The sequence below is a fragment of the Geodermatophilus siccatus genome (assembly GCF_900103785.1).
GTDB lineage: Bacteria > Actinomycetota > Actinomycetes > Mycobacteriales > Geodermatophilaceae > Geodermatophilus > Geodermatophilus siccatus.
Genome location: NZ_FNHE01000012.1, coordinates 1 through 112,951, shown reverse-complemented (window position 1 = coordinate 112,951; position 112,951 = coordinate 1). Strand labels below are relative to the sequence as shown.

At 74.6% G+C, this 112,951-nt stretch carries 106 protein-coding genes and 2 rRNA genes (1 of these 108 cut by a window edge); 42 read left to right on the top strand and 66 right to left on the bottom strand.

Annotated elements, in window-relative coordinates:
• On the top strand, positions 1-65 hold the end of the coding sequence (locus BLS21_RS20220) for a plastocyanin/azurin family copper-binding protein (RefSeq protein WP_091222781.1). Its footprint begins 433 nt before the window's first position; 65 of the gene's 498 nt are visible here — the last part of the coding sequence; its start codon lies beyond the left edge, outside the window; its stop codon occupies positions 63-65.
• A 60-nt stretch (positions 66-125) separates the two neighbouring features.
• Here the strand turns inward: BLS21_RS20220 and BLS21_RS20215 are convergent, their stop codons facing one another.
• From BLS21_RS20215 to BLS21_RS20185, 7 genes are all read right to left on the bottom strand, one after another.
• Positions 126-1,133, bottom strand: coding sequence for a sugar phosphate isomerase/epimerase family protein (locus BLS21_RS20215; protein ID WP_091222778.1), 1,008 nt, complete (start codon positions 1,131-1,133; stop codon positions 126-128).
• Positions 1,134-1,150: 17 nt separating this feature from the next.
• Entirely contained in the window at positions 1,151-2,314 is a 1,164-nt protein-coding gene (locus BLS21_RS20210) for a Gfo/Idh/MocA family protein (RefSeq protein ID WP_091222775.1), read from the bottom strand.
• A 65-nt stretch (positions 2,315-2,379) separates the two neighbouring features.
• Entirely contained in the window at positions 2,380-3,438 is a 1,059-nt protein-coding gene (locus BLS21_RS20205; RefSeq protein WP_091222773.1) for a substrate-binding domain-containing protein, read from the bottom strand.
• A 96-nt stretch (positions 3,439-3,534) separates the two neighbouring features.
• Complete coding sequence (locus BLS21_RS20200) at positions 3,535-4,701, bottom strand: ABC transporter permease (RefSeq protein WP_091222770.1); 1,167 nt, start codon at positions 4,699-4,701, stop codon at positions 3,535-3,537.
• Positions 4,698-6,269 (bottom strand): sugar ABC transporter ATP-binding protein, encoded by a 1,572-nt coding sequence (locus BLS21_RS20195; protein ID WP_091222768.1) that lies wholly within the window; start codon positions 6,267-6,269, stop codon positions 4,698-4,700. The genes BLS21_RS20200 and BLS21_RS20195 overlap by 4 nt, the downstream gene beginning before the upstream one ends.
• A 401-nt stretch (positions 6,270-6,670) precedes the next feature.
• Positions 6,671-7,837, bottom strand: coding sequence for an ROK family protein (locus BLS21_RS20190; RefSeq protein WP_091222763.1), 1,167 nt, complete (start codon positions 7,835-7,837; stop codon positions 6,671-6,673).
• 48 nt (positions 7,838-7,885) lie between these two features.
• Positions 7,886-8,560: an alpha/beta fold hydrolase gene (locus tag BLS21_RS20185; RefSeq protein ID WP_091222761.1), complete on the bottom strand. Its 675-nt coding sequence runs from the start codon at positions 8,558-8,560 to the stop codon at positions 7,886-7,888.
• Between the two features lie 120 nt (positions 8,561-8,680).
• Between BLS21_RS20185 and BLS21_RS20180 the strand changes: the two genes are divergently transcribed.
• A complete protein-coding gene (locus tag BLS21_RS20180; RefSeq protein ID WP_091222758.1) occupies positions 8,681-10,108 on the top strand; it encodes an NAD(P)/FAD-dependent oxidoreductase in 1,428 nt (475 codons plus the stop codon).
• 104 nt (positions 10,109-10,212) lie between these two features.
• On the opposite strand, the gene BLS21_RS20175 is transcribed toward BLS21_RS20180, so the two are convergent.
• The 5 genes from BLS21_RS20175 to BLS21_RS20155 are packed head-to-tail and all read right to left on the bottom strand — an operon-like array spanning position 10,213 to position 16,146.
• Complete coding sequence (locus tag BLS21_RS20175; RefSeq protein ID WP_091222756.1) at positions 10,213-10,893, bottom strand: alpha/beta hydrolase; 681 nt, start codon at positions 10,891-10,893, stop codon at positions 10,213-10,215.
• Between the two features lie 2 nt (positions 10,894-10,895).
• The gene (locus BLS21_RS20170; RefSeq protein WP_091222753.1) at positions 10,896-12,194 is read right to left on the bottom strand and encodes an erythromycin esterase family protein; all 1,299 of its coding nucleotides are present in this window, start codon (positions 12,192-12,194) and stop codon (positions 10,896-10,898) included.
• A 3-nt stretch (positions 12,195-12,197) separates the two neighbouring features.
• Positions 12,198-12,989 (bottom strand): SDR family NAD(P)-dependent oxidoreductase, encoded by a 792-nt coding sequence (locus tag BLS21_RS20165; RefSeq protein WP_091222750.1) that lies wholly within the window; start codon positions 12,987-12,989, stop codon positions 12,198-12,200.
• 29 nt (positions 12,990-13,018) lie between these two features.
• Positions 13,019-14,164: a carboxylate-amine ligase gene (locus tag BLS21_RS20160; protein WP_175479671.1), complete on the bottom strand. Its 1,146-nt coding sequence runs from the start codon at positions 14,162-14,164 to the stop codon at positions 13,019-13,021.
• On the bottom strand, positions 14,161-16,146 hold the full coding sequence (locus BLS21_RS20155; protein ID WP_245700614.1) for an alpha-amylase family protein: 1,986 nt from the start codon (positions 16,144-16,146) through the stop codon (positions 14,161-14,163). Before BLS21_RS20155 ends, BLS21_RS20160 begins: the two co-directional genes overlap by 4 nt.
• A gap of 103 nt (positions 16,147-16,249) precedes the next feature.
• On the opposite strand from BLS21_RS20155, the gene BLS21_RS20150 reads away from it, so the two are divergent.
• From BLS21_RS20150 to BLS21_RS20140, 3 genes are all read left to right on the top strand, one after another.
• Positions 16,250-17,218: a S1C family serine protease gene (locus BLS21_RS20150; protein ID WP_091222742.1), complete on the top strand. Its 969-nt coding sequence runs from the start codon at positions 16,250-16,252 to the stop codon at positions 17,216-17,218.
• Positions 17,219-17,363: 145 nt separating this feature from the next.
• On the top strand, positions 17,364-18,293 hold the full coding sequence (locus BLS21_RS20145) for a GGDEF domain-containing protein (protein WP_091222739.1): 930 nt from the start codon (positions 17,364-17,366) through the stop codon (positions 18,291-18,293).
• A 217-nt stretch (positions 18,294-18,510) separates the two neighbouring features.
• Positions 18,511-19,911 carry an FAD-dependent oxidoreductase gene (locus BLS21_RS20140; protein WP_139177234.1) on the top strand — a complete coding sequence of 467 codons (1,401 nt, stop codon included), beginning with the start codon at positions 18,511-18,513 and terminating at the stop codon, positions 19,909-19,911.
• A 1-nt stretch (position 19,912) separates the two neighbouring features.
• Here BLS21_RS20140 and BLS21_RS20135 read toward each other — a convergent pair whose 3' ends face one another.
• The 3 genes from BLS21_RS20135 to BLS21_RS20125 all read right to left on the bottom strand — a co-directional run bounded on the left by BLS21_RS20135 (position 19,913) and on the right by BLS21_RS20125 (position 22,022).
• Positions 19,913-20,719: an SDR family oxidoreductase gene (locus BLS21_RS20135; protein WP_091222735.1), complete on the bottom strand. Its 807-nt coding sequence runs from the start codon at positions 20,717-20,719 to the stop codon at positions 19,913-19,915.
• Positions 20,720-20,838: 119 nt separating this feature from the next.
• A complete protein-coding gene (locus BLS21_RS20130; protein ID WP_091222733.1) occupies positions 20,839-21,018 on the bottom strand; it encodes a hypothetical protein in 180 nt (59 codons plus the stop codon).
• Positions 21,015-22,022, bottom strand: a complete 1,008-nt coding sequence (locus tag BLS21_RS20125; protein ID WP_091222730.1) for a helix-turn-helix transcriptional regulator — start codon at positions 22,020-22,022, stop codon at positions 21,015-21,017. Before BLS21_RS20125 ends, BLS21_RS20130 begins: the two co-directional genes overlap by 4 nt.
• A 96-nt stretch (positions 22,023-22,118) precedes the next feature.
• Between BLS21_RS20125 and BLS21_RS20120 the strand changes: the two genes are divergently transcribed.
• The 3 genes from BLS21_RS20120 (at position 22,119) to BLS21_RS20110 (ending at position 24,489) form a co-directional block, all read left to right on the top strand.
• Positions 22,119-22,640: a DinB family protein gene (locus tag BLS21_RS20120; RefSeq protein WP_091222727.1), complete on the top strand. Its 522-nt coding sequence runs from the start codon at positions 22,119-22,121 to the stop codon at positions 22,638-22,640.
• 140 nt (positions 22,641-22,780) lie between these two features.
• Positions 22,781-23,305 (top strand): MarR family winged helix-turn-helix transcriptional regulator, encoded by a 525-nt coding sequence (locus tag BLS21_RS25320; RefSeq protein WP_091222724.1) that lies wholly within the window; start codon positions 22,781-22,783, stop codon positions 23,303-23,305.
• Positions 23,242-24,489: an MFS transporter gene (locus BLS21_RS20110; protein WP_175479670.1), complete on the top strand. Its 1,248-nt coding sequence runs from the start codon at positions 23,242-23,244 to the stop codon at positions 24,487-24,489. Before BLS21_RS25320 ends, BLS21_RS20110 begins: the two co-directional genes overlap by 64 nt.
• Before the next feature lie 22 nt (positions 24,490-24,511).
• On the opposite strand, the gene BLS21_RS20105 is transcribed toward BLS21_RS20110, so the two are convergent.
• Positions 24,512-25,471, bottom strand: a complete 960-nt coding sequence (locus tag BLS21_RS20105; RefSeq protein ID WP_091222948.1) for a hypothetical protein — start codon at positions 25,469-25,471, stop codon at positions 24,512-24,514.
• A gap of 164 nt (positions 25,472-25,635) precedes the next feature.
• Here BLS21_RS20105 and BLS21_RS20100 point away from each other — a divergent pair, with 164 nt between their 5' ends.
• Complete coding sequence (locus tag BLS21_RS20100) at positions 25,636-25,983, top strand: SRPBCC domain-containing protein (RefSeq protein WP_217636219.1); 348 nt, start codon at positions 25,636-25,638, stop codon at positions 25,981-25,983.
• Positions 25,984-25,986: 3 nt separating this feature from the next.
• Here the strand turns inward: BLS21_RS20100 and mgrA are convergent, their stop codons facing one another.
• Positions 25,987-27,018 carry an L-glyceraldehyde 3-phosphate reductase gene (mgrA, locus tag BLS21_RS20095; protein WP_091222722.1) on the bottom strand — a complete coding sequence of 344 codons (1,032 nt, stop codon included), beginning with the start codon at positions 27,016-27,018 and terminating at the stop codon, positions 25,987-25,989.
• Between the two features lie 93 nt (positions 27,019-27,111).
• Between mgrA and BLS21_RS25315 the strand changes: the two genes are divergently transcribed.
• Positions 27,112-27,267: a hypothetical protein gene (locus BLS21_RS25315; protein ID WP_175479669.1), complete on the top strand. Its 156-nt coding sequence runs from the start codon at positions 27,112-27,114 to the stop codon at positions 27,265-27,267.
• Positions 27,268-27,431: 164 nt separating this feature from the next.
• Here BLS21_RS25315 and BLS21_RS20090 read toward each other — a convergent pair whose 3' ends face one another.
• On the bottom strand, positions 27,432-27,935 hold the full coding sequence (locus BLS21_RS20090; RefSeq protein WP_091222719.1) for an SgcJ/EcaC family oxidoreductase: 504 nt from the start codon (positions 27,933-27,935) through the stop codon (positions 27,432-27,434).
• Positions 27,932-28,447 carry a MarR family winged helix-turn-helix transcriptional regulator gene (locus tag BLS21_RS20085; RefSeq protein WP_091222716.1) on the bottom strand — a complete coding sequence of 172 codons (516 nt, stop codon included), beginning with the start codon at positions 28,445-28,447 and terminating at the stop codon, positions 27,932-27,934. The genes BLS21_RS20090 and BLS21_RS20085 overlap by 4 nt, the downstream gene beginning before the upstream one ends.
• Before the next feature lie 260 nt (positions 28,448-28,707).
• Between BLS21_RS20085 and BLS21_RS20080 the strand changes: the two genes are divergently transcribed.
• Positions 28,708-29,526 (top strand): alpha/beta fold hydrolase, encoded by an 819-nt coding sequence (locus tag BLS21_RS20080; RefSeq protein ID WP_091222713.1) that lies wholly within the window; start codon positions 28,708-28,710, stop codon positions 29,524-29,526.
• A gap of 161 nt (positions 29,527-29,687) precedes the next feature.
• Here the strand turns inward: BLS21_RS20080 and BLS21_RS20075 are convergent, their stop codons facing one another.
• From BLS21_RS20075 to BLS21_RS20060, 4 genes are all read right to left on the bottom strand, one after another.
• Positions 29,688-31,007 (bottom strand): RNA polymerase sigma factor, encoded by a 1,320-nt coding sequence (locus tag BLS21_RS20075; protein ID WP_091222710.1) that lies wholly within the window; start codon positions 31,005-31,007, stop codon positions 29,688-29,690.
• Complete coding sequence (locus tag BLS21_RS20070; protein ID WP_245700619.1) at positions 31,004-31,414, bottom strand: YciI family protein; 411 nt, start codon at positions 31,412-31,414, stop codon at positions 31,004-31,006. The genes BLS21_RS20075 and BLS21_RS20070 overlap by 4 nt, the downstream gene beginning before the upstream one ends.
• Positions 31,415-31,533: 119 nt before the next feature.
• A complete protein-coding gene (locus BLS21_RS20065; RefSeq protein ID WP_091222705.1) occupies positions 31,534-32,118 on the bottom strand; it encodes a TIGR03086 family metal-binding protein in 585 nt (194 codons plus the stop codon).
• Entirely contained in the window at positions 32,115-32,753 is a 639-nt protein-coding gene (locus BLS21_RS20060; RefSeq protein WP_091222702.1) for an ATP-dependent Clp protease proteolytic subunit, read from the bottom strand. Before BLS21_RS20060 ends, BLS21_RS20065 begins: the two co-directional genes overlap by 4 nt.
• Before the next feature lie 240 nt (positions 32,754-32,993).
• Here BLS21_RS20060 and BLS21_RS20055 point away from each other — a divergent pair, with 240 nt between their 5' ends.
• The 3 genes from BLS21_RS20055 (at position 32,994) to BLS21_RS20035 (ending at position 36,059) form a co-directional block, all read left to right on the top strand.
• Complete coding sequence (locus BLS21_RS20055) at positions 32,994-33,743, top strand: alpha/beta fold hydrolase (protein WP_091222701.1); 750 nt, start codon at positions 32,994-32,996, stop codon at positions 33,741-33,743.
• A gap of 123 nt (positions 33,744-33,866) precedes the next feature.
• A complete protein-coding gene (locus BLS21_RS20050) occupies positions 33,867-34,364 on the top strand; it encodes a GNAT family N-acetyltransferase (protein WP_091222698.1) in 498 nt (165 codons plus the stop codon).
• A gap of 762 nt (positions 34,365-35,126) precedes the next feature.
• Positions 35,127-36,059, top strand: coding sequence for a ketopantoate reductase family protein (locus BLS21_RS20035; protein ID WP_091222691.1), 933 nt, complete (start codon positions 35,127-35,129; stop codon positions 36,057-36,059).
• A gap of 437 nt (positions 36,060-36,496) precedes the next feature.
• Here BLS21_RS20035 and BLS21_RS20030 read toward each other — a convergent pair whose 3' ends face one another.
• The 3 genes from BLS21_RS20030 to BLS21_RS20020 form a co-directional block, all read right to left on the bottom strand.
• Entirely contained in the window at positions 36,497-37,117 is a 621-nt protein-coding gene (locus BLS21_RS20030) for a GDSL-type esterase/lipase family protein (protein ID WP_091222687.1), read from the bottom strand.
• Positions 37,118-37,211: 94 nt separating this feature from the next.
• A complete protein-coding gene (locus BLS21_RS20025; RefSeq protein ID WP_091222684.1) occupies positions 37,212-37,622 on the bottom strand; it encodes a DUF4142 domain-containing protein in 411 nt (136 codons plus the stop codon).
• An 82-nt stretch (positions 37,623-37,704) separates the two neighbouring features.
• The gene (locus tag BLS21_RS20020; protein ID WP_091222682.1) at positions 37,705-38,085 is read right to left on the bottom strand and encodes a DUF1801 domain-containing protein; all 381 of its coding nucleotides are present in this window, start codon (positions 38,083-38,085) and stop codon (positions 37,705-37,707) included.
• A 288-nt stretch (positions 38,086-38,373) separates the two neighbouring features.
• Between BLS21_RS20020 and BLS21_RS20015 the strand changes: the two genes are divergently transcribed.
• Positions 38,374-39,762 carry a vanadium-dependent haloperoxidase gene (locus BLS21_RS20015; RefSeq protein ID WP_139177230.1) on the top strand — a complete coding sequence of 463 codons (1,389 nt, stop codon included), beginning with the start codon at positions 38,374-38,376 and terminating at the stop codon, positions 39,760-39,762.
• Positions 39,763-39,848: 86 nt separating this feature from the next.
• Positions 39,849-40,538, top strand: coding sequence for a hypothetical protein (locus tag BLS21_RS20010; protein ID WP_091222677.1), 690 nt, complete (start codon positions 39,849-39,851; stop codon positions 40,536-40,538).
• A gap of 78 nt (positions 40,539-40,616) precedes the next feature.
• On the opposite strand, the gene BLS21_RS20005 is transcribed toward BLS21_RS20010, so the two are convergent.
• The 3 genes from BLS21_RS20005 to BLS21_RS19995 all read right to left on the bottom strand — a co-directional run bounded on the left by BLS21_RS20005 (position 40,617) and on the right by BLS21_RS19995 (position 43,744).
• Entirely contained in the window at positions 40,617-41,561 is a 945-nt protein-coding gene (locus BLS21_RS20005) for a quinone oxidoreductase family protein (RefSeq protein ID WP_091222675.1), read from the bottom strand.
• A 73-nt stretch (positions 41,562-41,634) separates the two neighbouring features.
• The gene (locus BLS21_RS20000; protein ID WP_091222672.1) at positions 41,635-42,303 is read right to left on the bottom strand and encodes a SemiSWEET transporter; all 669 of its coding nucleotides are present in this window, start codon (positions 42,301-42,303) and stop codon (positions 41,635-41,637) included.
• Positions 42,304-42,529: 226 nt separating this feature from the next.
• Entirely contained in the window at positions 42,530-43,744 is a 1,215-nt protein-coding gene (locus BLS21_RS19995) for an MFS transporter (RefSeq protein WP_091222670.1), read from the bottom strand.
• Between the two features lie 84 nt (positions 43,745-43,828).
• On the opposite strand from BLS21_RS19995, the gene BLS21_RS19990 reads away from it, so the two are divergent.
• The 5 genes from BLS21_RS19990 (at position 43,829) to BLS21_RS26020 (ending at position 47,390) form a co-directional block, all read left to right on the top strand.
• Complete coding sequence (locus BLS21_RS19990) at positions 43,829-44,077, top strand: hypothetical protein (protein WP_091222667.1); 249 nt, start codon at positions 43,829-43,831, stop codon at positions 44,075-44,077.
• 105 nt (positions 44,078-44,182) lie between these two features.
• Positions 44,183-44,866: a chemotaxis protein CheB gene (locus BLS21_RS19985; RefSeq protein ID WP_091222665.1), complete on the top strand. Its 684-nt coding sequence runs from the start codon at positions 44,183-44,185 to the stop codon at positions 44,864-44,866.
• Positions 44,867-44,917: 51 nt separating this feature from the next.
• Positions 44,918-45,649 carry a Crp/Fnr family transcriptional regulator gene (locus BLS21_RS19980; protein WP_091222663.1) on the top strand — a complete coding sequence of 244 codons (732 nt, stop codon included), beginning with the start codon at positions 44,918-44,920 and terminating at the stop codon, positions 45,647-45,649.
• Between the two features lie 638 nt (positions 45,650-46,287).
• A complete protein-coding gene (locus BLS21_RS19975) occupies positions 46,288-47,067 on the top strand; it encodes a DUF6308 family protein (RefSeq protein WP_091222660.1) in 780 nt (259 codons plus the stop codon).
• Positions 47,068-47,198: 131 nt separating this feature from the next.
• Positions 47,199-47,390, top strand: coding sequence for a CGNR zinc finger domain-containing protein (locus BLS21_RS26020; protein WP_245700613.1), 192 nt, complete (start codon positions 47,199-47,201; stop codon positions 47,388-47,390).
• Between the two features lie 82 nt (positions 47,391-47,472).
• On the opposite strand, the gene BLS21_RS19965 is transcribed toward BLS21_RS26020, so the two are convergent.
• Both BLS21_RS19965 and BLS21_RS19960 read right to left on the bottom strand, forming a co-directional pair.
• Positions 47,473-48,012 carry a DUF4396 domain-containing protein gene (locus BLS21_RS19965; RefSeq protein ID WP_091222655.1) on the bottom strand — a complete coding sequence of 180 codons (540 nt, stop codon included), beginning with the start codon at positions 48,010-48,012 and terminating at the stop codon, positions 47,473-47,475.
• A gap of 43 nt (positions 48,013-48,055) precedes the next feature.
• Positions 48,056-49,576 (bottom strand): MFS transporter, encoded by a 1,521-nt coding sequence (locus BLS21_RS19960; protein ID WP_091222652.1) that lies wholly within the window; start codon positions 49,574-49,576, stop codon positions 48,056-48,058.
• Positions 49,577-50,330: 754 nt separating this feature from the next.
• Here BLS21_RS19960 and BLS21_RS25310 point away from each other — a divergent pair.
• The 3 genes from BLS21_RS25310 (at position 50,331) to BLS21_RS19945 (ending at position 52,732) form a co-directional block, all read left to right on the top strand.
• Positions 50,331-50,480, top strand: a complete 150-nt coding sequence (locus BLS21_RS25310; protein WP_175479668.1) for a hypothetical protein — start codon at positions 50,331-50,333, stop codon at positions 50,478-50,480.
• Positions 50,481-50,756: 276 nt separating this feature from the next.
• Positions 50,757-52,247: a SulP family inorganic anion transporter gene (locus BLS21_RS19950; protein WP_091222649.1), complete on the top strand. Its 1,491-nt coding sequence runs from the start codon at positions 50,757-50,759 to the stop codon at positions 52,245-52,247.
• 83 nt (positions 52,248-52,330) lie between these two features.
• Complete coding sequence (locus BLS21_RS19945; protein WP_245700612.1) at positions 52,331-52,732, top strand: MerR family transcriptional regulator; 402 nt, start codon at positions 52,331-52,333, stop codon at positions 52,730-52,732.
• A gap of 274 nt (positions 52,733-53,006) precedes the next feature.
• On the opposite strand, the gene BLS21_RS19940 is transcribed toward BLS21_RS19945, so the two are convergent.
• The 4 genes from BLS21_RS19940 to BLS21_RS19925 all read right to left on the bottom strand — a co-directional run bounded on the left by BLS21_RS19940 (position 53,007) and on the right by BLS21_RS19925 (position 58,077).
• The gene (locus tag BLS21_RS19940) at positions 53,007-55,862 is read right to left on the bottom strand and encodes a vitamin B12-dependent ribonucleotide reductase (RefSeq protein WP_091222644.1); all 2,856 of its coding nucleotides are present in this window, start codon (positions 55,860-55,862) and stop codon (positions 53,007-53,009) included.
• Positions 55,863-55,957: 95 nt separating this feature from the next.
• On the bottom strand, positions 55,958-56,509 hold the full coding sequence (nrdR, locus tag BLS21_RS19935) for a transcriptional regulator NrdR (RefSeq protein ID WP_091222641.1): 552 nt from the start codon (positions 56,507-56,509) through the stop codon (positions 55,958-55,960).
• Between the two features lie 448 nt (positions 56,510-56,957).
• Positions 56,958-57,602, bottom strand: a complete 645-nt coding sequence (locus tag BLS21_RS19930) for a hypothetical protein (protein WP_091222639.1) — start codon at positions 57,600-57,602, stop codon at positions 56,958-56,960.
• Positions 57,603-57,729: 127 nt separating this feature from the next.
• Positions 57,730-58,077 carry a LysM peptidoglycan-binding domain-containing protein gene (locus BLS21_RS19925; protein WP_091222946.1) on the bottom strand — a complete coding sequence of 116 codons (348 nt, stop codon included), beginning with the start codon at positions 58,075-58,077 and terminating at the stop codon, positions 57,730-57,732.
• Positions 58,078-58,714: 637 nt separating this feature from the next.
• On the opposite strand from BLS21_RS19925, the gene lexA reads away from it, so the two are divergent.
• The gene (gene lexA / locus BLS21_RS19920; protein WP_139177225.1) at positions 58,715-59,506 is read left to right on the top strand and encodes a transcriptional repressor LexA; all 792 of its coding nucleotides are present in this window, start codon (positions 58,715-58,717) and stop codon (positions 59,504-59,506) included.
• 168 nt (positions 59,507-59,674) lie between these two features.
• On the opposite strand, the gene BLS21_RS19915 is transcribed toward lexA, so the two are convergent.
• The 3 genes from BLS21_RS19915 to hflX are packed head-to-tail and all read right to left on the bottom strand — an operon-like array spanning position 59,675 to position 62,980.
• Entirely contained in the window at positions 59,675-60,730 is a 1,056-nt protein-coding gene (locus BLS21_RS19915) for a hypothetical protein (protein ID WP_175479667.1), read from the bottom strand.
• Complete coding sequence (locus BLS21_RS19910; protein ID WP_245700611.1) at positions 60,702-61,433, bottom strand: phosphatase PAP2 family protein; 732 nt, start codon at positions 61,431-61,433, stop codon at positions 60,702-60,704. Before BLS21_RS19910 ends, BLS21_RS19915 begins: the two co-directional genes overlap by 29 nt.
• 56 nt (positions 61,434-61,489) lie before the next feature.
• Entirely contained in the window at positions 61,490-62,980 is a 1,491-nt protein-coding gene (gene hflX / locus BLS21_RS19905; RefSeq protein WP_175479666.1) for a GTPase HflX, read from the bottom strand.
• A gap of 153 nt (positions 62,981-63,133) precedes the next feature.
• Between hflX and BLS21_RS19900 the strand changes: the two genes are divergently transcribed.
• The gene (locus BLS21_RS19900) at positions 63,134-63,343 is read left to right on the top strand and encodes a hypothetical protein (protein ID WP_091222633.1); all 210 of its coding nucleotides are present in this window, start codon (positions 63,134-63,136) and stop codon (positions 63,341-63,343) included.
• Positions 63,344-63,411: 68 nt separating this feature from the next.
• On the opposite strand, the gene dapF is transcribed toward BLS21_RS19900, so the two are convergent.
• Genes dapF through BLS21_RS19885 form a run of 3 tightly spaced genes read right to left on the bottom strand, consistent with a single transcriptional unit; the run spans position 63,412 to position 65,887 of the window.
• The gene (dapF, locus tag BLS21_RS19895; protein ID WP_091222632.1) at positions 63,412-64,281 is read right to left on the bottom strand and encodes a diaminopimelate epimerase; all 870 of its coding nucleotides are present in this window, start codon (positions 64,279-64,281) and stop codon (positions 63,412-63,414) included.
• Positions 64,278-65,201 (bottom strand): tRNA (adenosine(37)-N6)-dimethylallyltransferase MiaA, encoded by a 924-nt coding sequence (gene miaA, locus BLS21_RS19890; protein ID WP_091222629.1) that lies wholly within the window; start codon positions 65,199-65,201, stop codon positions 64,278-64,280. The genes dapF and miaA overlap by 4 nt, the downstream gene beginning before the upstream one ends.
• Positions 65,198-65,887 (bottom strand): class III extradiol ring-cleavage dioxygenase family protein, encoded by a 690-nt coding sequence (locus BLS21_RS19885; protein ID WP_245700609.1) that lies wholly within the window; start codon positions 65,885-65,887, stop codon positions 65,198-65,200. Before BLS21_RS19885 ends, miaA begins: the two co-directional genes overlap by 4 nt.
• A gap of 40 nt (positions 65,888-65,927) precedes the next feature.
• Here BLS21_RS19885 and BLS21_RS19880 point away from each other — a divergent pair, with 40 nt between their 5' ends.
• Positions 65,928-67,436, top strand: a complete 1,509-nt coding sequence (locus BLS21_RS19880) for a DUF349 domain-containing protein (RefSeq protein ID WP_091222626.1) — start codon at positions 65,928-65,930, stop codon at positions 67,434-67,436.
• 78 nt (positions 67,437-67,514) lie between these two features.
• On the opposite strand, the gene miaB is transcribed toward BLS21_RS19880, so the two are convergent.
• Entirely contained in the window at positions 67,515-69,008 is a 1,494-nt protein-coding gene (miaB, locus tag BLS21_RS19875) for a tRNA (N6-isopentenyl adenosine(37)-C2)-methylthiotransferase MiaB (RefSeq protein ID WP_091222623.1), read from the bottom strand.
• 120 nt (positions 69,009-69,128) lie between these two features.
• Here miaB and BLS21_RS19870 point away from each other — a divergent pair, with 120 nt between their 5' ends.
• The 6 genes from BLS21_RS19870 to ctaD all read left to right on the top strand — a co-directional run bounded on the left by BLS21_RS19870 (position 69,129) and on the right by ctaD (position 74,805).
• On the top strand, positions 69,129-69,884 hold the full coding sequence (locus tag BLS21_RS19870; RefSeq protein WP_425431622.1) for an amino acid ABC transporter ATP-binding protein: 756 nt from the start codon (positions 69,129-69,131) through the stop codon (positions 69,882-69,884).
• A gap of 21 nt (positions 69,885-69,905) precedes the next feature.
• Positions 69,906-70,796 carry a glutamate ABC transporter substrate-binding protein gene (locus BLS21_RS19865; RefSeq protein WP_091222617.1) on the top strand — a complete coding sequence of 297 codons (891 nt, stop codon included), beginning with the start codon at positions 69,906-69,908 and terminating at the stop codon, positions 70,794-70,796.
• Between the two features lie 80 nt (positions 70,797-70,876).
• The gene (locus BLS21_RS19860; RefSeq protein WP_091222614.1) at positions 70,877-71,524 is read left to right on the top strand and encodes an amino acid ABC transporter permease; all 648 of its coding nucleotides are present in this window, start codon (positions 70,877-70,879) and stop codon (positions 71,522-71,524) included.
• Complete coding sequence (locus BLS21_RS19855) at positions 71,521-72,426, top strand: amino acid ABC transporter permease (RefSeq protein WP_091222611.1); 906 nt, start codon at positions 71,521-71,523, stop codon at positions 72,424-72,426. The genes BLS21_RS19860 and BLS21_RS19855 overlap by 4 nt, the downstream gene beginning before the upstream one ends.
• A gap of 75 nt (positions 72,427-72,501) precedes the next feature.
• Positions 72,502-72,924: a hypothetical protein gene (locus BLS21_RS19850; RefSeq protein WP_091222609.1), complete on the top strand. Its 423-nt coding sequence runs from the start codon at positions 72,502-72,504 to the stop codon at positions 72,922-72,924.
• A gap of 120 nt (positions 72,925-73,044) precedes the next feature.
• The gene (gene ctaD / locus BLS21_RS19845; RefSeq protein ID WP_091222606.1) at positions 73,045-74,805 is read left to right on the top strand and encodes an aa3-type cytochrome oxidase subunit I; all 1,761 of its coding nucleotides are present in this window, start codon (positions 73,045-73,047) and stop codon (positions 74,803-74,805) included.
• A 238-nt stretch (positions 74,806-75,043) separates the two neighbouring features.
• Here the strand turns inward: ctaD and BLS21_RS19840 are convergent, their stop codons facing one another.
• From BLS21_RS19840 to BLS21_RS19820, 5 genes are all read right to left on the bottom strand, one after another.
• A complete protein-coding gene (locus BLS21_RS19840; protein ID WP_091222602.1) occupies positions 75,044-75,706 on the bottom strand; it encodes a regulatory protein RecX in 663 nt (220 codons plus the stop codon).
• Between the two features lie 2 nt (positions 75,707-75,708).
• Positions 75,709-76,743 (bottom strand): recombinase RecA, encoded by a 1,035-nt coding sequence (recA, locus tag BLS21_RS19835; protein WP_091222599.1) that lies wholly within the window; start codon positions 76,741-76,743, stop codon positions 75,709-75,711.
• Positions 76,744-76,929: 186 nt separating this feature from the next.
• Positions 76,930-77,124 carry a DUF3046 domain-containing protein gene (locus BLS21_RS19830; RefSeq protein ID WP_175479665.1) on the bottom strand — a complete coding sequence of 65 codons (195 nt, stop codon included), beginning with the start codon at positions 77,122-77,124 and terminating at the stop codon, positions 76,930-76,932.
• 159 nt (positions 77,125-77,283) lie between these two features.
• On the bottom strand, positions 77,284-78,561 hold the full coding sequence (locus BLS21_RS19825; protein ID WP_091222593.1) for an MFS transporter: 1,278 nt from the start codon (positions 78,559-78,561) through the stop codon (positions 77,284-77,286).
• A gap of 12 nt (positions 78,562-78,573) precedes the next feature.
• Positions 78,574-79,719 carry an acyl-CoA dehydrogenase family protein gene (locus BLS21_RS19820; RefSeq protein ID WP_091222936.1) on the bottom strand — a complete coding sequence of 382 codons (1,146 nt, stop codon included), beginning with the start codon at positions 79,717-79,719 and terminating at the stop codon, positions 78,574-78,576.
• A gap of 87 nt (positions 79,720-79,806) precedes the next feature.
• On the opposite strand from BLS21_RS19820, the gene BLS21_RS19815 reads away from it, so the two are divergent.
• Positions 79,807-84,411, top strand: coding sequence for an ATP-dependent helicase (locus BLS21_RS19815; protein WP_091222590.1), 4,605 nt, complete (start codon positions 79,807-79,809; stop codon positions 84,409-84,411).
• A gap of 155 nt (positions 84,412-84,566) precedes the next feature.
• Here the strand turns inward: BLS21_RS19815 and BLS21_RS19810 are convergent, their stop codons facing one another.
• The gene (locus tag BLS21_RS19810) at positions 84,567-85,163 is read right to left on the bottom strand and encodes an antibiotic biosynthesis monooxygenase (RefSeq protein ID WP_091222588.1); all 597 of its coding nucleotides are present in this window, start codon (positions 85,161-85,163) and stop codon (positions 84,567-84,569) included.
• A gap of 145 nt (positions 85,164-85,308) precedes the next feature.
• On the opposite strand from BLS21_RS19810, the gene BLS21_RS19805 reads away from it, so the two are divergent.
• A complete protein-coding gene (locus BLS21_RS19805; RefSeq protein ID WP_091222585.1) occupies positions 85,309-86,163 on the top strand; it encodes a DNA-formamidopyrimidine glycosylase family protein in 855 nt (284 codons plus the stop codon).
• 149 nt (positions 86,164-86,312) lie between these two features.
• Here the strand turns inward: BLS21_RS19805 and BLS21_RS19800 are convergent, their stop codons facing one another.
• Positions 86,313-87,146: a PspA/IM30 family protein gene (locus tag BLS21_RS19800; protein WP_091222583.1), complete on the bottom strand. Its 834-nt coding sequence runs from the start codon at positions 87,144-87,146 to the stop codon at positions 86,313-86,315.
• A gap of 144 nt (positions 87,147-87,290) precedes the next feature.
• On the opposite strand from BLS21_RS19800, the gene BLS21_RS19795 reads away from it, so the two are divergent.
• Both BLS21_RS19795 and BLS21_RS19790 read left to right on the top strand, forming a co-directional pair.
• Positions 87,291-88,307, top strand: coding sequence for a carbohydrate kinase family protein (locus tag BLS21_RS19795; protein ID WP_091222580.1), 1,017 nt, complete (start codon positions 87,291-87,293; stop codon positions 88,305-88,307).
• A complete protein-coding gene (locus tag BLS21_RS19790; protein ID WP_175479664.1) occupies positions 88,304-88,774 on the top strand; it encodes a GNAT family N-acetyltransferase in 471 nt (156 codons plus the stop codon). The genes BLS21_RS19795 and BLS21_RS19790 overlap by 4 nt, the downstream gene beginning before the upstream one ends.
• On the opposite strand, the gene BLS21_RS19785 is transcribed toward BLS21_RS19790, so the two are convergent.
• From BLS21_RS19785 to BLS21_RS19740, 10 genes are all read right to left on the bottom strand, one after another.
• Positions 88,771-90,426, bottom strand: coding sequence for a glycoside hydrolase family 13 protein (locus BLS21_RS19785; RefSeq protein WP_091222577.1), 1,656 nt, complete (start codon positions 90,424-90,426; stop codon positions 88,771-88,773). The genes BLS21_RS19790 and BLS21_RS19785 overlap by 4 nt on opposite strands.
• Positions 90,427-90,509: 83 nt before the next feature.
• Positions 90,510-91,787 carry an ABC transporter ATP-binding protein gene (locus BLS21_RS19780; RefSeq protein ID WP_091222574.1) on the bottom strand — a complete coding sequence of 426 codons (1,278 nt, stop codon included), beginning with the start codon at positions 91,785-91,787 and terminating at the stop codon, positions 90,510-90,512.
• A gap of 38 nt (positions 91,788-91,825) precedes the next feature.
• Positions 91,826-92,659 (bottom strand): carbohydrate ABC transporter permease, encoded by an 834-nt coding sequence (locus BLS21_RS19775; protein ID WP_091222572.1) that lies wholly within the window; start codon positions 92,657-92,659, stop codon positions 91,826-91,828.
• The gene (locus BLS21_RS19770; RefSeq protein WP_091222569.1) at positions 92,659-93,621 is read right to left on the bottom strand and encodes a carbohydrate ABC transporter permease; all 963 of its coding nucleotides are present in this window, start codon (positions 93,619-93,621) and stop codon (positions 92,659-92,661) included. Before BLS21_RS19770 ends, BLS21_RS19775 begins: the two co-directional genes overlap by 1 nt.
• The gene (locus tag BLS21_RS19765) at positions 93,618-94,964 is read right to left on the bottom strand and encodes an extracellular solute-binding protein (RefSeq protein WP_091222566.1); all 1,347 of its coding nucleotides are present in this window, start codon (positions 94,962-94,964) and stop codon (positions 93,618-93,620) included. The genes BLS21_RS19770 and BLS21_RS19765 overlap by 4 nt, the downstream gene beginning before the upstream one ends.
• A gap of 124 nt (positions 94,965-95,088) precedes the next feature.
• The gene (locus BLS21_RS19760; RefSeq protein ID WP_091222564.1) at positions 95,089-96,324 is read right to left on the bottom strand and encodes a DUF4032 domain-containing protein; all 1,236 of its coding nucleotides are present in this window, start codon (positions 96,322-96,324) and stop codon (positions 95,089-95,091) included.
• A gap of 453 nt (positions 96,325-96,777) precedes the next feature.
• On the bottom strand, positions 96,778-97,188 hold the full coding sequence (locus BLS21_RS19755) for a helix-turn-helix domain-containing protein (protein WP_091222561.1): 411 nt from the start codon (positions 97,186-97,188) through the stop codon (positions 96,778-96,780).
• Between the two features lie 281 nt (positions 97,189-97,469).
• Entirely contained in the window at positions 97,470-98,129 is a 660-nt protein-coding gene (pgsA, locus tag BLS21_RS19750) for a CDP-diacylglycerol--glycerol-3-phosphate 3-phosphatidyltransferase (protein ID WP_091222558.1), read from the bottom strand.
• Positions 98,126-99,553, bottom strand: a complete 1,428-nt coding sequence (gene rimO, locus BLS21_RS19745) for a 30S ribosomal protein S12 methylthiotransferase RimO (RefSeq protein WP_091222556.1) — start codon at positions 99,551-99,553, stop codon at positions 98,126-98,128. Before rimO ends, pgsA begins: the two co-directional genes overlap by 4 nt.
• Positions 99,554-99,630: 77 nt before the next feature.
• Positions 99,631-102,159, bottom strand: a complete 2,529-nt coding sequence (locus tag BLS21_RS19740; RefSeq protein WP_091222553.1) for a DNA translocase FtsK — start codon at positions 102,157-102,159, stop codon at positions 99,631-99,633.
• A 73-nt stretch (positions 102,160-102,232) separates the two neighbouring features.
• Here BLS21_RS19740 and BLS21_RS19735 point away from each other — a divergent pair, with 73 nt between their 5' ends.
• Positions 102,233-104,176 carry a S9 family peptidase gene (locus BLS21_RS19735; RefSeq protein WP_091222932.1) on the top strand — a complete coding sequence of 648 codons (1,944 nt, stop codon included), beginning with the start codon at positions 102,233-102,235 and terminating at the stop codon, positions 104,174-104,176.
• A gap of 115 nt (positions 104,177-104,291) precedes the next feature.
• On the opposite strand, the gene BLS21_RS19730 is transcribed toward BLS21_RS19735, so the two are convergent.
• The 4 genes from BLS21_RS19730 to BLS21_RS19715 are packed head-to-tail and all read right to left on the bottom strand — an operon-like array spanning position 104,292 to position 108,269.
• Positions 104,292-105,992 (bottom strand): ribonuclease J, encoded by a 1,701-nt coding sequence (locus tag BLS21_RS19730; protein ID WP_091222551.1) that lies wholly within the window; start codon positions 105,990-105,992, stop codon positions 104,292-104,294.
• A 10-nt stretch (positions 105,993-106,002) separates the two neighbouring features.
• Positions 106,003-106,899: a 4-hydroxy-tetrahydrodipicolinate synthase gene (gene dapA / locus BLS21_RS19725; RefSeq protein WP_091222548.1), complete on the bottom strand. Its 897-nt coding sequence runs from the start codon at positions 106,897-106,899 to the stop codon at positions 106,003-106,005.
• Positions 106,900-106,909: 10 nt separating this feature from the next.
• The gene (locus BLS21_RS19720) at positions 106,910-107,437 is read right to left on the bottom strand and encodes a dihydrofolate reductase (protein ID WP_091222930.1); all 528 of its coding nucleotides are present in this window, start codon (positions 107,435-107,437) and stop codon (positions 106,910-106,912) included.
• A gap of 22 nt (positions 107,438-107,459) precedes the next feature.
• Entirely contained in the window at positions 107,460-108,269 is an 810-nt protein-coding gene (locus tag BLS21_RS19715) for a thymidylate synthase (RefSeq protein WP_175479663.1), read from the bottom strand.
• Between the two features lie 90 nt (positions 108,270-108,359).
• On the opposite strand from BLS21_RS19715, the gene BLS21_RS19710 reads away from it, so the two are divergent.
• Positions 108,360-108,764 (top strand): DUF1232 domain-containing protein, encoded by a 405-nt coding sequence (locus BLS21_RS19710; protein WP_245700607.1) that lies wholly within the window; start codon positions 108,360-108,362, stop codon positions 108,762-108,764.
• Here BLS21_RS19710 and BLS21_RS19705 read toward each other — a convergent pair.
• Complete coding sequence (locus BLS21_RS19705) at positions 108,761-109,984, bottom strand: winged helix-turn-helix domain-containing protein (RefSeq protein ID WP_091222542.1); 1,224 nt, start codon at positions 109,982-109,984, stop codon at positions 108,761-108,763. The genes BLS21_RS19710 and BLS21_RS19705 overlap by 4 nt on opposite strands.
• Positions 109,985-110,053: 69 nt before the next feature.
• Between BLS21_RS19705 and BLS21_RS19700 the strand changes: the two genes are divergently transcribed.
• From BLS21_RS19700 to BLS21_RS19690, 3 genes are all read left to right on the top strand, one after another.
• A complete protein-coding gene (locus tag BLS21_RS19700; RefSeq protein WP_091222539.1) occupies positions 110,054-110,647 on the top strand; it encodes a GNAT family N-acetyltransferase in 594 nt (197 codons plus the stop codon).
• Positions 110,644-111,309, top strand: a complete 666-nt coding sequence (locus tag BLS21_RS19695) for a DUF2461 domain-containing protein (RefSeq protein ID WP_091222537.1) — start codon at positions 110,644-110,646, stop codon at positions 111,307-111,309. Before BLS21_RS19700 ends, BLS21_RS19695 begins: the two co-directional genes overlap by 4 nt.
• Positions 111,310-111,424: 115 nt before the next feature.
• Positions 111,425-112,057, top strand: coding sequence for a hypothetical protein (locus BLS21_RS19690; protein ID WP_091222534.1), 633 nt, complete (start codon positions 111,425-111,427; stop codon positions 112,055-112,057).
• 395 nt (positions 112,058-112,452) lie between these two features.
• Here the strand turns inward: BLS21_RS19690 and rrf are convergent.
• Positions 112,453-112,569: ribosomal RNA gene (gene rrf, locus BLS21_RS19680) — 5S ribosomal RNA — on the bottom strand.
• Positions 112,570-112,706: 137 nt separating this feature from the next.
• A 23S ribosomal RNA gene (locus tag BLS21_RS19675) occupies positions 112,707-112,951 on the bottom strand; the annotation flags it as partial.

Sequence of the window (112,951 nt, the reverse complement as noted above, 5' to 3'; positions counted from 1 at the left end):
TCTTCTACTGCTCCGTCGGCGCCCACCGGGCCGCCGGCATGGAGATGACGGTCACCGTCGCCTGAAGAAGGACCCCTGCCCCCCGCCGCGGGAGTACGAGCGGCGGGGGGCAGAGGGGTCCTTTCTCAGTTGCCGCTGGCGAAGGCCGCGTCGAAGGCGGCTGCCGGCGGGTCGAAGGCCAGCCGGCGCACGAACGCCAGCGCCTCGGGAGCGCCCACCAGGCGGTCCATGCCGGCGTCCTCCCACTCGACCGAGATCGGCCCGTCGTAGCCGATGGTGTTGAGCATCCGGAAGCAGGCCTCCCACGGGACGTCGCCGTGGCCGGTGGACACGAAGTCCCAGCCGCGCCGCGGGTCGGCCCAGGGCAGGTGCGAGCCCATCCGGCCGTTGCGGCCGTTGCCCACCTGCTTCTTCGCGTCCTTGCAGTCGACGTGGTAGATCCGGTCCTTGAAGTCCCAGATGAACGAGACCGGGTCGAGGTCCTGCCACACGAAGTGGCTCGGGTCCCAGTTCAGCCCGAAGGCCTCGCGGTGGCCGATGGCCTCCATGGTGCGGACCGTCGTCCAGTAGTCGTAGGCGATCTCCGACGGGTGGACCTCGTGCGCGAAGCGGACGCCGACCTCGTCGAAGACGTCGAGGATCGGGTTCCAGCGCGCGGCGAAGTCGGCGTAGCCGTCCTCGACCATCGACTCGGGCACCGGCGGGAACATCGCGACGGTCTTCCAGATCTTGGACCCGGTGAAGCCGACGACGGTGTCCACGCCGAGCTTCGCGGCCGCCCGGGCGGTCGTCTTCATCTCCTCCGCCGCCCGCTGCCGGACGCCCTCGGGGTCGCCGTCCCCCCAGACGCGCGGGTGCACCATGCCGCGGTGCCGCTCGTCGATCGGGTCGTCGCAGACGGCCTGGCCGTTGAGGTGGTTGGAGATGGCCCAGACCCTCAGGCCGTACTTGTCCAGCAGGGCGAGGCGCTCCTGGACGTAGGAGTCGTCGGTGGCGGCACGCTCGACGTCGAGGTGGTCACCCCAGCAGGCGATCTCCAGGCCGTCGTAGCCCCACTCGGAGGCGAGCCGGGCCACCTCCTCGAAGGGCAGGTCGGCCCACTGGCCGGTGAACAGGGTGACGGGACGGGGCATGTCGGGGTCCTCCTGGGTCAGATCTCGGTCCACACGGAGCGGGCGGCGGCGCTGCGCTCGACGGCGTCGAGCACCCGCTGCACCTGCAGCCCGTCGGCGAAGGACGGCGTCGGGTCCTCGCCCTTGGCGATGGCGGTGACCAGGTCGACGACCTGGTGGGTGAAGCCGTGCTCGTAGCCCAGACCGTGCCCGGCCGGCCACCAGGCGCCGACGTAGGGGTGGTCGGGCTCGGTGACGACGATGCGGCGGAAGCCCGCGGTCGCGGCCGGCTCGTCGCCGTCGTAGAAGTGCAGGACGTTCATGTCCTCGAAGTCGAAGGCCAGGCTGCCGCGCGAGCCGTTGACCTCGATCCGGATGGCGTTCTTGCGGCCGAGGGCGAACCGGGTCGCCTCGAAGCTGGCCAGCGCCCCGCCGTCGAACCGGCCGAGGAACACCGCGGCGTCGTCCACCGTGACCGTGCCCATCCCCTCGCCGGCGACGCCGGACAGCGACCCGGCCGACGCCGGCAGCGGCCGCTCCTTGACGAAGGTCTCCAGCAGCGCGCTGACGCCGGTGAGCCGCTGCCCGGTGATGTGCTGGGTGAGGTCGACGATGTGCGCGCCGATGTCGCCGAGCGCGCCCGAGCCGGCCCGTTCCTTCTGCAGCCGCCACGACATCGGCGCGGCCGGGTCGGCGATCCAGTCCTGCAGGTACTGGGCGCGCACGTGCCGGATCTCGCCGAGCCGGCCCTGCGCGACCAGCTCGCGCGCCAGGCCGATCGCCGGCACCCGGCGGTAGGTGAAGCCGACCATCGAGCGCACGCCGCGGGCCGCGGCGCGGGCGGCGGCCTCGGCCATCGCCTCGGCTTGCGCCACGGTGTTGGCCAGCGGCTTCTCGCAGAGCACGTGCTTGCCGGCCTCGAGCGCGGCGATCGCGATCTCGGCGTGGGTGTCGCCCGGCGTGCAGACGTCGACGAGGTCGACGTCGTCGCGCTCCAGCACGCGGCGCCAGTCGGTCTCGACCGAGGACCAGCCCAGCCGCTCCGCGGCATCGGCGACGCGGACGGCGTCCCGGCCGGCCAGCACGGTGAGCCGGGGACGCATCGGCAGGTCGAAGAAGTGGGGGGCGGTGCGCCAGGCCTGCGAGTGCGCGGCGCCCATGAAGGCGTAGCCGATCAGGCCGACGCCGAGGGTCGGGGGCATGCGGTCTCCTCACCGGAGCCGCCGGGGGACGGCGCGCCGTCCCCCGGCGGTCCCGTGTCAGCGGGTCAGGACTCGAACGCGGCGTCGATGTACTGGTCGACGTTGTCGGCGGTCACGACCGGGGCGTCGAGCACGATCCGCTGGGGCACGCCCTGCGAGGCGAGGTCGGACAGGCTCTTGCCCTGCACGAGCAGCCGGGCGAGCGCGATCCCGTCCGCGGCCTGGGTGTGCGGGTAGATGACGGTCGCCTCGAGCACCGACTGGCCGCCCTGGATCTCGCGCATGGCGTTCGCCGAGCCGGCACCGCCGACCATGAAGAACTCGTCGCGGCCGGCGTTGGTGATGGCGGCCAGGACGCCGACGCCCTGGTCGTCGTCGTGGTTCCAGATGGCGTCGATCTGCGGCGCGGCCTGCAGCAGGTTGGCCGCGGTCCGCTCCCCGCCCTCGACGGTGAAGTCCGCCGCCACGCGGTTGTCCACGTTGAGGCCGCACTCGGCCAGCGCGTCGGCGAAGCCCTGGCTGCGGTCCTGCGTCAGCGGCAGCGAGTCGATGCCGGCGATCTCCGCGACGACCGCGTCGGGCTGGTCGCCCAGCTTCGTGCAGATGTACTGGCCGGCCGAGACGCCCATGCCGTAGTTGTCGCCGAGGACGGTGGCCTGGGCGGCGAACGGGCTGTTGAACTCGCGGTCGACGTTGATGACCGGGATGCCGGCCTCCATGGCCCGCAGGGCGACGGGGGTCAGTGCGGCGCCGTCGAAGGGCAGCAGCACGATGGCGTCGACGCCCTCGTTGATGAAGGTCTCGACCTGGCTGATCTGGGTGCTGACGTCGTTGGTGCCCTCGGCGACGGAGAGCTCGACGTCCTCGTAGCGGTCGGCCTCGGCCTGCGCGGCCTGGCTGATGCCGGCCATCCAGCCGTGGTCGGCGGCCGGCGCGGAGAAGCCGATGCGCACCGTCTCGCCGGCCTCGTCGTTGGGGCTGGCGGCCTCGCCGCCACCGCCGCCTCCGCCGCCGGATGCCTCGGGGGTGTTGCTCGTGCAGCCGGCGACCAGGACGCCGGCGCCGAGAACGGCGAGCGCGGTCGACGTGACACGACGGAACGGGCGCTGCCTCGCTGCAGACATGTTCTCTCCTCGTTGATCGCCTCCCTGGCAGTCGTCGGCCAGGTGGTGGGTCGTGCGGGTGGTGCCGGTCCGGGACGGGTGCCGTCCCGGACCGCGTCAGGGGCGGTCGGTCGTCGCGCCGGGTGCGGGGCCGCCGGGACCGCCGGGCGTCGCGCCGCCGGAGACCGTGCCGGCCGCACCGGCCGGCGCGGGCGGGCTGCCGGCGCCCGCCCCCCGGCCGAGCCGGCCGAGGCTGAACGAGCCGGTCGCCAGCCGCATCTGCAGCAGGACGGCGACCACGATGATCACGCCGCGCGCGACCGCCTGGGCGGAGCTGGACAGGTTGTTCAGCGTGAAGACGTTGCCGAGCGTGGTGAAGATCAGCACGCCGAGGACGGTGCCGACGATGGTGCCGCGGCCGCCGATGAGCAGGGTGCCGCCGATGACCACCGCGGCGATCGCGTCGAGCTCGTAGAGCGTGCCGTGGGTGGAGCTGCCGGTGGTCGTCCGGGCCATGAGCATGACCGCGGCGATGCCGCAGGTGACGCCGGAGAGCACGTAGAGCCACATGGTGTGCCGCTGCACCCGGATGCCGGCCAGCCGCGCGGCCTCGGCGTTGCCGCCGACGGCGAAGGTGCGCCGGCCGAACGTCGTCCGGTTGAGCAGCACCCACCCGGCGACGGCGACCAGCGCGAAGATGACCACGAGCGTCGGGACGCCGAGGACGTCGCCGGAGAAGAAGGCGAGGAAGTCCCGGTCCTGCACGATCTGGGTGCGCCGGTTGGCGATGATCTCGGCCAGGCCGCGGGCGGCCGCCAGCATGGCGAGCGTCGCGATGAAGGCCACGAGCTTGCCGTAGGCGATGACGACCCCGTTGACCAGCCCGCACCCGGCGCCCACCAGGAGCGCGGTGACCACCATGACGATCCAGTGGAAGTCCGCCGCCATCGCCTGGGTGGCCAGCGTCGTGGCCCACACCGAGGACAGCGCCACGATCGCGCCGACCGAGAGGTCGATGCCGCCGCCGATGATCACGAACGTCATGCCGACGCTGACCACGCCGATCACCGCGGCCAGTCGCAGGATCGTCAGCACGTTGTCGACGGCGAGGAAGCGGTCGGGGGCGGTGGCGGTGCCGACGATGCAGAGCACCGCCAGGGCGACGACGAGGCCGAGGTTGCGGCCCACGGGGCCGGCGAGGAACCCCGCCCCGCTGCGGCGCCCCGCCGTGCCGGAGGGCTGCCGGGGGGCGTCCGTCCCCGTCGCCACGGTCGTGCTGCTCATGCCACGTCCCCTTCGCGCTGTGCGTGTGCGGCGCCGTGGGCGGCCGCGTCCTCCATGACCAGGTCGAGCACCCGGTGCTCGTCGAGCGCGCCGGCCGGTTCCTCCGCCAGCACGCGGCCGTCGCCGATGACCAGCACCCGGTCGGCCAGACCGAGCACCTCGGGGATCTCGCTGGAGACCACGACGACGGCCACGCCGCGGTCGGCCAGCTCGCGGATCAGCGCGTACATCTCCGAGCGGGCGCCGACGTCCACGCCGCGGGTCGGCTCGTCGAGCAGCAGCACCCGGCAGTCGCGCAGCAGCCAGCGCGCCAGCACGACCTTCTGCTGGTTGCCGCCCGACAGCGTCCGGACCTCCCGGTCGACGTCGGCCGGCCGGACCTCGAGCGCGGTCACCTGCTGCCGGGCCGCCTCGGCCTCGGCGGACCGGGAGAGGAAGCCGGCGCGGGTGAACCGGGCCAGGCTCGACAGGCTGATGTTGCGCGCGACCGACTCCCCCAGCAGCAGGCCCTGGCTCTTGCGCTCCTCGGGGGCCAGGCCGACTCCGGCGGCGACCGCGGCGGCGACGTCCCCCGGGCGCAGCCGCCGTCCGCCGACCCGCACCGTGCCCGACGTCGGGCGGCGGGCGCCGTAGACGGTCTCGAGGATCTCCGAGCGGCCGGAGCCGACCAGGCCGGCGAGGCCCACGACCTCGCCCGGGCGGACGGTGAAGGAGACGTCGGCGAAGGAGCCGCGCAGCCCCAGCCCCTCGACCTCGAGCAGCGGGGCGGCGTCGGGGTCCGGGTGCTCCCGCCGCTCGGGGAAGACGTACTCGATGTCCCGGCCGGTCATCAGGGTGATGACCTCGCGGGTGCCGGTCTCGCGGGCGGGCAGGCCGGTGGCGACGGTGCGGCCGTCCTTGAGGACGGTGATCCGGTCGCCGACCTCGCGGATCTCCTCGAGCCGGTGGGAGATGTAGACGACGGCGACGTCGTGCGCGGTGAGGTCGCGGATCACCCCGAACAGCCGCTCGACCTCCTCGCTGTCCAGGACGGCCGACGGCTCGTCCATGATGATCAGCTTCGCGTCCTGCGAGAGGGCCCGGGCGATGCTGACCATCTGCTGGGCGGCCGCCGGCAGGGAGCCGACCTCGGCGGTGGGCCGGATGTCGGCGTGGCCGAGGCGCTCCAGCAGCCGGGCGGCGGCGCGGTTGGCCGAGGACGGCCGGGTCACGCCCAGCCGCGCGTGCTCCCGGCCGAGGAAGACGTTGTCGGCGACGGTGAGGCCGGCGACCAGGTCGAGCTCCTGGTAGATCGTCGCGATCCCGAGCGACATGGCCGCCTGCGGGTCGTTGAGCCGCACCGGCTCGCCGCGCCAGCTGATCCGGCCGGCGTCGGGCTGGTGCGCCCCGGCCAGCACCTTGATGAGGGTCGACTTGCCGGCGCCGTTCTGGCCGAGCAGGCAGTGCACCTCCCCCGCACGGACGTCGAGGTCGACGCCGTCGAGCGCCCGGACACCGGGGAAGGACTTGACGACGCCGTGCACCTCCAGCAGCGGAGGCCCACCCGACGGCGAGGGGAACGAGGACATCGGCACCACCCAGACTTCTGCTCAACGCTGACCATTAGTCGGCTGAGGCGGAAACATAAGGGCGGTGCTGCATGTGGTCAAGGCCACGCACCCGGGGTTGCCGAAACGAGACCGATGGCCTGGCGGTCCGCCGGACCGCACCGAGGGACCCGGGCAGGCGCGACGCAGCGGCTCGACGCGCCAGGGGGACGGAACCTGGCCGCGGCATCAGGTGGGCCGCCCTGCGGGGCGGCGCGAGGAGTGGGGGCCGGAGGCTCCCGCGATCGAGTGCCGGGGAGGGCTCAGCGGCAGCCGGGGACGGCTCCTGGCCGCGGTGCGGTCCGGCCGGACCGCAGTGTCACCGCGGTGCGGTCCGGCCGGACCGCAGTGTCACCGCGGTGCGGTCCGGCCGGACCGCAGTGTCACCGCGCGAGGGTCTGCTCGACCGACTCCTCGTCGAGGAAGCCCTCGATGGCCATGAGGGCGGCGCCGACCCGGCCGGAGAGCTCCGGAGCCGCGCTGACGGTGATCTCCAGCGCGCGGGCGGCCAGCGGCATCGAACGCCGGTAGACCGACTCGCGGATCCCGGCCAGCAGCGGGACGCCGGCCTGCGCCACACCGCCGGTGATGACGATGCGGTGGGGGTTGAAGAAGTTGACCAGGGCCGCGAGCACCGTGCCGAGCGTGCGACCCGCCTCGCGGACCAGTTCGATCGCCGCGCCGTCACCCTGCGCCGCGCGCTCCACGACCTCGCGGGTGGTGCCGACCGGCAGCCCCGCCGCCACGGCGTCGCGCAGCAGCGCGCCACCGCCGGCGAGCGCCTCGAGGCAGTTCTCCTGCCCGCAGCGGCAGGTCACCACCCGCCCGTCGGGCGTGCTCACGTGGATGTGCCCGATGTCCCCGGCGCTGCCCTGCGCGCCGCGGTAGACCCGGCCGTCGACGATCACGCCGCAGCCGATGCCCGTGCCGACCTTGACCACGAGCACGTCCTGCGCCGACCCGGCGGCGCCCATCTCCCCCAGCGCCATGACGTTGACGTCGTTGTCGACGTAGACCGGGCACTCGTAGCGGCCGAACGCGCTCGGGATCGGGAAGTCGTGCCAGCCCGGCATGATCGGCGGGTGGGAGGGGCGCCCGCTGGAGTGCTCCACCGGCCCGGGGACGCCGACGCCCACGGCGCAGACGTCGGCCGGCTCCAGATCGGCCTCGGCGAGGACCAGCTGGGCCAGCCGGTCGACCTCGGCCAGCACCGGGCCGGGTCCCTCGGCGATGTCGATCGGGTGGCCGATGGTGGCCAGGATCTCCGCCGAGAGGTCGGTGACGGCGACGTCGACGCTGGTCACGCCCAGGTCCACCGCGAGCACGCACCCGGCGCGGCTGTTGAACCGCAGCAGGGTCGGCGGCCGGCCGCCGGTGCTCCAGCCGCGTCCGCCCTCGGCGAGCAGGTTGGCCGCGATCAGCTGGTCGACGCGGGCGCTGACGGTGTTCCGCGAGGCGCCGGTCAGCGCGACCAGCTCGGCCCGGCTGCGCGCGCGACCGGTGCGGACGTGCCGCAGCAGCGCGCCGGCCGAGGCGGAGGAGTGGGCCACGTGCACATCGTGTCACGCAGCGGCCACCGGCCCGGGTGCCCGAGCCGATCAGGCGCCGGGCCGGAGCTCCCCTGCGCCCGTCCGGCCGGCTGCCTCGCGCAGCAGCGCCGCGACCTGCTCGGGGTGGCTCATGGGGGTCAGGTGGGCCGCCCCGGCGATCTCGGCGAGCCGGCCGTCCGGGGCGGCGGTCGCCACGGCCGCGGCCCAGTCGTGCGGGCAGAGCCGGTCGCGCACGCCGCGGACGACGGTCACCGGCACCCCGACCGTCCTCAGCCGGGCGTCGATCCGGTCGGGTGAGGCCACGGCCCACAGCTGCCGCATCGCCCGCGGCCCGGTGCGCAGCCACTGCGGCAGCGCCAGCAGCGCCTGCGGCCACCGTTCCTCGACCGCCGTCGCCATCCACCGCCGGACCAGCCCCGCGGCCGACCGCAGCCGCGGGTCGGTGGTGGGCCCGAGCAGCACGAGTCCGGCGACCCGGGGGTCGTCGGCCGCGGCGGCGGCCACCTGGCAGCTCTGCGAGTGGCCGACCAGCAGCACCGGCCCCTCGCCGAGCCGGGCACGCAGCCTGGCCGCGAGCTCCTCGAGCGGCGGCACCGGCCCCGGCAGCCCCACCCCCGGCAGCAGGACGACGTCGGCGGGCACCAGGTCCCGCAGCCGGGCCGAGGAGCGCTCGTCGAGCCCGAGTCCGGGGACGAGGACCGGCCGGGTTCCGGGTTTCGGCACCCAACCGGTCTACCGCGCGGCTGCGTGAGGCGCTCACCAGCGGGTAGGACGGCGCTCTGTGATCTGGATCGCTCCGAGGCGTCCGCGCTCGGGGACACCGAGGTGGGAGACTGATTCATCATGACGACATCACCTGTGACCGACCCCGTCGGCGCCTCCTCGTCCGGTCGGCCCAGGGTCGTCATCGTCGGCTCCGGCTTCGGTGGGCTGTTCGCCGCCAAGGCGCTCAAGCGGGCCCCCGTCGACGTCACCGTCATCGGCAAGACGAGCCACCACCTCTTCCAGCCGCTGCTGTACCAGGTGGCCACCGGCATCCTCTCCGAGGGCGAGATCGCGCCGGCCACCCGCGAGATCCTGCGGCACCAGGAGAACGCCCGCGTCGTCCTCGGCGAGGTCACCGACATCGACCTGGCCGCCCGCACGGTCACCTCGACCATCCTGGGCCGCACCACGGTGCACCCCTACGACGAGCTGATCGTCGCCGCCGGCGCCGGGCAGTCCTACTTCGGCAACGACCGCTTCGCCGAGTTCGCGCCCGGCATGAAGAGCATCGACGACGCCCTGGAGCTGCGCGGCCGCATCTTCGGCGCCTTCGAGCTCGCCGAGCTCGCCACGGACCCGGCCGAGCGCGACCGGCTGCTCACCTTCGTCGTGGTGGGCGCCGGCCCGACGGGCGTGGAGATGGCCGGTCAGATCGCCGAGCTGGCGCACCGCACCCTGCGCCGCGACTTCCGCACCATCGACCCGACGCAGGCCCGGGTGATCCTGCTGGACGCCGCTCCGCAGGTGCTGCCGCCGTTCGGCGAGAAGCTCGGCGACCGCGCCCGCCGGCACCTCAACCAGATCGGCGTCGAGGTCCAGCTCGGCGCGATGGTCACCGACCTGGACGCCAACGGCCTGGAGGTCAAGGACCGCGACGGGCAGGTCCGCCGCATCCAGGCAGCCACCAAGGTCTGGGCGGCCGGTGTCCAGGCCAGCCCGCTGGGCCGGCTGCTCGGCGAGCAGTCCGGCGCCGAGGTCGACCGCGCCGGACGCATCGCCGTTCAGCCCGACCTCACCCTCCCCGGGCACCCCGAGGTGCACGTCATCGGCGACATGGCCAACCACCCGGACCGGCTGCCCGGCGTCGCGCAGGTGGCCATCCAGGGCGGCCGGTACGCCGCCGAGGCGATCACCCGGCGGATCGCCGGCCGGGAGCCGCAGAAGCCGTTCCACTACCAGGACAAGGGCAACATGGCGACGATCTCCCGCTTCTCCGCCGTCGCCGACATCAAGAACCTCAAGTTCGAGGGCTTCTTCGCCTGGGTGCTGTGGCTGGTCGTGCACCTGATGTACATCGTGGGCTTCAAGAGCCGGGTGACCGCGGTGCTGCACTGGATGGTCAGCTTCCTCGGCCGCGGCCGCGCCGAGCGGGTGGCCACCCAGCAGCAGGTGTACGGGCGGCTGGCGCTGGAGGCGCTCGGGTCGGAGTTCGCGGTGTCCAAGACCGGCGGGCCGAAGGACGCCATGGCCCCGGCGACGGACCTGACCGAACGCCGCTCCGCGTAGCGGCCCGGACGATCAGCTCAGCTCACCGACCCGGGTCCTGGCTCACCCCGGGTGGTGAGCCAGGACCTGGCGGGATCAGCTCACCTGAGCATCAGCACCGCGGCTCAGCCGTACGCGCCCAGCCAGAGGGTGAGGGCGGCGGCCACGTCCCCGGGCCGGACGACGTGGCCGCCGTCGAACTCCTCGTAGGTGACGTCGTACCCGCCGGTGTCGAGCTCGTGGGCCAGCCGTCGTCCGCACCGCGCGACGGGCAGCACGCGGTCGTCGGTGCCGTGCGAGATCCAGATCCGCGGCCGGCCGACCCGCCGCGGCGGGACGGCAAACCCCGGCGAGAAGGCGAGCACCGCCTCGGCGAGGTCGCCGTTGGCCAGCCCGAGGCTGAGCGCGTACGAGGCGCCGTCGGAGAAGCCGCCGAACGCCACCCCGGTGACCGCCTGGCGGGCGAAGACCTGCTCGAGGGCGGCGTCCAGCACCGCGACGTCCCGGCCGAGACCGCCGGCGACGAGGTCCCAGGTGGCGGCGACCGACGACGGGGCGAGCACCAGCGCGTCGCGGGCGGTGGCCGGCTCCCCGACCAGACCCACCGACTGCGCCGCCGTCCCGCCCGCGCCGTGGAAGAACACCAGCAGCGGCCGCGGCCGGGGCCGCCCCTCCGGGACGACGAGCTGCGCCTGCGCGTGCGGTCCCAGCTCCAGGGTGCGGGTGCCCGGTGGGTACGGCGCCGCGGCCGGCGCGGGCACCGGGCGGGCGTCGAGCCGCCCCTCTGCGGCGTGCGGGAGCGCCACCGCTAGACCGCGTGCGCCAGCGGCGGCACGTGCTCGTCGGCCCGCTCGAGGTGCAGCGGCTGCAGGGGCGAGGTGTCCTCCAGGTACAGGAAGGCGTCGTAGCGCTCCCCCAGCACGGTCGGCACGTAGTTCCCCCACTTCTCCCGCTCGGGCCGGTAGACGACGCCGATCGCCCGGTGGTCCAGCCGGCGCTCGAGCTCGGCCGGCCGGGAGCCGTCGCGCGACCAGACGAGCAGCGCGTCGCGGCCGACCTCCTCGTGCAACAGCGCCTCCAGGCTGCCGGGCCGGGCCTCGGGCACCGGCATCCGCTGCATCTGCCCGCCCCACTCGCTCCCGGCGATGACGCCGCCGCGGTACCCGCCGAAGCCCACCAGGACGACGTCGTCGACGCCGTGCCGCTCGCGCAGCAGCTGCCCGACGTTGGTCATGCCGGCGTCGGCCATGTCGGTGGCGCGGGCGTCCCCGATGTGGGTGTTGTGCTCCCAGACGACGGCCCTGGGCGGGTGGGGCCCCGTGCCGTGGTGGGCGAGCAGCCGGTCGAGGGTGTCCGCCATGTGCACGTCACGCACGTTCCACGACTCGGCCGAGCCCCGCACCATCGCGCGGTAGTAGCGCTCGGCGTCGACGACGACCGCGGCGTTCTGCTCGGCGGAGAAGCGCGCCTCGGGGTCGTCCTCGTCCGCCCGCCGCCCGCGCTCCTCGCACAGGTGGCGCAGCAGGTCGACGACGGCCTGCTCGCAGCTGGTCGGGGCGAAGCGGGAGGCGAAGGCGTACTCGGCGCCGTCCTCCCCGAAGGGCTCGAAGCAGCGCAGCGCCCGGAGCGCGGTCTCCGCGTGCTCGGGCTCGTTCTCCCGCAGCCAGCCCACGAGCTCGTGCATCGAGTCCCAGAGGCTGTAGACGTCCAGACCGTAGAAGCCGACCCGCTCGTCCTCCGGGCGCCCGGCGTTGACGTCGCGCAGCCAGCGGCAGAAGGCGACGACGTCGTCGTTGGCCCACATCCACGTCGGCCAGCGGGAGAAGGCGTCGAGGGCGTCGCGCGGGTCGGCGTCGGCACCCGGCCGCAGCTTGACCGACCGGTTGACGCGGTGGCAGTCGGGCCAGTCGCCCTCCACCGCGACGAAGCCGAAGCCGCGTTCGGTGATCAGCCGACGGGTCAGCGCGGCCCGCCAGGCGTAGTACTCGGAGGTGCCGTGGCTGGCCTCGCCGATCGCCACGATGCGCGCGTCGCCGACCCGCTCGAGCACCGGGTCGAGGTCGGCGGGGTCGCGCAGCGGCAGCGCCAGGTCCCGGACGCCGGTCATGGCCTACTCCGCGCCGCCCGGCTCGGCCATCTTCGCGTGGCCGGCGGACTTCAGCCGGTCCGGCAGCACGGAGTTGACCACGGCCTGGGCCTTGCTCAGTAGCGAGCCGCCGAGCACCTTGGTCTCGCCCTTCATCATCGCCTCGAAGCCCTGCCTCGCGACCTGGGCCGGGTCGTCCTTGGGACCCTGGCCGAGCTTCGTGTCCGTCAGGTCGCCGCGCTCGAAGAACTCGGTGTCGGTGGGGCCGGGCATCAGCGAGGTGACCGTCACCCCGGTGCCGCGCAGCTCGGTGTCCAGCGCCTCGGCGAACGACTGGACGAACGACTTCGAGGCGTTGTAGACCGCCTGGTACGGGCCGGGCATGGTCGAGGCGACCGACGAGGTGAACAGCACCCGGCCCTCCCCGCGCGCGGCCATGTCCCGGACCACGGACTTGGCCAGGACGACGGTCGAGCGGACGTTGAGGTCGATGATCGCCAGCTCGTCCTCGAGCGGGTTGTCCACGAACGGCCCGCCCTTCCCCACACCGGCGTTGAGCGCCGCCGCGGCCAGCGGGCGCCCCGTGGCCGTCACCGCGTCGTACACGGCCCGCGCGCCCTCGGCACCCCGCAGGTCGGCCTGCACCGCCTGCACCGTGGTGCCGGCGGCGCGCAGCTGCTCGGCGGCGGTCGTGAGCTCGGCGTCCTCGGCGTTGACCACGAGGTCGAAGCCGTGCTCGGCGAACTGGCGGGCCAGCTCGAGGCCGATGCCGCTCGAGGCGCCGGTGACGAGGGCGAGGGGTCGCGGTTCGGTCATGGCCGCCCCCTACCCCGGGAGGCCTCGTCTCACCCGATGCCGGCGACGCCGTCCCGCACGACCGCGGCGGCCACCGCCCGGCGGTCGTGGGTGGCGACCCAGGTGTCGCGCTGCCGGGTGGCCGACGTGCCGTGTGCCCACAGCCGGTCGAGCAGCGCGGCGACCTCGTCCTCCTCGTCGTGCGCGCGCAGGTCGTCGGCGAGCTCGGCGACCAGCGCGTCGACGGCGTGCCGCGCGGCGACGGGCTCGCCGCGCACCGGGTCGAACAGCTCGCCGCGCAGCCCGTCGCGGGCGGCCCGCCAGCGGGCGGCGCGCAGCAGCTCGGGGCGCGCCTCGGGGACCGGCTCGGCGCGCTCCGCGCGACCGGCGAGCACCCGCACCAGCGAGCGGACCAGCGCGGCGTGCAGGACGGCGGCGTCGAGGTCGGTGCAGACGTCGGCCAGCCGGAACTCCAGCGTCGGCCAGCGCGCGGACGGCCGCACGTCCCAGTACAGGTGCCGGCCGTCCTCGACGAGACCGGAGCGCACCAGCCCGTCGAGGACCTCGCGGAACCGCTGCTCGGTGCCCATCGGCTCCGGGGGCCCGGCGTTGGGCCAGTGCGACCACCACAGCGTGCGCCAGGACTCGTAGCCGGTGTCCGCGCCGTCGTGGAAGGGCGAGCTGCCGGTCATCGCGAGCAGCACCGGCAGGTGGGGGCGGGCGCGGTCCATCACCGCCACCGCCGTCCCGAGGTCGGGGACGCCGACGTGCACGTGGCAGCCGCAGATGTCCTGCCGGTCGGCCAGCCCGCCCCAGCGCTCGACCATCGCCTCGTACCGGGGTGCGCCGGTGATCCGCTGCTCGCGCCAGGTGCCGAAGGGGTGGGTGGAGGCGGGGAACGGCACCAGCCCGTCGCGGGCGGCGGCCGACACGGCCTCGGCGCGGGTGGCGGCCAGCTGGGCGCGCAGCTCGGCCAGCGTGGTGCAGACCCCGGTGGAGGTCTCCAGCTGCGTGGTGACGATCTCGGGGTGGACGTGCTCCCCCGCGTCGCCGGCGAGGGCGGCCCGCACGACCGTCGCGCTCGGGGTGAGCGCGAGGGTGTCGGGGTCGACGAGGTGGAACTCCTCCTCGACGCCGACGGTGGCCCCGGCGGTGGTCGGGGGCGGGTGGCCGGGAGGCACCGTCGGCCCGGTCACGGCTCGGCGTACCAGGCGAAGCCGAGCCCGGGGACGACGACCCGGCCGTCGCGCACCGGGAGGACGCCGTCGCTGCCGTGCACCTGCTCGAAGCTGCCGAAGCCGGTGACGGTGTCGGCGTCCACGGCCTGGGGCGACGGCGAGAAGTTGGCCAGCCCGACGAAGGCGCCGCTGCGCGGGTGCTTGCGCCGCCAGACCAGGACGGCGTCGCTGCCGGCGTCCACCACCGTCGACTCGACCCCGCCGCGCAGCGCCAGCTGCGCGCGGCGCACCTCGCCCAGCCGGCGGACCTCCTGCCACACCCGGCCCTCGAGGGTCGCCGGGTCGCGGCGGCGGGCGGCGGCGTCCCAGTCCATCGGCGGGCGGTGCATCCAGCGGTTGTCCGGGGCGAGCGCGGGGTCGGCCAGGTAGCCGGCGTCGTTGCGCAGGGCCAGCTCGTCGCCCATGTACAGCAGGGGGATCCCGCCGTACGCGTAGGCGACCGAGTACAGCAGCACCAGCCGGCGGACCCCGGCGTCCAGCGCGGCGTCGTCGCCGTCCGCGAGCGCGGCCTCGATGCCGCACAGGGACGCGGCGGAGCCGGAGACCCGGGCGTCGCCGGTGACCTCGTTCTCCTGGAACAGCGCGCCCCGGGCGAAGGAGCCGGGGAAGCGGCCGGCGTAGAAGTCGTTGAGGAAGCGGCGGTGCGCGAAGCCGTCGAGGCCGACCGCGGCGGCGTCCTCGTCGGCGACCGCCCAGCCGATGTCGTCGTGGCCGCGCACGTAGGTGCACCAGGTGGCGCTCGGCGGGATCGGCCGCATCCGGCGCAGCGACTGCCGGGCCAGCCGGACGTCGCCGGTGGCCAGGCTGCTCCACAGCAGCACCATGAGCTGGTTGTGGTAGGCCAGCTCGCACTCGGGCCGGTAGCGGTCGTGCCCGCCGAGGTAGCCCACGAGGTCGTCGGGCGAGACGATCGCCTCCGCCTTGAAGATGACTCCGGGGGCGGCCAGCCGGGTCAGCGCGTGCAGCAGCTGCAGCAGGCTGTGCCCCTCGGGCTGGTTCTGGCAGCTGGTGCCCAGCCGCTTCCACATGAACGGGACGGCGTCCATCCGGAAGACGTCGACGCCGCGGTTGGCCAGCCAGGTGATCTCCCCGAGCATCGCCAGGGTGACCTCGGGGTTGGCGTAGTCCAGGTCCCACTGGTACGGCCAGAACGTCGTCCAGACCCAGCCGCCCGCACCGCCGCAGGCCTCCGGCACCCAGCTGAACGAGCCCGGCGCCCGGTCGGGAAAGACCTCGGGGATCGTCGCGTCGTAGGCGTCGGGCAGCGTCCGGTCGGGGAAGGCCGTGTAGAAGCCGGCGTACGCGGGGTCGCCGGCCAGCCAGCCCTGCGCCCAGGCGTGCTCGCGGGCGGTGTGGTTGAGCACCAGGTCGATGCACAGCGCCATGCCCCGGTCGTGCAGCGCCGTGGCGACCTCCTCGAGGTCGGCCATCGTGCCCAGCCGGGGGTCGACCGCGCGGTAGTCCGCCACCGCGTAGCCGCCGTCGTTCTCCCCCGGCCGCGGCTGCAGCAGCGGCATGAGGTGCAGGTAGGTGGTGCCGAGCTCGGCGAGGTGGTCGAGGTGTTCCGGCAGCCGGTCGAGGGTGCCGCAGAACCGGTCCACGTAGCAGACGTAGCCCTGCACGCGGGAGCGCTGGAACCACGCCGGGTCGACCTCGCGGCGCCGGTCGATGCGGCGCAGCTGCTCGGGGCGCTCGACCGCGGCGGCCAGGGCGGTGCGCAGCGCGCGGGCGAGGAGCTCGTCGGCCGCCTCCCCGTAGAGGGTGGCCAGCGGCTCGTGGACGTCGTGGAGCGCGAGGTCGGCGCGGGCGAGGAACGCATCGCCCTCGGCCGGGCCCAGGGCCGCGACGGCCTCGGCCGCCACCTCCGGCCGCAGCTGCTGCCACGCCTGCTCCGCCGCTGCTCGGCGCACCGCCGCGGGGATGATCGCCGGGATCGTCACCGGGCCAGTATCGGGCCGCCGTTCGCCCACGGCATGACCGCTCCCACAGGTCTCCGCCCGGGGGTTCACTGGACGTGTAATCGCGTAATCGAGGAGGTGCGCCATGGGCGTGCTGCCGGAGCCGGACACCTCGCGCCCCGTCGACGAGGCGGCGCTGGACGCCTACTCGCAGGTGGTCACCGCCGTCGCCGCCGAGCTCACCCCGCACGTCGCCGCGCTGCAGGTGACCGCGCCCGGGGGCGGCGGTGGCGCGGGCTCGGCGGTCGTCGTCCCGGGCGAGGGGCTGATGCTGACCAACGCCCACGTCGTCGGGCGGTCCCGCACAGGGAGGGCGGTGTTCGCCGACGGCAGCGAGACCGCGGTCGACGTCGTGGGCGCCGACCCGCTGTCGGACCTCGCCGTCGTCCGGGCGCGGGACGCCACTCCCCCGCCGGCGCAGCTCGGGGACGCCGCGACCCTGCGGGTCGGCCAGCTGGTGGTCGCGGTCGGCAACCCGCTGGGGCTGGCCGGCTCGGTGACCGCGGGCGTGGTCAGCGGTCTGGGCCGGTCGCTGCCCACCCGCGACGGGCGCACCGCCCGCGTGGTGGAGGACGTCATCCAGACCGACGCCGCGCTCAACCCCGGCAACTCCGGCGGGGCGCTGGCCGACTCCGCCGGCCGGGTGGTCGGGGTCAACACCGCCGTCGCCGGCTGGGGGCTGGGCCTCGCGGTGCCGGTCAACGACACCACCCGGCGGATCGTCGACGCGCTGGTGCGCGACGGCCGGGTGCGCCGCGCCTACCTCGGCCTGGTCAGCACGCCCGCTCCGCTGCCGGCGGCGCTGGCCGAGCGCACGGGGCGGCGGCGGGGGCTGCGGATCGTCGACGTCGTCCCCGGCTCACCGGCCGACCGGGCCGGGCTCAAGGCCGGTGACCTGGTGCTCGAGGCGGGACGGCGACCGGTCGCCGAGGCGCAGAGCCTGCAGCGGCTGCTGTTCGACGAGGCGATCGGCCGGCCCCTGCCGGTGACCGTGCACCGCCGCGGGGCGATGGTCGACGTCATCACCGTGCCGACCGAACTCACCGGCGGGTGACGGCCGACACCGGAGGGTGACACGGAGTGAGCCCGGCCTCCCCCGGTCGGGCGGCGAGGGCTCCCCCCATCGGGTCGGGTCGGTTCCGCAACGCTGCGGGGCGTCGTCGGGGCAGCTGATCCTGGCCCGGACGAACGGGGGACCCATGCACACGCTCAGGCCGGGCGGCTTCGCCCTGCTCTCACTGCTGTACGCAGTGGGCGCGGTGCTGTGCGCCGTGGGGGCGCTGGTGCCGGTGTCCGACCGGTCGCCGGTCGCACTGCTGTGGGGCCTGGCCGCGCTGGCCGCCGCCGGGTCGCTCGTGCTGTGGCTGGGTCGTGACCGGCTGGGGCCGTGGGCGCTGCACGCAGCGGTCCTGGTGGCCTCTGCGGCACTGGGCCTGCTCACCTGGCGCGCGGCGACCGCGGTGGGGATCGTCGGGCTGGGGCCGGCGATGGTGTCGGTCGGCGTCTTCAGCGGGCACTTCTTCCCGCGCCGGGCGGCGCGGGTCCACGTCGGGGTGCTGCTGGCACTCACCACGGCCGGTGCCGTCGCTGCGGCGCCCACCGGGTACCTGCCCCTGTGGCTGACCGCGGTGGTCACCGTCGTCGTCCTCACCGAGGTGCAGTCGCGCATCTCCGGCGACCTGCACCGGGCCGCGGCCACCGACCCGCTGACCGGGCTGGCCAACCGGCGCGCCTGGCAGGCGGCGGCCGACCGCGGCCTGGCGCACGCGCTGCGCGGGGACGAGCCGTTCACGGTGGTGCTCATCGACCTCGACGACTTCAAGGCGGTCAACGACCAGGCGGGGCACCGCGCCGGCGACGCCCTGCTGCAGGAACTGGCCACCGCGTGGAGCGCGCGGCTGCGGCTGTCGGACCTGCTGGGCCGCTACGGCGGCGACGAGTTCGTGCTCAGCCTGCCCGGCACCGACGCCACCCGCGCCGCGGACCTGCTCGCCCGGCTGCACGCCGCCCACCCCGCGGCCTGGTCGGCCGGGACGGCGACCGCCCGGCCCGGCGACACCGTGGCCGACCTGCTGGTCCGCGCCGACGCCGACCTCTACCGCGAGAAGCGCCGCAAGTGGGGCGCCTGACGCCGCCGGTCCGGCCACTCGTCCCCGCCGGCCGATCACGGGGTTGTTGCCGGCGACACGCGACGACACGCCGCGCCAAGCAGCAACGAGCCCATGATCGACGAGGCCCGGGGCCAGGAGGCAGCGGGTCGCGGCGCCTCGGTCCCTGCGGAGGCTTCCGGCCCTGTCCGTCTCCCGGACCCGGTGGCAGCGTCCCCGGCGGACCCGGGAGGTCGGCATGGCCGCGATCGTGGTGTGCGGTGGTGGGGTCATCGGCCTGTGCGCGGGCCTGATGCTGGCCGAGGACGGGCACGACGTGACGGTCCTCGAGCCGGACCCCGCCGACCCACCGGGGACGCCGGCAGAGGCGTGGGACGGCTGGAGGCGGGCGGGGGTCGCCCAGTTCCGCCAGCCGCACAGCCTGTTCTCCTGCTTCCGCGCCGTGGCGGACACGGAGCTGCCCGAGCTCACCGACCGGCTGTTGGCCGCCGGCTGCACCTGGGTCGACTACCTCGACCCACTGCCGCCATCGATCGAGGACCGGGCTCCGCGGGAGGACGACGACCGCATCCGCTTCGTGACCGGCCGGCGCCCGGTGACCGAGGCGGTCGTCGCGGCCGCGGCGGAGGAGCACCCGCGCCTGGACCTGCGTCGCGGCGTCCGGGTCACCGGCCTGGTGGCGGGTCGGTCGGTGCTGGACGGAGTCCCCCACGTCGTCGGGGTCCGCACCTCGACGGGCGAGGACATCGCCGCCGACCTGGTGGTCGACGCGACCGGCCGGCGGACGCGGGGACCCACCTGGCTCGAGGCGCTCGGCGCCCGCCCCCTGCGGATCGAGTCCGAGGACAGCGGCTTCGTCTACTACACCCGGTACTTCACCGGGCCGGAGCTGCCGCGGCGGATCGGCCGGCAGCTGGCCCCCGTCGGGAGCTTCTCCGTCCTCACCCTGGCCGGTGACAACTCCACCTGGTCCGTGACGCTCTTCGGGGCGACCCGGGACACCCCGCTGAAGGCGCTCCGTGACCCGGCGACGTTCGACCGCGTGGTGGCCGCCTGCCCGCTCCAGGCGCACTGGCTGGACGGAGAGCCGATCACCGGCGTGCTGGCGATGGCCGGCGTCCTCGACTGCTACCGGCGCACCGTCGTGGACGGAGAGCCCGTGGTGACCGGGTACGTCGCGGTCGGCGACGCCTGGGCCTGCACCAACCCCTCGGCCGGCAAGGGGATCTCCATCGGCGCGATCCATGCCCAGCTCCTGCGGGCGGTGGTGCGGCATCACCTCGGCGACCCGGAAGAGCTGGTCCGCGCCTTCGACGAGGCCACCGAACGCGAGGTGACGCCGTTCTACCGCAACCAGATCGCCGCCGACCGCGCCCGGATCGCCGAGATGGACGCGTTCCGTGCCGGGAGGCAGCCGCAGCCACCCGACCCCGAACAGGTCCGCCTGCTCACCGCGGCCATGTACGACGCCGAGGTGTTCCGCGGGCTCATCGAGATGGTCACCTGCCTCGCGCTCCCGCAGGAGGTGCTGTCCCGCCCGGGGATGCAGGAGCGGCTCGAGCGGTTCGCCGACACCCCGCCGCCTCGGCCCACGCCCGGCCCGGACCGTGTCCGGCTGCTGGAGCTGCTGGCGGGTTGACTCAGGGACGGCGCCAGTCGTCGGAGGTCAGGTGCGAGCCGGCCATCGGCCCCATCTGCAGCATGCCGCCGTCCACGGCGTAGGAGGTCCCGGTGACGTAGGAGGCCTCCGGCGAGGCGAGGAAGGCGATGACGGCGGCCACCTCGCGGGCGTCGCCGGGACGGCCGAGCGGGACGCCGGGCCGCTCGTGCCCGGGGGCGGTCGGGTCCTCGTCCTCCTGGCCGGTCATCGGGGTGGAGATCTCACCGGGCGCGACCGCGTTGACCGTGATGCCGTGCTCGGCCAGCTCGATCGCGGCGACCCGGGTGAGCAGGCCGAGCCCGCCCTTGGCCGCGCAGTAGGCGGCCGCGCCGACCCGCGGCTGGTGCTCGTGGACGCTGGTGACGTTGACGATCCGCCCGCCGCGGCCGGCGGCGACCATCCGCCGCGCGGCCCGCTGGAGGCAGAGGAACGCGGCGTCGAGGTCGGTGGCCAGCACCTCACGCCAGGTGGCGAAGTCGGTGTCGAGGACGGTCGACATGTGCCCGGTGCCGGCGTCGTTGACCAGGACGTCGATCCCGCCGAGAGCGTCGGCCAGCTCGTCGACGACGTCGGCGGCCTGGGGCAGCTGGGTGAGGTCGACGTGCCGGACCTCGGTGCGCCGGCCCAGCGCCCGCACCTCTCCGGCGGTGGCCTCGGCGGCCTCGCGCTCGCGGTACCAGGTGATCCCGAGGTCGCAGCCGGCCTCGGCGAGGGCCACGGCGGTGGCCCGGCCGATGCCCGACTCGGAGCCGGTGACGACGGCGATGCGGGGTGCGGGTGCGGTCATGGGCCGACGCTAGTGAAAGGACCCTCCTGCCCCCCACCGTTGGCAAGCCCACGGCGGGCCCCTGCAGCAGGGCCGGGGGCGGGATCCTGCAGAGGCCGGACGACGGCCGGCGGCGGGCGTCAGGCGGCCGCGAGGCGTTCGTCGAGCAGGGCGTCGACGTCGGCCTCGGCCTCGGCGACGCGTCGTGCGTTCTCGGCCGACGGGCTGCGGGCCGCCGCGTTGCGGGCCACACCGAGTGCGATGTGGGCGATGGCGATCTCCAGGTCGAGCATCTCGACGCTGGTGTCGGTGCGGGTCATGGCGACCTCCCCTCGGTGGGACGGTCCCCATGCTCGTCCGGGGGTACGACAGAAGCGGCCCTGCCGAACCGGCGCCCCCACTCGTGCAGCAGGTCCACCAGCTCCGGCGGTGCGACGACGGTGACCTCGGCGCCCAGGGTGCCGATGGCGAAGGCCGGCCAGTCCAGCCCGTCAGCCACCATGTGCACCCGGCTGCGGCCGGGACCGTCGTCCTCCACGCGCGCCCACCGCCCGATCCGCGCCCGCACCCGGTCGGCGGGCGCGTCGACGAGGAACTCGACCGGCGTCGGGGAGGTCAGCGCGGCCGTGCCCGCCCGGACGAAGGCGACGGCGTCCTCGGCCGGCAGCCGCCGCGGCGCGAACCGGGCCCCGGTCGGCCGCGGCCGGGCCAGCCGGTCGAGACGGAAGCTGCGCCAGTCGCCGCGGTCGAGGTCGTAGCCGACCAGGTACCAGCGCCGGCCGAGGGTGACCAGGCGGTGCGGCTCGACCCGCCGGTGCGACGGGGTGGCGTCGGCGGCGGTGTAGGCGAAGCCCAGCCGCTCGCAGTCGCGGCAGGCCTGGGCGACGACGGCGAGCGCCTCCGGGTCGACGAGCTGCTGCGGGCCCGCCCAGGGCGCGGGGTCGGTCACCGCGCGCAACGCCTCCACCCGGCGCCGCAGCCGAGTGGGCATCACCTGCACGACCTTGGCCAGCGCCCGCACCGAGGACTCCGCCGTCCCCGCGACGGCGCTCTGGGCGGCGGTCTGCAGGCCGACGGCCAGCGCGACCGCCTCCTCGTCGTCGAGCACCAGCGGCGGCAGGGCGGCGCCCGGGGCGAGCTGGTAGCCGCCGTCGACGCCGCGCTGGGCCTCCACGGGGTAACCGAGCTCGCGCAGCCGGTCGACGTCCCGGCGCAGCGTGCGGACCGAGACGCCGAGCCGGTCGGCGAGGTCGGGACCGGCCCAGTAGCGGCGCTGCTGCAACAGGGAGAGCAGGCGCAGGGTCCGCGCGGACGGATCGGTCATGCGGCGATCCTGCCGCGCATTGCGGTCAGGATCCGGCCGCTGTCCTCCCTAGCGTGGTCCTCGTCAGCGACGCTGCACACCCGAGAGGCGGATCCCATGGACACGACGACGACCCTCACCGGCGAGCGGGCCGACCTGCTGGAGGCGCTGGCCGCGCACCGGAACTTCCTCCGGTTCACCGTCCGGGGCCTCACCGAGGAGCAGGCGCGGCAGCGCACCACCGCCAGCGAGCTGACGCTCGGCGGCCTGGTCAAGCACGTCGCGCACCAGGAGGCCGGCTGGGTGGACTTCATCGTCAACGGCCCCGCCGCCATGGCCTCGGCCACCGACCCGGAGCAGATGGCGAAGTGGGCCGAGGAGTTCCGGCTGGGGCCGGACGAGTCGCTGGACGGTGTGCTGGCCCACTACGAGGAGGTCGCGCGGCGCACCGACGAGCTGGTCCGCACGCTCCCCGACCTCGACGCCTCGCACCCGCTGCCGGAGGCGCCGTGGTTCGAGCCGGGTGCGACCCGCTCGGCCCGCCGGGTCTTCCTGCACATCGTCGCCGAGACCGCCCAGCACGCCGGGCACGCCGACATCCTGCGGGAGTCCCTGGACGGTCAGAAGACGATGGGTTGAGCCCCGGGGCCGCGCCCGCGGAGGTCGTCCGGGGGTGGCCGGTCGCGCCGGGTGCCCAGGGGAGACCCCGGCACGGTCCCACGGCGTGGAGCCGTCCTCGCGGGTCGAAATATGACTGAGTCAGTCATAAGATAGTCCTCGTGGAGCGGCTCACGAACCTGGTCGGCGCCTTCGCGCTGGCGGTCGCCGATCGGGTGGCAGCAGCCACCGAGGCGGCATGCGGTGCGGGTGGCGCCGCGGCCGCCGTCCTGGTGCACCTGAGCCGTCATCCGGAGACCTCCGTGTCCGACCTGGCCGCGGTCGTGGGGGTGGGCGGCTCCGGCGGCGTGCGCCTGGTCGACCGCCTCGCGGCCCAGGGGCTGGTGACGCGCGCACCGAGCCCCACCGATCGGCGCACCGTCCTGCTGCGCCTGACCGAGGCGGGCGGGGAGACGGCTCGGCGAGTGCTGCACGCACGCGAGGAAGCCGTACGCCAGACGGTGGAGGCCCTCGGCGAGGACCAGCGCTCGGTGCTCGAGCACCTGCTCCCGGACCTCGTGGCCGCCCTGCCGAGCAGCCGGACGGAGGTCCTGCGCACCTGCCGGCTGTGCGACGTGACCGCGTGCCGACAGGCGCCGGGCTGCCCGCTGGACTGCTGGCCGCCCGACGACGGCGGGCCGGCGTGAGCGGCGGCCCGGCCGTCAGCGCGCCGGACGAAGAGCGTGTCCCGGCGTGGGCGCTGATCGGGTCCGGACTGGCGGTGGTGGCGGTCGCCTTCGGTCTCGCGCGCTACGGCTACGGACTCCTGCTGCCGCAGATGCGGACCTCCCTGGAGCTGTCGTTGGGCCAGCTGGGCGTCATCGGCGGCGCCGGGTACGGCAGCTACCTGGTCGCCTCCCTGGCCTGCCCCGCTCTGCTGTCCCGGGCGGGGCCACGCGCGACCGTGATGGCCGGGGGGACGGCCGCCGTCGCGGGGATGGCGGTGTGCGCCGCGGCCACCGGCCCACTGACCCTGGGAGTCGGTGTCGTCGTCGCCGGCGCGAGCCCGGCTCTGGTGTGGCCTCCCTACGTGGCCGCGGTCGAGGAGCGCCTGCCCGCGGACCGCCGGGCACGCGGTCACGGGGTCATCAACTCGGGGACCGCCTACGGCGTCGCCGTGGCCGGGCCGGTGAGCCTGCTGGCCACGGGATCCTGGCGGGTGGCGTGGTCGGCCTTCGCCGCCGTGGCCCTCCTGGTCACGATCTGGGCGGTGCGCACCCTGCCCCCCGGGATCCACCGCAGCGACGACGCCACCGGGGCCCGGGGCCTGGTGGCGGTGGCACGGGAGCAGGGTGGGCGGCTGCTGCTGGCCGCGTTCCTCGTCGGTCTGGTCGCGGGCAGCTACGCGACCTTCGGCGTCGAGGTCGCCACGGCCCAGGCGCCGCTGGGCGAGGTCAGCGGCGGGGTCTTCCAGACCCTGGTCGGGATCAGCGGCGTCGCGGGAGGACTCGTCGGGGCGCTGCTGGCCAGGACCTCGCTCCCCCGCCTGCTGGCGGCCACGGCGTGGACGCTCGCTGCGTCCTGCCTGCTCCTGGCCGTGGCGCCCGGCCTCGTCCTCGTCTCGGCGGTCTTCTACGGCGCGAGCTTCATCGCGATCATCGGGTTGCTCCTGATCTGGAGCAACACCCTCGTCCCGCGAGCCCCCGCCACGGCGATCGTCACCGCCATGCTGGCCATGTCCCTCGGGCTGGTCGTGGGCCCGCCCCTGGCCGGCGTCGTCGCCGGGGCGGCCGGCCTCGCCACGGCCTTCGTCGCGTGTGCACCACTCGCTGCGACCATCGGGCTGCTGCACCCCGCGCGACGTGGTGCCTCCGCTCCCCGACCGGCGTGACCACCGGCGGTGACCCCGGGGCTCAGCCCTCCTCGAGCTCCCGCAGCGCGGTCACCGCGCGGTCGCGGGCGACCGTCGCCTCGGTGGCGCGCCGCGCGGCGGTGCGCCGGTGGCGCTCGGCCCGCCCGAGCTCCTCGGCGGTGCGCGCGGCCTCCTCCTCGGTGCGGGCCAGCTCGTCGGTCAGCTCCTCCACCCGCGCCTGCAGGTCGGCCCGGCGGGCGTCGAGGTCGTCGACCCGGTGCCGTTCCTCCTCGGCCGCGGCGACGGCCTCGGCAGCCACCGCGGCCGCCTCCTCCACCGCCCGGCGCGCCTCCTCGAGCTCGCGCCGCCGGCGTTCCTCGGCCGCCCGCCGCGCCTCCTCCTCGCGCCGGCGGGCCTCCTCCGCGGCGGCCCGCCGGGTGTCCTCGTCGCGGCGTCGACGGGCGGCCGCGGGGCCGGACCGCGACCGCCCGCCGGTCCCCTCCCGCCCGGGCCGCGCCGGCACCAGCCGCAACGCCGGCCGGTTGCCCGTCGGCCCCAGGCCGCTGTAGGACATCCCACCGGTGAGCCGGCCCGACAGCAGCGCCTCGCCCGCCTCCGGGTCGGCCATCGCCGCGCGCAGCGTGTCCGCGACCTGGGTCTCGACGGTGCCGCCGACGCGTGCGCCGTGCTCCCGGGCGAGTGCGACCGCCTGGCGGGTGAGCGCGGTCAGCAGCTGGGACCGCTGGCGGTCCAGCACCCGCAGCTGGTCGCCGGCCAGGCTCTCCTGGGCCTGGCGCAGCAGGTCGCCGAGCTCGACCAGCCCCTCGATCGCCGCGCGCTGCTCCCGCACCAGCAGGTTGCACACCCAGGCGGCGGCGGTCGGCTTGGGCAGCGCACCGATCTCCCGCGCGAGGGTCCGGTCCCCCGCGGAGCGGGCGTCGTCCTGACGCTGCTTGCGCACCGCGACGAACTCGTCGGGCGGCACGGCGTACAGCTCGTCGGCCACCTCGTCGAGATCCACGTGGCCGACCCTGCCACGCCGCCGGTGCCGCACGGGCACGATGGCGGCCGTGACCACCACGCGGGTGAGCCGGCACGTTGGCGCGCCGCGAGCCGCCGTCTACCGGGCGCTGCTCGACCCCGGCGCCGTCGCCCGGTGGAAGGTGCCCGAGGGCATGACGCGAGGTGCACGAGTTCGACGCCCGCGAGGGCGGCGCGCTGCGCGTCTCGCTCACCTACGACGAGCCCGGGCCGCAGGGGAAGACGACCGCGCACACCGACACCTACCGCGGCCGCTTCGTCCGCCTGGTGCCCGGCGAGCTGGTCGTCGAGGTCGACGTCTTCGAGACCGCCGACCCCGCGCTCCAGGGCGAGATGACCAGCACCATCACGCTGGCCGACGCCGCGGACGGCGGCACCGAGCTGACCGCCGTCCACGACGGGGTGCCCGACGGCGTGGCCCCCGCGGACAACGAGCTCGGCTGGCGGACGGCCCTGGACCGGCTCGCCGCGCTCGTCGAACGCGGCGGCTGACCGTCAGGCCGTGCGCGGGGCCTCCCACAGGTCGATGCCCGAGTCGACGGCGTGCTGGTCGATCGCGGCGAGCTCGTCGTCGGTGAAGTCCAGCCGCTCCAGCGCACCGACGTTCTGCTCCAGCTGGCCGACGCTGCTCGCGCCGATGAGCACGCTGGTCACCCGCGGGTCGCGCAGCGCCCAGGCCAGCGCCATCTGGGCCAGGCTCTGCCCCCGCTCCTCGGCGATGCCGTTGAGCGCGCGGACGTGGTCGAGCGCCTCCCCGGTCAGCAGGTCGGTCGACAGCGACTTGCCCTGGCTGGCGCGCGAGCCCTCCGGGACGCCGTCGAGGTACTTGCTGGTGAGCATCCCCTGGGCGAGCGGGGAGAAGGCGATGCAGCCGGCGCCGACGTCCTCGAGGGTGTCGAGCAGCCCCTCGGTCTCGACCCAGCGGTTGAGCATCGAGTACGACGGCTGGTGGATCAGCAGCGGCGTCCCGAGGTCGGCGAGGATCTCCGCGGCCTTGGCGGTGTCCTCCGGGCCGTAGCTGGAGATGCCGGCGTAGAGCGCCTTGCCGGCCCGGACGGCGTGGTGCAGCGCGCCCATCGTCTCCTCGAGCGGCGTGGTCGGGTCCGGCCGGTGGGAGTAGAAGACGTCGACGTACTCCAGGCCCATCCGGCGCAGCGACTGGTCGAGGCTGGAGAGGACGTACTTGCGGCCGCCGCCGCCCTGGCCGTACGGGCCGGGCCACATGTCGTAGCCGGCCTTGGTCGAGATGACCAGCTCGTCGCGGTAGGGGCGGAAGTCGTCGGCCAGGTGCCGGCCGAAGTTGACCTCTGCGCTGCCGTACGGGGGTCCGTAGTTGTTGGCCAGGTCGAAGTGGGTGACGCCGAGGTCGAAGGCGCGGCGCAGGATCGCGCGCTGCCGGTCGAACGGGACGTCGTCCCCGAAGTTGTGCCACAGACCCAGGCTGACCGCCGGGAGGTCCAGGCCGCTGCGGCCGGTGCGCCGGTAGGTCATCGAGTCGTAGCGGTCGTCCGCTGCGGTGTAGGCCATGGCCGCGATCCTGCCCGGCGCGCGGATCCCCGAACCGGGGTCCTCCGGACCTAGGCTCGATCGGTCGGGTCCCCGCTCCACCGGAGGTGCGCCGTGCTGCGACTCGTCGGGTTCCTGCTGGTGGTGTGGCTGGTGGTCTCCGTCGTCGGCGCGGTGATCGAGGGCCTGTTCTGGCTCGCGGTGGTCGGCCTGGTCCTCTTCGTGCTCACCGCCGCGGTCGGCTGGGGCAAGCGGGACACCCGGGTCTGAGCACCGAGGGCGAGCCCGGGGCCGCAGAGCGCGCGCTCCCCCGCCGCGCTGGTCGGGCGAGGCCGCAGTCGGGTGGGCCGGCTCGGCGCGACGGCAGCCCTCCCGACTGCACCGTCCCTCGGACCCCGGCCGGCCCACCCCTGGCACGACGCCGGCTGCCGGACTCAGCGCCTGCTGAGGGGGTGCCCGACGCCCAGTCGGCGGGCCGTCGCGGTCAGCGCCCGGGACATCCGGGACGGCACGGACGCCGGCCCCGGGATGGTGACCGGCCGGACCCGGCCGTTGTGCAACGCAGCGATCCGCCACGCGCCGCCCTCCTCGACGGCGACCAGCGTCTGCCGTGAGAGGCGCCGCTCCGGCAGGCTCGAGCGCCAGGGCATCAGCACGGAGCCGGTCGCGTGCAGCACGGCGACGCCGGGTCGCAGGTGCCGGACCGACTCGATGCGGCCGACGAGTGCCGAGCCGCTCAGCACGCCCGTGAACAGCCGGTGGTGGTTGTCGACCATCGCCTGGCGACCGCGGGCGTGCGTGCCGTCGTAGGAGACGTAGTCGCTGTCCTCGGTGAAGCAGTCCCCGTAGGCGGCCGCGTCGCCTGCCGTCCAGGCGGCACACATGCGGTCGAACAGCTCGTGCAGCGCCGCGTCCCCGCTCCTGCCGGCGGCTGTCATGGGGCGTCCTCCTCCGCTCGTCCCGGCTGGGTGGGTGCGCCGTCGAGGAGTGCCCGGGCCCGGAGCCGGACCGCGCACTCCTCGAGCTCGTCGGTCGCGCGGGACAGGAAGGTGAGCACCGCGTCGACCTGGTCGCGGGTCATCCCGGCGGTGAGGCGGTCGAGGTCCGGACCGTCCTCGGCGAAGACGGCGGCGACCTCGGCCACGCGGTCCGGCACGGGTCGGAGCAGCTGCCGTCGTCCGTCGGTCGGATCCGGACGGCGGTGCAGGAAGCCGGTCGCCTCCAACCGGTGGACGACGCCGGTGATCGCACCGGTGGTGAGGCCGGTCATCGCGGCGAGCCGGCTGCCGGTGAGCTCGCCGTGCTGGACCAGCAGGTCGAGGCACTTGTGGTCGGAGGGCCCGAGACCGAGCCGCTCCGCGACGGCGTGGTGGTACAGCACCGTGGCCGTGCTGTGCCGGCGCGCGGTCCGCGCCAGATCCGCACGTCCGGGTTCGACACGTCGACTCATCCCGATCCTGACTCGCTCAGAATGTGAGCGAGTCTACGACCGACCGGGCCCGAGGTGTCAACACCCGCACGGCCTCACGGCAGCCGGAGCCGACCCGGGTCAGCGGCCGATCGCGACCCGTCCGGGGGCGACCACGGTCGGGGGACGCGGCGCCGGGCGCCGCCGCCGGTGAGGGTCGGAGGGCCCCTCGCGCCCGCGCCGCCGGCGAGGAGGATCACCGCAGCGGGGGCCCGTCCGCCCGACCCGGAGGGAGAGGCGCGATGCCGTTCTTCGACGGCTCCCGTGGCCGCGTCCACCACACCGCCTGGCTGCCCGACGGCGAGGTCCGTGCCGTCGTCGTCTTCTGCCACGGTGACTTCGGCGAGCACGTCGGTCTCTACGAGGTGCTGGGGCGCCGGCTGGCCGCCGCCGGCATCGCCGTGCACGCGCTGGACGCCATCGGCCACGGGCGCAGTGACGGCGAGCGCGACCTGATGGTCAGCCGGGACGACCAGGTCGACGACGCGCGGACCCTGACGGGTCTCGCGCAGGCCCAGCACCCTGGCCGCCCGCTGGTGCTCATGGGGCACTCCGGGGGTGGGGTCGCCGCCCTGCTGCTGGCCCAGCGGTCGCCCGACCTGGCGCAGGCGCTGGTGGTGTCCGCACCACCGGCCCAGCCCCTGCCCTGGGTCGAGGACCTCGTCGAGGGTGGCGCCGACGAGGTCGACGCCCCCGACCCGGCGGAGGCGTTCAGCACCCACCCCGAGTACCTGCAGGCGCTGCGCACCGACCCGTTGGTGCACCGCGGTCCGGTGCCGCCGCAGACCCTGGAGGCGGTGGTGCGCTCCTGGTCGGCGGTGGCGACGGGCCTGGCCGAGGGCCGGCCGTCGATCCCGACCCTGGTCCTCCACGGTGAGGCCGACCCGGTGGTCCCGGTCGAGGACTCGCGGGCGCTGGTCGCCCGGCTGCCGCGGGCGACGCTGCGCACCTTCCCCGGCGACCTGCACGACGTCCTGAACGAGCACGACCGCGACGCCGTGCACGACGTGGTGGCCGAGTTCGTGCTCGCCCAGGTCAGCCCGGCCGCCGTCCGGGCCTGAACACCCGCGATCCCCCCGTCCGTCGCGATCGGCCGACTCCGGCTGCGGACGGTGCCTACCGGTTCCTCACCGCGGCGCCGAGCACGACGGCACGGTGGTCACCGCGAGCCTGCTCCAGGACGACGTCGTCGTCCGGGAGCTGCCCCGCTGGCGGGGCGCGGTCAGACCCAGGCGTCGGCCTTGCGGCGGAGCAGCTCCCGCTCCCGCTCGTTGCCGCAGAGCTGCACCGCCCGCTCGATCTCGCGCCGCGCCTCGTCGAACCGGCCGAGCCGCGCGAGCAGCTCGCCCCGGACGCTCGGCAGCAGGTGCGAGCCCGCCAGGCTGCCCGCTCGCGCCAGCTCGTCGACCAGCGGGAGCGCGGCTGCCGGGCCGCGGGCGACCGAGACGGCGACCGCCCGGTTGAGCTCGACGACCGGGGACGGCGCCAGCCGGCCGAGCACGTCGTAGAGGAGCACGATCCGCTCCCAGTCCGTCTCGTCGACCGACGGCGCGACCGCGTGGCACTCGGCGATCGCGGCCTGGACGCCGTAGGGACCGAGGCCGCGGCCGACCCGGCCGGCGTGCACCAGCGCCGCCCGCCCGCGCCGGATGGCCGCGCGGTCCCACCGCCGGCGGTCCTGCGCCTCCAGCAGGACCGGCTCGCCGTCGTCGCCCACGCGCGCCGGGAACCGCGCGGCGGTGAGCTCGAGGAGGGCGAGCAGGCCGTGCACCTCCGGCTCGTCGGGCACCAGCTGCGCCAGCACGCGGGTCAGCCGGACCGCCTCGCGGGCCAGGTCCTGCCGGATCCACTCGCTCCCGGAGGTGGCCGTCGACCCCTCGGTGAAGACCAGGTACAGCACGCTGAGCACCGAGCCGAGCCGCGCGCGGCGCTCCTCGGGCGGTGGCACCTCGAAGGGCACCTGCGCGGCCGCGAGCGTCTTCTTGGCGCGGGTGATCCGCGCCTGCACGGTGGCGGTCGGCACGAGGAAGGCCCGGGCGATCTCGTCGCTCGTCAGACCGCTCACGACGCGCAGGGTGAGCGCGACCCGCGCCTCGCGCGAGAGCACCGGGTGGCAGGCGGTGAACACCAGGGCGAGCACGTCGTCGTGGATGCGGTCGGGGTCCCAGAGCAGGTCCCGGTCCGGTCCCGCCGGGTCGGGCGCGGCCGCCCCGGTGACGGCACCGCCCTCGGGGAGGTCGCGCGACAGGACGGCGTACCGCTCGTCGAGGGCCGAGCGGCGGCGGAAGGCGTCGATGGCGCGGCGCCGCCCCACGGTCAGCAACCACCCGGCGGGCTCGCGCGGCACGCCGTCCCTGGGCCAGGCGACCAGCGCCTCGGCGAGCGCCTCCTGGGCGAGGTCCTCGGCCAGGGCGAAGTCCCCGGTGTACCGGGCCAGGGTCCCGGTGATGCGTGCGGACTCGATCCGCCACACCGCCTCGACCGCCTCCCGGCCGCCCGGGGCCCGGGGGGTGACCGCGGGGCCACCCCCCGGACCGCTCACAGCTGTCCGGTCGCCGCCCGCCACGCCCGCTCCTTCTGGATCCACTCGTTGTCCTGCGGGAACTCGTCGATGCTGGTGACGCGGCGGATCTCGGTCTTGCTGCCCGGACCGGCCAGCGGCGCCCGCTTCGCCCACTCGACGGCCTCCTCCAGCGAGGCCACGTCGAGGATCCAGAAGCCGCCGAACAGCTCCTTGGTCTCCCCGTACGGGCCGTCGGTGACCACGGGGGACTCGGCTGAGTAGTCGACGACGACGCCCTTCGCCGGGTCGTCGAGGCCCTCGGCCGCGACCAGGACGCCGGCCCGGATCATCTCGTCGTTGAACCGGCCCATCGACTCGACGACCTCACTGAAGTCGACGTCCTGGAAGGCGGCGTAGGTCTCGTCGGTCGCACGCATGATCAGCATGTACTTCACGGTGGTCTCCTACCGATCGCGGGTCCCCGTCGGACCCTCTCACCCCTCGGTCGAACGGCGGCACTCCCGGATCGACACCGCGCGCGAGGAGTTCACGCCTCCGGCCCCCGTCACCCGGGCGGCCGGCGGCCGAGCGCGGCCAGCAGCCGGTCCTGCGCCGGTGCGTCGTCCGGCACGGGGACCGCCGGCGGGTACATGCCGGTGGCCTGCAGCTGCCCGCCGAGCGCGAGGACCCCGGGCAGCAGGGCCCGGACGGCGTCGGGATCGAGGTCGGCCGGTCGTCCGGTCGCGGTCGCCAGGTCCCAGGTGTGGACGACGGGCTCGACGAGGGCGATGCCGAGGAGCTGCTCGACGGTCCGCGGGCCCAGCGGGGTGGCCACTCCGGCGCCGGGTGCCGCACGGCTCAGCGCCGCGACGGCCGCCTGGTAGGCGCGTCGCCACGAGCCGGCGGGGTCCGGGCCGGCGAGCAGGCCGAGCGCCCCCGGGTCGGCGACCGGCGCACGGCGTCCCTCCCCGGCGAGCATCGCGAGCACCTGGTTCTGCCCGTCGACGAGGTGGCCCAGCAGCTGGCGGGCCGACCAGCCCGGGCAGGGCGTGGCCGCGTCCCAGCCCTGCGCCGGGACGGCGTCGACGACGGCGCCGAGCCGATCGAGGGCCCGGAGGTACCGCGCGACCGCGTCGTCCGGCCCGGTCACGGGGCGCCGGCCGAGCCGGGGACGGGCAGCGCCGCGGCCGAGGCGACGACGTGGTCGACGAGGCCGTACCCGCGGGCCTGGTCGGGGGTGAACCAGCGGTCGCGGTCGGAGTCGCGCTCGATCTGCTCGACGCTCTGCCCGGTGTGCTCGGCCTGCAGCTCGTTGATGTCCCGCTTGAGGCGGCGGAGCATGTCGGCCTGGACGGTGATGTCCGACTGCGTCCCGCCCACCCCCGCCGAGACCTGGTGCATCATGATCCGCGTGTGCGGCAGCGAGAACCGCTTGCCGGGGGTGCCCGCGGTGAGCAGGAACTGCCCCATCGAGGCGGCCATCCCGAACGAGTAGGTCGCGACGTCGCAGTCGATGAAGCGCATGGTGTCGTAGACGGCCATCCCGGCGGTGACCGAGCCGCCCGGCGAGTTGATGTACAGGTGCACGTCCCGGCGCGGGTCGTCGGCCGAGAGCAGCAGCATCTGCGCGCAGATCTGGTTGGCGACGTCGTCGTCCACCGGGCTGCCGAGGAACACGGTGCGCTCCCGCAGCAGGCGGTCGGAGACGGCGTCGTGCAGGGACGCGTGCCCGTTCCCCGCCTGCAGGAACGGTGCGCCCGCGCCGGTGGGCGGAGGAACGCGCATGGGCCGACCCCTTCCGTGGACTGGTGGGCCGGAGTCAATCGGTTCCCGCCACGGAATGCGCGGCAGAAATGGCGCATTCCGCTCGTCGCGCACTTCTTGTGCCATCAGCGAAATGGCCTTGACCGTGACCCTCGATGACGTCGTCCGGCACGGCCGGGACGTCCGGCGTCCCGGCGTCCCGCCGGGGGATGCGGCAGGCTGCGGCCGTCGCACCCGGCACCGACACCGCGGAGGAGACCCGTGACGACCCCGCCCGCCGTCCTCGTGCACGGCAACCCGGAGACCCCGGCGCTGTGGGACCCGCTCGCCGGCTCCCTGCAGCGGGACGTCGTCCGGCTGGCCCCGCCCGGCTTCGGCGCGCCCCTGCCCGCGGACTTCGGGGCGACGATGCCGGAGTACCGGGACTGGCTGGTCGGGGAGCTCGAGCGGATCGGCGAGCCGGTCGACCTCGTCGGCCACGACTGGGGCGGCGTCCACGTGGTGAACGTGGCCATGGCGCGGCCCGACTTGCTGCGCAGCTGGGTCAGCGACGCAATCGGCGTCTTCGACGAGGACTACGTCTGGCACGACCTGGCGCAGGTGTGGCAACAGCCGGGCGCCGGCGAGGACTCCATCGCGCGGATGCTGGGCGGCAGTCCCGCCGACAAGGCCGCGCGGCTCGTCTCGTTCGGCTTCCCGCCGGACGTCGCGGAGCAGGTGGCCGCCGGGCAGGACGAGGACATGGGCCGCGCGGCCCTGGCGCTCTACCGCTCGGCGGCCCAGCCGGCCATGGCCGAGGCCGGCCGCTCGCTGGAGGCCGCCGCCGCCCGCCCCGGCCTCGCGTTGCTCCCGTCGGAGGACTCCTTCGTCGGCACCGACGCCCAGCGGCGCCGCGCCGCGGCCCGCGCCGGTGCCCGGGTCGAGGTGCTCGACGGCCTCGGACACGGCTGGATGGTGGAGGACCCGCAGCGTGCGGCCGTCGTCCTCGAGCGCTTCTGGGCTGCGCTCTGACGCCGGCTCACCCCGACCTGCAGCACCCGGAACCGCAGGCCGGTCCGTGCGCCGACGGTCGGCCGGGCCGGAGTCATCGCGGCCGGTTAGCGTCGCCGGGTGGACGGAGTCCGGGGACGCGCAGTGACCACCGTCCGGACCGCCACGAGGGACGACGAGCGCCGGCTCGCGGCCCTCGACCGGGTGACGTGGTCGCCAGCCGTGGCCCCCGCGCCGCTGTGGCCGGAGGACGTCGACTTCTTCGGGGAGGACCCGCCCGGGGACGTCCTCGTGGCCGAACTGGACGGCGCGGTGGTCGGGTACGTGAGACTGCGCCGGCCCACGGCCCTGCCGTCCAACCGGCACGTGCTCCAGGTGAACGGGCTGGCGGTCGACCCGGCCGTGCAGCGCCGCGGCGTGGGCCGGGCCCTGCTGCGCGCCGCGGTCGAGGAGGCCCGGCGCCGCGGCGCCCGGCGGCTCACCCTGAACGTGCTGGCCACGAACCCCGGCGCCCGCGCCCTGTACGCAGCCTGCGGCTTCGTGGTCGAGGGCGTGCGGCGCGGGGAGTTCTTCCTCGAAGGCCAGTACGTGGACGACGTCCTCATGGCCGTGTCCCTGGAGCCCCACGAGGAACCGGGTTGAGCAGGACCGCTCGTGCGCGCGAGCACCTCAGCACGTTCGGCGACGGCGCCGCGCAGCTGTACTGCCGCATCGGATCCCGCCCGTGGCTGCTGGAGCCGGCGGCTCAGCTCGACGGTGACCCGGCAGGCTTGCCGCGGGCGCGGGGCTCATCGGCCCGCTGCTGCAGGACTGCGTGATCGCCCGGCACGCCCACCGCCTTCCCCGGCGACCCGACGTCCTCCCCACCGAGGGGCCGCACGAGCGGCTGCTGCGTGATGCGGTCAGCGGCCGAGGCGACGACACCCGGCATCCGGCACTGCTCAGTAGGCCGGGGGTTCGGTGATGGCGGTCGGGCCGGTGGGGTGGTGACGGTGAGGGTGCCGTGCGGCCGGTGGTGGTCCAGCTCGCCGGCTCGGGGCACGCGGCGGCGGCAGCCGGGGAAGCGGCAGCGCCGGTCCCGGGCGCGCACGTGGCGGTCCAACTGTGCGTGCGGCCGGTAGCCGTTCGGGGTGCCGGGCCGGGTCAGTCCGGGCCGGCCGCTCAGGTCGTGGCCGCAGGCCTCGGGCCGGCGGCAGGCGGGCCTGCCGCAGCTGCCGGTGCGGCGCAGTGCGGGCAGGTCGGTCAGGGTCAGCAGCGCGCCGCTGACCGCGTCGGTGAGCGCGATCCGGGGCCGGTCGGCCAGCCCGCCGCCGGCGGCCCTGCTCGCCCTCGCGCCGGGATGCGCCAGCGCAGGCGCCCGGCGCAGCGACCGGGCCTGATGTCGCCCGGGCGGCCTCTGCTTGCATGTCCGTCGTGACCGACGGAGGGAACGCCCTGACCGGACTGCGCGTCGCCGTGCTCGGCCCCGGGGGGGTCGGCGGCCTGCTGGCGGCACTGCTCGCCCGCGGCGGCGCGGCGGTCACCTGCCTGGCGGGCGCGGCGACGGCGGAGCAGCTGCGGACGGCAGGCATCCGGCTGGAGAGCGCGCACCTCGGCGACTCCACCACCCCGGTGGACGCCGCCGAGCGGCTGACCGCGCCGGTCGACGTCCTCCTCGTGACCGTCAAGGCCACGCACCTGGACGACGCCCTCGAGCGGGTGCCGGCCGACGTCCTCGGTGACGCGCTGGTCGTGCCGCTGCTCAACGGCGTCGAGCACGTCGACCACCTGCGCCGGCGCTACCCGCAGGCCGGCGTCGTCCCGGCGACGATCCGCGTCGAGAGCACCCGCACCGCACCAGGGGTGATCCAGCACGGGAGTCCGTTCGTCACCGTCGACCTCGTCGCCGTCCCCGGGCTCGAGCAGCGGGTGCGGCGGCTGGCCGACGCCCTGCAGCGGGTCGGCGTGACGACGGAGGTCGGGGACGACGAGCCGGCGGTGCTGTGGAGCAAGCTGAACTTCCTCGCTCCGCTCGCGCTGCTCACCACCGCCGCACGGGCGACCGCCGGCGAGGTCCGCGAGTCCCGGCGGGAGGACCTGGTCGCCATCGTCGGCGAGGTCGCCGCCGTCGCCCGCGCCGAGGGGGCGCCCGCTGACGAGGAGCAGGTCGTCGGCTTCTTCGACGGCGTCCCCGCGGGCATGCGCTCGTCGATGCAGCGCGACGCCGCGGCCGGCCGCCCGCTCGAGCTCGACGCGATCGGCGGGGCCGTGGTGCGGGCCGCGACCCGGCACGGGATCGCCGTCCCGGTCACCGCCCGCTACGTCGACGAGCTGCGGGAGCGCCACCCGGGCAGCTGACCGTCCTCGCCGGGGACGACCTCGAAGCCGAGGCCGCGGTGGAACCGCACCGAGGTGGCGTTGCCCGGACCTGTCAGGTAGGACGACCGACGGGCGCCCGCTCTGCGACGTGCCCGGCGCAGCGGCGGTACAGCGCACCGGCCACGCCCCGGCGGTGCAGCGCCGGGTCGACCCCGACGACGTGCAGTAGCCGACGTCCGCCTGCGCCGAGGGCGGGAACCCGACGAGGAAGGCGCGCAGGTCGCCGGCGCCGTCCTCGACCACCCGGCTGCTGTCGGAGAAGTGCTCGGAGAACGGCCGCGACAGCAGCAGCGCCCGCTGCGGGGTGCCGTCCGGACCGCCGAGACCGCTCCACCACGAGCCGAGCACCGCGACGACCCGGCCGTGCTCGTCGGGCACGGGGTGGCGGGCACCAGGGCCCGGCGGGACCTCCCCGGTCACGGCACCTCCGGGCACGACGGCGCGACGTGCGCGGCCAGCCAGCGCAGGAACACCGGCTCGACGAGCGCGGCCAGGCGGGCGTAGCCGCGGGTGGACGGGTGGTAGGCGTCGCCGGCCGCGACCTCGGCGACCCACACCGCGTCGTCCGCCAGGCCGGCGGTGTCGACGAACGGCACCGACCGCGCGCCGCACTCCGCCGCCATGCCGGCGGAGCGGTCGGCGGCTCGCGCGCTCTCCCCTGCCCTCGACACCGGCGGCGGGCCGACGACCAGCGCCGCCCAGCCCCTCGCGGCCGCGGCGTCGAGGACCTCGGCCAGCGCGGTCAGCGACCGGTCCCGCGCCACCCGCCGGCGTCCGTCCACCAGGACGACGTCGTTGAGGCCGACGGCGACGACCACGCCGTACCGGTTCCCGTCGCGCAGCCGCCACGACGCCTCCGCGAGGAAGCGCCGGGCGACGTCGACCGAGGTGTCGCGTCGGACGCCGAGGCCGTAGGCGGTCAGCTCCCAGCCGGCCCGTCGGGCGACCGCCGCGACCGGGCCGACCCAGCCCGCGCCGGTCGGGTCGCCGACCCCGGCGGTGAACGAGTCGCCCAGGAAGCAGACCCGCACGTCCATCAGGCCACCGGGGGACGACGCCCTCCAGGACGGCCGCCCCGGCGTCGCGTCGCCACGGGGGACGCGGCGGCGGGACGGGGGACGGCGACGACGGTCATGGCGCCAGTGTGGGCGTGCACCGTCGTGCACGCCCGACCGGGGACGTCTCCCTCGTCGCCGTGTCCGTCGGTGGCGCGCCGTGCGCCTGCCGCAGCAGGAAGACCGCCCGCTGGTCGAAGGTGGTCCGGGACCGCACCGCGATCTCGGCCGTCCAGTCCTGCTGTTGCGCGCTCGGCTCGACCGGCAGCTCGACCGCGACCTGCGCCGCGGCGCGCTGCACGAGCACGTCGAGCTCGGCGTGCTCGGCGGCGACCAGCCGGCCGACCTCGCGCACCCGCGGGTCCTCGGCCGGCTCGCTCCTCGCGGTGCCGGCGGGCACCTCCCACAGCCCGGCCTGCTCGACCTCGTGCAGCGCGTCGCGGTCGGCCGGGCCGAGCGGACCGGCGGTCCCGTCCTCCTGCCGCACCCGACGTCGGGATCCGCGGCCGCCGGCCCGGGGACGGCGAGCACGGCCCCCGGGCCGCTCGGGTGAGCTCTCCCACGCGGGCTCAGGTGCGGCCGAGAGCGGACACGCGCTCCTCGCGGGCGGCGCGCAGCAGCGGCACCAGCCGCGGGTCGCGGAGGTCCTCGGCCCGGCGCACGGTCAGCTTGCGGAACGCCTTCCCGGTGCCCTCCAGCAGGCCGCCGTGCTCCAGGTCGGCCCCGTGGTTGAACCCCAGGTTCAGGTGCCGGGCGAACGTCGCCAGGTAGGCGTAGTGCTCGCTGTTCTTGGCCGGCCCGACGCCGTAGCCGACCGTCCCCTGGTGCGGCCAGACGACCCGGACGACGTCCGGGTGCACCTCCCGGACCAGCGCGTCGGCGGCACGCACCAGCTCGGCGACCCCGGGCGCGAGCCGGGCCAGCAGGACGTCGAGGTCTGCGGTGGTCATCCCGGGAGTGCACCACCCCGGTCCCGTCGCGCCTCGCCGCCCCTCCGGACGGCCCGCGGCGGAGGCGTGGGGTGGGCCCCGGGCCGGGCGGCGAGCCGACCCACCCTCTCCCGGAGCAGCCGAGGTGCCCGACGCCCCTTCACCCTCCGCACTCGGCTCATAACGTATCGGTCACGCATGGGCTCGGCGGCCGACCCGGAGGCGGTGGCGTCCGCCACGCTCCCCGCCCACGGAGGCGCCCGTCCGGACCGACCGGGAGCGCTGGTCGCCACCGGCCGGAGGATCGGCATGCGCAGCCCCATCACCCGACGCGAGGTGCTCGTCGCCGCCCTGGGCACGGGAGCGGCCGCCGTGCTGCCGCGGACGGCGTCGGCGTCGGCGGCGGCGGCGGCGGCGACGGCAGGTGGCACGGGGCCAGGCGGCGTGACCGCCGCGGGGCACGCCGCCGACGAGGCGCTGTCCTGGCTCCAGACCACCTACGACCTCGTGCTGGGGGAGAACCTCAGCCCACCGGCCGCCGCCCGCACCTACGCCCACACGGCGATCGCCATGTACGAGGCCGCCGTCCGGGGGATGCCGGGTCACCGGTCCCTGGGCGGTCAGCTGCGGGACCTGACGGCGCCTGCACCGCAGCCCCTCGCCGCGCTGATCGACTGGCCGGCCGCGGCTGTGGCGTCGGCGGCTGCCGTGCTGCGGCGGGTGCTGCCCTTCGCCGGCGTCGGCACGCGGACGCTGCTGGACACGGCCGAGGCCGCGGTGCTGGGCCGACGGCGCGCCGCGGGCGTGCCCCAGCGGGCCCTGGACGCCTCGGTGGCGCACGGCCGGTCCGTGGCGGGACACCTGGCCGGCTGGATCGCCAGCGACGGACACGCCGGGACCGTGGGCCGCCCCTACACCGCGCCCGCCTCCGAACCCTGGCACTGGGTGTCGACGCCGCCCAACTTCCGACCGGCGATCGAGCCCCACTGGGCCGAGGTCCGGCCGATGGTGCTCACGAGCGCCGACGAGGTCGAGCCGGAACCGCCGCTGCCCTTCTCGACCGAGCCGGGGTCGGACTTCCACGAGCAGGCGGTGGCCGTCCACCGCCAGTCGGTCGCGAACACCGCCGAGCACCGGGCGATCGCCCGCTTCTGGACCGACAACCCCGGGTCGTTCACCCCACCGCCCGGCACGCCGACCGGCCTGCCGTCCGGCCACTGGATGCTCATCGCCGGCCAGGCGCTCGCCCTGCGCGGGGCGCGGCTCGACGTCGCGCTCGACACCCTCGCCGTCACCGGGATCGCCCTGCACGAGGCGTTCCTCAACTGCTGGACCTGGAAGTACCGGTACCACCTGCTCCGCCCGGTCACCTACGTGAACCGGTACCTCGACGCGGGCTGGTCGAGCCTGGTCAACAGCCCGCAGTTCCCGGAGCACACCTCGGGGCACAGCGTCGCGTCACCGGCGGCCGCCGCGGTGCTCACCGACCGGCTGGGCACCTTCGCCTTCACCGACCACTCGCACGACGTCCGCGGCCACGTGCCACGCACCTTCGCCTCGTTCCACGACGCCGCCCAGGAGGCCGCCCGGTCGCGGCTGTACGGCGGCATCCACTTCCCGCACGCGATCGAGGCGGGCCTCGCCCAGGGCGAGCAGGTCGGCGCCCTGGTCCTGCAGCGCGTCCGCACCCGCCGCTGAGTCCCGTCGTCCCCCACCCGGGGGCGCCCGCCGGGCGTCCCGGCGTCCCCGCACGGTCCCGCCGTGCACCAACGGAAGAAGGTCCCATGTCCGCCTCCTCCCTGCGCCGCCTGACGACGGTCACCGCCGCGGCGGCCGCGCTCGCCGTCGCCGTCCCCTCCCCGGCGCTGGCCGGCGACCTGTTCTTCTCCAAGTCCTCGGGCATCCAGGTCTCCACCACCTGGCTCGAGGTCGGCGAGCTGCCGCCGGCGGCCGACGTGCCGGGCAACGCCCACTTCGGCGACCTCTACGTCGAGGACCTCGGCAACGGCCGGGCCCGGGTGTTCGGCACGGTCCACGACGTCGAGTGCGACGAGGGGACGACGCCGCAACTGCCCGCCGGCGGGCACGGCGAGCCGGCCCCTGCGGACGGCCCGTGCCAGCTGCTCGGGACCCGCTTCGTCGAGGGCGGTCAGGTGACCTTCACGGTCGACAAGAAGCTCACGACGGCGAGGCTGACCGGCACGCTCGCGGTCGGCAGCGGGCACGGGGACACGCCGGGCAGCCCGGCAGTGGACATCACCTGGACCGGCGTGGGCGACACCTACAGCGAGCGGCAGAGCGGCACGTTCGTCGACGAGTACGGAACCTGGACCTACCGGTACGACTTCACCGGCCGGGACGCCGTGGTGACCTCGGGCAGCCGGATCGGGCCGATGGTCTTCGACGACGAGCCCGGCGAGTCCTCCGAGTCGCTGCTGGGCAGGTACCGCTCCTCGGACCGCCAGCGCTCCTGACCCGGCCGTGCCGCCGGGCCGCCCTGCGGCCCGGCGGCACACCGGCCCCGACCGCCGCCGTCGGCCGGACCGGGAGGGTCACACCGTCAGGAGCAGCTTGCCGGTGGTCCGGCGTCCCTCGAGGTCCTCGTGCGCGCGCCCGGCCTCGGCCAGCGGGTACCGGCCACCGATGCGGACGTCGAGCCGGCCGGCGGCGACCATCCCCAGCACCGCACCGGCCCGCTCGCGCAGCATCCCCGGGGTCCGGGTGTAGGTGCCCAGCGTCGGCCGCTGGACGTACAGCGAGCCGTGCGACGCCAACTGCTGCACCGACACGGGCTCGGGCTGCCCGCTGGCGGCGCCGTACACGATCATCCGCCCGGTCGGCCGCAGCGCGGTCAGCCCCGCGGCGAACGTCGCCCGCCCGACGCCGTCGTACACGGCCGCCGCACCCTCGCCGCCGGAGAGCTCGCGAACCCGCTCGGGGAAGCCGTCGTAGCCGACCACCACCTCGTCGGCGCCGGCGCCCCGGGCGAGCTCGGCCTTCTCCTCGGTGGAGACGGTGGCCAGCACGGAACCGCCGCGGGCGCGCACCAGCTGGGTGAGCAGCAGCCCGACTCCCCCGGCCGCGCTGTGCACGACCACCCAGTCGCCCTCGGCGACGGGGTACGAGTCGGCGGCCAGGTACTGGGCGGTGCAGCCCTGCAGCACCACGGCGGCGGCGACCTCGAGCGGGACGCCGTCGGGCACCGGTACCAGCTTCTCCCGCGGGGCGGCCACCCGGCCGGCGTAGCTGCCGGCGACGTCGAGCCAGGCGACCCGCTCCCCCGTGCCGACGACGGTGCCGGCCCCCTCTGCACCGACGATCCTGGGCAGGTCGCCGCCGTAGGGCGGACGCCCCTCGCGCTCGTACACGTCGCGGAAGTTGACGCCCACGGCCTCCACGTCGACCAGCACCTGGCCCTCGCCGGGCGCGGGGTCGGGCACCTCGCGGACGGTCAGCACCTCGGGGCCACCGGTCCGCTCCATGAGCACTGCCTGCACGTCGTCCTCCCGTCGTCGGCCGTGCCCGGTGCCTACCACGGACGTCGGGACCGTGCCGGGCGCAGGCGGGAGGTCAGGCCGCGGCCAGCACCGCCCGGGACGCCCGCTGCGGGACGGTGCGGGGAGCCGTGCTCCGGGCCCGCAGGACGGCACAGGTCGCGACCGCGCAGACCAGCCCGAACCCGGCCGACAGCCACACCGTCGGCTGACCGAGCAGCCAGCCGTAGGCCGTCCACGAGGCGCACGAGCCGGCGCCGAGGTACCAGCGCGCCGGGGACATCCCGGACAGGTCCTGGGTCCGGTCGAGCAGGATGCCCACCAGCTGGGGCAGCGCGGCGACGATCCCGACCAGGGTGACGACCGCGCTGAGCCCGGCAGCGACCGCGGCCGTCGCGGCACCCAGGACGACGGCGACGACGCTGACCGCGGCGAGCGCGGCCAGGCCCGCGGCTCCCGCGGCGGTGCGGCGGAGCTGCTGCCCCGTGCGCAGCTGCGGCTGGGCGCGGAGCAGGGCGACGAGGACGGCGGTGTTGCCGGCGCCGACGACGGCGTGGGTGGCGATCTGCGGTCCGTCACCGACGAGGAGACCGAAGGTCAGCCAGCAGAGGTTGAGGCCGACGGCGAGCCAGCTGCCGGTCGGGGAGAGACCGAGCGTGCGGCCGTGCCGGCAGGAGAGCCAGACCTGGGGCCAGACGACGGTGATGCTGAGGGCGGCCGCGGTGGAGCCGAGGGCGGCGATCATGGTGGAGCGGGATCCGTTCGGTGGACTGCGATGGGCGCGGCCACCGGCGGGCTGTCCAGCCACACGCCGGCCCCGGGCACTCGTCGGCGAGCGCGCAGCGGGATTGGCCAGAGGGGTCATCGGCGGCCCGGACCCGTGACGGGAGGCGATCCGGCGTGATCGTCCTGTGACCTCGCTCATCGCCGTGGCGGGGGTCACGCGAGGCCCCGGAGAGCCGTCCGGCGGCCTACTCCCGGACGGCTGCGCCCGCTGTCCGCGGCAGGGTGAGGGCGGCACCGAGCCCGGCGGCCAGCACGGCCGTGGTGACGGCGAAGGCCGTCTGGTACGAGGCGACGTCGGTGAGCCAGCCGGCCACGAGCGGACCGGCGATGGCGCCGAGGTCGGCCGACATCTGGAACACCGCCACCACCCGACCGCCGCGGGCCGGGCTGACGTCGGCGACCAGTGCCGCCGGCACGCTGGCGAGGAACGAGGCGGCCAGCCCGAAGAGGGCCATGGACAGCAGGAAGACCCACAGGACCGGGGGCAGGACCAGGGCCGCCGTCGAGGCCGTGGCCAGCCCGGCGCCCAGCACGAGCGCGGGTCGCCGTCCCCACGTGTCGGCCAGGCGACCCGACCGCAGCAGGCCGAGGGCCTGCGCCACCGAGCCCGCCAGCAGGCCGGCGCCGGCCCACGCGACCGTCCGGCCCAGCTCCTCGGTGACGTACAGCGGCACCAGCGAGTTGCGGACCCCGAACAGCACCCAGCCCACGCCGAGGTTGGCCACCAGGGCGGTCAGGTAGACGCGCGAGCGCAGGGCCGTCCGCAGGCCGACCGGGTCGGCGGCGGCGAGGTCGGGACCGGTTCCCGCCGGGGCCGCCGACCGCTGCGGGGTGACGGACGGGCGCAGCAGCACCATGGCCACCGAGCCGGCCAGGATGAGGAAACCGGCGTACAGGAAGAAGGGGAGGCGCGGGGAGAGCTCGGCGAGCAGCCCGCCGGCCGCCGGGCCGGCGATCCCGCCGAGGATGAACCCGCCCTGCCACGTCGCCGCGGCACGTCCCCGGTGCGAGGGCGGGGCGACCCGCAGCAGCAGCGACAGGGCGGCGACGGTGAACATGGCGCTGCCCACGCCGCCGGCCGCACGGAGGGCGAGGAACAGCGGGAAGGACGTCGCCAGTCCGGCCAGCCCCGTGGTGACCGCGACGATGCCGAGGCCGGCCGAGAGGACCGTGCGCTCGCCGAACCGCTCGACCAGGGAGCCGCCGCCGAAGGCGGACACGAAGCGGAAGAACGCGAAGGCGCTGACGGCGAGCCCGACGGCCGTCGTCCCGACGCCGAAGGCCCGGGCGAACAGCGGGATGGCCGGTGCGACGACGCCGAAGCCGAGCGCGACGACGAAGGCGACGACGGCGAGGATGCCGACCTCACGGGGCAGCTCCCCCCGCCCCCGCCACGGCACCCCCGGATGCTCGCACGGGGCCGGCCGGGGCCCGTCGAGGGCCCAGGACCCCCCCGGGGCGGACTGCCCCGCACCTGCTCCCGCGTGCTCGCCGTGGACAGCGTGTTCTCCAGCCACGTGCGCAGCGCGGCCCCGGCGCGCCACCCCGCCGGCAACACCCGGCACCCGACGCGCGTCCGTGCGGTCCCGCTGCACGACCCGGACGGCACGGTCCGCGGCTGGCTCGGCCTGAACGCCGACCTCGAGGACTCCGCCGAGCGACCTGACACCCGCGAGCCGGCCTCCCCCCTGCCGGGTCGCCTGGCGTCGGCTCGGGGGCGGTGGGTGCGCTGACCCCGGGCGCCACCGGGTGCGGGGGCCGTCGGGACATCGGGCCGGTGCCAGGACACGCGCAGCAGTGCTGTGTCAGGCACCTGACACAGGCGTACCTTCGGTCGGGTGGCGACGCGACCCCTTCCCGACCGGCGCCACGGCTTCGGCGTCGTCGCGCTGGCCGCCAGCGCCGGCGGTGTACGGGCGCTGCGCACGGTCGTGTCCGGGTTGCCGGCGGACTTCCCGGTGCCGGTCCTGGTGGTGCAGCACCGCGGCCCCGGCACGCCCGAGCTGCTCAGCGACCTGCTCGGGGCCCGGGCGGCCCTGCCCGTGCGCACCGCCGCGTCCGGACCCCTGCTGCCCGGGGTCACCGTGCTGCCGGCCGGGACCACTGCGGAGCTCCACCCCGACGGCCGACTGGCGCTACGGGCCTGCCCGACGGCCAGGACCGCCGACGACCTCCTCACCAGCGCCGCTGCCGCCTTCGGCCGGCGGGTGCTGGCCGTGGTGCTGACCGGACGGCTGTCCGACGGCGCCGCGGGCGTGCGCGCGGTCCGCCGGGCCGGCGGCCGCGTGCTGGTCCAGGACCCGGACGACGCCGAGGCGCCGGGCATGCCCAGCGCGGCCCTGGCCACCGGCTGCGTCGAGCACGCCCTGCCCCTGGACCTGGTCGCGCCGGCTCTGGTGGCGTACGCGATGGCCCCGGGCGCCGCGGACCTGCTCGCCGTGCCGATCCCGCCGTGGGCCCGCCTGGGCCCGCCTGGGCCCGCGTCCGCCCGTCCCGGCATGACGTCCGTCCTCCAGGGGTAGCTCCTCCCGGCCCGGAGCAGACGGGACCGCCGGTCCCCGGAGGAGAGGCACGTGTCCACGCCGACCGGCAGCACGCCCCCGGACCCGCGACGCAACCTCCTGCTCGGCGCCCTGCCCGAGGACGAGTACCGCCGGCTGCAGCCCGCCCTCGAGCCGGTGGAGGTCGACGTCCGCCAGCAGCTCTACGAGCGCGGCAAGCCCATCGAGCACCTCTGGTTCCCCGTCGATGCCGTCCTGTCGCTGCTGGCCACCGTCGAGGGCGAGGCGGCGGTCGAGGTGGCCACGGTCGGCTACGAGGGCATGGGCGGTCTCCCCGCCTTCCTCGGGACGGCCGAGAGCCCGCACGACACCTTCGGCCAGATCGCCGGCACGGCCGTGCGCCTCCCGACGGGTGAGCTGCGCCGGTTCCTGTCCGGGGACGGCGCGCTGCACGACGTGCTGCACCGCTACACCCTGGCCACGATGATCCAGCTGTCGCAGAACGTGGCCTGCAACCGCCTGCACACCACCGAGGAGCGCTGCGCCCGCTGGCTGCTGCAGACCCGCGACCGCGTCGGCGCCGACGAGTTCAGCCTCACCCAGGAGTTCCTCGCCCAGATGCTGGGCGTGCGGCGGGGCACCGTCTCGCTCACCGCGGGCGTGCTCCAGCAGGCCGGCGTCATCCGGTACACCCGCGGCAGGATCACCGTCCTGGACGCCGACGCCCTGCACGAGGCGGCATGCGACTGCTACGGCATCGTCCAGTCCGAGTACCGGCGGGTCGCGGCTGCGCCCGAGGTCTGACCCCCGCGGGGGTCGCTCCCGTGGCCGAGGCAGAGCACCGGCCCGTGACGGCGATCGGCTCGGCACCTCGACGGCGGTACGTGTCCAGGACCACCGGTCCGCCGGCCGGCGTCGCCGGCGGATGTCGCCCAGGCTGCGACCGGCCTCGGTCGGCCAGTGCAGCGGGCCGTGCACCTGGGGCGTCTTGCCCGCGGCCTCCTCCAGGGCGAGCCGCGCCAGGCCCCGTCGGCGAGCATGCGTCGCCGTCCGACTCCCCAGGAGCGGGGCGGTGACGTCGTCCTGCCAGGTGGCGTAGCGGCGTCCGGGTCCGGCGTCGAGCCGCTCGGCGACGGAGGCTTAGCAGGTCGGTCGAGGGTGCTGGGAACTCCAGGGGCTCTCCCCGCTCTCCTGGCGACCGGCGCGATCGACTGACCGTCCTGCCGGACGGCCGCGATCCCGTCACGCCGGAACTCCTTCGGGGGCTCGGGCCCGGTGCTGATCCTCCCGGCGAGGCCGCAGCCCCACGGGCGAGGAGTCGACCGAACCCTGGCAGTCCCGACTCAGCCGATCGTCCGAACGGCTGCGACACGGAGGCCAGATCGACGGGCCGCCCCACCGTCCGACCGTCGGTTGCGTCCCGGTACGGCAGCATCTCGGCCATGATCAGGAACAGTGACGGCCCCACCAGCGTCTACGGCGACGGCCGGGTCATGGCCCTTCCCGACGACTGGCGACCGGTCGAGCCGTCGATGCTCGACACCGCACTCGCCATGACCCAGCGGGCCTTCACCGGGGAGCAGGGCTCGGTCGAGCACGCCGTGGACCGTCTGCTGAGGTACTACGACCCGAACGGGGGGTACGCGGGAGCGACCTTCCTCGGGGTGCCGGTCGCGGACGACTACGCGGTCACCGCCGCGGACCTCTGGGCGGTGACGACCTTGGAGATGAAGGTCCCGCCGGATGCCGGACGGCGCCTCCTCCACCCCGGACCGCTCCGCTCGATCGTCGAAGCACGACTACGAGACCTGCCGCCCGAGTCAGCCCTGTCGGCAACAACGCCGACGCTGCTCGAACACATGAGTGACCTCTACAACGCCATCCGGACGATGCTGCCCCGTTTGGGCAACAGGCCGACCAACCAATGGGTCCTCTCCGCGAAGACGTGCGCCCGAAAGCGGCCGGAGCTCTTCCCGGTGCGCGACTCGAAGGTGTGCACATACCTGTCGGACAACCGCACCATGGGCGGTCGACCCGGCCAGCTCGGCTGGTTCACTCGGGACATCCAGGTGCTGGCGTACCTCATCACCCACCCTCTCGTGCAGGCCGGACTCGGTGAAGCCCGCGCTGCACTCCGCGAGGCGCAACCGACCTGGTCCATCGACCAGTCCGACCTGAGGCTGCTCGACGTCGTCCTGTGGAGCGAGGCCACCGGCGTGTAGTGACCCGAGCACTGAGGGGCGAGGTCCATGCGGACCCCGCCCCTCAGTCATCCCGCCACGATCCTCACCAGCACGGACTGCACCGCACCCCGCCGCACCGCACCACCCAGATCGTCGACCACGCCCTGGCGGTGCTCGCCGCCGGCGCCGCCGACCTGCTCACCGGGCCCGACGCCGAGCGGTTGGCCGCCTTCGGCTCCCCGCCCTGCAACCGCTACCTGCTGCGGACCCACGGCCGTCGTCAGTGGTGCTCGGTGCGCTGCGGGGACCGCGCCCGCGCGGCTCGCGCCTACGCCCGGCGCAGCCAGCTCACGGGCGCCTGACGACCGTCCGGCACAGGGCCGGAGCGCCGCCGGCAGCCCGGCACGCGGGGCCGTGCCGTCGGCGGACGCAGTCCGGCGCGGCTCAGTGGTCGTGCCCGTGGCCGTGCTCCCCGGTCGGGCGCCGCTCGTGCGCGGCATGCCCGTGCCCACCGCCGTGGAACTGGTGCACGACGGCGTGCCCCTTGCCGCGGCCGATGAGCCAGCGGTTGACCGGCACGGTGACGACGAACGCGACGGCCAGGGCGAACGCGAGCGAGCCCCAGAACAGCCAGCTGCCCAGGCCGGCGTCCATCGCGCCGGGCACCAGCAGCATGACCGCGTTGTCGACGATCTCCATGACGGTGATCGAGACGGTGTCGGCGGCCAGGGCGACCGGGATCGCCGCGCGCAGCGCGAGCCCGGAGCGCATGACCGGCCCGATGGTGAACGAGTAGCCGAACACGAACGCGAGCGCGACGGCGAGCGCGATCGTCGGGCCGTCGGACCAGCCCAGCGCGGTGCCGATGACCATGCCGAGGACCTCGCCGATCGCGCAGCCGGTGAGGCAGTGCAGGGTGGCGGTCATCGCCAGCCGGGTCAGCGCGGCGCCGGTCGGGCGCTGCTGGTGCGTGGAGTGGTCCATCGGTGCTCCTCGAGCGGTGAGGTGAGCGGAGGGTTCTGGGGAATCAGGCCGCTGGGGCCGTGGTGCAGGCGGCCTCGGTGGCACGCTGGGCGCTCCGGGTGGTGACGGCGACGCCCACGACGGCGGCAGCCACCACGAGCAGGCCGGCTCCGGCGAGGAACGCGGTCGTGTAGCCGTGGGTCAGCGCCTCGGTCGCCCGGGCCGCGATGCCGGCGTCGTTGCCGGCGAGCCCCTCCTGCAGGGCCTGCGTGGCGCCGGGCAGGCGGCTGGTGGCCGCGGCTGTGGAGATGGTGGCCAGCACGGCGACGCCGAGCGCCGCGCCGATCTGCTGGGCGGTGTTCAGCAGCGCCGAGGCGACACCGGCCTGGTCCTCGGTGACACCGTGCACGGCGGTGAGGGTCATCGGCATGAAGCCCATGCCCAGGCCGAAGTAGGTGAGGAGGAGGGCGGGCAGCACCTGCGTGGCGTAGGAGGAGTCGACGGTCAGCGTGGACAGCCAGAACAGGCCGCCGGCCGCGATCAGCAGGCCCGGGGCGGCGACGGCGCGCGGCGGGAGGTGCTCGACCAGTTTGGTGCTGATGCCGGCCGCGAGCACGATGCCGACGGCGACCGGCAGCGAGGCCAGGCCGGCCATCACCGGGCTGAACTGCAGGACCTGCTGGATGTAGAGGGTCAGCAGGAAGTAGGTGGCCATCAGGCCGCCGCCGATGAACAGCACGGCCGCGTAGGAGCCGGACCGGTTGCGGTCGGCGAGCAGGCCCAGCGGCAGCAGCGGGTGCGCCCGGCGCACCTGCAGCGCGAGGAAGACGGCCAGCAGGACGGCGGCGATCACGAACGCGCCCACGGTGACGGCGTCGGTCCAGCCGTGCTCGCCGCCCCGGGTGATGCCGTACACCAGGGCCAGCAACCCGCCGGTGCCGGTGACCGCGCCGGGGGTGTCCAGCCGGCCGGTGCGGCGCTCGGCCTCGACCAGCGCCCGGGTGCCGGCGAGCACCGCCAGGCCGATGGGGACGTTGATCAGGAAGACCCATCGCCAGCTCAGCAGCCCGGTCAGCACCCCGCCGAGCAGCACGCCGACGGTCATGCCGACCGCGGACATCGCCGCATAGACCGCCATCGCCGAGTTGCGCGGCCGGCCCGTGGGGAAGGTGGTGGCGATGAGGGCCAGCACGTTGGGGGCGACCAGGGCCGCTCCGACGCCCTGCAGCCCGCGGGCGGCGATGAGCAGCTCGGCGTTCGGGCCGAGACCGCCCAGCAGCGAGGCGGCGGTGAACACGACCAGGCCGATGCGCAGCACCCGCCGGCGCCCGTACAGGTCGCCGAGCCGGCCGCCGAACAGCAGCAGCGCGCCGAACACCAGGACGTAGGCGTTGATGATCCACGGCAACGCCGACGCGGAGACGCCCAGCTCCCGCTCGATGCTCGGCAGCGCGATGTTGGCGATGGTGTCGTCGAGAACCAGCATCAGCTGGGCCGTGGCGATCACCAGCAGGGACGGACCCAGTCGGCGGCCGCCGGCGGAAGCCTCGGGCGCTTGTGACTGGGCGGGCGGTGCGGCTGACATGCGACAACTCCAGGCGTGCGAGATGGGGGGTACCCCCCGGCCGTATCCGCTACCAGATGTACCCCCTGGGGGTACCCCCATGCAAGAAGGCGTGAGAGACCTCACGGGCGGCCGGGCGACGCCAACGGGCGAGGCCGCACTGGACCACCTGACCGTGACCACGTTCCCGCCTCGCGTGGAGGTCCTCTGCGCCCCAGCGACCACGTGGACCAGGGGGCCCGCCTGGCCGGATGAGCCGCGCCCCGTCACGCTGCCGAGCGCCACGGCGCCCGGTGGCGGCTCTGACCCGGTGGGCCGTCTGCGCGATCCCCCGCCCGCTCAATCCGGCTTGAGCTGCTCGGCGGGCAGCCAGGTCTCCACCAGCACCGGCCCGGTGTCGCCGGCGACGGTGTGGGCAACCCGCCCGTGCCGGCCGTGCTCCCACTGGCGCCACTCCCCAGCAGGCCCGGCCAGATGCCCGGTTCCTCCGGTGGGTCGCGCACCCAGCAGTGCCGACCGTGGCCGTGTCCGGCCGGGCGCCGGCCGTCCCGCCCGCGCTCGGGCGGCGGCCGGGGCGGGCCGGGCGGCGGGGGGACCCCGGACCGCGCGGCGCGGTCGGCGAGCGACTCGCCGGGCCGGCCCCGCCGCATGCCCCCGGTGATCCGGCGATCGTCGCACGGACCCGAATGCGTGTCCGACCCGTGAGCGGGCCGCTGGCCGGTACCGACGGGCGGGACGACTGCCGTCGCCGGCCGGCTGCCGACGGCGCCGGTGGGTGAGCCACGACCGCGTCCACCTGCTCGCCCACGCCGCCGCCGGGGCGATCGAGGTCGGCATCGCCGGCCGCCCGCATCGCATGCGCGGCCACGCCGTCCGCCGCTACGAGCCCATCGCCGAGCGACCGGCACCGGCCACGAGGCCGTGATCGCCGGCCAGCGGGGGTCCGCGCCGGTCGACACGGCGGGACCGTGGGCAAGGCCACGGCAACCTTTCCCTGACGTGAGGGTTAGGTTGTGTGAGTCAGCGGCGCCCCCGAGCACCGTGGCACCCGGGCGCCGGGCCACGTCCCGCCGGCGGACACGACGTCCCGGCCGGCACGGCCCCGGCCGCTGGTGCAGCGCCGCACCACGCCTCAGATCTGCGGCACCGACCCGGTGCTGTACCGCCGCGCCCCGTGGGCGCCCCAACCGGAATCGGTGGCATGTCCTCTGCTCTGCCCGCGCCGGCCCGCCCGCGCCTGACCCGTCCCGCCTGGCTGTCGCCGGCGGTGGCCCGCACCGAGATCCTCGCCGGCCTGGTGGTCGCCCTGGCGCTCATCCCCGAGGCGATCAGCTTCTCCATCCTCGCCGGGGTCGACCCGCGCGTCGGCCTGTTCTCCTCGTTCGTCATGGCCGTGGTCATCGCCTTCACCGGCGGCCGCCCGGCGATGATCACCGCCGCCACCGGCGCCATCGCGCTGGTCGTCGCCCCGCTGGCCCGCGACCACGGGCTGCAGTACCTGCTGGCCGCGGTCATCCTCGGCGGCGTGTTCCAGGTGCTGCTGGCCGCGGCCGGCGTGGCCCGCCTGATGCGGTTCATCCCGCGCAGCGTGATGGTGGGCTTCGTCAACGCCCTGGCGATCCTCATCGCCTCGGCGCAGCTGCCGCACCTGATCGGCGTGCCGTGGCTGGTCTACCCGATGGTCGCCGCCGGCCTGGCGATGATCTTCCTGTTGCCGAGGCTGACCACGGCCGTGCCGGCGCCGCTGGTGGCGATCGTCGTGCTCACCGGGCTGACGGTGACCGCCGGGTTCGCCGTGCCCGACGTCGGCGATCAGGGCGAGCTGCCCGACAGCCTGCCGTTGTTCCTGCTGCCCGACGTGCCGTTCACCGTCGAGACGCTGGGCATCATCGCCCCCTACGCGCTGGGCATCGCGTTCGTCGGGTTGATCGAGTCCCTGATGACCGCGCGGCTCGTCGACGACCTGACCGACACCCGCTCCAGCGGGACCCGGGAGTCGTGGGGTCAGGGCGTGGCCAACGTCGCGTCCGGCCTCTTCGGCGGCATGGGTGGCTGCGCGATGATCGGCCAGACCATGATCAACGTGAAGTCCGGCGCGCGGACGCGGCTGAGCACCTTCCTCGCCGGAGCGCTCCTGCTGGTGCTCGTCGTCGCCCTCGGCGACGTCGTCGCGATCATTCCGATGGCCGCGCTGGTCGCGGTGATGATCTTCGTGTCGGTCGCCACGTTCGACTGGCACAGCCTGCGCACCATCCACCGGATGCCCCGCAGCGAGACAGCGGTGATGCTCACGACCGTCGCCGGCACGCTGCTCACCCACAACCTCGCCGTCGGTGTCGGCGCCGGCGTGCTGGTCGCATGCGTGCTCTTCGCCCGACGGGTGGCGCACCTCGCGGAGGTCACCAGCACCGACGCCCCCGGCGGCGACGTCCGGGTGTACCGGGTCAGCGGAGCGCTGTTCTTCGCCTCCAGCAACGACCTCTACACCCAGTTCGACTACGCCGGAGACCCCGAGCGGGTGGTCATCGACCTCACCGACGCCCACGTCTGGGACGCCTCCACCGTCGCCGCTCTCGATGCAATCACCCACAAGTACGCCACCCGCGGCAAGACCGTGGAGATCGTGGGCCTCACCGGCCACTCCGCCGACCGCTACGAGCGGCACACCGGCCAGCTGGCCGGGGCGCACTGATGCCCCGCCCCGACCGGCCGACCTCGCCGGCCAGCACGTCCGATGGCGCGGCCGACCGTCCCCCCGCCGGCGACGAAGGAGCGGTGACCGCACGCCCCCGCGCGGGACTGCTGCAGATCGGTCAGGTCGCCGAGCGGACCGGGCTGAGCCTGCGCACCATCCGCTTCTACGAGGAGAACGGACTGGTCGTCCCGACCGCCCGCTCCGAGGGCGGCTACCGGCTCTACAGCGACGCCGACGTCGCCCGCCTCGAGGTCATCAAGCGGATGAAGCCGCTGGGGTTCAGCCTCGAGGAGATGCGGCAGCTGCTCACCCTGCTCGCCGACCTCACCGTCGCCGGCGCGCACCACCGGGAGGCGCTGACCGACCGGCTGCGGATGTTCCACGAGGCCGCCACCGCACGGGTCGGGGCGCTGCGCGAGCAGCTCGCCGTAGCCGAGGGCTTCGCGGCCACTCTCGCCGACCGACTCGACCGCGCCCGGTGATGAGACCCGGCGGTGCCGAGTTGCGACGGCTCCGGAGAGCGGCCGTCGATCGCTCCTCCGGTTGAACCTCGCCGCGGCACGCGCAGGGGTGCGGGGAGGCCGGAACCTACCACCTCCGTCGCATCGATCAGACGTCACCGGCCCGGCCCCAGTGGAACCGGGCCGGTGACGACCTCAGTGGTCGGAAATGTCCTACTGGCCGACTTCAGGACATTGCTGTCCGGAACCGGGAAATGCTGTCCGCGCCAGCAGGGACAATCCCTGGCCGTTCACATCAGCTGCAGCCGCTCGTGGAGCCGCAACCCTCGCAGACGTAGCAGCTGCCGGCCGGGCGCATCTTCGTGCCGCAGGTCATGCACAGCGGCGCGTCGGTGGCGGTGCCGGTGACCAGCTCGAGCAGCTCGGCCGAGGAGTGGGCCTCCTTGACCGGCGCCTCGGACTTCACCTCGGGCTTGGCCGGCCCCTCGGTCGGCGCCGAGCCGCGCAGCGCCTCGAGGTCGACCTCCTCCTCCACGACCGCGGCGGTCGAGGCGGAGGTGCCGTAACCGGACACCTGGGCGGCGCGCTCCTCGGCGCTGAAGATGCCGAGGTTGGCCCGCTTCTCCACCGGCAGGTGGTCCAGCGCCAGGCGACGGAAGATGTAGTCCATGACCGACTGGGCGATCCGGATGTCCGGGTCGTCGGTCATGCCGGCCGGCTCGAACCGCATGTTGGTGAACTTCTGGATGTAGGTCTCCAGCGGCACACCGTGCTGCAGCGCGATCGACAGCGAGATCGAGAAGGCGTCCATGACGCCGGCGAGGGTCGAACCCTGCTTGCCGAGCTTCAGGAACACCTCGCCGAGGCTGCCGTCCTCGTACATCCCGGCGGTCATGTAGCCCTCGGCGCCGGCCACGCTGAACGACGTCGTCATGCTCTGCCGCTTCTTCGGCAGCCGGCGGCGCACCGGCTGCGACGTCGCGGCGACCGGCGCGGCCGCGACCTTGGTGTCGGCCTTCTTCGCCTTGGCGTCGGACAGCGGCTGGCCGACCTTGCAGTTGTCGCGGTAGATCGCCAGCGCCTTGAGGCCGAGCTTCCAGCCCTGGAAGTAGATGTTCTCGACGTCCTCGACGGTCGCCGTCTCCGGCATGTTGACCGTCTTGCTGATGGCGCCGGAGATGAACGGCTGCACCGCAGCCATCATCCGGACGTGGCCCATCGGGGAGATGGCCCGCTCGCCCATCGCGCAGTCGAAGACCTCGTAGTGCTCCGGGCGCAGGCTCGGGGCGTCGACGACGTGGCCGTGCTCGGCGATGTACTCGACGATCGCCTCGATCTGCTCGTCCTGGTAGCCCAGGCTGCGCAGCGCCCGCGGGACGGTCTGGTTGACGATCTGCATGGAGCCGCCGCCGACCAGCTTCTTGTACTTGACCAGCGAGAAGTCCGGCTCGATGCCGGTCGTGTCGCAGTCCATCATGAAGCCGATCGTGCCGGTGGGGGCCAGCACCGAGGCCTGCGCGTTGCGCCAGCCGAAGTCCGCGCCGATCTCCAGGCACGCCTGCCACTCGGCGGTCGCGGCCTTGAGCACGTCGGCGTCGTCGGCGCCGACCGGGCGGATGGCGTCGTTGGCCGCGGCGTGCTTGCGCATCACCCGCGCGTGGGCATCGGCGTTGCGGGCGAAGCCCTCGTAGGCGCCGACGATGCCGGCCAGCTCCGCCGAGCGCCGGTAGGCGGTGCCGGTCATCAGCGAGGTGATCGCCGCGGCCAGGGTCTGACCGCCGCGCGAGTCGTACGCGTGACCGGTGGCCATGAGCAGCGCGCCGAGGTTGGCGTAGCCGATGCCCAGCTGCCGGTAGGCGCGGGTGGTCTCACCGATCGGCTCGGTCGGGAAGTCGGCGAAGCAGATCGAGATGTCCATCGCGGTGATGACCAGCTCGACGGCCTTCACGAAGTTCCGGGTGTCGAACGTGCCGTCGTCCTTGAGGAACTTCATGAGGTTCAGCGACGCCAGGTTGCACGAGCTGTTGTCCAGGCTCATGTACTCCGAGCAGGGGTTGGACGCGTTGATCCGCCCGGTCTCGGGGTTGGTGTGCCAGTCGTTGATCGTGTCGTCGTACTGGATCCCCGGGTCGGCGCACTCCCAGGCGGCCTGGGTGACCTTGCGGAACAGGTCCTTGGCGTCGACGGTCTCGATCACCGAGCCGTCGAGGCGGGAGCGCAGGCCGAAGTCCGTGCCGTCCTCGACCGCGCGCATGAACTCGTCGGAGACGCGGACGGAGTTGTTGGCGTTCTGGTACTGGACGCTGGTGATGTCCTTGCCGCCGAGGTCCATGTCGTACCCGGCGTCGCGCAGCGCGCGGATCTTGTCCTCCTCGCGCGCCTTGGTCTCGATGAACTCCTCGATGTCGGGGTGGTCGATGTCGAGGACGACCATCTTGGCCGCGCGGCGGGTGGCGCCACCGGACTTGATGGTGCCGGCGGAGGCGTCGGCGCCACGCATGAAGCTGACCGGGCCCGAGGCGGTGCCGCCCGAGGAGAGCAGCTCCTTGGAGGAGCGGATGCGGGAGAGGTTCAGGCCGGCGCCCGAGCCGCCCTTGAAGATCAGCCCCTCCTCCCGGTACCAGTTGAGGATCGAGTCCATGGTGTCGTCGACGGCGAGGATGAAGCAGGCGCTGACCTGCTGCGGCGCGCTGGTGCCGACGTTGAACCAGACGGGTGAGTTGAAGCTGAAGTACTGGTGCAGCAGCATCCAGGTCAGCTCGTGCTCGAAGATCTCGGCGTCGCCCTCGCTGGCGAAGTAGCCGTGCTCGCGGCCGGCCTGGCCGTAGGTCAGCACCACCCGGTCGATGAGCTGGCGCAGGCTCGTCTCGCGCTGCGGGGTGCCGACGGCGCCGCGGAAGTACTTCGTGGTGACGATGTTGGTGGCGTTGATGCTCCACTCGGCGGGGAACTCCACGCCGCGCTGCTCGAAGTTGATCGAGCCGTCCCGCCAGTTGGTCATGACGACGTCACGACGCTCCCAGGTCACCTCGTCGTACGGGTGCACCCCGGCGGTGGTGAAGACACGCTTGACCTTCAGGCCCTTCCCCCTGGTCGGCGCCTTGGCGGCGCGACGCGTACGGCCCGACAAGCGATCCTCGGTCTCGGTCACGGAGCTCTCCCTGTGTTGTGGGCCCTGTCGTGTGGGCATCTGCGGCGGCTGGGGAAGAGAGCCGCCCTCTTCTTATCGGGTGGTGCTGACGGTTCTCAGGAGCCGGCGGTGCCGCCGGCGGAGGCGGCCTGGCCACGCCCCCCCACCCGCCGGCGCGCCGGCGGGTCCTGCATGCCAGGCAGCGGCGGGGTGCCGGCGGCGATGTGCCGGGCCCGCAGCTCGGTGATCTCCTTCTCGAAGTCCTCGAGCGAGGTGAAAGCGCGGTAGACGCTCGCGAAGCGCAGGTACGCGACCTCGTCCAGCTCCCGCAGCGGCCGGAGGATCGCCAGCCCCACCTCGTGGCTGGGGACCTCCGCCGCGCCGGTGGCCCGGATGGCGTCCTCGACCTGCTGGGCGAGCTGCTGCAGCTGGTCCTCGTCGACCGGCCGCCCCTGGCAGGCCCGGCGGACGCCGGCCACCACCTTGCTGCGGTTGAACGGCTCGCTCACGCCGCTGCGCTTGACGACGGCGAGGACGGCCTCCTCCACCGTGGTGAAGCGCCGCCCGCACGCGGGGCACGACCGGCGGCGACGGGTGGTCGCCCCCTCGTCGGCCTCACGCGAGTCGATGACGCGGCTGTCGGGGTTGTGGCAGAAGGGACAGCGCACGGCCGATCCCCTCCCCTCGCGACGCGCTCCGGCGCGGGTCCGCCCGGGGGCCGCGGCGACCGCGCGAGCGGCCGGAGCGACGGGACCGGGAGGCCGGGCTGTGGACCTCCCTGGGGACATCTGGTGGACGTCGTGGGGAGGGCCTGAGGACGGCCTGTGGACGGACTTACATCGGTGCAACTACTAGATGTAGGGGAACCCTAGGTCCGGCCCCACTAGATCTGCAAGCCGAACACCAGGCGCGTCGTCCGTCGAGACGACTTCGTGACCACCCGCGCGCACGGGTCACACGCGCCCCGGGAACACGCCGGGGAACGCGCCGCAGCGGTCGCGGGGCGCGCCGGTCGGGTGTGACGGGGCGACCGAACCGCCGGCGCGGGAACGTCATGGGCGGGCGCGGGGACGCCGACCGGGACGCGTCGCACGGGATGCGGGAGCGGGTCCCGCCTCAGGCGCGGAGGGCCTCGCCGGGCCGCCCCAGGCGGGGGCGGGAGGCGCGGTCGCCGAGCCGCAGGGGGCGGGTCAGGCAGTCGGCCTCGATCGCCCGCGGCATGAGCACCGTGGCATCACCCAGCTCCGGACCCGACGCCTCCTCCGGCCGCTCCGCCGCGTCCGCCGCCCGGTGACGCCCGACCCGGTGCCGGCCGGCGGCCGCGCCCGCGGGGACGGCGGGCTGCTCGGCGGTCACGTCGCCGCCGTGGCGGCGGCGACGGCGGCCGGCGGCCGGGGCCGACGCGGGGAGGACGCCCGCCACCCGCTGCTCCCGGGCGGCGGCCTCGCTCAACGACAGCAGCGGGGCGGCCGAGGCGCCCGGCAGCACCTCCTCGCCGAGGCTCGCGAAGGGGTCGATGCCGCTGTCCGGCACCAGTACCGGTGCCGGCCGGGTCTCCGGCAGGCGCACCTCGGCCAGGTCGGTCCAGCTCTCCCGGTCGGCCCCGGCCACGGTCACCCGCACCCACACCTGGCACGAGCCCTGACCGTCGTGCCGCCACCCCAGCAGCGAACCCGGCCACCAGGAGCCCTCGACGAACACCTCGCAGCGCTGCGACTGCTGCGTGAAGACGGCGGCCCGGTTGCCTGAGATCGCTGACACGGAGCTGACCGTAGAGGGACTGTCAGCTACACGGTGTCAGCGACTCGGCACGACGGGTTGACGAACATCGGCGCCGCCTCTTGTCGCTCCTCGACCGCCCCGAGTCTGCCGGGAGCGACCGCGCGACTCAGGGCAGCTCGAGGACCTGACCGGGGACCAGGGCCGAACCCTCGAGGTCGTTGAGCTCCTCGATGGCGTCGACCACCGTGCGCACGTCCTGGTCGGCACCGGCGACCTCCCCGGCGATCGACCACACCGTGTCGCCGGACTCCACCACCACGCTCCGCTCGCCGGCGAGCTGGAGTCCACCGCCACCCGCACCCTCCACGAGTGGGGCCACGAGCGAGCCGAGCGCGACGGCGCCGCCGAGGGCCAGGGCGAGCGCCAGCCGGCGCCCCCGGCGGGTCAGACGCAGCCGCGGGACCGCAGCGCGTTCCGGGGTGGCGCACCCGCCGCGCACCACCCGGGCGGGCACCGGGCGCGATGCGGCGGGACGGCCACCCGAGGAGGTCGGCTCCCGCCGAGCGGGTGCCCGGCCGGCACCCCGGCCCGGGGGAGCCGGGTCCGCGGTGCGCGGCTCCGGGCCCGCCGGGCGGTCGGGCACCGGCCGCAGGTGACCGGCGACGCGGGGCCCGGTCCCGGCCGGACCCGACGCAGCAGGCGTCTGCGGAAGGCGCCCGGACGCGGCCGTCGCCCGGCCCGGGCGCCCGCACCCGGCCGCCCGGCCGTCGTCCACCGACCCGAGCAACGGACGCCACGGGACCCGGACCGTCGCGTCGAACTCCAGCACGGCCTGCCGCACGCTCGCCATGACCTCTCCTCCTCCATCGACCCGGCGCTGCTCGAACACGCGTTCGATCGAACATCCGTGCGATGTCTACCGCATCCCACCGACGGGGTCGACCCGGCACCGCACGCCGGCTTCGAACACACGTTTGAAGTACCGGCTCCGAGGCGCTACGGTCCGTAGCAGCACCCGTCCGCCGTCGCCGCGAGGGCACCGGCGGGGCGGGGCCGGCAGCGGTCCCCGCAGTGGAGCCGGCCCGGTCCGGCTCCCGCCGGGCGGGCGCAGGACGACAGGGCCGTGGCGACACGGCCGGCGAGGAGGAGACGTGGCGGGCACGAGCGGGACGTCGGGCGGCGGTGTCCGGGGTGGAGGCGGCTCGTCGCGGCACGCGTCCGGGAGCCGGACCGCCGCACCGGAGCGGGCCGAGACGGCGTCGGTGCGCACCTTCCCCGACCGGGGAGAGAGCGGCGACGGGCTCACCCAGCGGCAGCGGCGGGTCCTCGAGGTGATCCGCGACTCGATCGAGCGGCGCGGCTACCCGCCCTCGGTGCGCGAGATCGGCGAGGCCGTGGGGCTGTCGTCGGCCTCGTCGGTGGCCCACCAGCTCAGCGTGCTGCAGAAGAAGGGCTGGCTGCGCCGCGACCCCAACCGCCCGCGCGCACTCGACGTCCGCCTGCCCGGCGACACGCCCGGCGCGCCCGCGCCCACGGTGGTGGCCCCCGCCGGCGCCGAGGAGACCCCTGCCCCCACCTACGTCCCGCTCGTCGGCCGGATCGCCGCCGGTGGCCCCGTGCTGGCCGAGCAGGCGGTCGAGGACGTCTTCCCGCTCCCCCGCGAGCTGGTCGGCGAGGGCACGCTGTTCATGCTCAAGGTCACCGGTGACTCGATGGTCGAGGCCGCCATCTGCGACGGCGACTGGGTCGTCGTGCGCCAGCAGCCGACCGCGGAGAACGGCGAGATCGTCGCCGCGATGATCGACGGCGAGGCGACGGTGAAGACCTACAAGCGGCGCGACGGCCACGTGTGGCTGCTGCCGCACAACCCCGCGTACGAGCCCATCCCGGGGGACGACGCCACCGTGCTCGGCCGCGTCGTCACGGTGCTCCGCCGGGTCTGAAGAAGGACCCCGTCCTACCCACCCCTCGCACGCTCGGGGCGGGCCCCGGGACGGGCCGACGAGCCGCCGGCGCGGTGACCGCCGCGCCGGCGGCCGAGCGCCCGACCAGATCGTCAGCCGCTCCGGACGGCAGGCACCGGCCGGAGCGCCGGAGCGAGGGCCGAGACCTCAGTCGCGGCGGCGCACCAGCTTGCCCCCGAGCCAGACGAGCACGCCGGCCACGACGGCGGCAGCGACCGCCGCGGCCACCGGGGGCGGGCCGTCGTCGCCGGACAGCAGGCCGGAGCCCGTGCCGTCCGCGTCCACCGCGGACGACGAGAGCGCCGCCTCGGCCGGCAGCGGCACCACGGTGACGTCGCTGCCCAGCCCCTCCCCCGCCACGACGAGCGCCGCGGAGTCCCCGGTGAAGCTGATCGCCTCGCCCTGGGCCGCCTCGGGCAGGGAGACCCGTCGCGGCTCCCCCGCCAGCGCACCGGCCACGTCCGAGCCGGTCAGCGGCCAGACGTAGGCGTCGGTGTAGGTGCGCAGCGCGATCCAGCGATCGTCGGGTGAGACCGCACCGCCGGTGACCATCAGCTGGCCGGCGCGGCCGACCGGGCCCCCCGGCGTCCCGGTCAGCACGAACTCCACCCCGCCAACCTCGGCGAGGCCGACCGTGCCGTCCTCCACGAGCGCCGACACCGGCCGGTACACCTGGCTGGCGCCCAGCACCTCCTTGGTCACCAGGTACGGCGTCCCGTCGGGGGCGAGCAGCAGCGCCTCGACGTCCCGCGGACCGTCGGGGTACGCCAGCCGGTACACCGAGCTGCTGCCGTCGGCGTGCAGGGCCAGCAGCGCGACCGTCGCCCGGGTGCCGTTGTTGTCGCCGGTGTCGGCGAGCCAGACGGTCCCGTCGACGGCCAGCGCCATGTCCTCGGGGTCGTAGGGGTCCACCGCCGCGGAGTGCACGGTGACCACCGCGCAGGTCCCGTCCAGCACGTAGACGTCGAGTGAGTCGCCGCCGTCGTTGTGCACCAGCATCCGGTCGCCGACCTCGACCAGCCCGGAGACCTCGGGCAGCCGGGGATCGGTGAGCCGGCACCGCGTCGCGGGCGCCGGCTGATCGACCGGTGCGGCGGACGCGGGCTGGGCGGGGCCGAGGGCGAGCGTCAGCGCGAGACCGGTCCCGGCCGCCAGACGTCGCCCCCTGGCTCCGCTACGCGGACGACCGGCCGGCTCGGGCACCGACCCAGCGTGACACCAGGACCGCGTCGAGCAGGTGAACCACGCCCAACAGCAGGACGCCGACGGCCGCTCCGACCACGGCGTCGGTGACCCAGTGGAAGTCCAGGGACACCATGGCCACGCCGGTGGCCACCGGGCCGGCGACGCTGAGCACCCGCGCGGTCCGCTGCACCCACGCCGCGAGTCGGTACTGCACCACCTGCCAGCGGGCGACCCCCCACATAAGCACGGCGTTGGCGACGTGCCCGGAGGGGTAGGAGGCGCCGTCCCGGTGGAAGAACGACCCGGGGTAGGCCGGGGCCGTCCGGCCGGTCCCGTACTTCAACGAGTAGACGACGACGGTGAGCAGCACCAGCGCCAGCAGCACCCGCACCAGCGGGACCACGGTGCGGAACCGCCACCCGAGGTAGCCGACCAGCCCTGTCAGGACGATCAGGATGAAGCCGCGCCCACCGAGCTGGGTCACCGCCCACACCGGCCAGTAGGCGGCCGAGTCCTTCAGGCCCCAGCCGCTGACCACCTCGGAGACCCGCAGGTCCATCCGCTCGAGCACGCCCCGGCCGAGCAGGTCGACGGTGACCACGACGGTGACCACCAGGGCGGCCCCCAGCAGCCACCGCGACGGGCGCCCGACGCGGACGTCGGCGTCGGCGGCGTCCGGCGGGGAGGTCCCGGGACGCCGCCGCACCGCGCCGCTGGTCACGCCGGTCACGGTACCGGGCCGTGACCTGACCGTGACCTCGCTCGCCGGCAGACGTGTCAGGCGACCGGCGCCGCGAACCCCTCGAGGGCGGCGGCCAGGCCGCCGTCCACCCGGGCGCTGAGCCGGGTGCCCCCGGCCTCGTGGGTCTCCTTGAGCACCTCGCCGTCCCGGTGCACCCGGGCCACCAGGTCGCCGCGGTCGTAGGGCACCAGCACGTCGACCTCGACGTCGGGGTGCGGCAACCGGGCGGCCACGATCTCGCGCAGCTGCTCGATGCCGGCGCCCGTGCGGGCCGACACCCACATCGCCCCCGGCAGGGCCCGGCGCAGGGTGAGGACGTCCTCCTCGCTCATCGCGTCCACCTTGTTGACGACGATGAGCTCCGGGACGGACGCGGCGTCGATCTCACCGAGGACCACGCGCACCGCCTCGATCTGCCCCAGGGGGTCGGGGTCGGAGCCGTCGACGACGTGCAGGAGCAGGTCGGCGGCGGCCACCTCCTCCAGCGTCGAGCGGAACGCGTCGACCAGCTGGTGCGGCAGGTGCCGCACGAAGCCGACGGTGTCGGTGAGCGTGTACTCGCGGCCGTCCGGGGACTGCGCCCGGCGCACCGTCGGGTCCAGGGTCGCGAACAGGGCGTTCTCGACCAGCACGCCGGCGCCGGTCAGCCGGTTGAGCAGGCTGGACTTGCCGGCGTTGGTGTACCCGGCGATCGCCACGCTCGGGACGGCGTTGCGCCCGCGGGAGGATCGCTGGGTCGCCCGGGCGGTCGCCATGCCGGCGATCTCCCGGCGCAGCTTGCTCACCCGCGCGCGGATCCGCCGCCGATCGGTCTCGATCTTGGTCTCACCGGGGCCGCGGGTGCCGATGCCGCCACCGCCGGCGACACGGCCACCGGCCTGCCGGGACAGCGACTCACCCCAGCCGCGCAGCCGCGGCAGCATGTACTGCATCTGCGCCAGCTCGACCTGCGCCTTGCCCTCCCGGCTGGAGGCGTGCTGGGCGAAGATGTCGAGGATCAGCGCGGTCCGGTCGACGACCTTGACCTTGAGGATCTTCTCCAGCGCGTTGAGCTGGCCCGGGGTCAGCTCGCCGTCGCAGATCACGGTGTCGGCGCCGGCGGCCGCGACGATGTCGCGGATCTCGGCGGCCTTGCCGGACCCGACGTAGGTGCCGGCGTCGGGCTTGTCGCGCCGCTGGCTCACCGCCTCCAGGACCTGGGAGCCCGCGGTCTCGGCCAGCGCGGCCAGCTCCGCGAGCGAGCGGTCGGCGTCGGCCTGGGTGCCCTCGGTCCAGACGCCGACCAGCACGACGCGCTCGAGGCGCAGCTGGCGGTACTCGACCTCGGTGACGTCGGCCAGCTCGGTGGACAGGCCGGCGACGCGGCGCAACGCACCGCGGGCCTCGAGCGCGTAGGACCCGGTCGTGTCGTCCGGCTCCTCCCGTCCCCCGTCGGGACGGGACGCCTCCTCGAGGGGCGCCGGCGCGGCGCGCAGGGCGCGCTCCTCGGCGTCGGCGAGCACGGCGCGGTTCTGTGCTGTCGTCATCGTCTCCAGCGTCGCAGACCCCAGCACCTGGGGCATCTGAGTTGTCATCGTCTCTTCCAACACCGCGGCCGCGGCGGACCATCCCGGCACGCGTGGCCGGGTCGCGACCGGGTAGGGCGGAGGACGGCGACCGACACCATGAGGAGGCTCGACATGAGCGAGACGGGCAGCAGCGCCGCCGGGACCAACGAGGAGCTCGACGACCCGGGCCGGGACCCCAAGGGCCTCAACCCGCCGCGCAACCCGCTGGGCGGCGGGCCGGACCAGGACAGCGGCCGCGGTCGGCCCTCCGGCAGCCCGGGGACGGCCGGCGAGTCGCTGATGCCGGAGGCACCCGAGGACACCGAGACCCCGAAGACCTGAGAGCGGACCCCGTCGCCCTCACCGCTCGCAGGCTCCGGCGAGCCTCTGGACGGGGCCGGGCCGGCGGGTCAGCCCTCGAGCCACTCGGGGGTGAGCTCGCCGGCCGCGACCACGACCGCGGGACCGGACAGCACCGTCGTCCGCTCGTCGACGGTCACGCCCAGCCGGCCGCCGGGGACGTCGACGGTGACCGTGCCCGTCGCCGAGCCGGCGGCCTCCAGGGCCGCCCAGGCCGCGGCGCAGGCGCCCGTGCCGCACGAGCGGGTCTCCCCCACCCCGCGCTCGGACACCCGCAGCCGCACGTGCCGGCCGGTCTCGAGGACGTTGACGAACTCGACGTTCACGCCGTCCGGGAACAGCTGCGCGTCGACCGCCGGCGCCGTCGTGAGGTCGAGTGCGTCGACGTCGACGTCGGTGAGGCAGGCCAGGTGCGGGTTGCCCATCGAGACCGCGCGGCCGGGGAACGCCGCGCCCCCGAGCTCGGCGGTGCCGGCGCCGAACGGCCGGGCCGGTCCCATGTCCACCCAGTAGCCGCCGTCGGCCGCAGCCCCCACCCGGCGCGGGCCGCCGCGGGTGCCGACCCAGATGCCCTCGGCGCAGGCGTCCCGCTCGACCAGGCCCTCGGTGACGAGCACGTGCAGGAACAGCCGGATGCCGTTGCCGCACATCTCGGCGGTGGAGCCGTCGGCGTTGCGGTGGTCCATGAACCACTCGCACCGCCCCAGCGCCTCGCCGAGCACGGCCGGGGCGTCGGGCACGTGCACGCTGCGGACGACGCGCAGCACGCCGTCGCCGCCGAGACCGGCGCGGCGCTCGCACAGCCGGCGGACCATCACCGCGTCCAGCCGGTCCTCCGGCCAGCCCGTGCCGTCGGGATCGGGCAGGACGACGAAGTCGTTCTCCGTGCCGTGGCCGATCAGGACCCGATGCGCGCTCACCGGCCCAGGGTACGAGCGGTGATCACCCCGAGGGCGGCCTCCACCAGGTCGGGCCGGGCGGCGTCGAGCCAGGTGGTCGCCGGGTCGCGACGGAACCACGAGCGCTGGCGGCGCACGAAGCGGCGGGTGGTCGACACCGTGCGCTCGCGCGCCTCGTCGGGCGTGAGGGCGCCGTCGAGCTGGGCCAGCACCTGGGCGTAGCCCAGCGCCCGGGACGCAGTGGGCCCCTCGCGCAGCCCGTCGGCGGCCAGCGCCTCCACCTCCGCGACGAAGCCCGCAGCCCACATCCGGTCGACCCGCAGCGCGATCCGCTCGTCGAGCCGGGCCGGTTCGCGGTCCAGCCCGACGACGACCGCCGGGTAGTGCGGCCGCGGCTCGGGCAGCGTCGCGCGGAACGGCCCGCCGGTGATCTCGACGACCTCGAGCGCCCGCACGATCCGCCGTCCGTTGCTCGGCAGCACCGCCGCGGCGGCGGCCGGGTCCACCGCGGCGAGGCGGGCGTGCAGCGCGGCCGGGCCAGCCTCGGCGAGCTCGGCCTCGAGCCGGGCGCGGACGGCGGGGTCGGTACCGGGGAAGTCCAGCTCGTCGAGGACGGCGCGCACGTAGAGCCCGGAGCCGCCGACCAGCAGCGGCACCACCCCGGCCGCGCGCAGCCGGTCCACCTCGGCGCGGGCCAGCCGCCGGTACTCGGCCACCGACGCCGGCTGCCGCACGTGCCAGAGGTCGAGCAGGTGGTGCGGCACGCCGTCGCGCTCGGCGGCGTCGGGCTTGGCCGTGCCGATGTCCATGCCCCGGTAGAGCTGCATCGAGTCGGCGTTGACCACCTCGCCGCCCAGCCGGTGCGCCAGCGCGACCCCGAGGGCGGTCTTGCCGGTGGCGGTGGGACCCACCAGCGCGACCACCGGCGGGAGAGCGGTCACCGCACGCTCCAGTCGGCCACCAGGTAGCCGACGCCGAAGGGAGCCTCGTGCGCGTGCAGCCGGCCGCGCACCTCGCGGCCGGCCAGCGCGGCCCCGACCGCCCGCCAGGCGGGTACGCCGGCGGCGAGCAGCCGGGCGCCCTCCGCGGGGTCGAGTGCGGCCAGGGCGCCCGGTTCGCCGGCGGCCAGCGCGACGGCCACGGCGTCGTCGAACGGCTGCGCCGCCGGGTCGAGGTGGCCGGGCGCCTTGGGCGAGCGCCGCGCCGAGCCGTCCCCCACCGCCAGGACGGCGACCGGCCCGGGCAGGGCGCCGAGGGTGTCGGCGAGGTCGTCCGGACCGACGCCGAGGCGGGGGCCGGCGTACCCCGCCTCGTGCAGCAGCCAGGCGCCGATCGTGTGCGCCAGCGGGGTGCGGCGACCACCTGCACGCACCCGGCCGGCGAAGGGGACGTCGAGGTCGACGCCGTAGCCGCGCAGGTCCCCGCCGTCACCGTCGCCGAAGCGCCCGCAGCCGTCCTCGCCGCCGACGACCACGACGACCTCCGGGCGCGTGGCCAGCGCCGCGTCCACCGCGGCCGCGCAGGCCGCCCGCAGGACGGCGGTGTCCGCCGCGGCCCGCCCGGCCACGGCCGGCACCAGCAGCGGCGGGCACGGGCAGAAGGCGACGGCGGCCGGGACTGAGCTCACCGCAGCAGTGTCCCGGATGCGGCGTGGGACACTCCGACACGTGTCGAGCACGGAGAACGCCGGAAACCCCTCGCAGCAGCTGTCCCAGCCCGAGACGGCCGGATCCGAGGCGGTCGCCCCCGAGGCGGGGACGGCGGCGGCGCCCACCCCTGGCGACGCCGCTCTCGCCGACCCGACCGCGGGGGCCGCCGAGCAGGCCGCGCCGGAAGCCGCCGCGCCGGAGGCCCCTGCACCCGAGGCCGCCGCACCGGAGGCCCCTGCACCCGAGGCCCCCGCGCCCGAGGCCGCCGCAGCACACCCCGCCGTCCCCCAGCCGCCCGCCGACGCCGCCGCTGCGTCCGACCCCGCGCAGTGGGGCCGCGTGGACGAGGACGGGACGGTCTACGTCCGCACCGCCGAGGGGGAGCGCGCCGTCGGCTCGTGGCAGGCCGGCGATCCGGCGGCGGGGCTGGCCCACTACGCCCGCCGCTACGACGACCTCGCGACGGAGGTGTCGCTGCTCGAGGCGCGGCTGCGGGCGCACACCGGCAACCCCGGCGAGATCAAGGCCAAGGCGCAGGCGCTGGCCGAGTCGATCCCCAGCGCCGCCGCCGTCGGCGACCTGGACGGGCTGGCCACCCGCGCCCGCGCCATGGTCGAGACCGCCGACTCCGCGGCAGCCGAGTCCCGGGCGGAGAAGGCCGCCGCCCGGGCCGCGCAGGTGGCCCGCAAGGAGGCGCTGGCCGCCGAGGCCGAGCAGATCGCCGCGGAGTCCACCTCGTGGAAGGCCGCCGGCGACCGGCTCAAGGCCATCGTCGAGGAGTGGAAGACCATCCGCGGCATCGACCGCAAGACCGACGAGGCGCTGTGGAGCCGGTTCGCCGCCGCCCGTGACGCCTTCGGCCGCCGCCGGGGCGCGCACTTCGCCGCCCTCGACGCCCAGCGCGGCGAGGCCCGGGCCGCCAAGCAGGAGCTGATCGCCGAGGCGCAGCGGCTCTCGACGTCCACCGAGTGGGGCCCGACCAGTGCCGCGATGCGCAACCTGATGGACCGCTGGAAGGCCGTCCCGCGCACCGGCCGCGACGGCGACGACGACCTGTGGAAGCAGTTCCGCGCTGCGCAGGACGTCTTCTTCACCGCCCGCGCCGAGTCGGACAAGGCACGCAACGCCGAGCAGCTGGCCAACCAGCAGGCCAAGGAGGAGATCCTCGCCGAGGCCGAGAAGCTCGACCCGTCCACCGACCTGCGCACCGCGCAGAACGTGCTGCGCAAGCTGCAGGAGCGCTACGACGCCATCGGCCACGTGCCGCGCGGCGCGATGCGCCAGCTGGAGGACCGCATGCAGGCCGTCGAGCAGCGCATCCGCGGCGCCGTCGACTCCTCCCGCCCCCGGGTGGCCCCGGAGAACCCGATGGTCACCTCGATGCGGCAGGCCGTCGCCAAGGCCGAGGAGCAGCTGGCCAAGGCCGAGGCTGCCGGCGATGCGCGGCGGATCGAGGAGGCGCGGGCCAACCTCGCCACCCGCCGCGAGTGGCTGGCCGAGGCGGAGAAGTCGGCCTCCCGGCGCTGAAGAAGGACCCCGTCCTCCCCGCCCATCGCACGCTCAGGGTGGGACCCGGGACGGGGCCATCCCGGGCCGCCGGCGGGGCTAGCCGCAGCCGCCGGCCGGCGCGAGCGGGGCCGGGACGCCGACCTGCGGCATCCCGAGCAGCACGCCGGGGGTGGTGGGGCGGGTGCCGGCCTCGTGCGCGTCGCCGGCGCGGGTGCGCCGGTGCGACAGCAGCGGACCGTCGGCGACCAGGTGGTGCGGCGCCGCCCGGGTCACCACGGTCTCGACCACGTCGCCGGGGCGCACGTCCCCGTCAGCACCGCCGTCCGTCGCCGTGAAGTGCACCAGCCGGCCGTCGCGGGCGCGGCCGCTCATCCGTCCGGTGCGGGCGTCCTTGCTGCCCTCCCCCGCGGCGACCAGCAGCTCGACGGTCCGACCGACCTGGGCGCGGTTCGCAGCGAGGCTGATCTCGTCCTGCAGCGCGGTCAACCGCAGGTAGCGCTCCTGCACGACCTCCTTGGGCAGCTGCTCGGCCATCTCGGCGGCCGGCGTCCCCGGGCGCTTGGAGTACTGGAAGGTGAAGGCGCTGGCGAAGCGCGCCTGCCGGACCACCTCGAGGGTCTGCTCGAAGTCGGCCTCGGTCTCACCGGGGAAGCCCACGATGACGTCCGTGGTGATCGCCGCGTCGGGCATGGCGGCCCGAACCCGGTCGATGATGCCGAGGTAGCGGTCCTGCCGGTAGCCGCGGCGCATCCGGCGCAGCACGTCGTCCGACCCGCTCTGCAGCGGCATGTGCAGCTGGTGGCACACCGCCGGCGTCTCGGCCATCGCCTCGATGACGTCGTCGGTGAACTCGCGGGGGTGCGGGCTGGTGAAGCGGATCCGCTCCAGGCCGTCGATCCGCCCCGTCGCGCGCAGCAGGTCGGCGAAGGCGCCGCGGTCGCGGAACTCGACGCCGTAGGCGTTGACGTTCTGCCCCAGCAGCGTCACCTCGAGCACGCCCTGGTCCACCAGCGCCTGCACCTCGGCCAGGATCTCGCCGGGACGGCGGTCCTTCTCCCTGCCGCGCAGCGCCGGGACGATGCAGAACGTGCAGGTGTTGTTGCACCCGACGCTGATCGACACCCAGCCGGAGTAGGCGGAGTCCCGCTTGGCCGGCAGCGTCGACGGGAAGACCTCGAGCGCCTCGGCGATCTCGACCTGCGCCTCGGCGTTGTGCCGCGCGCGCTCGAGCAGCGCCGGCAGCGAACCGACGTTGTGGGTGCCGAAGACGACGTCCACCCACGGCGCGCGCCGGACGATCTCGCCGCGGTCCTTCTGCGCCAGGCAGCCGCCGACGGCGATCTGCATGCCGGGGTGGGCGTCCTTGACCGGCCGGAGGTGGCCGAGGTTGCCGTAGAGCCGGTTGTCGGCGTTCTCCCGCACCGCGCAGGTGTTGAGGACGACGACGTCGGCGTCGGCCCCCTCGGGCGCGGCGGTGTAGCCGGCGGCCTCCAGCAGCCCGGAGAGGCGCTCGGAGTCGTGCACGTTCATCTGGCAGCCGTAGGTGCGGACCCGGTAGGTCCGCCCGGCAGCCTGCAGGTCGGTTCGCATGACGGAACGAGGGTACGGCGACCCGATCGGGTGGCCCCCGCCTCACACGGTCGGGCTTCGTTACGCCTTCGTGATGGCCGGAGGCGGATGGCGTCGTCCGCCGCCTCTAGGGTTCCCCGGGTGACCAGCCGTACCGCCGGAGAGCCTCTCGTCCGCCTGTCCGGGGTCGACAAGTGGTTCGGTGAGCTGCACGTCCTGCAGGACATCGACCTGTCGATCGACCGCGGCGAGGTGGTCGTCGTCATCGGCCCGTCCGGGTCGGGCAAGTCGACGCTGTGCCGGACGATCAACCGGCTCGAGCCCATCGACTCCGGCGAGATCACCATCGACGGCCAGCGCCTGCCCGAGGAGGGCAGGGAGCTCGCCCGGCTGCGAGCCGACGTCGGCATGGTGTTCCAGAGCTTCAACCTCTTCGCCCACAAGACGATCCTCGAGAACGTCACCCTCGGTCCGATCAAGGTGCGCAAGCAGAGCAGGGGCGAGGCCGAGCGGCGCGCCCGGGAGCTGCTGGACCGGGTCGGGGTGGGTGCGCAGGCCGACAAGTACCCGGCACAGCTCTCGGGCGGTCAGCAGCAGCGGGTCGCCATCGCGCGGGCCCTGGCGATGGACCCCAAGGTGATGCTCTTCGACGAGCCGACGTCCGCCCTCGACCCCGAGATGATCAACGAGGTCCTCGACGTCATGACCTCGCTGGCCCGCGACGGCATGACGATGGTCGTCGTCACCCACGAGATGGGCTTCGCCCGCCGGGCGGCCAACCGGGTCGTGTTCATGGACGGCGGCCGGATCGTCGAGTCCGCCGACCCCGAGACCTTCTTCACCAACCCGCAGTCGGACCGGGCCAAGGACTTCCTCGCGAAGATCCTCACCCACTGAGCCCGGTAGAGAGGAACGCACATGCGCATCACCCGCTACGCCGCCACCCTGGGAGCCCTCGGCCTCGTGCTCGCCGGCTGCTCCAGCGAGGCCGGCCAGCAGGCCGGGGAGGCCACCGAGAACGCCCCCGAGGTCGCTCAGGACGTCGAGTTCCCCGCGGGGAGCACGATGGCCGAGCTCGCCGAGGCCGGGACGATCACCGTCGGCACCAAGTTCGACCAGCCCGGCTTCGGCCTGGCCAACCCGCAGGGTGTGCCCGAGGGCTTCGACGTCGAGGTCGCCAAGATCGTCGCCGGTGGGCTGGGCATCGCCCCCGAGGCCATCGAGTGGAAGGAGACGGTGTCGGCCAACCGGGAGTCGTTCATCCAGAACGGCGACGTCGACATCGTCGTGGCGACCTACACGATCAACGACGCCCGCAAGCAGCTCATCGACTTCGCCGGGCCCTACTACGTGGCCGGCCAGGACATCATGGTCGCCACGGGCAACCCGCAGGGCATCGAGGGCCCGGACGACCTCGCGGGCAAGCGGGTCTGCTCGGTGGAGGGCTCGACCCCGGCGCAGAACATCCGGGACAACTACCCCGAGGCCCAGCTGACGCTGTTCGACGTCTACTCCAAGTGCGCCGACGCGCTGCGCAACGGCCAGGTCGACGCGGTGACCACCGACAACGTCATCCTCACCGGCCTCGTCCAGGGCGGCCAGGGTGCCTTCGAGCTGGTGGGCAACCCCTTCACCCAGGAGCCGTACGGCATCGGCCTGGCGAAGGGCGACGACGAGTTCCGCACCTACATCAACGACACCCTCGAGCAGTCCTTCGAGGACGGCAGCTGGGCCGCGGCGTGGGACCGCACCGCGGGAGCCATCACCGGCGAGCCGGCTCCCGAGCCCCCGACGATCGACCGCTACTGACCGACCGGATCCACTGACGCCGCCGGGCGGGGCCTCCTCGCCCGGCGGCGTCAGCCGTCCCGACCCGGAGAGGAGGCGCCGTGGACTTCGTGCGCGAGAACGCCGACCTGTTCCTCGATGCGTTCCTGACCACCCTCGGACTGTCCCTGCTGGCCGGTCTGGTGGCGCTGGTGCTCGGCACCCTCCTCGCCGCGATGCGGGTCAGCCCGATCCCCCCGCTGCGCGGGCTGGCCACCTTCTACGTCGAGACCTTCCGCAACACGCCGCTCACGGTGGTCTTCTTCTTCATCATCTTCGGGCTGCCGCAGATCGACTTCGTCATCGGCTTCTTCCCCGGGGCCGTCCTGTCGGTCGGTCTCTACACCGCCGCGTTCGTCTGCGAGGCGCTGCGGTCGGGGATCAACGCGGTGTCGGCCGGCCAGGCCGAGGCCGCGCGGGCGATCGGGCTGACCTTCGGGCAGTCCCTCCGTGAGGTCGTCCTCCCCCAGGCGTTCCGGACCGTCGTCCCGCCCCTGGGCAACGTGCTGATCGCGATGGTGAAGAACACCTCCATCGCCGCGGGCTTCTCGGTCAGCGAGCTGAGCTCGCTGCTGCCCCGGTTGGTCAACGCCGACGCCGGCGACCTGACCCTCGTGCTCGTCGGCGTGGTGGTGGGCTACATGGTGATCACCCTCCCCTCCGCCCTGGCGGTCAACCGGATCGAGCGGCGGGTGGCGATCCTGCGATGACCACACCCGTCCTCTTCGACCTGCCCGGCCCGAAGGCACGTCGGCGCATCCGCATCGGCACGGCGGTCGGCGTCCTCGTCGTCGTGGCGATCATCGCCCTCGTGCTCGCCCGCCTGGCCGGCAACGGTCAGCTGGAGGCACAGCGCTGGGCCGTCCTGTTCGACCCGGCCAGTCAGGTGCCGCAGGCGCTCGGCCAGGCCCTGCTGCGCACGCTGCAGGTGGCGATCGTCGGCATGGTGCTCGCGACCGTGCTGGGCCTGCTGCTCGCGGTCGGGCGGCTCTCGGAGCACCGCTGGGTCCGCGTGCTCGTGTCGACGCTGATCGAGTTCTTCCGCGCGGTGCCCCTGCTGGTCCTGATCTTCGCGCTCTACTTCCTGCTCCCGAAGTTCGGGATCCGGCTCAGCGCGTTCTGGGCCCTCGTCGGAGGCCTGGTCCTCTACAACTCCGCGGTGCTCGCCGAGATCTTCCGCGCCGGCATCCTGTCGGTGGACCGCGGCCAGCGCGAGGCCGCCTACGGGCTGGGCATGCGCAAGACGCAGGTCATGACGCTGGTGCTGCTCCCGCAGGCCATCCGACGCATGCTGCCGGTGCTCATCGCCCAGCTGGTCGTGCTGCTCAAGGACACCTCGCTGGGCTTCATCATCAGCTTCCCGGAGCTGCTGCGCGGGGCGCGGAGCCTGGTCGAGTTCTTCACCCTGCAGTTCGGCAACCAGTACACGTTCCAGCTCTACGTCGCCGCCGCAGTCGTCTACATCGTGATCAACCTGCTGCTGTCGTGGCTGGCGCGGTACGTGGAGCGGCGCACGCGGACCAGCCAGAAGGCGGCGGCCACGACCCCCACCGAGCTGCCCGCCGACGTGCAGATGGGCGGTGGCGGCGGCGCCGTCCCGGCAGCACGGTGACAGCGGCCGCCGGGCGCGGCCGATGGGTTGCGCCCGGCGGTTCCGACCGGCGGCGGACCTGCCGAGAACTCCGACGTGGACACCGCCCTCCGCCCCGCCGTGCCCCCGCTCCCGGCGCCGGTGCGCCGCCCGGCGGCACCTCCGGACGCCGCCCAGGAGTTCGTGACCCGGCTGCGGGCGTGCTCGTCGTCCCTGGCCGCCGCCGCAGGCGCCGACACCGCCGTCGTCCGGGAGGTCGTGCCCCCTGCCCGTCACCGGCGCTCGCGCTGTCGGGTGGTGCTGCGCTTCGCCGGGGGCGGGGAGACCGACCTGACCTTCCTCGGGCCGGTCAGCTCCGCGGCCGCCGCACCCGAACGCGCCTTCGACCTGCAGATCCGGGCGTGGCTGTCCTGCGAGCTGGGCCGGGAGGGCAGCTGGCTGGTGGCCGACGACGAGGCGCCGGACGGCGTCGCCGTCGACGTGACCGCCTGGTCGGCGGCCAGGCGCTCCGCGGGCTGATCCACTCGCCACGGGCACGCGCGCCCTCGGGCCGCCCCGACTTCCCTGACCTGCGTTGTTGGGACACCATGGGAGCCAGCTCCTAGTCGGAGGAGCGCGGTCGCCCCTGGGAGTCGCCGCATGACCGCTCTGGCCCCGCACCCGATCGTCACGCGCTCGAGCACCGCTCCTGCACCGGACAAGGGCTCGCGGCTGGCGAACCTGCTGCGGACCACCGACCACAAGACCATCGGCCTGATGTACCTGGTCACGTCGTTCGTGTGGTTCGTCATCGGCGGGCTGATGGCGATGCTGATGCGCGGGGAACTGGCCCGGCCTGCCCTGCAGTTCCTGTCGCCGGAGCAGTACAACCAGCTGGTCACCATGCACGGCACGATCATGTTGTTGTTCTTCGCGACGCCGCTGTTCTTCGCGTTCGGCAACCTGATCATGCCGCTGCAGATCGGCGCGCCCGACGTGGCGTTCCCGCGGCTGAACTCGTTCTCGTACTGGCTGTTCCTCTTCGGCAGCACGATCGCCGTGTCGGGCTTCTTCACCCCGGGCGGCGCCGCCGACTTCGGCTGGTACGCCTACACCCCGCTGTCCGACGTCGCACACACCCCCGGCGCCGGGCCGGACCTGTGGATCGCCGGCCTGGCGGTGTCCGGTCTGGGCACCATCCTCGGCGCGGTCAACTTCGCCACCACCATCGTCTGCCTGCGGGCACCGGGCATGACGCTGTTCCGGATGCCGATCTTCTGCTGGAACACGCTGGTCACCAGCCTGCTGGTGCTCTTCGCCTTCCCGATCCTCACCGCCGCCCTCATGGCGCTGCTCGCCGACCGGCAGGTCGGCGCGCTGGTGTACTCGGAGGAGAACGGGGGGCCGATGCTGTGGCAGCACCTGTTCTGGTTCTTCGGGCACCCCGAGGTGTACATCATCGCGCTGCCGTTCTTCGGCATCGTCACCGAGATCATCCCGGTGTTCAGCCGCAAGCCGCTGTTCGGCTACAAGGGCATGGTCTTCGCGACCATCGCCATCGGCGCCCTGTCCGTGACGGTGTGGGCGCACCACATGTACGCCACCGGTGCGGTGCTGCTGCCGTTCTTCGCGTTCCTGACCTACCTGATCGCCGTGCCGACCGGGATCAAGTTCTTCAACTGGATCGGCACCATGTGGCGGGGTCAGCTGACCTTCGAGACGCCGATGCTGTGGTCGATCGGCTTCATGGTCACCTTCCTGCTCGGTGGCCTGACCGGTGTGCTGCTGGCCTCCCCGCCGCTGGACTGGCACGTCAACGACAGCTACTTCGTCGTGGCCCACTTCCACTACGTGGTGTTCGGGACCGTGGTGTTCGCGGCCAACGCCGGCATCGCCTTTTGGTTCCCCAAGATGTGCGGCCGGATGCTCGACGAGCGTCTCGGGAAGCTCCAGTTCTGGATGACCTTCATCGGCTTCCACGGCACGTTCCTGGTGCAGCACTGGCTCGGCGGCGAGGGCTTCCCCCGGCGCTACGTGAACTACCTGCCGAGCGACGGGTTCACCACGCTCAACACGGTGTCGACGATCTTCTCGTTCATCCTCGGCGCCTCCATCATCCCGTTCCTGTTCAACGTGATCCGGTCCTGGCGCCACGGGCCCCTGGCGCTGCGGGACGACCCCTGGGGTCACGGGAACTCGCTGGAGTGGGCGACCTCGTCGCCGCCGCCGCGGCACAACTTCGTGGAGATCCCGAAGATCCGCTCCGAGCGCCCGGCGTTCGAGGCGCACTACCCCCACCTGCTGGACCGCCTGGAGCAGGAGAAGCACGTCGGCGGCCGGCACGAGCCCTACGCCGGCGTCTCCGAGGTCGGCCTCAGCGAGGGCGGCCGGCAGGGCAGCCGGGACCCCGACCCCACCTGAGTCGAGCCCCGGCCGTCCCCACTCGGGATGGTCGGCCGGCCGCGGTCGGGGCGGACCCTACGGCCCCGCGCACGACAGGCCCGGCCGGCCGGGCACGGCAGGCCCAGGAGACCGCGCCGGTCGTCGCCCATGCGTCGGGCCGGCGCCACGCGTCAGGACGGCGGGCGGTGCAGGTCCGGAGCAGGGGTGGTCCGGTCAGCGCAGCCCGGAGTGCGGGCCCGGAGCCGACGCTGCTCCGTCAGGGCAGCCAGGCGTCCAGGCCCTGTTCCTCGTGCGCCTCGGGCTCCTCGGCCTCGCCGGACCGGTCCTCGTCGAGGGCCTCGCGGACCACCCATCCGGCCAGTCCGGAGCCGTAGCCCTTGCGGGCGAGCATCCCCACGAGCCGCCGCTCGGCGGTCAGCCGGTCGACCCGCCGCAGGCCCGGCAGCCGACGCTGCACCAGCCGCCGTGCCGCGTCCCACTCGTCCTGGTCGTCGACGAGCGCGACCGCCTCCTCGGCGACCTCGCCGTCGACGCCCTTCGCGCGCAGCTCCGCCTTGAGCGCGCGCCGTGCCAGCCCGCGTCCGGCCTGTCGGGAGGTCACCCAGGCCCGGGCGAAGGCGGCGTCGTCGATGAGCCCGACCTCGCCGAACCGGTCGAGGACCGCCTCGGCGACGTCATCGGGGATGCCGCGCTTGGCCAGCAGCTCGACCAGCTGCCGGCGGGTCCTGGGTGCACCGGTCAGCGCCCGCAGGCAGATCGACCGGGCGACCTGCTCGGGGTCGCCCGGGTCGTCCTCGGGGTGCGGGCCGCCGGCCGGCGGGGCGGCGTCCGAGCCGTCCGGGGCAGGGGACGAAACGGAGCGCCGCCCGCGTCGACGTCCGGGAGCTGAGCGCTCCCGGGCCTCGGGCCAGCCGCCCACCGTCAGAAGTCGGGCTGGTCGGCCGTCGCCGGCTCATCCAGCTTCGGGCCGATGCCCAGCTTCTCCTTGACCTTCTTCTCGATCTCATCGGCGAGGTCGGGGTTGTCGCGCAGGAACGTGCGGACGTTCTCCTTGCCCTGGCCGAGCTGGTCGCCCTCGTACGTGTACCAGGCGCCGGACTTGCGGATGAAGCCCTGCTCGACACCGGCGTCGATCAGACCGCCCTCACGGCTGAAGCCCTGACCCCACAGCAGGTCGAGCTCGGCCTGCTTGAACGGCGCGGCGACCTTGTTCTTGACTATCTTCACGCGCACCCGGCTGCCGACCGCCTCGGTGCCCTGCTTGAGGGTCTCGATGCGTCGGACGTCGAGCCGGACCGACGAGTAGAACTTCAGCGCGCGGCCACCGGTGGTGACCTCCGGCGAGCCGTAGACGACGCCGACCTTCTCGCGCAGCTGGTTGATGAAGATCGCGGTGGTGCCAGAGTTGTTGAGCGCACCGGTGATCTTGCGCAGCGCCTGGCTCATCAGCCGGGCCTGCAGACCGACGTGGCTGTCACCCATCTCGCCCTCGATCTCGGCACGGGGCACGAGCGCGGCGACCGAGTCGATGACGATGATGTCGAGCGCGCCGGAGCGGATGAGCATGTCGGCGATCTCCAGCGCCTGCTCACCGGTGTCGGGCTGGCTGACCAGCAGCGCGTCGGTGTCGACGCCGATGGCCCGGGCGTACTCGGGGTCGAGCGCGTGCTCGGCGTCGATGAACGCCGCGATGCCGCCGGCGGCCTGCGCGTTGGCCACCGCGTGCAGCGCGACCGTGGTCTTGCCGGAGGCCTCGGGGCCGTACACCTCGATGACGCGGCCGCGCGGCAGGCCACCGATGCCGAGGGCGATGTCGAGGGCGATCGAGCCGGTCGGGATGACCTTGATCGCCTGTGCGGCGTTGTCGCCCAGCCGCATGACCGAGCCCTTGCCGAACTGCTTGTCGATCTGGGCGAGGGCCATGTCGAGGGCCTTGTCGCGGTCGAGCGTTGCCATGGTGCTCACCTTCGAGAAGTCGCGATGCCGTGTGTTCGAGCGGGTCGGTGCCGACGCTAGAGCGGTGGTCTGACACTTCCGGGGGATCCGGTCGACCTGTGGAGGAACGCCCGGCTTGTGGACTGCGCCACCCAATCTAGACCGAACGTGTGTTCGACTGCCAGCGTGACACGCCGCTCCCGCGACTCAGCGCTCCTTGCGCGGCACGTCGAACTCCTCGCAGATCGCCAGCCACACGCGTCGCACGGGCAGGCCGGCCTCGATCGCCTCGACGGCGCTGCGCCCGCCCAGCGACGAGAAGACGTGGTCGCGGGCGACGCTCTCGGCCCGCATGGGGCCGAACTGCTCGCGGAGACGGGCCCAGAAGTCCTGCAGTCGCACGACCCCGACGCTAGCGCGCACGCGGGGCGGTCGGCCGGGCCCGGCGGACTCCTAGGCTGGGTACGTGATCCCCGGCACCGGCTCGGCCAGCCTCGACCTCGTCCTCGAGATCGGGATCGCGCTCGCCCTGCTGACCTCCCTGGTCCTGCTCTGGCGCAACTACCGGGGCCGCTGAGCCGACACCGCTCCTCCGCCCTCACGGGTGCGCGCCCACACCGCCAGCAGCGGGACGACGAGCGCGGCCGAGACCGTCGCGACCAGCCCGTAGCCGCCGAGGGCGAGCAGCGGGCCCCCGACGACCCCGGCCAGCGCGGCACCCAGGCCCATCAGCAGGTCGGTGCCGCCCTGCGCGGCGGGCCGCCGTCCCTCGTCGACCGCCTCGGTGACCAGGGTGGAACCGGCGATGAGCCCGCAGGACCAGCCCAGCCCGAGCAGCAGCAGCCCCGCGCCCAGCTGCAGCGCCGCTCCGGACGGCGCCGTCCCGGCCAGCGCGGCCGCCGTCAGCAGCAGGCCCGCACCCACCGCGACTGTCGTCCGGCGGCCGGCCCGGTCGGCGAGCACCCCCACGAGCGGGGAGAACAGGTACATGCCGGCGACGTGCACGCTGATCACCAGGCCGATGACGCGCAGCGTCGTCCCCCCGGCGTGGCCCATGTGCACCGGCGTCATCACCATCACACCGACCATCACCGAGTGGGAGACCACGACCGCGGTGAGCCCGAGCCGGCCGCGGGGGTCGGCCCACACGGCCCGGACCGCGTCCGTGGTCGCCCGCCGTGGCCGGCCGGTGTCCGCCCCCGCGCCCCGCAGTTGCCGTGCCAGCAGCAGCGGGTCGGGCCGCAGCAGGACGAGCAGCCCCAGCGCCACCGCGGCGAAGACGGCGACCGAGACGGCGAAGGCCCCGGTCAGGGGCGGCAGCCCGAGGACGTCGCCGAGCGCCTCACCGGGGCCGGCCAGGTTGGGGCCGACCACCGAGCCGACCGTGGTCGCCCACACCACCAGGGACAACGCCCGCCCCCGGCGCTCCGGGACGGCGAGGTCGGCCGCGGCGTAGCGGGCCTGCAGCCCGCAGGCGGTGGCGGCGCCGAAGGCGAACAGGCCCACGAGCAGCAGCGGGAGGGAGGAGACGACCGCGGCGACGACCGTCACGAGGGAGCCGAGGACGGCGACCGCGTACCCCGCGGCCAGGCCCGCCCTCCGGCCGGCGCGGTCGCTGATCCGCGCCAGTGGCACGGCGAGGACCGCGGCACCGAGCACGCCGGCCGTCTGGCCGAGACCGGCCGCGGTCTCGGTGCCGGCCACGTCCCGGGCGAGGAGGCCGCCCACGGTGATGCCCACCGTGATGCCGAGCCCGCTCAGGGCGACGCCCCCGCTGAGCACGCCGAGGGTCCGGCGCTGGACGGCGACCGGGTCGACGGCGCGGGTCTGCGCGGGCACGGCAGGCCCGGCCTAGAGGCCCATGGAGCGGCCGACGATCTCGCGCATGATCTCGTTGGTGCCGCCGTAGATGGGCTGGATGCGGGCGTCGCGCCAGGCCTTGGACACCGGGTACTCGTCCATGTACCCGTAGCCGCCGTGCAGCTGCAGGCAGCGGTCGGCCACCTTGTTCTGCAGCTCCGTCGTCCAGTACTTCGCCATCGCCGCGTCGACCGGCGTGAGCTCACCGGTGCCCAGCTGGCGCACGCACTCGTCGACGAACGTGCGGGCGACGGTGACCTCGGTCCGGAGCTCGGCCAGGACGAAGCGGCTGTTCTGGAAGCTGCCGACCGGCCGGCCGAAGGCGGTGCGCGCGGTGACGTACTCGACGGTCTGCGCCAGCACCGTCTCGGCCGCGGCCACCGCGCCGACGGCGATCGACAGCCGCTCCTGCGGCAGGTTCTCCATCAGGTGCGCGAAACCGCGGTTCTCGGTGCCGAGCAGGTTCTCGGCCGGCACGCGCACCTCGTCGAAGAACAGCTCGGCGGTGTCCTGCGCCTTGAGCCCGATCTTGGCCAGGTTCCGGCCGCGGGTGAAGCCGGGCATGCCGCGCTCGACCACCAGGAGGCTCAGGCCGCGGGAGCCCGGGGCGCCGGGGTCGGTGCGGGCCACGACGATGACCAGGTCGGCGTTGATGCCGTTGGTGATGAACGTCTTCGAGCCGCTCAGCACCCACCCGTCGCCGTCCCGCCGGGCCGTCGTCCGGACGCCCTGAAGGTCGCTGCCGGCCGCCGGCTCGGTCATCGCGATGGCGGTGATCAGCTCACCGCGGCAGAAGCCGGGCAGCCAGCGCTGCTTCTGCTCCTCGGTGCCCAGGTCGCGCAGGTAGGGGCCGGCGACGTCGTTGTGCAGGCCGAAGCCCAGGCCGGTGGCGCCGATCCGCATGAGCTCCTCGTCGAGGACCGCCTGGTAGCGGAAGTCGCGCACGCCCCCGCCGCCGAAGCGCTCGTCCATGTCGGTGCCGAGGAAGCCCTGCGCGCCGGCCGAGGTCCAGACCTCGCGCGGCACGATGCCGTCGCGCTCCCACTGGTCGTGGAAGGGGACGACGTTCTTCTCGGCCCACGCCCGGACAGTCTCCCGGAAGTCCTCGTGCTCGGCCTCGTACAGGGATCGGCGCATGGCGGTCAGTGTGCCGCACGCCACGTCGCACCCGAGCGGCTCCTCGCAGGCCAGCGGAGTGTCGTACCCCTGTGGACACTGGGAGCCGTGCCCGCCCTCGACCGGTTCTCCGAGCCCACCCGGGCGTGGTTCACCGGCGCCTTCGCCGAGCCCACCGCCGCGCAGGAGGGGGCCTGGCAGGCCATCAGCAGCGGCGGTCACGCCCTCGTCGTGGCCCCGACCGGCTCGGGCAAGACCCTGGCCGCCTTCCTCTGGTCGCTCGACCGGCTGGCCACCACCCCGCCGCCGGCCGACGAGCAGGCCCGCTGCCGCGTCCTCTACGTCTCACCGCTGAAGGCCCTGGCCGTCGACGTCGAGCGCAACCTGCGCGCCCCGCTCGCCGGCATCGGGCAGGCCGCGGCCCGGCTGGGCCTGCCGCGCCCGGAGATCCAGGTGGGCACCCGCTCGGGTGACACCCCGGCCGAGGAGCGACGGGCCTTCGCCCGGCGGCCCACCGACATCCTGATCACCACGCCGGAGTCGCTGTTCCTCCTGCTCACCAGCGCCGCCCGCGAGGCGCTGCGCGGCGTCGAGACGGTCATCGTCGACGAGGTGCACGCGGTCGCCGACACCAAGCGGGGCGCGCACCTGGCCGTCTCCCTCGACCGGCTCGACGAGCTGCTGGAGCGCCCGGCGCAGCGGATCGGCCTGTCGGCGACGGTGCGACCCGTCGAGGAGGTGGCCACCTTCCTCGCCGGCGGACGCCCTGTGGAGGTGGTCGCGCCCGGGTCGGCCAAGGAGTGGGACCTCTCGGTCGTCGTCCCGGTCGAGGACATGAGCGCCCTGGGTCAGCCCACCGGTGAGCTCGAGGGCTCGGCGGCGGGCGACCAGCCGCGGACGTCGATCTGGCCGGCGGTCGAGGAGCGGGTGCTCGACCTCGTCGAGGCCCACCGCAGCACGATCGTCTTCGCCAACTCCCGCCGGCTGGCCGAGCGGCTGACCAGCCGGCTCAACGAGCTGGCGTACGAACGGGCGACCGGCGAGCCCGTCCCGCCCGGCACCAACGCCGCGGCGCTCATGGCGCAGGCCGGGTCCGGAGGTGGGGTGCCCGAGGGCGTGCGGCCGGTCGCGGCCGCGCACCACGGCTCGGTCTCCCGCGAGCAGCGCGCGATCGTCGAGGAGGCGCTGAAGTCGGGCCGGTTGCCGGCCGTGGTGGCCACCTCGAGCCTGGAGCTGGGCATCGACATGGGGTCGGTCGACCTGGTGGTGCAGGTCGAGGCACCGCCCACGGTCGCCTCCGGCCTGCAGCGGGTCGGCCGCGCCGGCCACCAGGTGGGCGCGGTCAGCCGTGGCGTCCTGTTCCCGAAGTACCGCGGCGACCTGGTGCAGTGCGCGCTGGTGGCCGAGCGGATGCGGTCCGGCGCGATCGAGTCGATCCGCTACCTGCGCAACCCGCTCGACGTGCTGGCCCAGCAGGTGGTCGCGATCGTCTCCGAGCGGCCGCGCACCGTCGACGAGGTGGGCGCGCTGGTCCGCCGGTCGGCGCCGTTCGCCTCGCTGCCGGACTCCGCGCTGCACGCGGTGCTCGACATGCTGGCCGGCCGCTACCCCTCCGACGCCTTCGCCGAGCTGCGTCCGCGGCTGACCTGGGACCGCGTGACCGACACCCTCACCGCCCGGGGTGGCGCGCAGCGCCTGGCCGTCACCAGCGGCGGCACCATCCCCGACCGCGGCCTGTTCGGCGTCTTCCTCGTCGGCGGCGAGGACAGCCGCGGTGGGCGGCGCGTGGGCGAGCTCGACGAGGAGATGGTCTACGAGTCGCGGGTGGGCGACGTCTTCCTGCTCGGCTCCTCCTCCTGGCGGATCGAGGAGATCACCCACGACCGCGTGCTGGTCAGCCCGGCCCCCGGCCAGCCCGGGAAGATGCCGTTCTGGCACGGCGACGCCCCCGGTCGCCCGCTGGAGCTCGGCCGTGCCCTGGGCGCCTTCCTCCGCGAGGTCGGCACCGCCACCCCCGAGGCCGGGCTCGACCGCGCCCGCGCCGCCGGCCTCGACCAGTGGGGTGCGGCCAACCTGCTGGCCTACCTCGCCGAGCAGAAGGCGGCCACCGGCCACCTCCCCGACGACCGCACGCTGCTGGTCGAGCGGTTCCGCGACGAGCTCGGCGACTGGCGGCTGGTCGTGCACTCCCCCTTCGGCGCGCAGGTCAACGCCCCGTGGGCGCTGGTGCTGGCCGCCCGGTTGCGCGAGCGCTACGGCGTCGACGTCGCCTCGATGCACTCCGACGACGGCATCGTGCTGCGCCTGCCCGACACCACCGGGGAGCCACCGGAGGCCGACCTCGCCGTCCTGGACCCGGACGACGTCGAGCGGGAGGTGACCGCCGAGGTCGGCAGCTCGGCGCTGTTCGCCAGCCGGTTCCGCGAGTGCGCGGCGCGGGCGCTGCTACTCCCCCGCCGCGACCCGCGCCGGCGCACCCCGCTGTGGCAGCAGCGGCAGCGGGCCGCCCAGCTGCTGTCGGTGGCCAGCGAGTTCTCCAGCTTCCCGATCACGCTCGAGGCCGCCCGCGAGGTGCTGCAGGACGTCTACGACGTGCCCGGCCTGGTCGAGCTGATGCGCGACGTCCGCTCCCGGCGGGTGCGGGTGGTCGACGTGCAGACCCAGGCAGCCTCACCCTTCGCCCAGTCGCTGCTGTTCGGCTACGTCGGTCAGTTCCTCTACGAGGGCGACGCCCCCCTGGCCGAACGCCGGGCGCAGGCGCTGGCCCTCGACACCGGGCTGCTCGCCGAGCTGCTCGGCCGCTCGGAGCTGCGCGAGCTGCTCGACGCCGAGGCGCTCACCGAGGTCGAGGCCGAGCTGCAGCGGCTGCCGGCCGACCGCCACCCCCGCGACCCCGACGGCGCCGCGGACCTGCTGCGCATCGTCGGTGACCTCACCGCCACCGAGGCCGCCGCCCGCGGCGTGGGCGGGGAGTGGCTCGACGAGCTGGTGGCCGCCCGCCGTGCGCTGGTGGTGCGCATCGCCGGTGAGGAGCGGTACGTCGCGATCGAGGACGCCGGCCGGCTGCGCGACGCCCTCGGCACCGCGCTGCCAGTCGGGGTGCCGGAGGTGTTCACCGAGCCGGTGCCCGACCCGCTGGGCGACCTGGTCGGCCGCTACGCGCGCACCCACGGCCCCTTCCAGCCCGGCGAGGTCGCCCAGCGGCTGGGACTGGGCGTCGCCGTGGTCACGGCCACGGTGCAGCGGCTGGTCGGCACCGGCCGGCTGGTCACCGGGGAGTTCCGCCCGGGCGGCACCGGCCAGGAGTGGTGCGACGCGGATGTGCTGCGGTCGGTGCGCCGGCGCAGCCTGGCCCGGCTGCGCCAGGAGGTCGAGCCGGTGCCGGTCGACACGCTGGCGCGGTTCACGCCGTCCTGGCAGTCGGTGGGCAGCCGGATGCGCGGGCCGGACGGCGTGCTGGCGGTCGTCGAGCAGCTGGCCGGGGCGCTGGTCCCGGCCAGCGCGCTGGAGTCGCTGGTGCTGCCGGCCCGGGTCCGCGACTACTCCCCCGCGATGCTCGACGAGCTGACCAGCGCCGGAGAGGTGCTGTGGGCAGGCGCCGGCGGGCTGCCCGGCGGCGACGGCTGGGTCAGCCTCGTGCCGGCCGACCTCGCGCCGCTGCTGCTGCCCGAGCCGTTGGAGCTGCCCGAGGCCGGCCCGGCGGTGCTCGAGCACCTGGCCGGTGGACAGGCGCTGTTCTTCCGGGGGCTGTCGGACCTCGCCGGCTCCACCGACGACGCCGCATTCGCCGACCTGGTGTGGGACCTCGTCTGGGCCGGCGCGCTCACCAACGACACCCTCGCGCCGCTGCGCACCCGGCTGTCCGGTGGCGGGACGCACAAGCGCCAGCCCGCCCCGCCCCGGGCCCGGCTGGACCGCAGCCGCTACGGCCGCACCCGGCTGGGCCGGCCGGCGATGCCGACCCGCAGCGGGCCGCCCACGATGGCCGGTCGCTGGTCGCGGCTGCCCGACCGGGAGGTCAATCCCACCAAGCGGACGACGGCCCGCGCCGAGGCGTTGCTCGAGCGGCACGGCGTGCTGACCCGCGGCGCGGTGGTGGCCGAGCAGGTCACCGGCGGGTTCTCCGCGGTGTACCCGGTGCTGCGGGCCTTCGAGGAGAACGGCCGCGCTCGACGCGGCTACTTCGTGGAGACCCTCGGCGCCGCGCAGTTCGGCACGCCGGGCTCGGTCGACCGGCTGCGCAGCTTCGCCTCGCCGGACCGGGTGCCCGGCGGCGCGGTGGTCCTGGCCGCGACCGACCCGGCCAACGTCTACGGCGCGGCCCTGCCCTGGCCCGAACGCCCCGGCGCGACGGCAGAGGACGGCGGCGACCCGGGTGGAGCCGTCGACGTCGGCGAGGGCACCGGCGGCGTGCGGCGCGGTGCCGGGCACCGGGCCGGGCGCAAGGCCGGCGCGCTGGTCGTGCTCGTCGACGGGGAGCTCGTGCTCTACGTCGAGCGGGGTGGCAAGACGCTGCTGTCCTGGACCGAGGACGAGACCGCGCTCAAGGAGGCCGCGACGGCCCTGTCCGGCGCGGTCGCGGCGGGCGCGCTCGGCCGGATGGTGGTGCAGAAGGCCGACGGGGCCTCGGTGCACGAGTCGACCCCGCTGTCGGCCGCGCTGCAGGCGGCGGGCTTCGCCGCCACCCCCCGCGGCCTGCGCGTCCGCGCCTGACCAGGCCGGGCGAGCCCTTCCGGGGCACCGCCGACCACGTCCCGGGCGGCCCTGAGCCTGCGCAGGGTGGCGGACGGGGTCCCGCCACGAGGGGCCCGCCTCCCAGCAGGATCCCCGCCGCCGGCCGGCGAGTGGCGGGGGCAGGGAGCCCTCCGTCAGCCGCGGGAGGGGTGCAGCCAGCGGCGGAACAGCCGCGACAGCGCCGGCATGACGACGTAACCGAGCAGCACCACCACGACGACGGCCGACAGCAGCAGTCGCGCCAGCAGCGGCCACCCCGACACGTGCGGGACGACCAGCAGCTGCAAGGCCAGCGTGATCGCGAAGACGGCGACCACGGTGAGGACCGTCAGCCGCCAACGAGGCCCCGGCCGGGAGGGGGTCAGGGCCGTGAAGAAGCTGTCCAGCCCCGCCACGTGGGCGTAGTCCACCCGGTCGGTGAGGTGCTCGACGCGCTGCAGCGCGGCCTGCCGCTCGGTCGATCGCTCCCAGCGCGCCAGCGACTCGCCGTCGGCGAACCGGTAGACCAGGTGGTAGCGGGTCGAGCCCGGGCCGGGGCGCAGCAGGCTGGCGCCCAGGTTGCCCGGGAACCGCGCGGCCAGGTCGAGCACCTCGGCCGCCCATCCCTCGAAGGTCTCGCGCTGGTCGGCACGCACGTCGCGAGCGACGGTCACCGTGACCGGCTCGGCGGCGGCGACCACCGCCTCGGGTGCGGTGAGCGGGGCGTTCGTCGATCGGTCGCGTCGCTGCACGGGAGGCTCAGCACCGCGGCGGACCTGCGCCTTCCCGCCGCGCAGGTGACCTGCGCCGCGTCCGAGCAGCAGAAGGTCCCCGTCCTGCCCACCCTGCGCACGCTCAGGGCGGTGCCCTGGACGGGGCCGGGGGACACTGGAGCGCGTGCCCGAGGGAGACACCGTCTGGCTGGCGGCGAAGCGGATGCACACCGCACTCGCCGGCGCCACCCTGCGCCGCGGCGAGCTGCGCGTGCCGCAGCTGGCCGCCACCGACCTCGCCGGCCGCACCGTCTCCGAGGTCGTCCCGCGCGGCAAGCACATGCTCACCCGCTTCACCGACGGATGGACGCTGCGCACCCACTACCGGATGGACGGCAGCTGGCACATCTACCGGCACGGCTCGCGGTGGCGCGGCGGTCCGGCCTTCTCGATCCGCGCCATCCTCGCCACCGACCAGTGGGACTGCGTGGGCTACCGGCTGCACGACGTCGCCATGGTGCGCACCGCGCACGAGGACCAGGTCGTCGGCCACCTCGGCCCCGACGTGCTCGGTCCGGACTGGGACCTCGACGAGGCACTGCGCCGACTGCGGGCGCACCCCGACGAGCAGATCGGCGTCGCCATCCTCGACCAGCGCAACCTGTGCGGGCCCGGCAACCTCTACAAGGTCGAGGGCCTGTTCGTCTGCGGCGTGCACCCGTGGATGCGGGTGGCCGACGTCGAGGACCTCCCCGGTCTGGTCGAGCGGACCCGTTCGTTGATGCTGGCCAACCGCGACCGCCCGGAGCAGAGCACCACCGGCGACCTGCGTCGCGGCCGCGACCACTGGGTCTACGGCCGCAAGGACCGCCCCTGCTACCGCTGCGGCACCCCGATCCTGCGCGGTGACCAGGGGCCGGACCTGCAGGAGCGGATCACCTACTGGTGCCCGACCTGCCAGGCCACCGACGCCTCCGTCGACCCGGCGGCCCGCACCGGGGAGCCCGACCACCCGCCACCCCTCACGAGCGCCTCCTGAGACGCCGCGGCCCGGTCACCGAGGTGACCGGGCCGCGAGCGGTCGGCCCCGTCCCGGGTCCCGCCCTGACCTCGCGGAGGTGAGGAGGACGCGGTTCCCTGCAGGGCGCCGCCGCGAGCTCGCGAGTGGTCGGGGCTGGGACCCTCCTGCTACTGCTGGTCGGGGCGCTCGGCGGGCTGGGCCGCCGGCTGCGCGGTGGACGTCGGCACCGACGGTGTGCCCTCCTCCAGGGCCGGGGCCGCGTTCTGGCCGGTGATCGCCGGCTGCCCCATGGAGGCGCGGATCTGGTCCAGCCGGGAGGCGCCGGCGACGTCGAGGGTCGCCTTCTGCACCTCGAGCATCCGGCCCTCGACCGACGTCTGCGCCAGCTCGGCCTGGCCCAGGGCGTTGGCGTAGCGGGCCTCGATCTTGTCCCGCACCTCGCCCAGGCTCGGCGTGTTGCCCGGCGCGGAGAGCTCGTTGACCTGCTTGAGCGAGGCAGCCACGTGCTCCTGCATCTTGGCCTGCTCGAGCTGGCTCATCAGCTTGGTGCGCTCGGCCAGGGTCGTCTGCAGCCGCATCCGGCTCTGCTCGACCGCGCCGCGCGCCTGCTCGGCGGCCTGCAGCGCCTCGTCGTGGCTGCGCTTGAGGTCCTCCATCGCCTGCTCGGCGGCGACCAGCTGGGTGGCGAAGGCCTGCGCGGCGTTCTCGTACTCGGCCGCCTTGGCCGCGTCCCCACCGGCGCGGGTCTGGTCGGCCAGCACCAGTGCCTGCCGCGCGGAGGCCTGCAGCTTCTCCACCTCACCGAGCTGCCGGTTGAGCCGCATCTCGAGCTGACGCTGGTTGCCCAGCACCGCTGCGGCCTGGTTGGCCAGAGCCTGGTGCCGCTGCTGCTCGGCCTCGATCGCCTGCTGGATCTGGATCTTCGGGTCGGCCTTCTCGTCGATCTTGGCGTTGGCGGAGGCGGTGAGGTACCTCCACAGCTTCACGAACGGGTTGGGCATCGGTCCTCCTGCTCGTGCGGTCGTGCGCCAGGCCTACCCGTCCGGCGCGCCGCAGCGATCGTCGTCCCCGTCATCGTCCCAGGTCCGCATGCGCGTGAGCCAGCGGCGAGGTGCGGAGGCGTTCCGCTCGCTAGGGTCGCGGACGTGAGCAGCGACCGCGCGGTGCTGAGCGTCCTCGGTGAGCTCGTCGTCGACATGCTGCCCGACGCGGCAGCCGGCGCGGGGCCGCACGGCACGACACCGCACTACGTCGCCCGTCCCGGCGGCAACGCCCTCAACGTCGCGGTCGCCGCCGGTCGGCTCGGCGTCCCGGTGCGCCTGCTCGCCCGGCTGGGCAGCGGGCCGCTGGCCGCGGGCCTGCGGCGCCACGTCGAGCTGTCCGGCGTCGACCTCGGCGGGTTCGTGCCGGCCACCGAGCCGGTCAGCCTCGCCGTGGTGGGGCTGAGCCCCGAAGGCCATGCGGACTACGGCTTCCACGTGCAGGGCGCCGCCGACTGGCAGTGGACCGACGAGGAGCTGGCCGCCGTCCTGCCGGCCGGGACGGCGATCCTGCACGTCGGCTCCATCTCCAGCTGGACCCCGCCGGGCTGCGAGGCGATCGCCCGGCTGGTGGAGCAGGTGGCCGCCGACGACCGGGCGCTGGTCAGCGTCGACCCCAACATCCGCCCGATGCTGGCCGACGGCCCCGTCGGGGCGGCGCTGGGCAACTCCCCGGAGTCGGTGCGCGGCCGCCTCGAACGGCTGCTGTCCCGCGCCGACATCGTCAAGGTCAGCGCCGAGGACCTCGCCTGGCTCGAGCCCGACGCCGTCGACGACCTCGACGCGACGGCGCTGCGCTGGGCCGACCGCGGCATCGCCCTGGTCGTGCTCACCGACGGCGGCGCGCCGCTGCGCATCGCCCGGCCGGGCCGCGAGCTGCTGCACCGCGAGCCCCCGCGGGTGACCGTGGCCGACACCGTCGGCGCCGGCGACTCGCTGGCCGCGGGGCTGTTCGTCGGCCTGCTGGAGGCGGGGGTCACCACGCGGGCGGCACTCGAGCAGCTGCCCGACGAGCAGCTGCTGCCGATCGTCGACGACGCCCTGCTCGTCGCCGCGCTGAACTGCACCCGCGAGGGCGCCGACCCGCCGACCCGCGACGAACTGGCGGCGGCCCGCCGGTGACCGACCGCGACGACGTCGCGCTGGTCGGGTTCGCCGAGCTGTCGGCCACCGCCGTCCGCGCCCGCCTGCTGGCGGCGCACGACCGGTTCTGGGACGTCGACACCCGGCCGCTGCACCACCCGGTCTGGTTCGACCAGTTCGGCGGCTTCGGCGCGCTCGCTCGCAGCGCCGACGGGGAGGACGTCGGCTACGTGCTGGGTGTGGTCACCGCCGACCGGCTGGCCTACCTGCACCTGCTGGCCGTGCGGGACGACCGGCGCCGCACCGGGCTGGGCCGCCGGCTGGTGCGCTGGTTCGACGACCTGGCGCTGGCCACCGGGGCGCGGGTGGTCCAGGCGGTCACCCGGCCGGAGGACACCGCCGCGGTCGCCTTCCACACCGCGCTCGGCGCCAGCGCGCACCTGGCCCCGGACCGCGCCGGACCGGGTGAGGACCGTCTCGTCCTCACCCGGACGCTGGCCCGCTAGCCCGTCCGCAGCCAGACGGCCGTGTCCGTCGGCAGGTCGGCGGTCCCGGGGGAACTGGTGAGCACCGGTTCGCCCTGCCCGGCCAGCGGCACCGGCCGGTCCGACAGGTTCACGATGCAGCGGAAGCGGCTGCCACGGTCGAACGCGAGCACGCCGTCCCCGAGGTCGCGCCACGTCAGCGGTCCGTCGTCGGCGAGGCCGGGCAGGGCGCGCCGGAGCCGCAGGGCGTTGCGGTACAGCGACAGGGTGGACGCCGGGTCGTCGCGCTGCGCCGCCACCGTCAGCTCCCGCCACGACTCGGGCTGCGGCAGCCACGGGCGGACGCCGTCGGCGGTGAACCCGAACGGCGGCCGGTCTCCCGACCACGGCAGCGGCACCCGGCAGCCGTCGCGGCCGCGGGCGGTGTGCCCGGATCGCTCCCAGGTCGGGTCCTGCAGGACGTCCTCCGGCAGGTCATCCACCTCGGGAAGGCCCAGTTCCTCCCCCTGGTACAGGTAGGCGCTGCCGGGCAGGGCGAGGGTGAGCAGGGCGGCGGCGCGCGCCCGCCGGAGGCCCAGGGCGAGGTCCGTCGGGGACGCCGCGTCGAAACCCATGGTCCCCGCTCCGCTGGCCTCCCGACCGAAGCGGGTGACGTGCCGTGTCTCGTCGTGGCTGGACAGCACCCAGGTGGGCGGTGCTCCGACGGGCGCCAGCGCGGACAGCGTCCCGTCGATCGCCGCCCGCAGGCCGTCCGCGTCCCAGGCGGCGCGCAGGTAGTCGAAGTTGAAGCTGGTGTGCAGCTCGTCGGGTCGGACGTACCGGGCCAGCCGCTCGGGGCCGGCGACCACCGCCTCGGACACGAACACCCGGTCGCCGTCGTAGCCGTCACTGATCGCCCGCCAGCGCCGGAAGACGTCGTGCACCTCGTCGCGGTCCCAGTGCGGGTTGTCCACCCAGGCGCTCGACTCGAACAGCGCGCCGGGTGCGTGGCCGGCGTCGGGCAGGCCGGGCACCTTCGCCAGGGCCGGTGCGGCGTCCACCCGGATGCCGTCGACGCCGCGGTCGAGCCAGAACCGCACCGTCCCGTCGAACTCCTCCCGCACGACCTCGTCGTCCCAGTCGAGGTCCGGTTGCTCCGGGGCGAACAGGTGCAGGTACCACTGCCCCATCGCCCCGTCCGGCTCGCGCACCCGGGTCCAGGCCGGACCGCCGAATGCGCTGATCCAGTCGTTGGGCGGCGCGGTGCCGCCGTCCCGGCCGTCCCGGAAGAAGTACCGCGCGCGCTCGGGGGCACCCGGGCCGCCGGCGAGCGCCGCCCGGAACCAGGGGTGCTCGGCCGAGGTGTGGTTGGCGACCAGGTCGACGATCACGCGGAGCCCGACGGCGTGGGCCTCGGCCAGCAGGGCGTCCACGTCGGCCAGGGTCCCCAGCCGCGGGTCGATGTCCCGGTGGTCGCTGACGTCGTAGCCGCCGTCGGCCATCGGCGACGGGTACCAGGGCGTGACCCACAGGGCGTCCACGCCGAGGTCCGTCAGGTACGGCAGCCGGCTGCGCAGGCCGTCGACGTCGCCGACGCCGTCCCCGTCGGAGTCGGCGAAGCTGCGGACGTACACCTCGTACACGACGGCCGTCCGCCACCACGGACGGCGGCCCTCCAGGTCGGGAGGGGGCATCTGGCTCCTGACGCGGTCGGCGGGCCTCGGACAGGCAGCGGCGCCGGCGGCCGGTGCGGCCGCCGGCGCCCTGTGCCGGTGGGCTAGGCGGCTCCGGCCCGGGAGGCTCCGCCGCCGACCGTCGTCCCCTGGGCCTGCGCCTCCTGCACCTGCTCGACACGGTCCTCGGTGGCCATCTGGGTCAGCCGCGCCCCGGCCTCGGCGTCGCGGGTGAGGTTCTCGCCGGTCTGCGGGTCGAACACGTGCACCTTGCGGGCGTCGAGCCAGAACTCCGCCTCGCGTCCCTCCCGGATCCGGCTCGTGGCGTCGATGGAGACGATCGCCTGCGTGCGCAGCTCCTCGGCGTCCAGCTCCCGCGACAGGTCGCGCAACTGGTTGCGGATCGCCTCCGGCGCCTCATAGGGGATATAGGCGTACTGCGAGTCACCCAGCCACTCGGTGACGTCGACCCGCGCCCGGAACAGCGAGCCCAGCGGCCGCTTCGCCTCGTCGACCAGCGACGCGTCCTCGAAGTACTCCGGCCGGATGCCGACGAGCAGGAGGTCGCGGCCGCGGACGGCGGCGGCGCGCCGCTCGTCCAGTGCGATCGGCCCGAACGGCGTCTGCAACTGGTCACCCTGCACGGTCGCGGGCAGGAAGTTCATCGGCGGCGAGCCGATGAAGCCGGCGACGAAGAGGTTGACCGGCTGCTCGTAGAGCTCGCGCGGCGAGGCGACCTGCTGGATGCGCCCCTTGCGCAGCACGCAGACCCGGTCGCCGAGCGTCATCGCCTCGGTCTGGTCGTGGGTGACGTAGACGGTGGTGATGCCCAGCCTGCGCTGCAGGCGGGCGATCTCGGTACGCATCTGACCGCGCAGTTTGGCGTCGAGGTTGGACAGCGGCTCGTCGAAGAGGAACGCCTCGGCCTGGCGGACGATCGCCCGGCCCATCGCCACGCGCTGCCGCTGGCCACCGGAGAGGTTGGCCGGCTTGCGCTCGAGGTGGTCACGCAGCTCGAGCACCTCAGCGGCCTCGGTCACCCGGCGGCGCACCTCGTCATCGGGCATCTTCGCCAGCCGCAGCGGGAAGGCGATGTTCTCGTACACCGTCATGTGCGGGTACAGCGCGTAGTTCTGGAACACCATCGACAGGTTGCGGTCGCGCGGCGCGAGGTCGTTGACCCGCTTGCCGCCGATGATCATGTCCCCGCTGGTGATGTCCTCCAGCCCGACGATCATCCGCAGGAGCGTCGACTTCCCGCAGCCGGACGGGCCGACCAGGATCATGAACTCACCGTCGGCGATGTCCAGGCTGACGTCGTTGACGGCCGGGTAGCCGTCGCCGTACTGCTTGACGATGTTGCGCATCTCGATCGATGCCATCAGATCTCGTCCCCTCGCTGGGTGGGTGGGTTCGGGGGTCAGCCCTTGACCGCGCCGTTGGTGAGGCCGGCGACGATGCGCCGCTGGAAGAGCAGCACCAGGACGACGACCGGGATCGTGACGATCACCGCAGCTGCCGCGATCGCACCGGTCGGGTCCTCGAACTGCGACGCCCCCGAGAACAGTCCGAGCGCGGCCGGCACCGGCCGGGAGGCGCTCGTCGAGGTCAGGGAGATGCCGTAGGCGAAGTCGTTCCAGGCGATGAAGAAGGCGATGATCGCCGTGGTGAACACACCGGGAGCGGCGAGCGGGACGATCACCTTGCGGAACGCCTGCCAGGTGGTGGCGCCGTCCACCTGCGCCGCCTGCTCCATCTCCCAGGGGATCTCCCGGAAGAACGCCGACATCGTCCAGATGGAGATCGGCAGGGTCAGCGACAGGTACGGGATGATCAGCCCGGGCCAGGTGTCGTAGAGCCCGATCTGCCGCCAGAGGTTGAACAGCGGCGTCACGATCGAGATGACCGGGAAGATCGCCACCCCGAGAGCCGTGGAGAGGATGACCTTCTTCCCCGGGAAGTCCAGCCGGGCGATCGCGTAGGCGGCGAACATCGACAGGACGCAGGAGATGAACGTCGCGATCAGGCAGATGCCGAACGAGTTGCGCAGCGCCGGCAGGAACAGCTCACTCGCCGAACCCGTGAGGATGGTCGAGTAGTTCTCCCACGACGCGTCGGTCGGGAGGAACTGGCCGTTCGCGATGTCCTCCGGCGCCTTCAACGACAGCGCCACGATCCACGCGATGGGGAACAGGCAGTACAGGACGATCAGGATCCCCCCGATGATCCACCAGGTCTTCTCCCGCCGGGACATCAGCGTTCCCCTCTCGCCTGCGCCAGGTCGATCTTGAATCCCTTGATGAATCCGAACGCGATGATCACGACGCAGAGGAACAGCAGGACGGAGACCGCGGAGCCGAGGCCGATCTCCACCCGCGCGATCGTCTGCCGGTAGGCGAGGAACGAGACCGACTCCGTGCCGTTGGCCCCGGCCGTCATGATGAAGATCGAGTCGAAGATGCGGAACGCGTCGAGCGTGCGGAACAGCAGGGCGACCATGATCGCCGCCTTCATGTTCGGGATGGTCACCCGCCACATCCGCTGCCACCAGGTGGCGCCGTCGACCTTGGCCGCCTCCTGCAGCACGTCGGGGACCTGCGCGAGGCCGGCCAGGATCAGCAGGGAGATGAAGGGTGTGGTCTTCCAGATCTCGGCCAGGCAGATCACGAGGAGCGAGGTCCACTGGCCGCCGAACCAGTCGGTGTCCGCCGCGACCCCCGGGAGCCAGCCGAACCAGCTGTTGACGAAGCCGGTCTCGATCCGGAACGCGAACGCCCACGCGAAGGCCGAGACGACCGTGATGACCGCGTACGGGATGAGGATCGCCGCCCGGACGACGGGCCGGATGGAGCTGAGCGCCTTGGCCATCACCAGCGCCAGCGCGAAGCCCAGGACCAGCTCGACGACGACGGTCACCACGGTGATGAACAGCGTGACGAGCAGCGCCTGCCACCAGAGGCCGTCGGAGAGGATCACCGCGTAGTTGCCCAGCCCCCGGAACGACCGGTTCTCCGGGTCGGTGAGGCGGTAGTTGAACAGCGAGTACCAGACCGCCTGCAGGATCGGGTAGGCGGTGACCAGCAGCATGACCACGAACGCCGGGCCGGCCAGCAGCCACCCGAGTTTGCGTTCGGCGCGCGAGCGGTCGCTGATGGTCCCGCGCGGAGCCGCGACCGGCTGGGTCTTCTCGGTGGGTGGCAGCGTGGTGGTGCTCATAGCAGCTGGTCTCCTGACAGGACGGCCTCGATCAGGGCCTGGGCCCGCTCACCGGTCTCGGGCGTCACCGACGACGGCGGGTGGTACTCCCGCTGGATGGCTCCGGAGACCTCGCTGTAGTACGGCGTCTGCGGACGGTTGGCCGCCGCCTCCAGGGAGTCCAGGATCGTCGGGGCCATCGGGAAGACCTCCAGCACCTCGGGGTCGTCGTAGACCGCGGCCGAGGAGGCGGGGTTGCCGTTGGTGGTCATGTAGTACGTCTGGTTCTCGTCGCTGGTGATGCACTCCGTCGCCTGGTAGGCGAGCTCGACGTTCCGGCTCACGGCGCTGACGCCCAGGTCGATGCCGCCGAACGGAGGGGCGCTCGGCTGGCCGGCGTCGACAGCCGGGTACAGCGCCCAGCCGTAGTCCTCCGGCACGGACGCGTCCAGGGTGCCCGCCTCGACGGCGGAGAGCGCCCGCGAGTAGACGAACGGCCAGTTGACCATGAAGCCGGCGTCCGGGCCCTCGAACTCGGTGGCGCTGGTGTCCTCACTCGACGTCGAGAAGGCGGGACCGACGACGCCGGAGTTCGCCACGGTGTTCATCACCTCGGCGGCCCGGGCGGCCTCCGGGGTGGTCAGCCCCAGCTGGATGTCCTCCGGGTTCGAGGAGTTCTCCTCGATGATGGAGCCCCCGGCGGACTCGACGAGCGCGTTGAGCCACACCGTCAGGGACTCGGCGCGCCGGCCCTGGGCGCTGAGGAGCTTCTGCTGCTCCTGGGCGGCCGTGACCAGCTGGTCCCAGGTGACCGGCTGGGTCATGTCGAGCCCGGCCGCCTCTGCCACGGACTTGCGGTACCAGAGCAGCTGGGTGTTGGCCCAGAACGGGATGGCGACCAGTTCACCGTCCCACGTCGCGGAGTCGATCGAGCTCTGCACGACGCCCTCCGTGACCCGCTCGGCGAGGTCCCCGGGGACGGGGGCGAGGAAGCCGGCCTGCGCGAACTCGGGGATGTACGGGGGGTCCAGGCTCATCAGGTCGATCGAGGTGTCGTTGGCCGCCAGCCGCCGGACGAGCTGCTCACGCTGGGCGGAGGACTCCCGGGGCAGCTGCGAGGTCTCGATCGTGTACGCCCCGTTCGAGGCGTCGCTGCACCGTTGCGCGATCTCCGCCTGGCCGCCGGAGTCCGGGTTGATGTACCAGTTGAGGACGGGGGTGGAACCCCCGCCGTCGCCACCGCCACAGGCGGCGAGCGTCGAGGCCAGGACCGCGGCCGCCGCCGCTCCGCCCAGCTGACGTCTGCGCCCCCGCGTCGCGGCTCCGCCGGACGATCTGCCCTTGCCGTACCTCGACACCGTCATCCGCCTCCGTGGGGAGCAGTGAGCTTGAGATCACCGCGGTTTTCGTACCGTGGCCCAGGCCACAGGAGGTGTCAACTCGAACGAAACCAGCTCGTGACCACCCGCGGACGGCCCGCTGACCGGGTCAGTCGCGACTCCCGACGATGGCCGAGGGCGTGGTCAGCTCCTTGGGCGTGCGGGGCAGCACGGTGTCGAAGTACGAACGTGCCGCGCGCGTCGTCCCGACGTCGTGGCCGGCCTTCTCCGACAGGAACCAGCGGTGCTCGAGGATCTCGTGGAAGACCTCGGCCGGCGCCAGCCGACCGGCGAGGTCGGGCGGGATGGCGTCGACGACGGGCTGGTAGGCCTCGGCCAGCCAGCGGTAGCCGGCGACGGTCTCGGGCACGGGTGTGCCCAGCTTCTGCTCCAGGGTGGCCCGGTAGGCGCGCAGGTCGTTGAGCAGCCGGCGGGCCTGGCGCTCCTGCACCTCCAGCCCGGTCAGCCGGAACAGCTCCCGGCGGTTCTGCCCGGGCTCGGACACGCGGGTCTCCACGCGCAGCCGCGCACCGCCGTCCGGGTCGGTGACCAGCTCGATCTCGCCGACGTCGAAGCCGAGGTCGTTCAGCCGCTGCAGGCGCTCGGCGACCCGCTGGCGCTGTTCGGCGAGGGCGAAGACCTCCTCGTGGGTGACCTCCTCCCAGAGCGCCTCGTAGCGCACCGGCAGGCTGTCGGCGACCTCGATCGGGTCCACGTGCGAGGGCAGCAGGTCGCCGCACTGCAGGTCGAGCAGCTCGGCGCCCACCCGCTCCCGGGCGAGGTCGACGTCGTAGCGCCGCTGGCCGGGGCTCAGCTGCGGGTGCCGCTCGGAGGTCTCGGCGTCCACCAGGTAGGCGGTGAACGCACCCGCGTCGAGCCGGAACAGCGTGTTGGACAGTGAGCAGTCGCCCCAGAAGACGCCGGCCAGGTGCAGCCGGACCAGCAGCACCACCATCGTGTCCAGCAGCTGCTCCGCGGAGTGCTCGGCGGACGTCCGGGAGAACAGGTACCGGTAGGACATCGAGTACTCGAGGTAGCGGGTCACCAGGACGGCGTCCTGCTCCTCCGGCCGGTCGACGCAGATGCCGAGGACCGAGACCGAGGGCAGACCCTCCTCCTCGAACTGACCGAGCAGCGCGTACTCGTGGCGGGCCAGCGGCTCGGGGATCTCCTTGAGCGCGTAGACGTGCCCGCCCTGCGCGGTGAAGCGGACGACGTGCCGCGAGATGCCCCGCTGCGGGACCTCGAGCAGCACCTCGGGGTCCCACTCCTCGAGCGGCAGGTGGAAGGGCAGGCTGAGCAGGCCCGCCCCGTCGGTGGCCGGTGGCCGGAAGAGATACCGCACGGCGACCTCCGGAGGTCTGCGGGGACAGCCGACGCCCCCGACGGGGCGGTGCCGGACCGTCACCATCCCACGCCGCACCGGTCCGCCGCGCGAGCGGCACGGGAGCCGACCGGAGGACCGGGTCAGGACGGCAGCGGGCCCGCGAGCCGCTCCGCCGCCGCCCGCCAGGCGGCGTCGCACGGGGTGACCGGCGACCTCGTCGGCCAGCGCCGTCAGGGCCGTGGCCGGCGGGACGCCGGCGGCCGGCGCGGTCAGCCGGTCGAGGTCGGCGGCCGGCAGCGCACGAGTGACCTCGTCCGAGGTCTGCGAAGTGGTCGTGAAGGGTCGACTTCGCCACCGTGCGGGAGCGGTCCGGCCGACGCCGTGTCCTCCTGCCCGGCACCGGGGGTGCCGCCGGTCACGTGGAGGACCGGCAGGGCTCCGCCGCGAGCCGGCGAGTGGCGGGGGCCTTGCTCAGGCGGCCAGCGACACCGCGCCGGCCGGGCGACCGGAGGCGCGGGCAGGCGCACCGACCAGCGCCAGCGCCGGCTCGGGGACCGGCTGCTCGTCGGACGCGACCGCCGCGGTCCCCTCCTCCTCGGCGGGGACGCCAGCGGCCTCGGCCGCGGGGGCCAGCGGGCGGACGCGGACGTCGTCGCCGCGCAGCCCCAGGCTGACCTCGGCCAGCAGGTCGGCGAGCTCGACGTCGAGGGCGTCGCAGATCGAGGCGAGCAGCTCGGAGGAGGCCTCCTTCTGCCCCCGCTCGACCTCCGAGAGGTAGCCCAGGCTCACCCGGGCGGCGCCGGAGACGTCGCGCAGCGTCCGCCGCTGGCGCAGTCGGTGGCCGCGCAGGGTGGTCCCGAGCTGGGTGCGCAGCAGCGTCATCGCCGTCTCCTGTCCTACCTGTGCGGAAGCGGCGGCACCCGGGGAGGGAGCCGTGCGCTCACGGTACGCGGCGCCACCGACGCCCACCGTCCCGAGCCAGGCGCGTCCGCTCTGGGCGTAACACCGGGGGCCGGTCGGCTCTTCCGTGGCCCGTCGCGAGCCTGCGAGGACGGCGGCCACCCTTCAGGATCCCGCTGGCCCCGTCCCGGGTCCCGCCCCGGGCCTGCGACGGGTGGGCAGGACGGGGTCCTTCCACGAGGTGGGGGGAAGGTGGTCCTTCCTCAGGCGGCGGCGTCGGTCCGCGGGCCGGCCGGCCCGGTGGAGCGGCGGGCGGCCGCGGCGCGCATGGCCCGGGCGCTGGTGCGGCGCAGCGCCAGGGCGCGGTGCACGTAGTCCAGGCCGGTCGCCACGGTCAGCACCACGGCGGCAGCCATCACCCACCACCGCAGCGTGCCGAACAGGCCGTCGAACGGGAGGGTGTAGAGCCCGATGGCCAGCGCCTGGAGGACGGTCTTGGCCTTGCCGCCGCGGCTGGCGGCGATCACGCCGTGGCGGATCACCCAGAAGCGCAGCAGGGTCACGCCGACCTCGCGGACGAGGATCGTCGACGTCACCCACCACGGCAGCAGCGCCAGCACCGAGAGGCCGATGAGGGCGGTGCCGGTCAGCGCCTTGTCGGCGATCGGGTCGGCGAGCTTGCCGAACTCGGTCACCTGACCGGTGCGCCGGGCGATCATCCCGTCATAGCGGTCGGTGATGATCGCCAGCGCGAAGACCAGAGTGGCCCAGTAGCGCCGCTCGTCGTCCATCCCGCCGTCGGTGAACAGCAGCGCGGCGAACACCGGCACCACGGCCAGCCGCAGCACGGTCAGCGCGTTGGGCACGTTGACCACCCGCGCCGACTGGGGCGGCGTGGCGGCCGGGTCCACCGCATCCTTCATGCGCGCACCGCGGGTACCAGGGCCGTGGCCACCAGGTCCACGCCGTCGGTCGCGACGACCTCCGCGGCCACCACCTGACCGGCGACCGCGCCGGCGGGCACCCCGGTGACCGTCGTCGTCCCGTCGGCCTCGGGGTCCTGGTGGGCCGCGTGACCGGCCCACGTCCCGGGCCCCTCGTCGGCGGAGAGGTCCTCGGTGAGCAGCACCTCGACCCGCTCCCCCAGCCGGTCCTCGGCGCGCTGCGCGGTGAGCTCCTCCACCAGGTCGGTGATCCGCCGGACGCGGGCGTCGATCTCGGCCTGGTCGAGCTTGCCGGGCAGGCCCATCGCCTCCGTGCCCTCCTCGTCGGAGTAGCCGAACACCCCGACGGCGTCGAGGCGGCCCTCGACGAGGAACCGCTCGAGCTCGGCGACGTCGTCCTCGGTCTCCCCGGGGAAGCCGAGGATGACGTTGGTGCGGAACCCGGCGGTCGGGGCCAGCGCGCGGGCCCGCTCGATCAGCGCGAGGAAGTCGTCGGTGCCGCCGAACCGGCGCATCCGGCGCAGCAGGGTCGGCGAGGAGTGCTGGAAGGACAGGTCGAAGTAGGGGGCGACGCCGTCCGTGCCGGCGATGGCCTCGAGCAGGCCCGGCCGCAGCTCGGCCGGCTGCAGGTAGGCCACCCGCACCCGGGCGATCCCCTCGACGGCGGCCAGCTGCGGCAGCAGCCGCTCCAGCAGCCGCAGGTCACCGAGGTCCTTGCCGTAGGACGTGGAGTTCTCGCTGACCAGCACCAGCTCGGTGACGCCCTGGGCGGCCAGCCACTGCGCCTCCCCGAGCACCTCGGCCGGCGGGCGGGAGACGAACGAGCCGCGGAAGGCCGGGATGGCGCAGAAGGCGCACCGCCGGTCGCAACCGGAGGCGAGCTTCAGCGCGGCCGAGGGGCCGGAGGCCAGCCGCCGCCGTTGCACCCAGCCGTGGCCGGGGATGACCGGGGCGTCGACCGCGGCGACCGCCGCCGTGCGCTCGACCGGGCTGATCGGCAGCAGGGTGCGCCGGTCGCGGGGGTCGTGCGGCACCAGCGGGCGGCCGGTGAGCACGTCGTCGAGCCGGTCGCCGATCGCCGCGTAGTCGTCGAAGCCGAGCACCGTCGCCTCGGGCAGCGCGCCGGCGAGCTCGGAGCCGTACCGCTCGGCCATGCAGCCGACCGCGACCACCCGGGCGCCGGAATCGGTGGCGGCGAGGATCGCGTCGACGCTGTCCTTCTTGGCCGACTCGATGAAGCCGCAGGTGTTCACCAGGACGGCGTCGGCGCCCTCGGCGTCCTCGACCAGGCGGTAGCCGCCGGCGGCGAGCCGGCCGGCCAGCTCCTCCGAGTCGACCTCGTTGCGGGCGCACCCGAGGGTCACCACCGCCACGGTGCGCGCAGGGTCGGTCGGAGGTGTCACCGGTCCATCGTAGGTGAAGGACCCCCCTGCCCCCCGCCACTCGCCAGCTCGCGGCGGGACCCTGCAGGGGGCCGTGCTCAGCCCTCCGTGCCGCGGAGCGTGAACATCACCGACTCGAGCTCGTCGGGCTTGACCAGCACGTCGCGGGCCTTGGACCCCTCGGACGGGCCGACGATGCCGCGGCTCTCCATGAGGTCCATGAGCCGGCCGGCCTTGGCGAACCCGACCCGCAGCTTGCGCTGGAGCATCGACGTCGAGCCGAACTGGCTGGTGACGACGAGCTCCACGGCCTGGACGAGCAGCTCCAGGTCACCGCCGATGTCCTCGTCGATCTCCTTCTTGTCGCCCTCGGCGGCGCTGAAGACCTCCTCGCGGTACTCCGGCTCGGCCTGGCGCTTGGTGAACTCGACGACCGCCTCGATCTCGGCGTCGGAGACGTAGGCACCCTGCACGCGCATCGGCTTGCCGGCGCCGATCGGCAGGAACAGGGCGTCGCCCATGCCGATCAGCTTCTCCGCGCCGGGCTGGTCGAGGATGACCCGGCTGTCGGTGAGGCTGGAGGTGGAGAACGCCAGCCGCGAGGGCACGTTGGCCTTGATCAGGCCGGTGACCACGTCGACCGACGGGCGCTGCGTGGCCAGCACCAGGTGGATGCCGGCGGCACGCGCCTTCTGGGTGATCCGGACGATCGACTCCTCGACGTCGCGCGGGGCGACCATCATCAGGTCGGCGAGCTCGTCGACGATCGCGAGGATGTACGGATAGGGCCGGTACACCCGCTCGCTGCCCGGAGGCGCCACGATCTCGCCGCGCTCCACCTTCCGGTTGAAGTCGTCGATGTGCCGGACGCCGGTGGCCCGCATGTCCTGGTAGCGCTGCTCCATCTCCTCGACCAGCCAGGCCAGCGCGGTGGCGGCCTTCTTCGGGTCGGTGATGATCGGCGTGATCAGGTGCGGGATGCCGTCGTAGGGCGTGAGCTCGACCATCTTCGGGTCGACCAGGATCATCCGCAGCTGGTCGGGCGTGGCCCGCAGCAGCAGCGAGGTCAGCAGCGAGTTGACGCAGCTGGACTTACCGGCACCCGTGGCGCCGGCGACCAGCAGGTGCGGCATCTTGGCGAGGTTCGCGCAGACGAACCCGCCCTCGATGTCCTTGCCCAGCCCGACCAGCATCGGGTGCGGGTCCTGCTTGGCCACCTGGGAGCGCAGCACGTCGCCGAGGCTGACCATCTCGCGGTCGGTGTTGGGCACCTCGACGCCGACGGCGGACTTGCCCGGGATCGGCGCGAGGATCCGGATGTTGTCGTTGGCCACCGCGTAGGCCATGTTCTTGGTCAGCGCGGTGATCTTCTCGACCTTGACTGCCGGGCCGAGCTCGATCTCGTAGCGGGTCACCGTCGGGCCGCGGGTGAAGCTCGTGACGGCGGCGTCGATGTTGAACTGCTCGAGCACGCCGGTGATGGCCTCGATCGCCGCGTCGTTGGCCTTCGAGCCCTTCTTCGGCGGGTCGCCGGCGCGCAGCACCCCGACCGAGGGCAGCGTGTACTGGCCCTCCACCGGCTCGATCCGCAGCTGCTCGGGCTCCTCGATCGGCGGGAGGTCCTCCGGCGGAGCGGTCCGGTCGACGACCGCGGGGCGGCGGGCCGGGACCGGCGGGGGCGGCGGCTCGTGCCGAACGGCCTCGGGCGCCTCGTCGAGCGCGGCGTGGTCGATGGCCGGCACGGTCTCCACCGGGCCGGTGTCCATCAGGTCGTCCGACAACGACCGGCGGCGGGAGCGCGGCGCCGGCGGCTCGACCGGCTCCTCGTCGTCCTCCCAGTCCTCGTCGTCGTCGTAGGCGTCCTCGTCGTCGGCCTGGCCCAGCAGGCGGTCGGTGAGCTCGCGTAGCCGCTCGGGGATCTGGTGTACCGGCGTCGCGGTCAGCACCAGCAGGCCGAAGAAGGCCAGCAGGACCAGCAGGACGACGGCGACGACGGTGCCCACGCCGGCGACCAGCGGCGTGGCCGCGGCCCAGCCGACCAGGCCGCCGGAGCCGGGCCGGTCCTGCGAGGGGACGGCACCCTCGCCGACGATCTGGGCGATGCCGAGCACCGACGCCACCAGGCACAGCCAGCCGATCGCCAACCGGCCGCGCGCCTCGGGGCGCGGCCCCCGGCGCAGCAGCCGCAGCGCGGCCAGGAAGAGCACGACCGGCAGCACCATGACCAGGGAGCCGACGACCCAGCGCACCGCACCGGCGAAGGCGGCGCCGACCGGGCCGATGCCGTTGCTCCAGGCGGCCGCGCCGAGGACGACGGCCAGACCCAGCACGGCCAGGCCCACGCCGTCGCGGCGGTGCTCGGGGGCGAGCGGCTCGGCCTCCTCCGGGCGGGCGACCGAGCGGGCCAGCCCGCCGGCGCCACGGGCCAGCAGCGACCAGCCGCCGCTGACGACGCCCCAGAGGCCGGGGCCGGACTTCTTGGGCGCGGGCTTGCGGGCGGCGGGCTTGCGGCCGCCTGCGGGGCGCTTCGCGGGCGGGCGCTTCCGGGACGCGGTCGACCCGGAGCCCGAGCGGCCGCGCGCGGACGACCGGCCCGAGGGTCGGGTCGTCGTCGTGCGAGCAGGCATGTGTCGACGGTAATCGCCCGCGGTCCGCGGCGACGGCAGGCGCGGCATCGTGTCCGCGACCTACGGTCGGGCCATGCCCGCACGGAACACCCTGCCCCACGGGAGCTGGCCGACCCCGATCACCTCCGAACTGGTCGTCCGGGCCGCCGCCCGGCTCGGCGAGGTCCGCGTCGACGGCACGGACGTGTGGTGGTCCGAGGGCCGCCCCGCCGAGGGCGGTCGCTCGGTGATCGTGCGGCGGTCCGCCGACGGCACGACCACCGACGTCCTGCCCGCTCCCTGGAACGCGCGCACCCGGGTGCACGAGTACGGCGGCGGCTCCTGGGCCGTCTCCGCCGGCACCCTGTGGTTCACCCACTTCGCCGACCAGCGGCTGTACCGGCTCGACCCCGGCAGCGACACCCCCGTGGCGGTGACGCCGGAGCCGGCGCTTCCGGCCTCGGTCCGCCACGCCGACCTCGAGGTCACCCCCGAGGGCGTCCTGGCCGTGCGCGAGACGCACGCGGAGGGCGGCCACGCGGCCGACGTCGTCAACGAGATCGTGCGTGTCCGCCCGGACGGCGGCACCGACGTGCTGGTGTCCGGACCGGACTTCGTGTCCGACCCCCGCCTCGCCCCGGACGGCGTCACCCTCGCCCACCTGCGGTGGGACCACCCCGACATGCCGTGGGACGCCGCCCAGCTCGTCGTCCGCGCGGCCGACGGCACCGAGCACGTGATCGCCGGCGGGACGGGCGAGTCCGTCGTCCAGCCGGTCTGGGGCGAGGACCTCTCCCTGTGGTGGCTCGGCGACCGCACCGACACCTGGTCGCTGTACCGCCGGCGGCCGCACGGCGAGGCGGAGCTCGTGCTCGACGTCGGCACGGACATCGCCGGGCCCCAGTGGGTGTTCGGCCAGACCCGGTACGCCGTGTTCCCCGACGGACGGGTCGCCCTGGCCTACGGCCGGGACGGCCGCGACCGGCTCGCCGTGCTGGACCCGCGCGGCGAGCCGCGCGAGCTCGACCTCCCCTACGCGGTGTTCCGGTACGTGACGGCGGCGGACGGCGGGATCGTCTGCGTGGCGGCCGGGCCGTCGTCGGAGCCCGTGGTGCTGCGCGTGCCGCTGGACGGCGGGGACGCCGAGGTGCTGCGCCCCGCCCGCGACCTCGGCCTGGACCCGGCGTGGTTCTCCGTGCCCGAGCACGTCACCTTCCCGACCGAGGACCGCGGCACGGGCATCGCCGAGGCGCACGCGCTGGTCTACCCGCCCACGAACCCCGAGGCGACCGCGCCGGAGGGCGACCTACCGCCCCTGATCGTGCACGTGCACGGCGGACCGACCGCAGCGGCCTCGCCCGCGCTGGACCTCCAGGTCCAGTACTGGACCTCCCGCGGCTTCTGCGTGGCCGACGTCGACTACCGCGGTTCCACCGGCTACGGGCGCCGCTACCGGGAGGCGCTCAAGGGCCGGTGGGGCATCCTCGACCTCGACGACGTCGTGGCGTGCGCGCGCTTCCTCGCCCGCACCGGCCGGGTCGACCCGGCCCGCATGGCGATCACCGGCGGATCGGCCGGCGGCTACACGGCCCTGGCCGCGCTGTCGATGCGCCCGGGGGTCTTCACCGCCGGCGCCAGCCACTTCGGCGTGGCCGACCTCGGCGCCCTGGCCGCCGAGACGCACAAGTTCGAGTCCCGCTACCTCGACGGCCTGGTGGCCCCCTGGCCCGCGGGCCGGGCCGTCTACGACGAGCGGTCCCCGATCAACCACGTCGACGCGCTGGACACCCCGCTGGCGGTCTTCCAGGGCGACGAGGACGCGGTGGTCCCCCCGGACCAGGCCGAGATGATCGTGGCCGCGCTGCGGGCGAAGGGCGTGCCGCACGCCTACCTGCTCTTCCAGGGCGAGCAGCACGGCTTCCGCAAGGCCGAGAACATCCGCGCCGCCATGGACGGCGAGCTGTCCTTCTACGCCCAGGTGTGGGGCTTCGACCTGCCCGAGGCCGAGGGCATCGCGCCGATCGAGGTCGTGCGGTGACATCGCCGTCCTCCCGGACGACACCGCGGCCACGTGCCGCCCCCGGCCGGGCCGAGCCGGACCCGCCCCTCCCCTCCCCGAGGACCTGACCCTCCGGGCCCCACTCGTCGGGCCGTCAGACCTCGAGGACCGTCGGGATGATCATCGGGCGGCGGCGGTAGGTGTCGGACACCCACTTGCCGATCGTCCGGCGGATCACCTGCGAGAGCCGGTGCGGGTCGGTCTCGCCGTCGGCCAGCGTGCGGCGCAGGTTCTCCTCGACCAGCTGCAGCGCCGGGTCGAAGACGGCAGGGTCGTCGGCGAAGCCGCGGGCGGAGAGGTGTACCGGCCGCACGATGGTGCGCGTCGAGGGCTCGATGACGACGGTGAGCGCGACGAAGCCCTCGTCGCCGAGGATGCGCCGCTCCTGCAGCGACTCCTCCCCCACGTCGCCGACGTTGAGGCCGTCGACGTAGACGTCGCCGACCGGCACCGACCCGACGATCGCCGCCTTGCCGTCGACCAGGTCGACGACGACGCCGTTCTCGGCGAGCAGCACCCGGTCGCCGGCCATGCCGGTCTGCTCGGCCAGCGCCGCGTGCGCCCGCAGGTGCCGCCACTCCCCGTGCACCGGCATCAGGTGCCGCGGCTTGGCCACGTTGAGCAGCGTGCGCAGCTCGCCGGCCGGGGCGTGCCCGGAGACGTGCACCCGCGCGGTCTCCTTGTGGACCACGGTCGCGCCGAGCCGGGCCAGCCCGTTGATGACCTTGTAGACCGCGGTCTCGTTGCCCGGCACCAGCGAGGACGCCAGCACGATCGTGTCGCCGGCCTCGATGGTCACCTGGTGGTGCTCACCGCGGGCCATCCGCCCCAGCGCCGACAGCGGCTCGCCCTGCGACCCGGTGCTCACCAGCACGACCTGCTCCGGCGGCATGCTGGTCGCCTCGTCGAGGCTCACCATGAGGCCGGGCGCGACGCGCAGCAGCCCGAGGTCGCGGGCCACCCCCATGTTGCGGACCATCGAGCGGCCGACGAAGGCGACCTTGCGGCCGTGCATCTCGGCGGCGTCGAGCACCTGCTGGATGCGGTGCACGTGGCTGGCGAAGCTCGAGACGATCAGCCGCTGGGTGGCCCGCCGGAACACGTCCTCGAGCACCGGGCCGATCGACCGCTCCGGCGTGACGAACCCGGGGATCTCGGCGTTGGTGGAGTCGGCGAGCAGCAGGTCGATGCCCTCGAGGCCCAGCCGGGCGAAGGCGCCCAGGTCGGTGAGGACGCCGTCCAGCGGCAGCTGGTCCATCTTGAAGTCGCCGGTGTGCACCAGGACCCCCGCCGGCGTGTGGACGGCGACGGCCAGCGCGTCGGGGATCGAGTGGTTGACCGAGATGAACTCGCAGTGGAACGGCCCCGCGAGGTGGTCGTCCCCGGCGGCCACCTCGACCAGGACCGGGTCCAGGCGGTGCTCGCGCAGCTTGGCCTTGACCAGCGCGAGGGTGAACCGCGAGCCGACCAGCGGGATGTCGCCGCGCATGCGCAGCAGGTAGGGGATCGCGCCGATGTGGTCCTCGTGCCCGTGGGTGAGGACGACGGCGGCGACGTCGTCGAGCCGGTGCTCGATCACCCCGAAGTCCGGCAGGATCAGGTCGACGCCGGGCTGCTCGGCCTCGGGGAAGAGCACGCCGCAGTCGATGACCAGCAGCTTGCCGTCGAACTCGAGGACGGCCATGTTGCGGCCGATCTCGCCGAGCCCGCCGAGGGCCATGACGCGCAGGCCGCCGGCCGGCAGCGCAGGAGGTGCCTGCAGGTCGAGGTGCGGCTGGGTGGTCGAGGTGGTCACGGGGTCGCGCTCACAGGTGGATGCCTCCGTCGGCGAGGTCGGCGCGCAGCTGCGCGACTTGTTCGGGGGTGGCGTCGACCAACGGCGGGCGCACCGGGCCGGCCGGCAGGCCGAGCTCGCGCAGCGCCGCCTTGGCCAGGATGACGCCCTGGGTGCGGAAGACGCCGGTGCAGACCGGCAGCAGGCTCTCGTTGACCGCCCGGGCCTTGACCAGGTCACCGGACTCCACGGCGCCGATCAGCTCGGCCAACCGCGGTCCGACGAGGTGCCCGACGACGCTCACGACGCCCACGGCGCCGACCGCCAGCAGCGGCAGGTTCAGCAGGTCCTCGCCGCTGTAGTACGCGAGGTCGGTGCGGGCGAGGGTGTGCATCACCGCGCCGAGGTCGCCCTTGGCGTCCTTCACCGCGACGATGCGCGGGTGCTCGGCCAGCCGGGCGAGCGTGTCCACCTCGATGGGGACGACCGAGCGCGGCGGGATGTCGTACAGCATCACCGGCAGGTCCGTGGCGTCGGCGACGGCGGTGAAGTGGCGCAGCAGCCCGGCCTGCGGGGGCTTGTTGTAGTACGGCGTCACGACGAGCAGGCCGTGGGCGCCCAGCCGCTCGGCCCGGCGCGCGTTGTCGATGGTGTGTGCGGTGTCGTTCGTGCCGACGCCGGCCACCACGGTGGCGCGGTCGCCCACGGCATCGAGCACCGCCTCGAGGACGGCGTGCTGCTCGCCGTCGCTCAGGGTGGGCGCCTCCCCGGTGGTGCCGAGCACGACCAGGCCGTCGTGCGACTGCCGGTCGACCAGGTGGGCGGCCAGTTCCTGTGCCCCCGCCAGGTCGATCGAGCCGTCCTCGGCGAAGGGGGTCACCATCGCCGTGAGCACGCGCCCGAAGGGCCGAGTGGGGTCACTGGTCATACCGGAGAATCTACCGAGCCGTCCCGGCCGACACGTCGGCGTCGGTCGATGCGCGCACGTACTCCGACACCGCGTACCGCAGCCCGGTGGTGGACGTCGCCCATCCGGTCCCCGGGGTGCGCGCCACCCGCGCCCACCCCAGGCCGAGCGCCGGCGCCCAGGTGTCGCCCTCGACCTCGGTGTCGACGTCGGTGACGACCACCCGGTCGGCGTGCGGGAGGAACGCGGCGTAGACCCGGCCGCCGCCGATCACCCAGAGGTCGCCGACGTCCTCGCGCGCCAGCGCCTCCGCCACGTCGCCGACCCGCTCGGCGCCGTCGGCGGCCCAGGAGGGGTCGGTGGTGAGGACCACGTTGCGCCGTCCGGGCAGCGGGCGGAACCGCTCGGGCAGGGACTCCCAGGTGCGCCGGCCCATGACCACGGTGCAGCCGGTGGTGAGCTCGCGGAACAGGCGCAGGTCCTCGGGCAGGTGCCACGGCAGCCGGCCGTCGGCGCCGATCACCCCGCCGCGGGCCTGCGCCCAGACGAGCCCGAGCACGCCACCCCCGACCACCCGCGCCTCAGACCGCCACCGCGGCGCGGATCGCCGGGTGGTGCCGGTAGTCGCGCAGGGTGAAGTGCTCGTAGGTGTAGTCGAACAGCGACGGTGCCGGGGTCAGGTCGAGCGTCGGGAAGGGCAGCACCTCGCGGGAGAGCTGCTCGCGCACCTGGTCGACGTGGTTGCTGTAGACGTGGCAGTCGCCGCCGACCCAGATGAAGTCGCCCGGGGCCAGGCCCACCTGGTCGGCGACCATCCGGGTGAGGAGCGCGTAGCTGGCGATGTTGAACGGCACGCCGAGGAACATGTCGGCGCTGCGCTGGTAGAGCTGGCAGGACAGCCGCCCGTCGGCGACGTGGAACTGGAACAGCGCGTGGCACGGCGCGAGCGCCATCTCCGGCAGCGCGCCCACGTTCCAGGCCGAGACGACCATGCGTCGCGAGTCCGGGTCGGTGCGCAGCGTCTCGAGGACGCCGGCGATCTGGTCGACGTGCTCGCCACCGGGCGTGGGCCAGGACCGCCACTGCACGCCGTAGACCGGGCCCAGCTCGCCCTCCGGCGAGGCCCACTCGTCCCAGATGCTGACCCGGTTCTCCTGCAGCCAGCGCACGTTGCTGTCACCGCGCAGGAACCACAGCAGCTCGTAGGCGATCGACCGGAAGTGCACGGACTTGGTCGTGACCAGCGGGAACCGCTCGGAGAGGTCGTAGCGCAGCCGCTCGCCGAACAGGCTCACCGTGCCGGTGCCCGTCCGGTCGGACTTCGGCGTGCCCTGCTCGAGCACCCGGCGCAGCAGGTCCTCGTACTGGGTGTCGACCCGCACTGTGTCCATCCCCGGAGCGTTCGTGCCCACCAGACCCGTTCCCCTCGTCGTCGACTGCCCGGCCCAGGGTAGGCGGAGCCACCGACCACACTGGAGCGCGTGAGGTGGCTGGAGCTGGTGCTGTCGGTGGGAGCGGGACTGCTCCTGCTCTGGGGCGTTCTGCTCCTGCTGCTGTGGCGGGCACGTCCACCGGACCTCACCGTCCGCGAGTCGCTGCGGCTGCTGCCGGACCTGGTGCGGTTGGTGCACCGGCTCGCGGCGGACCGGTCCCTGCCGCGGGGCGTCCGGGTGCGGCTGTGGCTGCTGCTGGCCTACCTGCTCTCGCCGGTGGACCTGGTGCCCGACGTCGTCCCGGTCCTCGGGTACGCCGACGACGTCGTCGTCGTGGCCCTGGCGCTGCGCTCGGTGGTGCGGGCGTCGGGGGCTCCGGCAGTGCGGCGGGCGTGGCCCGGCGGGTCCGCCGGTCTCGCCGTCGTCTCCCGGCTGGCCGGCCTGCGCGACTAGGGGACGAGCCGGCCCACGGCGGCCGCGAGCTCGGCGGCCAGGTCGCCGCGCTCCCCCGCGACGACGGCGTCCAGCTGCATCCAGCAGGCCATGAGCGCCAGTTCCTCGGCGAGGGCGGCGGCCACCTCGGCCCGGTCCACGCCGTCCTCGGCGAACGCGGCCTGCACCCGCAGCACGCCGGCCTGCCGGTCGGCCTTGAGGTCGACGCGGGCGACCAGCCGGTCGCCGAGCAGGAACGGCAGCACGTAGTAGCCGTGCACGCGCCGGGCGGCCGGCGTGTAGATCTCCAGCCGGTAGCGGAAGCCGAAGACGCGTGCCACCCGCGGCCGCTCCCACACCAGGGAGTCGAAGGGGCTCACCAGCGCCCGCGCCCGCACCCAGCGGGGACGACGCGCCTGCGGGTGCAGCCACGCGGGGGCGCCCCAGCCGGCCACCTCGACGGGCAGCAGCTCACCGGCGTCGGCCAGTTCGGCGATCGCCGCTCGCGCTGCCGGCGGACGGAGCCGGAAGTAGTCGCGCAGGTCCCGCTCGGTGGCGACCCCCAGGGCGCGTGAGGCGGTGCGCACCAGCTCGCGGACGGCGTCGGCCGGTTCCGGGGTGGGGGTCTGCAGGACGGCGGCCGGCAGCACCCGCTCGGTGAGGTCGTAGACGCGCTCGAAGCCCGCCGTCCGGCCCCGGGCGGTGATCACGCCGGTGTAGAAGAGCCACTCGAGGGCGACCTTGCCGGCGTGCCAGTTCCACATGCTGCCGGGCCGGTCCGGTCGCGGCTCGGCCAGGTCGCTGGCCTTGAGCGGGCCGGCCTCTCGCACCCGCTCGAGGACCTCGCTGACGTACCCCGGACGCTCCCGCTGGATCCGGACCATCGAGCCCCAGGCGTGCTCCTCCGCCGCCGCCATGCGCCACCGCAGGTGGGGGTGCAGCCGGACCGGCAGCAGCGAGGCCTCGTGCGCCCAGTACTCGAAGAGCTCCCGCCGGCGGCCGGCGAGGTCGTCGAGCGCCTGGCGCGGGTAGGGGCCCAACCGGCTGAAGGCGGGCAGGTAGTGCGCGCGGGACAGCACGTTGACCGAGTCGATCTGCACCACGGCCAGCCGTGCCGTCATCCGGCGCAGCTGCCGGCCGTCGACGGCCGGTACAGGTCGGGGGTCGGCGAACCCCTGCGCGGCCAGGGCGATGCGACGGGCCAGCGCGGCCGGCAGCCGGTCGACGACGGGTGCTCCCACGGCCGCCGATCCTGCCCGGAGCCCCTGACACCCCGGAGGTCCACCCCGCCGCGGCCTACGCTGCCTGGCGTGCACCCGACCTCGCCGTTCCCCCGCCGGTCGGGGACCGCGGAGGTGTCGGTCCGCCCGGCCCGGCCCGCCGACGCCCCGGACATCGCTCGCGTGCAGGCGGTGACCTGGCGGACCGCCTACCGCGCCGTCCTCCCGGCCGAGGTGCTCGACGGGTGGGACGAGGCGGGTGCCGCGGACACGTGGCGGGCCGCGATCGCCGCACCGCCCACCCCGGGCCACGGCGTCCTCGTCGCCGTCGAGCAGGACCTGGTGGTCGGGTTCGCCGCGTACGGCCCCGCGGAGCTCGCCGGGGACGAGCGCCCCCACCCGGCGGGGCCCAGCGGCGAGGTCGCCACCCTGCTGGTGGAGCCACGGTGGGGACGGCGTGGGCACGGCAGCCGGCTGCTGGCTGCCGTCACCGACCTCGCCCGGGCCGGCGGGACGGCGCGACTGCAGGTCTGGCTGCCGGAACAGGACAGGGTGTCCGCGGGCTTCTTCGAGTCGGCTGGTTGGGCGCGCGACGGCTGGGTGCGCACGCTGGACACCGGTGGGACGCCGCTGCGCGAGGTCCGCTGGCACACGCTGCTCGAGGAGGCGGACGAGGACCGATGACGTTCCAGGGCTTCCCCGACGAGGGGCTGGCCTTCTACGAGGGCCTCGAGGCCGACAACAGCAAGACCTACTGGACCCGCCACCGCCCGGTGTACGAGGACTGCGTGCGGGCGCCGATGCAGGCGCTGCTCGACGAACTGGCGGGGGAGTTCGGCAGCCCCAAGCTCTTCCGGCCCTACCGGGACGTGCGCTTCAGCAACGACAAGACGCCGTACAAGACCCACCAGGGTGCGGTCGTGAACCCCGCCGGCCGCGGCGCGGGCGCCTGGTACGTGCAGTTGTCGGCCGACGGGCTGATGGTCGCCGGGGGGTGCTGGCGGTTGGAGTCCGACCAGGTGGCCCGGTACCGCCGGGCCGTGGCCGACGAGGTGCAGGGCCCGCGGCTCCAGGCCGAGGTGGACCGGCTCGCCGCGGCCGGGTGGTCCATCGACGGCGAGCGCCTCGTGCGGGTCCCCTCCGGCTTCGACCGGGACGGCGACCGCGCCGCCCTGCTCCGGCACAAGTCGCTGTACGCGACCAGGCGCTGGGAGCCCGCCGACTGGCTGCACGAGCGCCGGGCGCTCGAGGAGGTCCGGACCTCCTGGCGGGACCTGACCGCGCTCAACGCGTGGCTGGCCGACAACGTCGGGGCGACGACGGGGGAACCGCGCAGCCGCCGGTGACGACCGCACGCGGGGCCAGCTCGGTGTTCCTGCCCGCCCGTTCCGTTGATCGCGAGGCGCGGGTATACCTCTACCTACCCATCAGTAGGGACACCCCGGGGAGAGGACACATCCCGTGAAGTTGGCACGCACCCTCGCCGGCCTGGCCACGATCGCCGTGCTCAGCGCCTGCGGCGGCACCGAGGCCGACGAGGTCGCCGGCGCCGGCGATGCCCCGGCCCTGCCCGAGGCCGGCCAGACCCCGGCCGAGCTCACACCCGAGGACGCCGAGGAGCAGGCCGAGGTCGAGCTGTCCCCGCGCGGCAACGTCGTGGTCGAGGTGGGTGAGGAGGTGCCGATCGCAGCGGAGGGCGACACGGCCACCGCCACCATGACCGTCGACGCGATCGAGGTCGATGCGCCCTGCGACCCGGCATACGGCACGGTCGAGGCTCCGGAGAACGGCCACTTCGTCCGGCTCGACATCCGCGCGGCCACCGCACCGGTGACCGGCCCGCCCTCGGAGGTGTCCCGCCCGACGATCAGCGACTCCCGTTTCTCCTTCATCGGCCCCGACGGGGTGACCTTCAACGGGTCGCTGGGCACCTACGCCGCCTTCGGGTGCCTGCCTGACGAGAGGAAGTTGCCCTCTGAGCTGGGCCCGGGCCAGCAGTTCGCGGGCTCCATCCTCCTCGACGTACCGGCGCCCACGGGCACGCTGATCATGAGCGACTACTTCGGTACCAGCGGGTGGGAGTGGGCCTTCTGATCCATCCCGCCGCGCTCCTCGGGTACCGCGGCGCGTTCCGCCTGCGCCGCCAGGTCGACCGACCGGGCTCGCTCACGCCCACGACGCCCGGGAGGCGCTGGAGGTGGTGTGCGCTCCAGGCATCGGGCTGGGCTGAGCCGGCGACGAGGACGCCCCTCCCCGACGCTGGGTGGACAACCCTCCTGGACCTGCGTCACCTGGCGGAACTCAAGCACGCCGAGTCCTGATGGGCGACCTCTGCTCCACCGCGCTGGCGGAGGCACCGCCGCCCTCTGGACCGTCGAAAGAAGCGACGGAAGAGGACCTCACCGCGGGGTTGAGCCCCTCGCTCGAACCGCACTGGGAATGCATGAAGGGCCCTCACCGTGGTGGTGAGGGCCCTTCATGGAGGAGTTGTCCGGCGGCGTCCTACTCTCCCACCCCGTCTCCGGGGCAGTACCATCGGCGCTGAGAGGCTTAGCTTCCGGGTTCGGAATGGTGCCGGGCGTTTCCCTCTCGCCATGGCCGCCGTAACACTGTGCACCTGTCGACCCCCCGGGGGCGCCCGCACTTCGGGCGTGGGGTTGGTGCGTTCAGAACCGCACAGTGGACGCGTGACTGCTTTCTGCTTCGACCGCCCCCGCGCGCAGGTGGGGGATGGTGTGGTCGTGTGGTCAAGCCCTCGGCCTGTTAGTACCGGTCAGCTCCACACCTCGCGGTGCTTCCACCTCCGGCCTATCAACCCGCTGGTCTGGGCGGGGGCCTTACCCGGTTACACCCGGTGAGAGACCTCATCTTGAAGCGAGCTTCCCGCTTAGATGCTTTCAGCGGTTATCCCTGCCGAACGTAGCCAACCAGCCGTGCACCTGGCGGTACAACTGGCACACCAGAGGTTCGTCCGTCCCGGTCCTCTCG

Excerpts from the sequence above, each read along its gene's own strand:
- pgsA (WP_091222558.1), bottom strand. The coding sequence starts at position 98,129 with ATGAAGGATGCGGTGGACCCGGCCGCCACGCCGCCCCAGTCGGCGCGG.
- BLS21_RS20080 (WP_091222713.1), top strand. The coding sequence starts at position 28,708 with ATGCCGTTCTTCGACGGCTCCCGTGGCCGCGTCCACCACACCGCCTGG.
- BLS21_RS20205 (WP_091222773.1), bottom strand. The coding sequence starts at position 3,438 with ATGTCTGCAGCGAGGCAGCGCCCGTTCCGTCGTGTCACGTCGACCGCG.
- BLS21_RS20000 (WP_091222672.1), bottom strand. The coding sequence starts at position 42,303 with ATGATCGCCGCCCTCGGCTCCACCGCGGCCGCCCTCAGCATCACCGTC.
- BLS21_RS20120 (WP_091222727.1), top strand. The coding sequence starts at position 22,119 with ATGGACACGACGACGACCCTCACCGGCGAGCGGGCCGACCTGCTGGAG.
- BLS21_RS19755 (WP_091222561.1), bottom strand. The coding sequence starts at position 97,188 with ATGACGCTGCTGCGCACCCAGCTCGGGACCACCCTGCGCGGCCACCGA.
- BLS21_RS20070 (WP_245700619.1), bottom strand. The coding sequence starts at position 31,414 with ATGCTGATCATGCGTGCGACCGACGAGACCTACGCCGCCTTCCAGGAC.
- BLS21_RS19770 (WP_091222569.1), bottom strand. The coding sequence starts at position 93,621 with ATGAGCACCACCACGCTGCCACCCACCGAGAAGACCCAGCCGGTCGCG.
- BLS21_RS19900 (WP_091222633.1), top strand. The coding sequence starts at position 63,134 with ATGAGCGAGACGGGCAGCAGCGCCGCCGGGACCAACGAGGAGCTCGAC.
- mgrA (WP_091222722.1), bottom strand. The coding sequence starts at position 27,018 with ATGGCCTACACCGCAGCGGACGACCGCTACGACTCGATGACCTACCGG.
- BLS21_RS19855 (WP_091222611.1), top strand. The coding sequence starts at position 71,521 with ATGACCACACCCGTCCTCTTCGACCTGCCCGGCCCGAAGGCACGTCGG.
- BLS21_RS20180 (WP_091222758.1), top strand. The coding sequence starts at position 8,681 with ATGACGACATCACCTGTGACCGACCCCGTCGGCGCCTCCTCGTCCGGT.
- BLS21_RS20125 (WP_091222730.1), bottom strand. The coding sequence starts at position 22,022 with ATGACCGATCCGTCCGCGCGGACCCTGCGCCTGCTCTCCCTGTTGCAG.
- BLS21_RS20090 (WP_091222719.1), bottom strand. The coding sequence starts at position 27,935 with ATGACAGCCGCCGGCAGGAGCGGGGACGCGGCGCTGCACGAGCTGTTC.
- BLS21_RS19765 (WP_091222566.1), bottom strand. The coding sequence starts at position 94,964 with ATGACGGTGTCGAGGTACGGCAAGGGCAGATCGTCCGGCGGAGCCGCG.
- ctaD (WP_091222606.1), top strand. The coding sequence starts at position 73,045 with ATGACCGCTCTGGCCCCGCACCCGATCGTCACGCGCTCGAGCACCGCT.
- BLS21_RS20020 (WP_091222682.1), bottom strand. The coding sequence starts at position 38,085 with ATGACCACCGCAGACCTCGACGTCCTGCTGGCCCGGCTCGCGCCCGGG.
- BLS21_RS19780 (WP_091222574.1), bottom strand. The coding sequence starts at position 91,787 with ATGGCATCGATCGAGATGCGCAACATCGTCAAGCAGTACGGCGACGGC.
- BLS21_RS20010 (WP_091222677.1), top strand. The coding sequence starts at position 39,849 with ATGTCCGCCTCCTCCCTGCGCCGCCTGACGACGGTCACCGCCGCGGCG.
- BLS21_RS20030 (WP_091222687.1), bottom strand. The coding sequence starts at position 37,117 with ATGGACGTGCGGGTCTGCTTCCTGGGCGACTCGTTCACCGCCGGGGTC.
- BLS21_RS20165 (WP_091222750.1), bottom strand. The coding sequence starts at position 12,989 with ATGACCGAACCGCGACCCCTCGCCCTCGTCACCGGCGCCTCGAGCGGC.
- BLS21_RS20130 (WP_091222733.1), bottom strand. The coding sequence starts at position 21,018 with ATGACCCGCACCGACACCAGCGTCGAGATGCTCGACCTGGAGATCGCC.
- BLS21_RS19775 (WP_091222572.1), bottom strand. The coding sequence starts at position 92,659 with ATGTCCCGGCGGGAGAAGACCTGGTGGATCATCGGGGGGATCCTGATC.
- BLS21_RS20015 (WP_139177230.1), top strand. The coding sequence starts at position 38,374 with ATGCGCAGCCCCATCACCCGACGCGAGGTGCTCGTCGCCGCCCTGGGC.
- BLS21_RS20140 (WP_139177234.1), top strand. The coding sequence starts at position 18,511 with ATGGCCGCGATCGTGGTGTGCGGTGGTGGGGTCATCGGCCTGTGCGCG.
- BLS21_RS20200 (WP_091222770.1), bottom strand. The coding sequence starts at position 4,701 with ATGAGCAGCACGACCGTGGCGACGGGGACGGACGCCCCCCGGCAGCCC.
- BLS21_RS19960 (WP_091222652.1), bottom strand. The coding sequence starts at position 49,576 with ATGTCAGCCGCACCGCCCGCCCAGTCACAAGCGCCCGAGGCTTCCGCC.
- BLS21_RS19975 (WP_091222660.1), top strand. The coding sequence starts at position 46,288 with ATGATCAGGAACAGTGACGGCCCCACCAGCGTCTACGGCGACGGCCGG.
- BLS21_RS20060 (WP_091222702.1), bottom strand. The coding sequence starts at position 32,753 with ATGCGCGTTCCTCCGCCCACCGGCGCGGGCGCACCGTTCCTGCAGGCG.
- miaB (WP_091222623.1), bottom strand. The coding sequence starts at position 69,008 with ATGCGAACCGACCTGCAGGCTGCCGGGCGGACCTACCGGGTCCGCACC.
- BLS21_RS19800 (WP_091222583.1), bottom strand. The coding sequence starts at position 87,146 with ATGCCCAACCCGTTCGTGAAGCTGTGGAGGTACCTCACCGCCTCCGCC.
- BLS21_RS20135 (WP_091222735.1), bottom strand. The coding sequence starts at position 20,719 with ATGACCGCACCCGCACCCCGCATCGCCGTCGTCACCGGCTCCGAGTCG.
- BLS21_RS19865 (WP_091222617.1), top strand. The coding sequence starts at position 69,906 with ATGCGCATCACCCGCTACGCCGCCACCCTGGGAGCCCTCGGCCTCGTG.
- hflX (WP_175479666.1), bottom strand. The coding sequence starts at position 62,980 with ATGACGACAGCACAGAACCGCGCCGTGCTCGCCGACGCCGAGGAGCGC.
- BLS21_RS19735 (WP_091222932.1), top strand. The coding sequence starts at position 102,233 with ATGCCCGCACGGAACACCCTGCCCCACGGGAGCTGGCCGACCCCGATC.
- BLS21_RS19965 (WP_091222655.1), bottom strand. The coding sequence starts at position 48,012 with ATGGACCACTCCACGCACCAGCAGCGCCCGACCGGCGCCGCGCTGACC.
- BLS21_RS19715 (WP_175479663.1), bottom strand. The coding sequence starts at position 108,269 with ATGGACACAGTGCGGGTCGACACCCAGTACGAGGACCTGCTGCGCCGG.
- BLS21_RS20210 (WP_091222775.1), bottom strand. The coding sequence starts at position 2,314 with ATGCCCCCGACCCTCGGCGTCGGCCTGATCGGCTACGCCTTCATGGGC.
- BLS21_RS20215 (WP_091222778.1), bottom strand. The coding sequence starts at position 1,133 with ATGCCCCGTCCCGTCACCCTGTTCACCGGCCAGTGGGCCGACCTGCCC.
- BLS21_RS19950 (WP_091222649.1), top strand. The coding sequence starts at position 50,757 with ATGTCCTCTGCTCTGCCCGCGCCGGCCCGCCCGCGCCTGACCCGTCCC.
- BLS21_RS20195 (WP_091222768.1), bottom strand. The coding sequence starts at position 6,269 with ATGTCCTCGTTCCCCTCGCCGTCGGGTGGGCCTCCGCTGCTGGAGGTG.
- recA (WP_091222599.1), bottom strand. The coding sequence starts at position 76,743 with ATGGCAACGCTCGACCGCGACAAGGCCCTCGACATGGCCCTCGCCCAG.
- dapA (WP_091222548.1), bottom strand. The coding sequence starts at position 106,899 with ATGACCAGTGACCCCACTCGGCCCTTCGGGCGCGTGCTCACGGCGATG.
- BLS21_RS20145 (WP_091222739.1), top strand. The coding sequence starts at position 17,364 with ATGCACACGCTCAGGCCGGGCGGCTTCGCCCTGCTCTCACTGCTGTAC.
- BLS21_RS19820 (WP_091222936.1), bottom strand. The coding sequence starts at position 79,719 with ATGCGCCGATCCCTGTACGAGGCCGAGCACGAGGACTTCCGGGAGACT.
- BLS21_RS20150 (WP_091222742.1), top strand. The coding sequence starts at position 16,250 with ATGGGCGTGCTGCCGGAGCCGGACACCTCGCGCCCCGTCGACGAGGCG.
- BLS21_RS20170 (WP_091222753.1), bottom strand. The coding sequence starts at position 12,194 with ATGACCGGCGTCCGGGACCTGGCGCTGCCGCTGCGCGACCCCGCCGAC.
- BLS21_RS19785 (WP_091222577.1), bottom strand. The coding sequence starts at position 90,426 with ATGCCCCCTCCCGACCTGGAGGGCCGCCGTCCGTGGTGGCGGACGGCC.
- BLS21_RS20085 (WP_091222716.1), bottom strand. The coding sequence starts at position 28,447 with ATGAGTCGACGTGTCGAACCCGGACGTGCGGATCTGGCGCGGACCGCG.
- BLS21_RS19740 (WP_091222553.1), bottom strand. The coding sequence starts at position 102,159 with ATGCCTGCTCGCACGACGACGACCCGACCCTCGGGCCGGTCGTCCGCG.
- BLS21_RS19695 (WP_091222537.1), top strand. The coding sequence starts at position 110,644 with ATGACGTTCCAGGGCTTCCCCGACGAGGGGCTGGCCTTCTACGAGGGC.
- BLS21_RS20035 (WP_091222691.1), top strand. The coding sequence starts at position 35,127 with ATGTCCGTCGTGACCGACGGAGGGAACGCCCTGACCGGACTGCGCGTC.